The 113,454-nt window shown below is 65.1% G+C and carries 111 protein-coding genes (2 of these 111 only partly in view); 63 read left to right on the top strand and 48 right to left on the bottom strand.

Going from position 1 to position 113,454, the window contains the following annotated elements:
• The 3 genes from ABZX86_RS30250 to ABZX86_RS30240 form a co-directional block, all read right to left on the bottom strand.
• Positions 1-1,501: the 5' portion of an acyl-CoA dehydrogenase family protein gene (locus ABZX86_RS30250; RefSeq protein ID WP_355128176.1), read on the bottom strand. It extends 320 nt beyond the left edge of the window; the window shows 1,501 of its 1,821 coding nt (coding positions 1-1,501); it begins with the start codon at positions 1,499-1,501; its stop codon lies off the left edge, out of view.
• 160 nt (positions 1,502-1,661) lie between these two features.
• Positions 1,662-2,795: a cytochrome P450 gene (locus ABZX86_RS30245; RefSeq protein ID WP_355128174.1), complete on the bottom strand. Its 1,134-nt coding sequence runs from the start codon at positions 2,793-2,795 to the stop codon at positions 1,662-1,664.
• A gap of 166 nt (positions 2,796-2,961) precedes the next feature.
• Positions 2,962-3,813, bottom strand: a complete 852-nt coding sequence (locus tag ABZX86_RS30240; RefSeq protein ID WP_355128172.1) for a hypothetical protein — start codon at positions 3,811-3,813, stop codon at positions 2,962-2,964.
• 1,059 nt (positions 3,814-4,872) lie between these two features.
• Between ABZX86_RS30240 and ABZX86_RS30235 the strand changes: the two genes are divergently transcribed.
• From ABZX86_RS30235 to ABZX86_RS30205, 7 genes are all read left to right on the top strand, one after another.
• Entirely contained in the window at positions 4,873-5,070 is a 198-nt protein-coding gene (locus tag ABZX86_RS30235) for a hypothetical protein (protein ID WP_355128170.1), read from the top strand.
• A 300-nt stretch (positions 5,071-5,370) separates the two neighbouring features.
• Complete coding sequence (locus ABZX86_RS30230; RefSeq protein WP_355128168.1) at positions 5,371-6,186, top strand: SDR family oxidoreductase; 816 nt, start codon at positions 5,371-5,373, stop codon at positions 6,184-6,186.
• A complete protein-coding gene (locus tag ABZX86_RS30225) occupies positions 6,186-6,380 on the top strand; it encodes a ferredoxin (protein ID WP_355128166.1) in 195 nt (64 codons plus the stop codon). The genes ABZX86_RS30230 and ABZX86_RS30225 overlap by 1 nt, the downstream gene beginning before the upstream one ends.
• Positions 6,381-6,387: 7 nt before the next feature.
• Complete coding sequence (locus tag ABZX86_RS30220; RefSeq protein WP_355128164.1) at positions 6,388-7,632, top strand: cytochrome P450; 1,245 nt, start codon at positions 6,388-6,390, stop codon at positions 7,630-7,632.
• 37 nt (positions 7,633-7,669) lie between these two features.
• Positions 7,670-8,842: an amidohydrolase family protein gene (locus ABZX86_RS30215; RefSeq protein WP_355128162.1), complete on the top strand. Its 1,173-nt coding sequence runs from the start codon at positions 7,670-7,672 to the stop codon at positions 8,840-8,842.
• Positions 8,839-10,071: a Xaa-Pro peptidase family protein gene (locus tag ABZX86_RS30210; RefSeq protein ID WP_355128160.1), complete on the top strand. Its 1,233-nt coding sequence runs from the start codon at positions 8,839-8,841 to the stop codon at positions 10,069-10,071. The genes ABZX86_RS30215 and ABZX86_RS30210 overlap by 4 nt, the downstream gene beginning before the upstream one ends.
• Positions 10,061-11,227: a M24 family metallopeptidase gene (locus ABZX86_RS30205; protein ID WP_355128158.1), complete on the top strand. Its 1,167-nt coding sequence runs from the start codon at positions 10,061-10,063 to the stop codon at positions 11,225-11,227. Before ABZX86_RS30210 ends, ABZX86_RS30205 begins: the two co-directional genes overlap by 11 nt.
• A 130-nt stretch (positions 11,228-11,357) precedes the next feature.
• Here ABZX86_RS30205 and ABZX86_RS30200 read toward each other — a convergent pair whose 3' ends face one another.
• Complete coding sequence (locus ABZX86_RS30200; RefSeq protein WP_355128156.1) at positions 11,358-12,482, bottom strand: acyl-CoA dehydrogenase family protein; 1,125 nt, start codon at positions 12,480-12,482, stop codon at positions 11,358-11,360.
• 312 nt (positions 12,483-12,794) lie between these two features.
• Entirely contained in the window at positions 12,795-14,267 is a 1,473-nt protein-coding gene (locus ABZX86_RS30195; RefSeq protein WP_355128154.1) for an FCD domain-containing protein, read from the bottom strand.
• A gap of 200 nt (positions 14,268-14,467) precedes the next feature.
• On the opposite strand from ABZX86_RS30195, the gene ABZX86_RS30190 reads away from it, so the two are divergent.
• Positions 14,468-15,658 (top strand): acyl-CoA dehydrogenase family protein, encoded by a 1,191-nt coding sequence (locus tag ABZX86_RS30190; protein WP_355128152.1) that lies wholly within the window; start codon positions 14,468-14,470, stop codon positions 15,656-15,658.
• A 46-nt stretch (positions 15,659-15,704) separates the two neighbouring features.
• Here the strand turns inward: ABZX86_RS30190 and ABZX86_RS30185 are convergent, their stop codons facing one another.
• Genes ABZX86_RS30185 through ABZX86_RS30175 form a run of 3 tightly spaced genes read right to left on the bottom strand, consistent with a single transcriptional unit; the run spans position 15,705 to position 18,854 of the window.
• Positions 15,705-16,850, bottom strand: a complete 1,146-nt coding sequence (locus ABZX86_RS30185) for an acetyl-CoA C-acyltransferase (protein WP_355128150.1) — start codon at positions 16,848-16,850, stop codon at positions 15,705-15,707.
• On the bottom strand, positions 16,847-18,067 hold the full coding sequence (locus ABZX86_RS30180) for a CaiB/BaiF CoA-transferase family protein (RefSeq protein ID WP_355128148.1): 1,221 nt from the start codon (positions 18,065-18,067) through the stop codon (positions 16,847-16,849). Before ABZX86_RS30180 ends, ABZX86_RS30185 begins: the two co-directional genes overlap by 4 nt.
• 22 nt (positions 18,068-18,089) lie before the next feature.
• Positions 18,090-18,854, bottom strand: a complete 765-nt coding sequence (locus ABZX86_RS30175; protein ID WP_355128146.1) for a crotonase/enoyl-CoA hydratase family protein — start codon at positions 18,852-18,854, stop codon at positions 18,090-18,092.
• Between the two features lie 233 nt (positions 18,855-19,087).
• On the opposite strand from ABZX86_RS30175, the gene ABZX86_RS30170 reads away from it, so the two are divergent.
• Genes ABZX86_RS30170 through ABZX86_RS30160 form a run of 3 tightly spaced genes read left to right on the top strand, consistent with a single transcriptional unit; the run spans position 19,088 to position 22,259 of the window.
• Positions 19,088-20,236 carry an acyl-CoA dehydrogenase family protein gene (locus ABZX86_RS30170; protein WP_355128144.1) on the top strand — a complete coding sequence of 383 codons (1,149 nt, stop codon included), beginning with the start codon at positions 19,088-19,090 and terminating at the stop codon, positions 20,234-20,236.
• Positions 20,237-20,248: 12 nt separating this feature from the next.
• The gene (locus ABZX86_RS30165) at positions 20,249-21,016 is read left to right on the top strand and encodes an SDR family NAD(P)-dependent oxidoreductase (protein WP_355128142.1); all 768 of its coding nucleotides are present in this window, start codon (positions 20,249-20,251) and stop codon (positions 21,014-21,016) included.
• Between the two features lie 16 nt (positions 21,017-21,032).
• Complete coding sequence (locus ABZX86_RS30160; RefSeq protein ID WP_355128140.1) at positions 21,033-22,259, top strand: acyl-CoA dehydrogenase family protein; 1,227 nt, start codon at positions 21,033-21,035, stop codon at positions 22,257-22,259.
• Positions 22,260-22,268: 9 nt separating this feature from the next.
• On the opposite strand, the gene ABZX86_RS30155 is transcribed toward ABZX86_RS30160, so the two are convergent.
• Positions 22,269-23,132 carry a mycofactocin-coupled SDR family oxidoreductase gene (locus ABZX86_RS30155; RefSeq protein WP_355128138.1) on the bottom strand — a complete coding sequence of 288 codons (864 nt, stop codon included), beginning with the start codon at positions 23,130-23,132 and terminating at the stop codon, positions 22,269-22,271.
• A gap of 565 nt (positions 23,133-23,697) precedes the next feature.
• Here ABZX86_RS30155 and ABZX86_RS30150 point away from each other — a divergent pair.
• Both ABZX86_RS30150 and ABZX86_RS30145 read left to right on the top strand, forming a co-directional pair.
• A complete protein-coding gene (locus ABZX86_RS30150) occupies positions 23,698-24,519 on the top strand; it encodes an IclR family transcriptional regulator (protein WP_355128136.1) in 822 nt (273 codons plus the stop codon).
• Positions 24,520-24,667: 148 nt separating this feature from the next.
• Complete coding sequence (locus ABZX86_RS30145; protein WP_355128134.1) at positions 24,668-25,207, top strand: flavin reductase family protein; 540 nt, start codon at positions 24,668-24,670, stop codon at positions 25,205-25,207.
• A 44-nt stretch (positions 25,208-25,251) separates the two neighbouring features.
• On the opposite strand, the gene ABZX86_RS30140 is transcribed toward ABZX86_RS30145, so the two are convergent.
• From ABZX86_RS30140 to ABZX86_RS30120, 5 genes are all read right to left on the bottom strand, one after another.
• Positions 25,252-26,640, bottom strand: a complete 1,389-nt coding sequence (locus ABZX86_RS30140; RefSeq protein ID WP_355128132.1) for an amidohydrolase family protein — start codon at positions 26,638-26,640, stop codon at positions 25,252-25,254.
• On the bottom strand, positions 26,640-27,797 hold the full coding sequence (locus tag ABZX86_RS30135; protein WP_355128130.1) for a CoA transferase: 1,158 nt from the start codon (positions 27,795-27,797) through the stop codon (positions 26,640-26,642). Before ABZX86_RS30135 ends, ABZX86_RS30140 begins: the two co-directional genes overlap by 1 nt.
• A gap of 136 nt (positions 27,798-27,933) precedes the next feature.
• Positions 27,934-28,995: an enoyl-CoA hydratase/isomerase family protein gene (locus tag ABZX86_RS30130; RefSeq protein WP_355128128.1), complete on the bottom strand. Its 1,062-nt coding sequence runs from the start codon at positions 28,993-28,995 to the stop codon at positions 27,934-27,936.
• A gap of 55 nt (positions 28,996-29,050) precedes the next feature.
• The gene (locus ABZX86_RS30125) at positions 29,051-30,499 is read right to left on the bottom strand and encodes an aldehyde dehydrogenase family protein (protein WP_355128126.1); all 1,449 of its coding nucleotides are present in this window, start codon (positions 30,497-30,499) and stop codon (positions 29,051-29,053) included.
• Positions 30,500-30,505: 6 nt separating this feature from the next.
• Positions 30,506-31,489 carry an alpha/beta hydrolase gene (locus ABZX86_RS30120; protein WP_355128124.1) on the bottom strand — a complete coding sequence of 328 codons (984 nt, stop codon included), beginning with the start codon at positions 31,487-31,489 and terminating at the stop codon, positions 30,506-30,508.
• 298 nt (positions 31,490-31,787) lie between these two features.
• Here ABZX86_RS30120 and ABZX86_RS30115 point away from each other — a divergent pair, with 298 nt between their 5' ends.
• Both ABZX86_RS30115 and ABZX86_RS30110 read left to right on the top strand, forming a co-directional pair.
• A complete protein-coding gene (locus ABZX86_RS30115; protein ID WP_355128122.1) occupies positions 31,788-32,936 on the top strand; it encodes an amidohydrolase family protein in 1,149 nt (382 codons plus the stop codon).
• Between the two features lie 37 nt (positions 32,937-32,973).
• A complete protein-coding gene (locus ABZX86_RS30110) occupies positions 32,974-33,210 on the top strand; it encodes a hypothetical protein (RefSeq protein WP_355128120.1) in 237 nt (78 codons plus the stop codon).
• A gap of 83 nt (positions 33,211-33,293) precedes the next feature.
• Here the strand turns inward: ABZX86_RS30110 and ABZX86_RS30105 are convergent, their stop codons facing one another.
• The gene (locus ABZX86_RS30105) at positions 33,294-33,440 is read right to left on the bottom strand and encodes a DUF1059 domain-containing protein (protein ID WP_355128118.1); all 147 of its coding nucleotides are present in this window, start codon (positions 33,438-33,440) and stop codon (positions 33,294-33,296) included.
• A 348-nt stretch (positions 33,441-33,788) separates the two neighbouring features.
• On the opposite strand from ABZX86_RS30105, the gene ABZX86_RS30100 reads away from it, so the two are divergent.
• From ABZX86_RS30100 to ABZX86_RS30090, 3 genes are all read left to right on the top strand, one after another.
• Positions 33,789-34,772 carry an AraC family transcriptional regulator gene (locus ABZX86_RS30100; RefSeq protein ID WP_355128116.1) on the top strand — a complete coding sequence of 328 codons (984 nt, stop codon included), beginning with the start codon at positions 33,789-33,791 and terminating at the stop codon, positions 34,770-34,772.
• Between the two features lie 212 nt (positions 34,773-34,984).
• Entirely contained in the window at positions 34,985-36,112 is a 1,128-nt protein-coding gene (locus ABZX86_RS30095; protein WP_355128312.1) for an MFS transporter, read from the top strand.
• Positions 36,113-36,261: 149 nt separating this feature from the next.
• The gene (locus ABZX86_RS30090; protein WP_355128114.1) at positions 36,262-36,918 is read left to right on the top strand and encodes a nuclear transport factor 2 family protein; all 657 of its coding nucleotides are present in this window, start codon (positions 36,262-36,264) and stop codon (positions 36,916-36,918) included.
• 461 nt (positions 36,919-37,379) lie between these two features.
• Here ABZX86_RS30090 and ABZX86_RS30085 read toward each other — a convergent pair whose 3' ends face one another.
• Entirely contained in the window at positions 37,380-37,637 is a 258-nt protein-coding gene (locus ABZX86_RS30085; protein WP_355128112.1) for a helix-turn-helix domain-containing protein, read from the bottom strand.
• A gap of 217 nt (positions 37,638-37,854) precedes the next feature.
• Between ABZX86_RS30085 and ABZX86_RS30080 the strand changes: the two genes are divergently transcribed.
• From ABZX86_RS30080 to ABZX86_RS30070, 3 genes are all read left to right on the top strand, one after another.
• Positions 37,855-38,724: an IS3 family transposase gene (locus ABZX86_RS30080; RefSeq protein WP_355128110.1), complete on the top strand. Its 870-nt coding sequence runs from the start codon at positions 37,855-37,857 to the stop codon at positions 38,722-38,724.
• Positions 38,725-39,030: 306 nt separating this feature from the next.
• On the top strand, positions 39,031-39,417 hold the full coding sequence (locus ABZX86_RS30075; RefSeq protein ID WP_355128108.1) for a hypothetical protein: 387 nt from the start codon (positions 39,031-39,033) through the stop codon (positions 39,415-39,417).
• Positions 39,418-39,469: 52 nt separating this feature from the next.
• Positions 39,470-40,075, top strand: a complete 606-nt coding sequence (locus ABZX86_RS30070; RefSeq protein ID WP_355128106.1) for a caspase family protein — start codon at positions 39,470-39,472, stop codon at positions 40,073-40,075.
• 17 nt (positions 40,076-40,092) lie between these two features.
• Here the strand turns inward: ABZX86_RS30070 and ABZX86_RS30065 are convergent.
• Together ABZX86_RS30065 and ABZX86_RS30060 are read right to left on the bottom strand one after the other, a co-directional pair.
• Positions 40,093-41,237, bottom strand: a protein-coding gene (locus tag ABZX86_RS30065; protein WP_355128104.1) for an IS3 family transposase whose coding sequence is annotated in 2 segments (ribosomal slippage) — positions 40,093-40,958 and positions 40,958-41,237 — 1,146 coding nt in all. Because the reading frame shifts where the segments join, the coding sequence is not laid out codon by codon here.
• 675 nt (positions 41,238-41,912) lie between these two features.
• A complete protein-coding gene (locus ABZX86_RS30060; RefSeq protein WP_355128102.1) occupies positions 41,913-42,839 on the bottom strand; it encodes a helix-turn-helix transcriptional regulator in 927 nt (308 codons plus the stop codon).
• 680 nt (positions 42,840-43,519) lie between these two features.
• On the opposite strand from ABZX86_RS30060, the gene ABZX86_RS30055 reads away from it, so the two are divergent.
• From ABZX86_RS30055 to ABZX86_RS29930, 26 genes are all read left to right on the top strand, one after another.
• Positions 43,520-44,317 carry a hypothetical protein gene (locus ABZX86_RS30055; protein ID WP_355128100.1) on the top strand — a complete coding sequence of 266 codons (798 nt, stop codon included), beginning with the start codon at positions 43,520-43,522 and terminating at the stop codon, positions 44,315-44,317.
• A gap of 35 nt (positions 44,318-44,352) precedes the next feature.
• A complete protein-coding gene (locus ABZX86_RS30050; protein ID WP_355128310.1) occupies positions 44,353-45,558 on the top strand; it encodes a cutinase family protein in 1,206 nt (401 codons plus the stop codon).
• A complete protein-coding gene (locus ABZX86_RS30045) occupies positions 45,555-46,667 on the top strand; it encodes a lipase family protein (RefSeq protein WP_355128098.1) in 1,113 nt (370 codons plus the stop codon). Before ABZX86_RS30050 ends, ABZX86_RS30045 begins: the two co-directional genes overlap by 4 nt.
• Positions 46,668-46,801: 134 nt before the next feature.
• Positions 46,802-48,286 carry a cutinase family protein gene (locus ABZX86_RS30040; RefSeq protein WP_355128096.1) on the top strand — a complete coding sequence of 495 codons (1,485 nt, stop codon included), beginning with the start codon at positions 46,802-46,804 and terminating at the stop codon, positions 48,284-48,286.
• Between the two features lie 112 nt (positions 48,287-48,398).
• On the top strand, positions 48,399-49,121 hold the full coding sequence (locus tag ABZX86_RS30035) for a hypothetical protein (protein WP_355128094.1): 723 nt from the start codon (positions 48,399-48,401) through the stop codon (positions 49,119-49,121).
• A gap of 4 nt (positions 49,122-49,125) precedes the next feature.
• A complete protein-coding gene (locus ABZX86_RS30030; protein WP_355128092.1) occupies positions 49,126-49,791 on the top strand; it encodes a hypothetical protein in 666 nt (221 codons plus the stop codon).
• The gene (locus ABZX86_RS30025; RefSeq protein ID WP_297613079.1) at positions 49,788-50,081 is read left to right on the top strand and encodes a hypothetical protein; all 294 of its coding nucleotides are present in this window, start codon (positions 49,788-49,790) and stop codon (positions 50,079-50,081) included. The genes ABZX86_RS30030 and ABZX86_RS30025 overlap by 4 nt, the downstream gene beginning before the upstream one ends.
• A gap of 66 nt (positions 50,082-50,147) precedes the next feature.
• Entirely contained in the window at positions 50,148-51,083 is a 936-nt protein-coding gene (locus ABZX86_RS30020) for an alpha/beta hydrolase (RefSeq protein ID WP_355128090.1), read from the top strand.
• Positions 51,080-51,313 carry a hypothetical protein gene (locus ABZX86_RS30015; protein ID WP_297613075.1) on the top strand — a complete coding sequence of 78 codons (234 nt, stop codon included), beginning with the start codon at positions 51,080-51,082 and terminating at the stop codon, positions 51,311-51,313. The genes ABZX86_RS30020 and ABZX86_RS30015 overlap by 4 nt, the downstream gene beginning before the upstream one ends.
• Before the next feature lie 21 nt (positions 51,314-51,334).
• Positions 51,335-51,970 carry a hypothetical protein gene (locus ABZX86_RS30010; protein WP_355128087.1) on the top strand — a complete coding sequence of 212 codons (636 nt, stop codon included), beginning with the start codon at positions 51,335-51,337 and terminating at the stop codon, positions 51,968-51,970.
• The gene (locus tag ABZX86_RS30005) at positions 51,967-52,791 is read left to right on the top strand and encodes a hypothetical protein (RefSeq protein WP_355128085.1); all 825 of its coding nucleotides are present in this window, start codon (positions 51,967-51,969) and stop codon (positions 52,789-52,791) included. Before ABZX86_RS30010 ends, ABZX86_RS30005 begins: the two co-directional genes overlap by 4 nt.
• The gene (locus ABZX86_RS30000) at positions 52,788-54,227 is read left to right on the top strand and encodes a hypothetical protein (RefSeq protein ID WP_355128083.1); all 1,440 of its coding nucleotides are present in this window, start codon (positions 52,788-52,790) and stop codon (positions 54,225-54,227) included. Before ABZX86_RS30005 ends, ABZX86_RS30000 begins: the two co-directional genes overlap by 4 nt.
• On the top strand, positions 54,224-55,699 hold the full coding sequence (locus tag ABZX86_RS29995; RefSeq protein ID WP_355128081.1) for an SCO6880 family protein: 1,476 nt from the start codon (positions 54,224-54,226) through the stop codon (positions 55,697-55,699). The genes ABZX86_RS30000 and ABZX86_RS29995 overlap by 4 nt, the downstream gene beginning before the upstream one ends.
• 233 nt (positions 55,700-55,932) lie before the next feature.
• Positions 55,933-57,474, top strand: coding sequence for a hypothetical protein (locus tag ABZX86_RS29990; RefSeq protein WP_355128079.1), 1,542 nt, complete (start codon positions 55,933-55,935; stop codon positions 57,472-57,474).
• Between the two features lie 51 nt (positions 57,475-57,525).
• Positions 57,526-58,593, top strand: coding sequence for a C40 family peptidase (locus ABZX86_RS29985; RefSeq protein WP_355128077.1), 1,068 nt, complete (start codon positions 57,526-57,528; stop codon positions 58,591-58,593).
• The gene (locus ABZX86_RS29980) at positions 58,590-59,141 is read left to right on the top strand and encodes a hypothetical protein (RefSeq protein ID WP_355128075.1); all 552 of its coding nucleotides are present in this window, start codon (positions 58,590-58,592) and stop codon (positions 59,139-59,141) included. The genes ABZX86_RS29985 and ABZX86_RS29980 overlap by 4 nt, the downstream gene beginning before the upstream one ends.
• A 191-nt stretch (positions 59,142-59,332) precedes the next feature.
• Positions 59,333-59,710: a hypothetical protein gene (locus ABZX86_RS29975; protein WP_355128073.1), complete on the top strand. Its 378-nt coding sequence runs from the start codon at positions 59,333-59,335 to the stop codon at positions 59,708-59,710.
• Positions 59,707-60,693: a hypothetical protein gene (locus ABZX86_RS29970; protein WP_355128071.1), complete on the top strand. Its 987-nt coding sequence runs from the start codon at positions 59,707-59,709 to the stop codon at positions 60,691-60,693. The genes ABZX86_RS29975 and ABZX86_RS29970 overlap by 4 nt, the downstream gene beginning before the upstream one ends.
• An 85-nt stretch (positions 60,694-60,778) precedes the next feature.
• On the top strand, positions 60,779-61,636 hold the full coding sequence (locus ABZX86_RS29965) for a hypothetical protein (protein ID WP_355128069.1): 858 nt from the start codon (positions 60,779-60,781) through the stop codon (positions 61,634-61,636).
• An 85-nt stretch (positions 61,637-61,721) separates the two neighbouring features.
• Positions 61,722-62,633, top strand: coding sequence for a hypothetical protein (locus ABZX86_RS29960; RefSeq protein WP_355128067.1), 912 nt, complete (start codon positions 61,722-61,724; stop codon positions 62,631-62,633).
• Positions 62,630-63,622 carry a hypothetical protein gene (locus tag ABZX86_RS29955; RefSeq protein WP_355128065.1) on the top strand — a complete coding sequence of 331 codons (993 nt, stop codon included), beginning with the start codon at positions 62,630-62,632 and terminating at the stop codon, positions 63,620-63,622. Before ABZX86_RS29960 ends, ABZX86_RS29955 begins: the two co-directional genes overlap by 4 nt.
• A 5-nt stretch (positions 63,623-63,627) precedes the next feature.
• The gene (locus tag ABZX86_RS29950) at positions 63,628-64,560 is read left to right on the top strand and encodes a hypothetical protein (RefSeq protein WP_355128063.1); all 933 of its coding nucleotides are present in this window, start codon (positions 63,628-63,630) and stop codon (positions 64,558-64,560) included.
• 183 nt (positions 64,561-64,743) lie between these two features.
• Positions 64,744-65,721: a hypothetical protein gene (locus tag ABZX86_RS29945; RefSeq protein ID WP_355128061.1), complete on the top strand. Its 978-nt coding sequence runs from the start codon at positions 64,744-64,746 to the stop codon at positions 65,719-65,721.
• Positions 65,718-67,001 carry a hypothetical protein gene (locus ABZX86_RS29940; RefSeq protein ID WP_355128059.1) on the top strand — a complete coding sequence of 428 codons (1,284 nt, stop codon included), beginning with the start codon at positions 65,718-65,720 and terminating at the stop codon, positions 66,999-67,001. Before ABZX86_RS29945 ends, ABZX86_RS29940 begins: the two co-directional genes overlap by 4 nt.
• Before the next feature lie 63 nt (positions 67,002-67,064).
• Positions 67,065-68,930, top strand: a complete 1,866-nt coding sequence (locus ABZX86_RS29935) for a TraM recognition domain-containing protein (RefSeq protein WP_355128057.1) — start codon at positions 67,065-67,067, stop codon at positions 68,928-68,930.
• A gap of 80 nt (positions 68,931-69,010) precedes the next feature.
• On the top strand, positions 69,011-69,811 hold the full coding sequence (locus tag ABZX86_RS29930; RefSeq protein WP_355128055.1) for a DUF4913 domain-containing protein: 801 nt from the start codon (positions 69,011-69,013) through the stop codon (positions 69,809-69,811).
• A gap of 185 nt (positions 69,812-69,996) precedes the next feature.
• Here ABZX86_RS29930 and ABZX86_RS29925 read toward each other — a convergent pair whose 3' ends face one another.
• The 11 genes from ABZX86_RS29925 to ABZX86_RS29875 form a co-directional block, all read right to left on the bottom strand.
• Positions 69,997-70,641 (bottom strand): NUDIX hydrolase N-terminal domain-containing protein, encoded by a 645-nt coding sequence (locus ABZX86_RS29925; protein WP_297617770.1) that lies wholly within the window; start codon positions 70,639-70,641, stop codon positions 69,997-69,999.
• 64 nt (positions 70,642-70,705) lie between these two features.
• Complete coding sequence (locus ABZX86_RS29920) at positions 70,706-71,128, bottom strand: GNAT family N-acetyltransferase (protein ID WP_355128052.1); 423 nt, start codon at positions 71,126-71,128, stop codon at positions 70,706-70,708.
• Positions 71,129-71,344: 216 nt separating this feature from the next.
• Positions 71,345-72,016, bottom strand: a complete 672-nt coding sequence (locus ABZX86_RS29915; protein WP_355128050.1) for a ribulose-phosphate 3-epimerase — start codon at positions 72,014-72,016, stop codon at positions 71,345-71,347.
• Positions 72,013-73,137 carry a DegT/DnrJ/EryC1/StrS family aminotransferase gene (locus ABZX86_RS29910; protein ID WP_355128048.1) on the bottom strand — a complete coding sequence of 375 codons (1,125 nt, stop codon included), beginning with the start codon at positions 73,135-73,137 and terminating at the stop codon, positions 72,013-72,015. The genes ABZX86_RS29915 and ABZX86_RS29910 overlap by 4 nt, the downstream gene beginning before the upstream one ends.
• The gene (locus ABZX86_RS29905) at positions 73,134-74,198 is read right to left on the bottom strand and encodes an alcohol dehydrogenase catalytic domain-containing protein (RefSeq protein ID WP_355128046.1); all 1,065 of its coding nucleotides are present in this window, start codon (positions 74,196-74,198) and stop codon (positions 73,134-73,136) included. Before ABZX86_RS29905 ends, ABZX86_RS29910 begins: the two co-directional genes overlap by 4 nt.
• The gene (locus ABZX86_RS29900; RefSeq protein WP_355128044.1) at positions 74,195-75,319 is read right to left on the bottom strand and encodes an alcohol dehydrogenase catalytic domain-containing protein; all 1,125 of its coding nucleotides are present in this window, start codon (positions 75,317-75,319) and stop codon (positions 74,195-74,197) included. The genes ABZX86_RS29905 and ABZX86_RS29900 overlap by 4 nt, the downstream gene beginning before the upstream one ends.
• Before the next feature lie 2 nt (positions 75,320-75,321).
• A complete protein-coding gene (locus ABZX86_RS29895; RefSeq protein ID WP_355128042.1) occupies positions 75,322-76,452 on the bottom strand; it encodes a sedoheptulose 7-phosphate cyclase in 1,131 nt (376 codons plus the stop codon).
• 1 nt (position 76,453) lies between these two features.
• Positions 76,454-77,533, bottom strand: a complete 1,080-nt coding sequence (locus ABZX86_RS29890; protein WP_355128040.1) for an ROK family protein — start codon at positions 77,531-77,533, stop codon at positions 76,454-76,456.
• A complete protein-coding gene (locus ABZX86_RS29885) occupies positions 77,530-78,216 on the bottom strand; it encodes a 6-phosphogluconolactonase (protein WP_355128038.1) in 687 nt (228 codons plus the stop codon). The genes ABZX86_RS29890 and ABZX86_RS29885 overlap by 4 nt, the downstream gene beginning before the upstream one ends.
• 148 nt (positions 78,217-78,364) lie before the next feature.
• Positions 78,365-78,862: a hypothetical protein gene (locus tag ABZX86_RS29880; RefSeq protein WP_355128036.1), complete on the bottom strand. Its 498-nt coding sequence runs from the start codon at positions 78,860-78,862 to the stop codon at positions 78,365-78,367.
• Positions 78,863-78,909: 47 nt separating this feature from the next.
• Entirely contained in the window at positions 78,910-79,425 is a 516-nt protein-coding gene (locus ABZX86_RS29875) for a hypothetical protein (RefSeq protein ID WP_355128034.1), read from the bottom strand.
• 459 nt (positions 79,426-79,884) lie between these two features.
• Between ABZX86_RS29875 and ABZX86_RS29870 the strand changes: the two genes are divergently transcribed.
• Positions 79,885-81,168 carry a hypothetical protein gene (locus ABZX86_RS29870; RefSeq protein ID WP_355128032.1) on the top strand — a complete coding sequence of 428 codons (1,284 nt, stop codon included), beginning with the start codon at positions 79,885-79,887 and terminating at the stop codon, positions 81,166-81,168.
• Positions 81,169-81,185: 17 nt separating this feature from the next.
• On the opposite strand, the gene ABZX86_RS29865 is transcribed toward ABZX86_RS29870, so the two are convergent.
• Together ABZX86_RS29865 and ABZX86_RS29860 are read right to left on the bottom strand one after the other, a co-directional pair.
• The gene (locus tag ABZX86_RS29865) at positions 81,186-82,223 is read right to left on the bottom strand and encodes an NAD-dependent epimerase/dehydratase family protein (RefSeq protein WP_355128030.1); all 1,038 of its coding nucleotides are present in this window, start codon (positions 82,221-82,223) and stop codon (positions 81,186-81,188) included.
• A gap of 24 nt (positions 82,224-82,247) precedes the next feature.
• Complete coding sequence (locus ABZX86_RS29860; RefSeq protein ID WP_355128028.1) at positions 82,248-83,381, bottom strand: M20/M25/M40 family metallo-hydrolase; 1,134 nt, start codon at positions 83,379-83,381, stop codon at positions 82,248-82,250.
• Between the two features lie 337 nt (positions 83,382-83,718).
• Here ABZX86_RS29860 and ABZX86_RS29855 point away from each other — a divergent pair, with 337 nt between their 5' ends.
• Complete coding sequence (locus ABZX86_RS29855) at positions 83,719-85,032, top strand: serine hydrolase domain-containing protein (RefSeq protein ID WP_355128026.1); 1,314 nt, start codon at positions 83,719-83,721, stop codon at positions 85,030-85,032.
• Here the strand turns inward: ABZX86_RS29855 and ABZX86_RS29850 are convergent.
• Complete coding sequence (locus ABZX86_RS29850; protein ID WP_355128024.1) at positions 85,013-86,167, bottom strand: helix-turn-helix transcriptional regulator; 1,155 nt, start codon at positions 86,165-86,167, stop codon at positions 85,013-85,015. The genes ABZX86_RS29855 and ABZX86_RS29850 overlap by 20 nt on opposite strands.
• A gap of 309 nt (positions 86,168-86,476) precedes the next feature.
• Between ABZX86_RS29850 and ABZX86_RS29845 the strand changes: the two genes are divergently transcribed.
• Positions 86,477-86,995, top strand: a complete 519-nt coding sequence (locus ABZX86_RS29845) for an NUDIX hydrolase (RefSeq protein WP_355128022.1) — start codon at positions 86,477-86,479, stop codon at positions 86,993-86,995.
• A gap of 30 nt (positions 86,996-87,025) precedes the next feature.
• Here the strand turns inward: ABZX86_RS29845 and ABZX86_RS29840 are convergent, their stop codons facing one another.
• Together ABZX86_RS29840 and ABZX86_RS29835 are read right to left on the bottom strand one after the other, a co-directional pair.
• Entirely contained in the window at positions 87,026-88,246 is a 1,221-nt protein-coding gene (locus ABZX86_RS29840; RefSeq protein WP_355128019.1) for an acyl-CoA dehydrogenase family protein, read from the bottom strand.
• Positions 88,243-89,052: a DapH/DapD/GlmU-related protein gene (locus ABZX86_RS29835; RefSeq protein WP_355128017.1), complete on the bottom strand. Its 810-nt coding sequence runs from the start codon at positions 89,050-89,052 to the stop codon at positions 88,243-88,245. Before ABZX86_RS29835 ends, ABZX86_RS29840 begins: the two co-directional genes overlap by 4 nt.
• Positions 89,053-89,238: 186 nt before the next feature.
• On the opposite strand from ABZX86_RS29835, the gene ABZX86_RS29830 reads away from it, so the two are divergent.
• Together ABZX86_RS29830 and ABZX86_RS29825 are read left to right on the top strand one after the other, a co-directional pair.
• Entirely contained in the window at positions 89,239-90,621 is a 1,383-nt protein-coding gene (locus tag ABZX86_RS29830; protein ID WP_355128015.1) for a helix-turn-helix transcriptional regulator, read from the top strand.
• A gap of 501 nt (positions 90,622-91,122) precedes the next feature.
• On the top strand, positions 91,123-91,434 hold the full coding sequence (locus ABZX86_RS29825; protein WP_355128013.1) for a hypothetical protein: 312 nt from the start codon (positions 91,123-91,125) through the stop codon (positions 91,432-91,434).
• A 75-nt stretch (positions 91,435-91,509) separates the two neighbouring features.
• Here the strand turns inward: ABZX86_RS29825 and ABZX86_RS29820 are convergent, their stop codons facing one another.
• The 3 genes from ABZX86_RS29820 to ABZX86_RS29810 all read right to left on the bottom strand — a co-directional run bounded on the left by ABZX86_RS29820 (position 91,510) and on the right by ABZX86_RS29810 (position 93,202).
• Positions 91,510-92,139: a hypothetical protein gene (locus tag ABZX86_RS29820; protein WP_355128011.1), complete on the bottom strand. Its 630-nt coding sequence runs from the start codon at positions 92,137-92,139 to the stop codon at positions 91,510-91,512.
• Positions 92,136-92,702, bottom strand: coding sequence for a peptide deformylase (locus ABZX86_RS29815; RefSeq protein ID WP_355128009.1), 567 nt, complete (start codon positions 92,700-92,702; stop codon positions 92,136-92,138). The genes ABZX86_RS29820 and ABZX86_RS29815 overlap by 4 nt, the downstream gene beginning before the upstream one ends.
• Positions 92,703-92,824: 122 nt before the next feature.
• Positions 92,825-93,202, bottom strand: a complete 378-nt coding sequence (locus tag ABZX86_RS29810; RefSeq protein ID WP_355128308.1) for a GFA family protein — start codon at positions 93,200-93,202, stop codon at positions 92,825-92,827.
• Between the two features lie 257 nt (positions 93,203-93,459).
• On the opposite strand from ABZX86_RS29810, the gene ABZX86_RS29805 reads away from it, so the two are divergent.
• Together ABZX86_RS29805 and ABZX86_RS29800 are read left to right on the top strand one after the other, a co-directional pair.
• Entirely contained in the window at positions 93,460-94,128 is a 669-nt protein-coding gene (locus ABZX86_RS29805; RefSeq protein WP_355128007.1) for a cysteine hydrolase, read from the top strand.
• A complete protein-coding gene (locus ABZX86_RS29800) occupies positions 94,125-94,538 on the top strand; it encodes a GNAT family N-acetyltransferase (protein WP_355128005.1) in 414 nt (137 codons plus the stop codon). The genes ABZX86_RS29805 and ABZX86_RS29800 overlap by 4 nt, the downstream gene beginning before the upstream one ends.
• 350 nt (positions 94,539-94,888) lie before the next feature.
• Here the strand turns inward: ABZX86_RS29800 and ABZX86_RS29795 are convergent, their stop codons facing one another.
• On the bottom strand, positions 94,889-95,278 hold the full coding sequence (locus ABZX86_RS29795; protein WP_355128003.1) for a GNAT family N-acetyltransferase: 390 nt from the start codon (positions 95,276-95,278) through the stop codon (positions 94,889-94,891).
• Positions 95,279-95,619: 341 nt separating this feature from the next.
• Here ABZX86_RS29795 and ABZX86_RS29790 point away from each other — a divergent pair, with 341 nt between their 5' ends.
• Positions 95,620-95,958, top strand: coding sequence for a DUF296 domain-containing protein (locus ABZX86_RS29790; protein ID WP_355128001.1), 339 nt, complete (start codon positions 95,620-95,622; stop codon positions 95,956-95,958).
• 7 nt (positions 95,959-95,965) lie between these two features.
• Complete coding sequence (locus ABZX86_RS29785) at positions 95,966-96,367, top strand: VOC family protein (protein ID WP_355127999.1); 402 nt, start codon at positions 95,966-95,968, stop codon at positions 96,365-96,367.
• Positions 96,368-96,470: 103 nt separating this feature from the next.
• On the opposite strand, the gene ABZX86_RS29780 is transcribed toward ABZX86_RS29785, so the two are convergent.
• The 7 genes from ABZX86_RS29780 to ABZX86_RS29750 all read right to left on the bottom strand — a co-directional run bounded on the left by ABZX86_RS29780 (position 96,471) and on the right by ABZX86_RS29750 (position 101,704).
• Positions 96,471-96,845, bottom strand: coding sequence for a hypothetical protein (locus tag ABZX86_RS29780; RefSeq protein WP_355127997.1), 375 nt, complete (start codon positions 96,843-96,845; stop codon positions 96,471-96,473).
• Positions 96,846-96,944: 99 nt separating this feature from the next.
• Positions 96,945-98,960, bottom strand: a complete 2,016-nt coding sequence (locus tag ABZX86_RS29775) for an acetoacetate--CoA ligase (protein ID WP_355127995.1) — start codon at positions 98,958-98,960, stop codon at positions 96,945-96,947.
• A gap of 293 nt (positions 98,961-99,253) precedes the next feature.
• Entirely contained in the window at positions 99,254-99,535 is a 282-nt protein-coding gene (locus ABZX86_RS29770; protein ID WP_355127993.1) for a hypothetical protein, read from the bottom strand.
• 203 nt (positions 99,536-99,738) lie between these two features.
• Positions 99,739-99,867: a hypothetical protein gene (locus tag ABZX86_RS29765; RefSeq protein WP_355127991.1), complete on the bottom strand. Its 129-nt coding sequence runs from the start codon at positions 99,865-99,867 to the stop codon at positions 99,739-99,741.
• A 2-nt stretch (positions 99,868-99,869) separates the two neighbouring features.
• On the bottom strand, positions 99,870-100,424 hold the full coding sequence (locus ABZX86_RS29760; protein WP_355127989.1) for a pyridoxamine 5'-phosphate oxidase family protein: 555 nt from the start codon (positions 100,422-100,424) through the stop codon (positions 99,870-99,872).
• Positions 100,421-100,834 (bottom strand): antibiotic biosynthesis monooxygenase family protein, encoded by a 414-nt coding sequence (locus ABZX86_RS29755; protein WP_355127987.1) that lies wholly within the window; start codon positions 100,832-100,834, stop codon positions 100,421-100,423. The genes ABZX86_RS29760 and ABZX86_RS29755 overlap by 4 nt, the downstream gene beginning before the upstream one ends.
• An 81-nt stretch (positions 100,835-100,915) precedes the next feature.
• The gene (locus ABZX86_RS29750) at positions 100,916-101,704 is read right to left on the bottom strand and encodes an IclR family transcriptional regulator (RefSeq protein WP_355127985.1); all 789 of its coding nucleotides are present in this window, start codon (positions 101,702-101,704) and stop codon (positions 100,916-100,918) included.
• 136 nt (positions 101,705-101,840) lie between these two features.
• Between ABZX86_RS29750 and ABZX86_RS29745 the strand changes: the two genes are divergently transcribed.
• Entirely contained in the window at positions 101,841-102,551 is a 711-nt protein-coding gene (locus tag ABZX86_RS29745; protein WP_355127983.1) for a class II aldolase/adducin family protein, read from the top strand.
• On the opposite strand, the gene ABZX86_RS29740 is transcribed toward ABZX86_RS29745, so the two are convergent.
• Positions 102,540-102,995 carry a MarR family transcriptional regulator gene (locus ABZX86_RS29740; protein WP_355127981.1) on the bottom strand — a complete coding sequence of 152 codons (456 nt, stop codon included), beginning with the start codon at positions 102,993-102,995 and terminating at the stop codon, positions 102,540-102,542. The two genes, ABZX86_RS29745 and ABZX86_RS29740, sit on opposite strands and share 12 nt — an antisense overlap.
• A 217-nt stretch (positions 102,996-103,212) precedes the next feature.
• Here ABZX86_RS29740 and ABZX86_RS29735 point away from each other — a divergent pair, with 217 nt between their 5' ends.
• The 5 genes from ABZX86_RS29735 (at position 103,213) to ABZX86_RS29715 (ending at position 109,322) form a co-directional block, all read left to right on the top strand.
• The gene (locus tag ABZX86_RS29735) at positions 103,213-104,232 is read left to right on the top strand and encodes an NAD(P)-dependent alcohol dehydrogenase (RefSeq protein WP_355127979.1); all 1,020 of its coding nucleotides are present in this window, start codon (positions 103,213-103,215) and stop codon (positions 104,230-104,232) included.
• A complete protein-coding gene (locus ABZX86_RS29730) occupies positions 104,229-105,659 on the top strand; it encodes an aldehyde dehydrogenase family protein (RefSeq protein WP_355127977.1) in 1,431 nt (476 codons plus the stop codon). Before ABZX86_RS29735 ends, ABZX86_RS29730 begins: the two co-directional genes overlap by 4 nt.
• 196 nt (positions 105,660-105,855) lie before the next feature.
• Entirely contained in the window at positions 105,856-107,475 is a 1,620-nt protein-coding gene (locus ABZX86_RS29725; RefSeq protein WP_355127975.1) for a bifunctional 3-(3-hydroxy-phenyl)propionate/3-hydroxycinnamic acid hydroxylase, read from the top strand.
• A gap of 37 nt (positions 107,476-107,512) precedes the next feature.
• Positions 107,513-108,385 carry a fumarylacetoacetate hydrolase family protein gene (locus ABZX86_RS29720; RefSeq protein WP_355127973.1) on the top strand — a complete coding sequence of 291 codons (873 nt, stop codon included), beginning with the start codon at positions 107,513-107,515 and terminating at the stop codon, positions 108,383-108,385.
• 10 nt (positions 108,386-108,395) lie between these two features.
• Positions 108,396-109,322, top strand: coding sequence for a VOC family protein (locus ABZX86_RS29715; protein ID WP_355127971.1), 927 nt, complete (start codon positions 108,396-108,398; stop codon positions 109,320-109,322).
• 30 nt (positions 109,323-109,352) lie between these two features.
• Here ABZX86_RS29715 and ABZX86_RS29710 read toward each other — a convergent pair whose 3' ends face one another.
• Positions 109,353-110,546, bottom strand: coding sequence for a helix-turn-helix domain-containing protein (locus ABZX86_RS29710; protein ID WP_355127969.1), 1,194 nt, complete (start codon positions 110,544-110,546; stop codon positions 109,353-109,355).
• Between the two features lie 96 nt (positions 110,547-110,642).
• On the bottom strand, positions 110,643-112,028 hold the full coding sequence (locus ABZX86_RS29705; RefSeq protein ID WP_355127967.1) for a DUF3533 domain-containing protein: 1,386 nt from the start codon (positions 112,026-112,028) through the stop codon (positions 110,643-110,645).
• 209 nt (positions 112,029-112,237) lie between these two features.
• Between ABZX86_RS29705 and ABZX86_RS29700 the strand changes: the two genes are divergently transcribed.
• Positions 112,238-113,454: the 5' portion of a bifunctional 3-(3-hydroxy-phenyl)propionate/3-hydroxycinnamic acid hydroxylase gene (locus tag ABZX86_RS29700; RefSeq protein WP_355127965.1), read on the top strand. It continues 409 nt past the right edge of the window; the window shows 1,217 of its 1,626 coding nt (coding positions 1-1,217); the start codon lies at positions 112,238-112,240; its stop codon lies beyond the right edge, outside the window.

Here is a 113,454-nt window from a genome sequence, read left to right as displayed (position 1 = left end):
CGATGACCAATGCGGTGGCCGCCAGTCGTTCGGCGGTCGCGGTGGCGAGCTCGGCGGCCCGTGCGTCGATGCCTATCGATTCGCCGGTGCCGCTGCGTACTTCAGCGGCAATGCCGGTTTCTCGCCCCGCGAGCATGGTGAGGTACCACGGCATCTGGGCCGGCGTGTCCGGTAGTCGCAGCGTCGAGAGGTCGAACGCGGATTTCCCCGCGGTGATCTGCATGATCTGGTTTTCGCCCTCGGCGGTGATGATGGCTTCGAGGTTGCCGATCCAGTCCACGAGGTAGTTGATGCGGAGTGCGCCCTGGGCGGCGGCGCGTTGGCGGCACATCGTCAGCACCTGGCGAGCGGTGTTGGACAGCAACGGTTTTGCGAGCATGGACCAGATCGCCTGCTCGGGGTCGCTGGTGGTGGATTCGGCGCGCATGTCACGGATCCGCCTGCCCAGCACGCTGGTGGCGTAGACGGCGGCCAGGGCGGAGACCAGGCCCAGTTGCACCGCGTCGCGATCGGCCATCAGCGTTCCCGAGCCGGGGCGGCGCTGGCGTGTGTAGTTGACCAGCCCGGCCAGTGCGGCGCGGGCGCTGGCGACGGCGGCATTGGCCAGGTCCAGCCGGCCGTTGCCCAGTACGCTGATCGCGGCATGAAATCGCCTGCGCGGCAGTACTTCACAGTCGAACAGGCCCTCAGTGTCGATAGCAGCCCAGTCGCCGCCCAGCAGCGCCTCGCGGGGGAGCCATACTCGGCGGAATCTGATCATCGCGTGATCCATCGGCGCGGAAGCCTTATCGGGCAGGGCGACGATGTCGACGCCTTCGGTCGGTCCGGCCGGAGTGCGTAGTTTCAGCAGAAAGGGAAGCACGCCTTCGTCTTTACCGTCGAGGATGAGACGCGCGGTGACGACTACGGTTTTCGGGGTGGTGGCTTCGGCGACGTTCGGCATGAATTTGGTGGCCGCCGCCGAGGGGGTGGTGAGCCAGAATCCGCTCGTCTCGGCGTCCCACGTCGCGGTGGTCTGCTGGTCGGCGCCATTGGTGCCGCCGAGTTCGGTCAGCATGAGCACGCCGAGTGCCGCGCCGGTGTCCAGCTCTGCCAGGCATTCCTGCTGGTAGGGCGAGTCGTTGCCGAGACCGAGGATCGCGCCGATGACGAGGTCGAAATGGCCTGTGAGGACCAGCAATAGCCGCGGTGCCGCGATCTGGGCCCAATCGCAGAGCGCACCTCGCAATTGGGTGTCGGCGGCGATCTCACGGGCGGGCCGGCCCAGTCCGGCGATCACCGCCCGCAAGAGCTCGGGGGCGTCCTGGGTTTGCTGGGAGTAGGTCGCCCCGGATCGCGGGGTGTCGGCGAGCCCGACGATGACATCGCGCACCTCCCGGTGTAGTGCCGCGTGCTCGCCGAAGATCACCTCCCGCAGGGCTTCGATGGTCGCGGTGTTGTCGGTGGGCCGGAACGGTTCGTCGGCGGAGAGTCCGTGGAGGGGAACGTCTGTCGTTGTCATTGCACTCACCCTGCTGTCGAGAGCTCCGCGCGTGGTCGCACTATCGGTGGTTGCCCGGCCTGCGTGCGGAGTGTGTACTGCCCGGGCAGTTGCCGGTCTGACAGCTGCCCGGGGTGCTCATCGGAATCAAACCTCGCAGCTCATCTCATAGGCGTTGTCCTCAAGCATGATTCGGCGAAAACGGAGGCGGCGGAACAACGGTGACCGGCTTCGACGGTGGGAAGGTCACCGGCAATGCGGTGAGTGCGCGGTGGAACGGGCCGGGCCGCCACTGCAGTTGCCCGGCGGGGACCGCCAACCGCAACTCGGGCAGGACGTCCAGCAGTTGGTCGATGGCCTCCTGCACGATCAGCTGCGATGCGGACCGTGCCTGCATGGGACAGGCGTGCGGTCCGGCGCCCCAGGCCAGATTCCAGCCGTTGCCGGCGAAGTGGCCGGTATTGATCTCGGGCCCGGTATTGCAGGCGGCCATGCTGGTGATCACGGGTTGATCGGCGGGCAGCCAGACGTTGTCGATCACAATGGGCTGGCGGGGGTAGACGATGCAGTAGTTGGCCAGCGGTGGATCGGTCGCCAGAATCTCATCCAGCGCGGACGTGGTCGGCGGGGCGAAACCGAGGTTCTCACCGTTCCACCGGGCATCGGTCAGCATGAGCAGCAGCGTGTTCGCGATGAGGTTCTGCGGAATCTCTATACCCGCTGAATAGCAGGTGACCAGCTGGTGGACCATTTCCGCGTCGGTCAGCCCGACCGGATGCTGCACCAGCCGGGTGGCGATGTCGTCGGCGGGGTAGGCGCGCTTGAGGGTGGTGAGTTCACGCAGTGCCCTGTCGAGCATCGCGTTGACGGCGTCGGTGTCGACGCCCTCGAACAGTGCGGCGCTGGCCTGGGCGACCTGCTGTCCGATGTGCGGCGGGCAGCCGATCAGCTCGTTGAGCACCACGAAGACCAGCGGCAGAATGTACTGGCCGATCAGGTCGGCGGACCCGGTCTCGCAGAAGGAATTGACAAGCGGCAACGCGGCCCGCTCCACCGTGCCGCGCAGGGTATAGAGATTGACCCCGGCCAAAGCGTCGTTCGTCGCGCTACGGTAGCGGGTGTGCTCGACGCCGTTGCTGCGCAACGCGTTCGGCCGCCATTCGATCATCGGCATGATCGGCAGATCGGCGGGCACCGTGCTCTGCCAGCGGCGCGGATCGGCCGAGAAGTGGTGATTGTCACCGAGAATCCGGACCGCGGTGTGATAGCCGATGACCAGGGTCGCAGGCACTCCCGGCCATATCTCGACCGGCACGAGCGACCTGTACGTCTCGCGCATGATCCGGTAGAAGCTGTGCGGGTCAGCGGCGAATTCTTGGGTGTAGACGGGGATTCGGGGTCCGATGGCTTCGATCGGCACCGGCGGGGTCGGGTGTGGCCGAGGATGTGTTTGCGCGGGTGGATGCACGGGGTCGGTCTCCTTAGACGACAGGTAGCGGTGGGGAGGAGGGGAATGTGACCGGTAGCGCACTCAGCGCGCGATGAAATGGGTCGCGGCGCCACCGCAGCTCGGGTGCGGGTACCGACAGGGCGATATCAGGCAGCGCGTCGAGCAACTGATCCAGGGCGACCTCGACGATGACCGTGGCCGCGGCCCGGCCGGGGCAGGCGTGCGGGCCCGCGCCCCAGGCCAGATGTGAACGATTTCCCTTGCGATCCCCGGCCACGGCGGGGTCGGTGTTGCAGGCTGCCAGGCTGATGATCACCGGTTGGTGTTCCGGCAGCCAGACCTCGCCGATGATCTGGGGTTGCCGCGGATAGCTGATACACGCGTTCGCTACCGGGGGATCGGAGAAGAGCACCTCGTCGATCGCGTCCCGGACCAGTAATCCGCCCCCGAGCAGATCACCGCCGAACCCGTCATCGGTCAGCATCGACAGCAGGGTGTTCGTGATCAGGTTCCAGGTCGGTTCCGCGGCCTGCAGATACACCATGGCGGCCTGGTGCGCCCTCTCGTCCTCGGACAGCTCGGTGGCCTGGGCCAGCCGTGACGCTACATCCGCGTCCGGAGTCGATCGCTTGTCCGCCAGCACTTTTCGCATCGTCGCGAGGAGTATCTCGTTCGCCTGGTCGGCTGTTGGGGTGTCGACCGCGCTCCGTAGCATCATCATCGCCGCGTATGCCTCGTCGCCGGCGTCCGGCGCGAGCCCCAGCACGGCGTCCAGGGCCTCCGCGGTGAGGGGGATCGCGTAGTCGTTGAGCAGATCCGCGGTCCCCGCCTGGCAGAACCGGTTGATCAGTGCGACCGCCGTGCGTTCTACGGTGTCCCGCAAGGCATAGAGGTCGATTCGGTCGAGACTCGTTGCGACAGCGCACCTGTACCGAGCTTGATCGTCTCCCGCGGACCGCACTGCGGTGGGCTGCCACCCGATCGTCGGTAGCACAGGACATCCGATAGGCGTACCGGACTGCCACAGCCTCGGATCCGCGGGGAAATGCGCAGAGTTGCCGAATATATGACGCGCCGCGTGGTAGCCGATCACCAACGTCGCCGCCACACCGGGCGCTACCTCGACCGGCACCAAATCGCCATGGGCACGGCGCATTTCGTCGTATGCGCGGTGCGGCGCGTCGGTGAACTCCGGCGAATACAGCCTCACCGGCATACGCCGTCGACATCGGCCTGCAACCCGGGGCTGGTGACCGGCCCCAGGCATGGTGACATGGTCAAGAATGGGCTCCTGTCAACGAATACGAAGTAGACGATGTGTCCGCGCAGTCGGCGCGGACGCAGGCTGCGCCCGGTGACAGATCTGAGGGCCGCAAGCCGTAGAGCATGTCGTAGGGAAAAGTGGACTCGAGCCGAAACATGCTTCTGCCGCCCCGCGCCCGGCGGGGCTACGGAACTTAACCCGCACCAGACGTCACACCAAAAACGTTCGGCCACAGCAGGTCTCGCATCAGCTATCTGATCATAGCCACTCCTGGCAACACTCGCTGGCCGAGAGTGATCGGGCAGCAACGCCCCGAAGAATTCAGGCAGCGCCGGCGCACGTGGCGAACATCGTCGTGATCCGATCCGATTGCGGCGCAACAGCTTCGTCGCTTCGAGGCGATCGGGACGTCCGTAGACGGCCGGCGGTCTGATAAATCAGGGTATTGAATGTCTGACACGCTGCGGATGATCGACCCGGCGACTCGACATTTGCCTGTATGTCTGCAGTGTGAGCTGACTAGATCTGCCGACGACTGCCCCAAGCTCTAGAAAGAGGGTACTCTAATCGAAGATAGCGAAGCTGGCGCGGATCGGTGGTTGTTACCGCTCGGGAACGTCCGACCGCCGCTCCGGGTTTCGGGCGGAGTCATGCGCTTGGAAAGATCTGGAGGTCGCGATGTTGCGGCGCAACACGATTCGCGTACTTCTGCAACATGCGCTGCGCGGGCTACTGCTCTCCGGCGCCTGCGCGAGCGGTTCGCTGCAGCCGTACCTGGAGTGGGAGCGCGAGAATCCGGTCCCACCGCGGTCCGGTCACTGGGATTGGTCGGTTCCGCATCGGTGGTACGACGAAGGCGGGGTCGGACCCGTCTGATGCTGCGGTGACATCCCGCAGGCCGGACAGGTATGTGAGCGCCGGAACGGCGCCGGGCCACGAACTTTCTACTCAGTGAGACGGAGCACCGTAGCGGCTTTCCGGAAGATAGCGTGAATCCGGAATTGCGACGTCGTGGCAATTCATGAAATAGCCGGACTATTTCTCGTACGGATTCTTCCGTACCGAAACTTTCACGACGTATGTCGGTAATTGATGAGTGAGCGGCGATTGGCTTCACGGCTCGATCGAAGGCGGATCGAGCCGAGTCGGATTGCATGCGATGAAGGGATGTACGTGGTGGCGAATGAATTGGCCGGGAAAGTTGCCATCGTCACCGGCGGAGCCGCCGGGCTGGGTGCGGCCGTGGTCGAGCGATTCGCGGCCGAAGGAGCCCGGGTGGTGATCGCCGATCGTGACGCCGGTGAAGGCGCGAAACTGGCTGCGCGATACGGACCGGACGTCATCTTCGCCGAGACCGATGTCACCGATCCAGCACAGCTCGCGCGGTTGGTCGGCACTGCGGTGGAGCGGTTCGGTGGCCTGCACATCATGGTCAACAACGCCGGAATCTCCGGAGCGATGCACGCCAGCTTTCTCGACGACGATTTGGCGGACTTCCAGCAGGTGATGGCGGTTAATCTGCTCGGAGTCATGGCCGGAACCCGGGAAGCCGCACGCCATATGGCGGCCAGCGGTGGCGGATCGATCGTGAATGTGTCCTCGATCGGCGGCATTCAGGCCGGCGCCGGGGTGATGTCGTATCGGGCGTCGAAGGCCGCGGTACTGCATTTCAGCAAATCAGCCGCGACCGAGCTGGCCGAGAAGGATATCCGGGTCAACTGCATCGCGCCGGGCAATATCCCGACATCGCTGCTCGCCAAGTCCGCCGCGGCGATGAATCCGGAGGACGCCGAACGGTTCGTCAACGCCGTGCGCCAGCACATGAGAAATAGCAAACCGCTCGATCGTGACGGCACGGCCCGGGATGTCGCCGAGGCCGCGCTGTACTTCGGCAGTGACCGGTCCGCCTATGTGACGGGAACGATCCTGCCGGTCGACGGTGGAACGGTCGCCGGCATTCGAAGCCGGGTAACCGCGGCCGCGGACTCGTGATGAAAGTGACTGTGGAGCCGGACAGGTGCATTGCCTCGGGGCAATGTGCGTTGCTGGCCGGCGAGGTCTTCGACCAGCGTGACGACGACGGCGTCGTCGTACTACTGAATGAGAATCCGCCGCCCGACCAGGCGGGCCCGGTTCATGAGGCCGCCAAATTCTGCCCTGCGCTCGCAATCCATATCGAGGAATGACGGAGAAATGCCCGAAACACCGACCAGTACGGCAACCCGCGCCGAATCAGATATCCCCGCCTACCCGATGGATCGCGCGATGCGCTGTCCCTTCGACCCGCCGCCCGGCATTCGTGAGCTCGCCGGAAGGGAAACACCGTCCAGAGTGCGCCTGTGGGATGGCAATGAGCCATGGCTGATCACCTCCTACGAACAGGCTCGGGTGCTGTATCGCGATCCGCGGATCAGCGTCGACGACCGGCTCCCCGGATTTCCGCACTGGAACGACGGAATGAAGGCGTTGTCGACTGTCCGGCCACCGTCGCTGTTCAATCGGGACGCCGAGGAGCATTCCCGCTATCGGCGCATGCTGACCAAACCGTTCGCTCTCAAGCGAGTCGAGGCCCTTCGCCCGTCGATCCAGAAGATCACAGATGAGCACATCGATCGGATTCTGAGCGGGCCGCGTCCGGCCGATATCGTCGCCGGCCTGGCGTTGCCGATGCCGTCGCTGGTGATCAGCGAACTGCTCGGTGTCCCCTATTCCGACCACGAATTCTTCCAGCATCACAGCGACGTCGGACTCGGCCGGGATACGACGTCCGAGGAATCCAACGCGAATGTGATGGCTCTGCTCGACTATCTGGCCAAGCTCGTCGACGCCAAAATCGATAATCCCGCCGAGGATGCGATCTCCGATCTGGCCGAACGCGTCAAGGCGGGCGAGATCGACCGGATGGAAGCCGCCATGCAGGGTGTCGGACTCCTGGTCGCGGGGCATGAGACCACCTCGAACATGATCGGACTGGGCACTCTCGCCCTGCTGGAGAATCCTGAGCAACTGGCGGTGATTCGCGATACCGACGATCCGAAGGTGCTTGCGAACGCGGTCGAGGAGTTGCTGCGCTACCTCAGCATCGTGCACCACGGTCAACGGCGTGTCGCCCTGGCCGACATCGAGGTGGGCGGGCAGGTGATCCGTGCCGGTGAGGGCGTCATCATCGATCAGTCCCCGGCGAACTGGGATTCACATACCTTCCCGGAACCGGAACGCCTCGATATCGCCCGGGTGAATGCCAACCACAATGTCGCCTTCGGTTACGGACCGCATCAATGCGTCGGTCAGCAACTCGCTCGGATCGAGCTGCAGGTCGTGTTCCCGACATTGTTCCGCCGGATTCCTTCGGTGCGCCTGGCGACGACGATCGACCGCGTCGAATTCAAGACCGACCGACTGGCCTACGGCGTCTACGAATTGCCGGTCGAATGGTGATCAATCGCGACAATAAACTCGAATCGGAAGGCAAGCAATGACAAGCCAGCAGAAGACCGTCGGGCTCTATCCGGAGGAGGGCTATGGCGCGCCGAAGAACCGGAAGGGCCACGCCACCGGCGACCTGGGTCTGCCGCCCGGAACCCTGGTGTTCTCCGCGGACAATCACGTCTCGCTGTCGGATGACATCTTCTACCGGCAGCTGCCGGACGAGCTGAAGGAGCAGGCGCCCCGGATCTGGTACGAGGACGGCGCTTATCAGGTCGGCCACAGCGGGCAGTCGTTCCTCCCTGGGGAATTCAGCGCCGTACTGATGCAGTACGACGACCTGGTCGGAGCTGCCAGCGGTAACCTCGAAGCCCGCATCGAGGAGCTTGCCGGCGACGGCGTGCACACCGAACTCGCGTTTCCGAACGCGGTTCTGGCGATTTTCCACCACCCCGACAAGGAGATGCGTGAACGTCTCTTCCGCATCTACAACCAGTACATCGCCGGACTTCAGGAGCGTTCCAAGGGGCGCTTCTACGGTGTCGGCCTGATCAACTGGTGGGAACCGGAGGGCACTCGCCGGACACTGGCGGAACTGAAGTCGTTGGGGCTCAAGACCTTCCTGATGCCGCTCAACCCCGGTGTCGACTCCGACGGCAATCAGATCGATTTCGGCAGTGCCGCCATGGACGCGGTGTGGGACGAGATCGAGGAGTCGGGCATACCCGTCACCCATCACATCGGGGAAACGCCCCTGAAGAGCCCCTGCGAATACAACACCATCGTGGTCGGAATGATGGTGAACGTCGATTCGTTCCGGGAGATGTTCGGCAAGTACATCTTCTCGGGCATTCTCGATCGGCATCCGAAGCTGCGGATCGGCTGGTTCGAAGGCGGCATCGCCTGGATTCCGTCGGCGCTGCAGGATGCCGAGCACCTCTACGCGTCCTATAAGCACATGTGTGATCCGGTACTGCAGCATCCCATCCGACACTATTGGAAAAATAATATGTGGTCCTCGTTCATGGTGGACCCGCTCGGGCTTCGTTTGATCGACCAGATCGGCGTCGACAAGGTGATGTGGTCCAGCGACTACCCGCACAATGAAAGCACTTTCGGATATTCGGAGAAGTCGCTCAAATTGGTAGTGGACGCTGTCGGACCGGAAGAGGCCGAGAAGATCGTCAGCGGAAATATCAAGTCGTTCTTGGGGATCGAATGACGAACTCGGTCGCACAGCAGCCGTCGATAATAATTCCGGATACACCGGATCGCTCGAGGATGCTCCGGGAAACCGGAACTCGCTTACGCGCGGCGATGAAGCAACAGGGTGTCGACGCGCTGATTCTGCTCGAAGACCAGTCGGTCATGTACGCCACCGGAACCAGTTGGCCCCTAGGCGAAGCCGGTTTGACCCACGTGGAATGCCCCGTGGCGGTCGTGGTGGCGGGCGATGAATGGCCGCATCTTTTCATGCCCTTCCGTGAAGGCTCGGCGCAGGAATCGGAACTGCCCGCGGACCACGTCCACGGACCCGTCTACCCCGAATTCGACGAAGGCATCGAGAAATTCACCCGCGCCCTGGCCGACATCATTCCGGCCGGTGCGAAGGTGGCCGTCGACCAGTACACGGGCGCGATGCGGCGTGCCGGCCGGGCACTGTTCCCCTCGGGCCCGCCGACCGATGCCGCCCTGGTGCTGAGCGCCGCCAAACTGGTCAAGACGCCGGACGAGCTTGCCTGCATTCGTACGGCGTGCCGGATCACCGATGCCGCGATGGTCGATGTGCAGGCAGCGCTGGCGCCGGGCATCCGGCAGATCGATCTGTCGGCGGCCTTTGTCCGTCGCGCGTTCGAATTGGGCGCGACCGCAAACATTCTCGACGCCATCTGGCAGGTCATGCCGGAGAGCAGAGCGGCGGGCGTCTGGACCGTGCACGAAGATCTGGCCTTGCCGCTGTCCACCACGGAACGGGAACTCGCCCGCGGCGATGTGCTGTGGATCGACGTCAGCATCAGTTACGGAGGCTACTGTTCCGATTTCGGCCGCACCTGGATCGTCGGTCAGGACCCGACCGCCAGGCAGCAGGCGCAATACGCGAAATGGCGCGATATCAGGGATTCTGTGCTCGCGGTCACGCGCGCGGGCGCCACGTGCGCCGATCTGGCCGAGGCGGCGATCGAAGCCAATGGTGGCGGCAAACCGTGGCTGCCGCATTTCTATCTGGGGCACGGTATCGGCGTGGGTCCGGCCGAAATGCCGATGGTTGGAACCGATCTGGGCGAGGAATTCGACAAGAACTTCGTTCTCGAGGCCGGTACGACGTTTGTGCTGGAGCCGGTGGTGTGGGAGGACGGCACTGGCGGCTACCGCAGTGAGGACATCATCGTGATCACCGAGGAAGGCTTCATCCAATTGACCGACTACCCGTACACGCCTTATGGCGATTGAGATCCTGGCCGATGACCGAGCTCTCCGCGTCGGGCGGCGGGAGCGGGTGCTGGCCCAGATGGAAGCCCACGACCTCGACATCCTCGTACTGGGACGACAGGCCAATATTCGCTACGTGAGCGGTGCGCCGCAATTGTGGACGGCCGGCACCCGGCCCTTCGGTCCCGGATGCGTGGTGGTCCGCGAATCCGGCGACATCCACCTGCTGAGCGTCTGGGACGAGGGTGTCCCCGACGACATTCCGCACGATCACCTGTACGGCATCATGTGGAACCCGCTCAATATCATCGCGATACTGCAGAATATCGCCGGATCCGCAACCGCCCGCCGGGTGGGCACCGATGCGCTGTCCCCGCTGTTCGGCCAATTCCTGCCGATGGCGTTTCCTCAGGCCGAAGTGGTCGACGGTGAACCGGCCATCCGCGCGGCCCGTCGTATCAAGACCCCGGATGAGATTGCGGTGCTGCGGGATTCGATCCGCATCGCGGAGGCGGGCCTCGCGGCGGCTGTCGCCGAATTGCGGCCCGATGTCACGGAGCAGAGCCTCACCGGAATCATGTTGCAGGCCATGGCAGCCGGTGGTGTCAGCACTCCTGCTACCCAGGATGCCGCGTGGGTGACCTCTCCCGAGCACCCCTGGCGCCGAGTCGGCGACGCGGGCGGCACACCGCCCAGCAATCGGATACAGGCCGGTGATCTGGTGGCTTTCTCCTCCGGGGTCATCGCTAACGGCTATATCGCCGAGATCGGCCGGACCTGGCCCGCCGGCCCGCCTCGGGAGGGTTCCGAGGCCCTCTATCAGCGGTGGGACCGGCTCTGGTCGCTCCTGCTGACCGCCTGCCGGCCCGGGCAATCCGCCGCCGGATTCCTCACCGCTTACCGGGACGCGGGCGAATCACTGCCGCCCATGCCCGTGGTGCACGCGCTGGGCCTGGGCTTCGACGCGCCCGTGGTGTCCTCGGAGCTCCCCGCCACCGCGGCGGCGGAGACGTTGGAACCCGGGATGGTGCTCGCTGTCACCGGCTACGTCTGGGAGCAGGGGGTCGGTGCGGTCTTCGGCCGCGAAATGGTGTTGATCACCGACTACGGATACGAAGTGCTGACCGCCGGCCCCTCGTGGAATTCCGCACCGGGCCATGGTGACCGAGGCGTATGACCGCCGCACGACCCTCGTAGCGGACAGTCCACTACGAGAGAAGACAACGCCGTTTCCGATCCACCGAAAATCTCGATCGGTGGATCGGGAACGGCGCCTTTGTATTTCAGCGGCTGCGGGTAATTTTCGTTCACCGGGAGGCGGGGGAGCGCCGCAGCAGTGAGCACAGCCGGTCGTGATGCACATCGGCGTCGCCGTACAACACGCGGTTGGTCTCGGCTCGGCGTATATACAGGTGCAGGTCGTGTTCCCAGGTAAATCCGATGCCGCCGTGCAATTGCAGGGCGGCGCCGGCGACATCACCTGCGCAGTCGGCGATATAGGCGGCGGCCGAGCAGGCCCAGGTAGCGGCGTCCGCGGCCTGGCCGTCGACGGCCATTGCCGCGTAATAGGTGACGGCACGGGAGCCGTGCACCAGCAGCGCCATATCGGTGCATGCGTGCTTGACGGCTTGGAAGCTGCCGATCGGTTGCCCGAACTGCACGCGCACCCCGGTGTAGCCCACCGTGAGGTCGAGCATCCGCTGCATCGCCCCGAGCGCATCGGCGCAGTTCAGCACCGATGCGTAGTCGAGCAGTCGCTGCACGGCTTCGGGTCCTCCGTCGAGACGGCGCTCGGCGGGGACCTGTACACCTTCGAGCCGGATCTCGTAGAAGGTTCGAGTCGGATCCAGAGAATGTTCCCGCCGGACAATAACCCCGGCGGCATCGCGGTCGACCAGAAAGGACGTCGGAATATCGTTGTGCAGCGCGGTGACCAGCAGCCAGCGGGCGGCACCGGCATCCTGCACCGCGGTCTTGACCCCGTCCAGGATGAACAGGTCACCGTCGGACTGTGCCCTGGTGCGCAGACCGCTGAGCGTCCAGGGTGCGTAATTCTCCGCGAAAGCCCAAGTGGCCCAGACCGATCCGGCCGCCAAATCGGGCAACACCTCCTGCCGCAGCCCTGCCGATCCGGCAACCGTGAGGGCGTGGCCGACAATTGCGGTGGACAGGAACGGACCGCGGGCGAGCGCCCGTCCGCTCTCCTCGGCGGCCAGCGCCAGTTCGACCAAACCCTGACCCGTGCCGCCGTAATGCTCAGGTACGACCATGCCGGGCCAGCCGAGGTCCGCCGCCCTCCGCCACAGTAGGGGATCGACATCATCGTCGCGGTCCAGCCAGGCTCGCACCGTCTCGAGCGGAGCATGTGCGGAGAGCAGCGCGGATACCGCGTCACGCAGCATCTCCTGCTCATCGCTGAGCTCGAAGTTCACCGGTCACCGCCATCGGTGATCGACGCCTGCGGGGCCGCTGTGCCGGTTCCGGAGATCGAATGTGCCGTCATCTTTCCGCTCCTGAATGCGCCGTGGATATCCCTGTGCCGGAAGGGAACTCAGCCCGCTCGACGGCCAGACCGGGCCTGGCTCACGCCACCCGCAACTCCGTCGTCGATCGGCAATCCGTGCCCGGATGGTCCCGAATGCGGTAGCGCCACGCTCGGAGGATTCCGCTGACTGGACGAGCCGGTGGCCTACAGGCCGCAGCGGCTTGTCCAGGCCTTACCGATCCCACCGAGTGGATGGGCGTCAATGCCACCACGGCAGTAGGGCGTCGAGATGCTGGCGCATGCGCTGCCGAGCCACACCGGCGTCCTGTTGCAGAATCGCGTCGAGGATGCGCCCGTGTGCTTGTTCGACCTCATCGACGGCCCGGTCGCCCGGGAGTGGGCCACCGTGACCGCTGGTGTGCCGGCGGAACAGTTCGATGCCTATCGACAGGAACAGCGACAGCACCGGATTGCCTGCTAGTTCGGCCATTTCGGTGTGAAAGAAGTCTGCTTTGCGTGGGTCGCCGGGCGGGCCCTCGGACGGGCGTCGCACGGCCGCGCTGAGCCGCTGCGCTACGTCCGTGTAGCCCTCGGCGTAGCGGGCCGATACCCGGGCGACAATGCCGAGTTCGATGGCATTGCGGACTATCCGCAGGTCGTCGGCGGTGGCCCGCTGGAATTCGAGGAAGAGCGCCGTTGTGTCGACGCTGGCCTGCTGTTCCGGGCTGGTGATGATCAGACCCCCTCCGGGACCGCGCCGCATCCGGGCGACGGAGTGGTACTCCAGCAGGCGGACCGCCTCGCGCAACGCCGCACGGCTGACGCCGTAACGGGCGAGCAGGGCGGACTCCGACCCCAGCAATGTGCCGACCTGCCAACCGCATTGGGAGATATCGTCACGAATGCGGGCCGCGACCACCTCCGCCAGTTTGGCGCGGGGTGCATCGGCCGTGTCGAGTACGGCCGTCGCGCCGGGAACCCGCGTCGGGCCCGGTACCGGGCGGGGGTCGATCAGGGCCGCCACCGCGTCGAGGTGTGCGGTGAGTGCGGTCTGAGCTCGCGCACTCTCACCGGTGATCACCGCTTCGAAGATCCTCCGATGCGAGTCGTGGGTGGCGCCGCGTTCCGCGATCATCTCGGCCCTGGAAAACCCGCGGGTGCTGGCCGCGTACCGGAGGGTGAGGCGAATCAGCACGTCGATGAACAAGTGCAGCACCGGATTTCCGGAAAGTTCGCCGATGACGGTGTGCACCGGGTCGCGCGTGGGGATGCCCGGTTCGTCCCGGTGCGCGGATTCGTCGTCGAGAGTGGCCCGCAGAGTGGCGATGCCCGCCTCGGTGATCTGCTCGGTCGCCAGACCCGCCGCGATCGGCTCCAGCAGCAGGCGCGCCTCGAGCAGGTCGGCGACGCTGGTGCCGACGAATTCGAGATAGATCAGGATGGCCCGGGTGACCGGGCCGGCGTCGGGTGCGCAGACGAAGAGACCGCCGTTCGGCCCGCGGCGCATCCGGGCGACTTGGTGGTGCTCGACCAGTCGGACCGCCTCGCGCAGTACGGATCGGCTCACTCCGAACTGGCGGCGCAGTTCTTCCTCCGATCCCAGCGAATCGCCGACGGACCAGCCGCGGCGGATGACGGTCTCTTCGATCCGCCGGGCGATCTGGGTGGCGAGTTTGGCTGCCGGGACTCCGGGCTCACTATCTGCGGGCTCGACCTCGACGGCAATCGCCATGCGCACGCTCCTCGTAATAGAATTGAGGATCCTCAGTCTAACTGTCGTGAGTGCTTATACTGCGCCGACGTGTGAATGCTGGAGTGACTGATCTCATTAGGGTTACTGTTATCCGGTTGTTCCGAGTGTGCGCCGGTATTCTTCCGGGAGTGGATCGAGAACCACCGGCGGTGTCGCCGATGGTTCGGAAGTGGGTAGAAATGCGGTTGGAAGCCACACCGGAACTCGAGGCGTTCCGCCGGAGCGTGCGGGCGTTCGTCGCCGCGCACGGGCCGGGTACCAAGGCACACGCGGGGGTGCGCGCTCCCGCGCCCGAACTGGTACCGGCCATCCAGGCATGGTCCGCGCAGCTGTATTCGGCAGGTTTCCTCGGCATCGACTGGCCTGCCGAATACGGTGGCCGCCCGCAGGCGCATCCGCTGGAACCGTTCATTGTCGCCGAGGAGATCGCCCGCGCGGGCACCTGGCCGCCCATCGGGGCGGCAACGCTGGCCGCGGGCGCGGTGATCGACTTCGGTACCGCTGCGCAGCGGGACCGCCTTCTCCCGCGGATCCGTTCCGGAGAGGACATCTGGTGCCAGCTGTTCAGTGAACCCGGAGCGGGAAGCGACCTGGCGGCGTTGCGGACCCGCGCGCGCCGCGAGGGCGACGGCGAGGACGCGGTGTACGTCGTGGACGGGCAGAAGGTGTGGACCACCAACGGCCAGCACGCCACCATGGGCTATCTGCTGGCGCGCACCGATCCGGAGGTCCCGAAGCATCAGGGTATCACCGCGTTCGCGCTCGATATGCGGACTCCCGGCGTCGAGATCCGGCCACTGCGCGAGATCACGGGCACCGCCGACTTCAACGAGGTCTTCCTCGATGGTGTCCGTATTCCGGCCGCGAATGTGATCGGCCCGGTGAACGGGGGCTGGCGGGTGGCGATGAGCAGTCTCGCGCGCGAGCGATCCGGTGTGGCCGCCCGCGGCGCGGAGCTGTTCACCGTGCTGGCAGATCTACTGCGGCTGGCCGCGGCGACGCCGGTGAAAGGTGGCTCCGCCCTGGAGGATTCGGCTACCCAGCAGTCCCTCGGTGCACTCGCGGCTCGAGTGCACGTCAATGCGGCGATCGTGAACCTCGCGCAGTCCCGCCTGCTGCACGGTACCGAGCAGCCCGCCGACGCCGCTCTCGGAAAGGTCTTCTTCAGCGAGCTCAACCACGATCTGGCCGGTTTCGGGCTGCGATTGCAGGGCACCGCCGGACTGCGGACCGAATCCGATCCGGAGGTCGTCGCGGGCGGATGGTGGCAGGACGCGCACCTGTACTCGCGCGCCTACACCATCGCCGGCGGCGCCAACGAGATTCTGCGCACCCAGATCGCCGAGCGCGGACTGGGTATGCCGCGATAGTGGTTCGCGCCCGGAGGTATTGGGCGCGAACCACTTTCGGCAGTATTCAGGCAAGCAGTTCGAGGATGGTGGCGTTGGCGGTGCCGCCGCCCTCGCACATCGTCTGCAGTCCGTACCGCAGCTGTTCGCGGCGCATCTGGGCAAGCAGTCGCGTCATCAGGATCGCTCCGGAGCCGCCGAGCGGGTGCCCGACCGCGATGGCGCCGCCGAGCGGGTTCAGCCGGTCCGGATCCGCGCCGGTCTCGGCCAACCACGCCAGCGGAACCGGCGCGAACGCCTCATTGACCTCGAACGCACCGATCTCGTCAATAGTCAATCCGGCGCGTCCCAGTGCTTTCTCGGTGGCCGGGATGGGCCCGAGCAGCATGGTGACGGGATCGGCTCCGCTCACGGCACCGCTGTGGTAGCGGGCGATCGGCGTAAGACCGAGCTCACGCGCCCGCTCAGCGGTGGTGATCAGCAGCGCTGCCGCGCCGTCGGAGATTTGGGAGGAATTTCCCGCGTGGATTACTCCGTCCGGCCGAAACGACGGCTTCAATTTGGCGAGAACCTCAGGGGTCGTGCTGCGCCGAAGACCTTCATCGGTGGCGAACTTCGTGCCGTCGATATCGATCGGCACCACATGGTCGTCGAAAACGCCGCTGTCGATCGCGGCTGCGGCCTTGGTGTGCGAGGCGGCGGCGAATTCGTCCAGCGCCAGTCTGCTGAGCCCATACCGCTCAGCAATGAGTTCGGCACCTAGGCCCTGGTTGAACTCGGCCTTGCCGTAGCGGTCGAGAACCGTCTGCCCGTAGGGCTGGCCGGAGACGCGGTGTGCGCCGAGCGGCACCCTGGTCATGGTCTCCACACCGCCCGCGACGACGACGTCGTATTGTCCGGACATGACGGCGTGCGCGGCGGAGTCGACGGCCTGCTGGCTGGAGCCGCAGGCCCGGTTGATGGTCACCCCCGGCACGTGTTCGGGCCATCCGGCCGCGAGCACCGCGATCCGCCCGATATTGCTCGACTGATCGCCGATCTGGGTGACGCATCCCCACATCACATCGTCCACAATGGCGGGATCGATGCCGGTGCGGTGCACGAGCGCATTGAGCACGTGTGCCGACAGGTCGGCCGCGTGCAGTGTTCCCAGGGTGCCGTTGCGCTTGCCGATCGGGGTGCGCACGGCGTCGATGATGACGGCGTCTCTCATGAGCATGTCCTTTCGCTGGAGTTCCGGCTCGGCCCGGTGCCGGCTCGGTCCGCCGCTGGGGGTGCGGCGGGTGTGGTCGCTTGGGCGGCAGCGCCGCCGCGCAGTAGTTCGTCGATATCGCCGGCTTGCCATTCGGTGAAGACGGCATAGGTATCGGCACCGAGAACGGGTGGGATCCCGGTCGGTCCGGTGGGTGTCGCGGAGAAGCGAGGTGCGGGGGCCGGCTGGGTGACTCCGGCACGGGAGACAAGACTGCCGCGGGCGGCAAGCTGCGGGTGGCCTGCTGCCTCGGTAAGGCTCAGGACCGGGGCGACGCAGGCGTCGGTGTTTGCGAAGTACGCATCCCATTCATCCCTGGTCCGCTCGGCGAATCGAGCTGCCAGCCGCCGCCGGAGCTCGGGCCAGGTGGCGCGGTCGTACTGTGCGCCGGGGTCGGTGTCGAGTTCGAGCAGGTCGATGAACTGGCGGTAGAACTTGGGTTCCAGGGCTCCGACCGCGACGTGCCGGCGGTCGCTGGTCTCGTAGACGGCGTAGAAAGGGCTGCCGCCGTCGAGCTGGTTGACGCCACGCTCATCGGTCCACACGCCCCGGGCGAGCTTGGCGAAGGTGCTCGCGAGCAGGTGCGTGGTGCCGTCCACGATGGCGGCATCGACGATCTGCCCGCGACCGGTGTGCCGGGCCGAGTGCAGGGCTGCCAGCACCCCGATCACCAGATAACAGCCCCCGCCGCCGAAATCGCCGATCAGGTTGAGCGGAATCTGAGGTGGCCCGCCTGCTGCGCCGATGGCGTGCAACGCCCCGGTGAGAGCTATATAGGTGAGGTCGTGACCTGCTGTAGCAGCCAGCGGTCCGTCCTGCCCCCATCCGGTCATGCGGCCGTAGACGAGGGCGGGATTGCGTGCCAGGCAGTCGTCCGGCCCCAGGCCGAGCCGTTCCGTGACTCCGGGCCGGAAGCCTTCGATCAGTACGTCGGCGTGCTCGACCAGATCGAGGATCGCGGCGATTCCGCGCGGATGCTTCAGATCGATTGCGACCGAACGTTTTCCACGATTGATGACGTCTGCCGGTCCGCCCGCGTTCGGGTCGCCGACGAGCTGAGGCCGGTCCACGCGCACGACTTCGGCCCCGAGGTCGGCCAGCAGCATTCCTGCGAAAGGGCCCGGTCCGATGCCTCCGAGTTCGATCACGCGGTACCCGGCCAACGGTCCGGTGCTCATGATTGAGTCCCGGCCATCGTGGTCAGCGGCCCCGCCAGACGGGCGGGCGCTTCTCGAGGAATGCAGTGGCTCCCTCTGTGGAGTCGAACGAGGCGAAGACCGGTTCGGTGATCTCGGCTTGTTTGTCCCAGGCCTCGGGCAGTGTCCAGTCGTGGCTGGATCTAGCGATGAGTTTGGTCGCCGCCACCGCGAGCGGGCCGTTCGAAGCGATGGTTCCGGCGAGCTCGAGGGCCCCGGCGAGCGCCCCGCCCTCGTCGGTGATGCGGTTGATCAGGCCGACCTCGGCGGCACGAGAGGCACCGATCGGGCTGCCGGTCAGCAGCATCTCTAGGGCAAGGGCGTAGGGGATCCTGCGCGGGAGCAGCAGGGCCGCGCCCGCGCGGGCTACCAGTGCGCGCCGCACCTCGGGGACACCGAACTGGGCCGTCCGGGATGCCACGATCAGATCGCAGGCCAGGGCGAGTTCGAAACCTCCGGCAAGTGCCCAGCCCTCGACCGCGGCGATCAGTGGTTTCCGCGGCGGGGTCTTGACGATGCCGCACAGGCCCCGGCCCTCGATCGCGGGGCTTTCGCCACGCAGGAACGCGTTGAAATCCCATCCAGCGGAAAAGGTTCCGCCCGCGCCGGTGAGCACCCCGACCCTGAGATCTTCCGATTCGTCTAGTTCGTCAACGGCGGCGGCCACGGCTTTCGCGACTGCGGCATCGAGAGCATTACGTACCTGCGGGCGATTGATCGTAATGACTTGGACCGCTCCGCGGCGTTCCAGCAGGACTACATCTGACACTTGTCCTCCTTCGGGTCGGTGGGCACCGATCCGTAGAACCAGTAAATAGGACCCTTAATATCCGTGACGAGTGAGGCGCGGCAGTGGGATTACCGCTGAGTGGGCAAGTGGGGCGCGGTTGCGCCTCGCGCCATGACACTGAGTCTGATAAAACCGTGTACTGAATTATCCTCGGCGACGCGGACCGACTGTTCGCCGCCCGGGGGCGGGCCCCACGATGAGGAGGAGGCCGGATGCGCCGCACTCTGTTCACCCGAGACCACGAAGACTTCCGGCAGCTGGTCCGCGACTATCTGGGCCGCGAGGTGGTTCCGGTGTACGAAGACTGGCGGCGCGCCGGGCACGTTCCGCGCGAATTATTCACTGCGCTGGGCGAACTCGGCATCATCGGCACCGCTGTTCCCGAAGAGTTCGGTGGCGGCGGCGTGCAGGACTACCGCTATAACGTCGTCATCCAGGAGGAGGCCGCGCGGGCCGCTGTCACCCTGGGGGGTCTGCGCACCCATCTGGATGTGGTCCTGCCGTACTTCCTCGCGCTCGCGGACGGCGCGCAGCGGGCGCGATGGTTCCCCGGACTCGCCTCCGGGAAGCTGTACACCGCGATCGCTATGAGCGAACCGGGCACCGGCTCGGACCTTGCGGGGATCACGACCAAAGCGGTTCGTGACGGCGACCATTACGTTCTCGACGGGTCCAAAACGTTCATCACCGGCGGATACCACGCCGATCTTGTGATCGTCGCCGCCCGCACGTCCATCGACCCCGACAATCGGCGAGCCGGACTTTCGCTGCTGGTGGTGGAGCGGGGAATGCCCGGATTCAGCGTAGGCCGCACACTGGACAAGCTCGGCCTGACCGTTCAGGACACCGTAGAACTGTCCTTCGACGGCGTTCGGGTGCCAGTGGCCGATCGGCTCGGCGCCGAGGGTGCGGCGTTCTCCTACCTGGGCCGGAATCTGGCCCAGGAGCGGCTGGCCATTGCGGTCGGTGCGGTCGCGCAGTCGCGGGCCGCCATCGACCGGACCCTCGAACATGTCCGGGACCGGCGGGTATTCGGCCGCACAGTGGCCGAGTTCCAGAACACCAAATTCGAGCTCGCTGCCATGTCGGCCGAACTCGAGGCCGCGCAGACCATGCTCGATGCGGCCATCGCCGCTCTGGTCGAGGGCGAACTGGACGGTGTCGACGCGGCCCGGACCAAATTGTTCTGCACCGAGGTGCAGGGCCGCATCGTCGACCGCTGCCTGCAACTGCACGGCGGCTACGGCTACATCCTCGACTATCCGATCGCACGGCTGTACGCCGACGCCCGGGTGTCGCGCATTTACGGCGGCACCAGCGAGGTCATGAAGATCATTATCAGCAAATCCCTTGGCTTGTAAGGAGTTCCATCGATGAACATGCACGGTTCCAGCGCACTGGTCACGGGCGGCGCGTCGGGTTTGGGCCTGGCCACCGCGCGCCGCATGGTCGATCGCGGTGCGCAGGTGGTCATCGCCGACCTCTCCGAGGAACACGGCGCGAAGGCGGTCGCCGAACTCGGTGACGCGGCCCGCTTCGTGCCCGCGGACATCACCGACGAGACCGCGATGTCTGCCGCACTGGACACCGCATGCGAGCGCGGGCCACTGCGATTCGTCGTCCATTGCGCTGGGCGCGGCGGTGATCGGGTCCGGATCCTCGACAAGGAGGGCAATCCCGGCTCGCTGGACACTTTCGCCGAGGTGGTGCGGGTGAACCTGGTCGGCACGTACAACGTGCTGCGCTTGGCCGCCGCTCGGATGGCGGTCAACGACCTCGTCGAGGGCGACCGCGGCGCCATGGTTCTCACCGCCTCGGTCGCCGCATTCGACGGCCAGATCGGACAGACCTCCTACACCGCCTCCAAGGCGGGTGTGCACGGCATGACCCTGGTCGCCGCGCGTGATCTGGCCAGCAGGCAGATCCGGGTGAACACCATCGCGCCGGGCATCATGGATACCCCGATGCTGGGCCGGCTGCGCGCCATCATCCGCGAGAGCCTTGCCGCCCAGGTGCCGCACCCCAAACGGCTCGGCGCCCCGGACGAGTTCGCCCGCCTCGCCATCGAAATGCTGGAGAACTCGTACCTGAACGCCCAGACCGTCCGACTGGACGGCGCCATCCGTATGGCTCCGCGCTGAGCCGAGGGGAATTCCAGTGACATCAACGCCCTTTCGGGAGCGTCCCGGCCTGGTCGAGACCGATGCGCAATTCCGCGCGCGTTTCCGTGCCTTCCTGACCGACAGTCGTCCCGGCCGCCGCCCGTCCGACCCCGTCGTGCGTCTCGCTTGGCAGAAGCACTGGCTGGCAACGCTTTTCGATGCCGGCTATGCGGGCCCGGGCTGGCCTCGGGAGTACGGCGGGATGGGCTTGGACTTCAGTCGCCAGGTCATCTATCAGGAGGAGTACGCGCGCGCCCGGGTACCCGGACCTCTGGGCACCGGACTCGGCATAGCGGCACCGACCATCATCAAATACGGCACCGCCGAGCAGCGCCGGCGGTTTCTGCCGCCGATGCTGCGTGGGGATATGGTCTGGGCGCAAGGCTATTCCGAGCCCGATGCCGGTTCGGATCTCTCGGCGCTGCGCACCACCGCGCTGCGGGTGGGCGGCGGCCCGGATGATGCCGCGGCTGAGTACGTGGTGAGCGGTCAGAAGCTGTGGAACAGTTCCGCCGACATTGCCGACATCCTCTTCACGCTTGTCCGCACCGGTCCGCCGGACTCGCGCCAGGACGGCATCAGCTATCTGCTCATCGATGCGCACACACCCGGAGTGACCGTCCGCCCGCTGCGTGACCTGACCGGCGACGCTCACTTCTGCGAGATCTTCTTCGACGATGTGGTCGTGCCGGTGGTCAATCGAATCGGTGCGGAGAACGGCGGCTGGCCACTGGTGCGAACCAGCCTCGGCCACGAGCGGGCGGCCGGGGCGATGAATCAGGCCGCGCTGTACCGGAGAGTCCTCGACGAACTGATAGATCTGCTGCGTGAGCGCGGCATGACGGCTGATCCGCTAGTACGCGATCGGCTCACCGATTTCGAGATGCGCGTCCGCATCATGCGTCTGACCGGTATGCGGACCATCGCCGACATCATGGCCAAGGGTGAGCCCGGTCCGGCGTCGTCCACGGCGCGGCTGTTCATCGTCACATTCGAGCAGGATCTGCACGAGTTCGCGCTCGATATGCTCGGGGCCTACGGTGTCCTCGATCGGCACGATCCGCATGCGGTGCAGCGGGGCCGATGGGTGTGGGGGTTTCTGCGCACCCGTGCCTCGACGATCGGTGCGGGCACGGCCGAGATCCAGCGCAATACGATCGCCGAACAGGTTCTCGGATTGCCACGGGATCCGGCGGTGCCCCCTGCGGGGCGTTCGCGCTGAGCCGGGAGGTCAGAAGGCCGGCTGTTGCGGGCGTTTCTTCAGATACCCGCCGCTGTCGACCCGCAACTGCATTCCGGTGATGTACCGGGAGGAGTCGGAGATCAGGAACAGCACCGCCTCGGCGACATCCTCCGGCTCCACGTAGGGCACTCCCATGATCGACATCGCGGGGAAGGCGGTCATGGCATCCTCGCGCGTCGGGTCGTCCAGATCGGGCCGGAAGGTCCGGTACATGACGTCGCTGTGCAGCATATCGGTGTTGCAATTGGTGGGGTGGACCGCGTTGACGCGAATTCGCCTGGGCCCCAGCACTGTTGCGAGATCGTGGACGAAGGAGGCGACAGTGCGCTTGGCAAACGAGTAGCCGAGCCCACCGGGGCCGAGTGCGGGATTGTCGGTGGTGGATGCGGCCAGTCCGGCAAGTGATCCGGTGGCCACGATCGAGCCGCCGTCGGGAAGATGGGGGAGTGCGGCGTCCACCGCGTGGACCACCCCGTTGAAGTCGACGGTGACCGCATCGAGGAACGCCTGAGCTGTCTGCTCAGGTCCCAGCGGGCAGATTCCGGCCTGCGCCACGACCGCATCGAGCCGGCCGAATTCGGATACTCCGGTGGCGACCGCCGCCCGCAGCGCCGCCGGATCCCGCACATCGGCTGTGGCGGTGACGATGCGCCTGCCCAGTTTCTCCACGCCACGCACGGTCTCGGCGAGATCATCCTCGCTTGCCAGCGCGTAGCTGTTGGAGGCGATATCCGCGCAGAGGTCGACGGCGACGATATCGGCGCCCTCCTGCGCGAGCCGTAGTGCGTGCGCGCGCCCCTGTCCGCGCGCGGCGCCGGTGATGAAGACGACCTTGTCCTGTACTCGGCCCATGGTGATTCCTTTCCTCGCGGTGCTCGCCGAGGGTAGGAGTCGCGGCGGGGTACAGGCGCCGCTGTCCCGCAGGACGGGAGGCAGACGAGGGCCGGTCGCACCGTGTCTGGTGAAAAACATCTGAGTGCAAGACTTTCCACTGGGTGAGAAGGGCCGGATATCAGGTCTGAGCGGGTGGTAGAGCTGTGGTCGCCCAGCGCGCGGTCTGGGACGCCGCGGCGCTGCGCGCCGGCCGATGTGGACGCGTCAGCTGATACGGAGGTTGTCGCCGGCGCCGCGGCTATCACGAGGACGATGAGCGTCCGTCGAATCGGAACTTCCGGGAGCCACAAAGAGTGTACTTAGTTATGGGGATTGACAGTGTGAGGTACCGATTCTATGGCTGGTGGCGTGGAGGTGTCGGAACTTTTTCCGATCCTGTCGAATTAAGGATCCTCTTTGGGTATGCTTGAGTTGAAGGTTGAGCAGCCCCGAGTGAGAGGCCGGTCTGATGATCTCAGGCTCGAGGGACAGTGTTGTCACCGTCGGTGAGCGGCATGAGCTTCCACCGTCGATGGTGGAGCGGATGACACTGATCCTGGACTCGTTCGGTGTGCCCCGGGCGAGACTGACATTGGAGGACGTCGCCGGCCGGACGGGTCTGCCGCGCTCGACGACGCATCGCATCCTGGAACAGCTGGTTCGATTGCGCTGGCTCGAGCGCACCGGTCGTGACTACGTGCTCGGTCCGAGGGCATTGGGACTGGGCGGGAGAGAGGTCGGCCACGGCGCGTTGCGTGCGGCGGCATTCCCACTGCTGCAGGAACTTTCGGTGCGCACCGAGCGGGTCGTGCACCTGGCTGTGCTGGACGGTGCGGAGACCTGTTATCTGGACAAGTTCGGCGGTAAGGCGGCCGCGCGCGTGCCCTCTGTTGTCGGGGGCCGAGTGCCCGCACACTGCACTGCCGTCGGCAAGAGCATGCTCGCCTGGCTGCCACCGGAGCAGATCGACGAGCTGTACCGGGGTCACCTGGCCACGCGAACCGCACGCAGCATCCACGATCGCGATGTTCTGCACCGCGAATTGATCCGCATCCGCGCCCGCAAAGGATTGGCCTTCGAATCAGGCGAGTGCTTCCCGCAGATCGCGTGCGTCGGCGCGGCGGTCCGCAGCCCGGAGGGACCCGTTGCCGCGGTGTCGCTGGTCGGCAGCTCGCAATCGGCACTCGATCGACTGGCGCCGTTGGTGGCGAACACCGCGCAGGCCATAGCGGAATCACTGATCGGGGGTGTGGCGTGCAAGCAGCCTCTGGAATGCGCCCTCGTGCGTGGTGCACCGGGTCAACAGGTCCCCAGTGCGACTCTCGGGCGCATCGTCTCGATGGGCGAACGCGGCGAATGGTTCTGAGACGCAGGCGGTATCGCAGAAATTCAGCGAGAGTGCTCTTCCGGTAGGTGGGAACATCCGCATGCGCGGACCGCTCGCGGCGCACACTGCCTGTCAGTCGAGGCATGGGGCCTCGCAGGGCATCGTGCGGCGAGAAGGGTGGGACCCGATGAGTGCGCTTCCGGAACCGACGGCGTTGGATACCAGGCGCTTTCGCGATGTGCTGGGCCACTTTCCGTCCGGTGTGGTCGCGGTGACCACTACGACGGCCGATGGCCGGGCCGCCGGTTCGGTCGTCGGGACCTTCACCTCGGTTTCGCTGGATCCGCCGCTGGTGTCGTTTCTCGTCGCCCGATCCTCTGCCACCTTCTGGATGATTCGGGAGACCGGTCGTTTCTGCGCCAATGCCCTTGCCGGGAACCAGGAGCCGGTGTCGCGGCGGATGTCGACTCGTGGCGGGGACAAATTCGAGGGCGTGAACTGGATACAGTCGCCGCTGGGCAATCCGATCCTGGACGGCATCGTGGCCTGGGTGGATTGCACGGTCGAACAGATCGTCGAGGTCGGCGATCATCACCTGGTTGTCGGCCGGGTCAGTGATCTGAACATCGAGTCGGTGCGCACGCCGCTGCTGTTCTTCCGTGGCGGGTACGGCGACTATCTGGCCAGTGCGACGCTGGTGATGGACCGGCTCGTCGGTTGGTGGTGACCTCGGCCGGTGCGGCTTCGCGCGGCGGAACGCAGCGGCATCGTCTAATTCATCAGGTGAACCGGCTTTCCATCGACGATGGTCGCCGTGACGGCCGGAGTAGGCGATCCGGCGCGCAGATCTTCGGGTGGCACCCCCAGTAGTGTCAGATCGGCGACCTCGCCTGGCACGATCCGGCGCGGACGGTCGGGTTGTTCGGGGGCGCCGAAGAACAGCGATAGCGCCCTGCTCAACGGAATGTTCTCCAATTCTCCTGCACCCCAAGGCATCCGGTGCACCGCCGCCCGGATCGCCGACCAGGGATTCGGAGTGCCGAAGGGAGCGTCCGTGCTCGCGGCGACCGGAACCCCGGCGCGCATCAGTGAGCCGAGTCGCCACAGATCCGGCTGGTCCTCGTGGGGTACCTCGCGGCGGTACTGCTCGGCGCGCTCCACCGGAAAGTGCGGCTGGGTGATGACCGGTACGTGATGCTCTCGCAGCCATGCCATGGCATTGACCGGGATGAGGGCGCCGTGTTCGATGCGGTCGCCCCTGCGGACACCGGCGGAATCCAGCGCGGCGATCGTGAGCGCCAGCTGGACTCGGGTCACGCAGTGCACGGCGATCGGACGGCCCGCCGCGTGCACCGCGCGGATTCGATCGATGAAATCGTCCAGTTCGGGAAGGGTGGTGTCGTCCAGCAGGATCTTGGTGGGGCCCAGGGAGAATCGCGCGGTGCCCGGGTCGGTGATACCGGGAGGCGCCATGCAGTGCAGCCGCTGCCGGATCCGCCCGGCTGCGACGGACTCGGCGAAATCGTCGATGTCCGGGTGGCCCATCGCCGGGGTGGCGTCGGTGAATCCGGTGATACCCAGCCTGGCGGCCCGGGTGCTGAGGTCGGTGAGATCCACCGGCGCCGAGTCGGTTCGGGTGCCGAGCCAGCCGTCCAGCCGCCACAGCCGGCCGGTGGGCCGGGCCGCGGCATCGCGTTCCACGCCGGGCAGTCGGCATTCGTCGAGATCGACGGCCGTGCATGCGGCCGAATTGAGCATCCACAGCGCGCCCGATCGGTGCTGGATCCGCACCGGGCGAGAGTCGACAATACGGTCCAGCGCCCGCCGGTCCAGTGACCCAGCGACCGACTCGTGGTAGTCGACTCCTCGAATCCACACTCCCGCAGGAAGTTCCGAGTCTGCACTGAACAAACGAGCCGTGAGGCCGGCGAGCGTGCTCACGTGTGCCGGTCCGACACGTACCGATCCGGAGGTGGCGGCGAGTGATCGCAGATGGACGTGGTGGTCGTGCAGACCGGGGAGCAACCAACAGCCGCGGGCATCGATGTCGTCCTCGTTCGGCAGTGGGCGCAGGCCGATTCCGCATTCGGTGATGCGCCCGCCGTCGAAGCGGACGTCCGTAAAACTGGTGCCGAAGACTCGGGCTCGTCGGATGAGCATCAGCCCTGCTGAAGGATGTGGGGTGGCAAGACTGTCTGGGAGCGTCGGCGCTCCGGGCACTCCACAATCCAGCCATCGGCGCCGCGACGCACCGGGTGGTCGCCGTGCCGGAGAGCAGGCGCGGACGCGAATGCCGCTGCGGTATCACGCATCGAAAGATCGATCAGCACACCGCCACCCGCGCGTACCGCCGATACCGCTGCGAGGGCGGCGCAGATTCCGGATAACGGATCCGCGATGGCATCCGCGCAGAATGCCGGTTCACCGCCATGCCGGCCGACCAGTCCACCCGCCACCGCGGCGTCGTCGCCGAAGGCGACGCGCGCCGGATCGGCACGCCCATAGCCGGTGATGCTCATCCATACCTTGCCCGCGTGGTGTTCGCGATGCTCGGGGGCTAGGCCCAGTTGCGCTAGTGCCCGCGGCCGTGAAGCTTCGATCACGATGTCGGCGGTGTCGATCAGCTCGGAGAGTTCGGCACGGCCCCCGGTGGATCGGAAATCGATGCCGCGGAATTCGTGCCCGCTGTGCAGCCATTCGAAGAACCGCGTGTCTCCGTGTCTGGCGCCGTCAGGGCGATGGAGACTCTCCACTTTGACGACGCGGGCGCCCGCCAGACCGAGCAGGCGAGCGCAGAGCGGCCCCGCCCACATCGAGGACAGATCCACGATCAGGCGCCCTCGCATCGAGGTCGCTGCGGTGGGCGCGCTGATCCGGGTGGTGTGCCAGGGCGGGGCATTGCCCGGCGCGGCGGGCAATGCCGCCGCGGGTACGCCGAGCAGCTGTGCGCGGTCCGCGAAAACTGCCGCAGGCCAGTGTGTTACGGCTTCTTCGAGTGCAGCCCACGGATCAGTGACGGGTGCGCAACCGAGTATCGCCGGCACACTCTCGATATCGTCGGGACGGGCCAGGGTCACGGCACACCAGCCGTCCGCGGTGCGCAGCAGTCGGCTCGTGCCACCGGCGGACCGGAGTCCGGCCCGCCGCAGACCTCGCAATCCGGCGCGTCCGGAGAGTATTTCCGCGGCATCGACCTCGACGCGCGGACCCGTATCGCCGGTCATCGCCGAGAGCAGGCGCACAGCCTCGCGCAGTAATCCGTAGGCCGGGGCGGGGGAGATGAGTGGTGGCCCTGTCTCGTGCCCGGTAAGCGCCATCGCGCCGGAGGCTGCCCAGGCCAGTGCCGCGCAATCCGGCCGGCCGGAAGGTGTGTTTGGCCGCTGTCCAGGCGTAATCCATTCGGCCACAATGTCTCTCGCTGTGAACCCCGTGGTACGGTAATCGGTCGATACCTCAGGCATGGTCATGCTCCACCTGGTCGATGAGGCCCCACCGCAGTGCTGTCGACGTGTCGAGTCGTACTCCGGTGAGCATGGCCCAGGCGGCACGCCAGCGGCCGATCCGGCGAGGCACGCTGACCGTGCCACCCGCACCCGGTATCAGGCCCATACGCACCTCCGGGAATCGGAAGTAGGTGCCCGGGGCGGCGGTGACCGTACCGCCGAAGGCCGCCAGTTCCGCACCGGCGCCGACGCACGCGCCGTGCGTACGTACGACGAGACGGTCGGCGAGGCGATCGAACACGCGCCACGGCGCACGATCGAGCCGGACCAGATATGCGGCGACCGGGTCTGTCGCACTGCCGAATTCGTCCAGATCACCGCCACTGCAGAAGGCCGGCCCGGCACCGCTGAGCTGAACTGTCGTGATATCCGGATCGGCGATCGCCAGCTGCGCGGCGGCCAGCAGTTCCTCACGAAGTTGCGCATCGAGGGCATTGCGGCGGTCAGGGCGATCGAGCACGATCGACAGATGGCGGTCTGCGCGCTGCAGCCGGATCAGGTCTCGACCATGCGGGAGTGCGGGTTTCGCGGGTCCGCGTTCGGTCAGCCAGTGCGCGAATTCCGGGCCGCCCAGCAGCATCGAGTACACCGCGGCTTCGGCGGCGAGCGCCGGACCGGTATCGAGCACTGCGGTCTGGCGCAGTAACTGGCCGCAGGCGACTGCGGCACAGGGCGAGCGGGACACGGCAGTGCGCAGTTCCGTCAGTGCTTTCGCGGTGTCTTCGACCCTGACTAATTCACGGAATTCGGATTCCGGATGCTCGGTCAGGGTCAGCGTGGCTGCGCTGAGGATCGGCCCGAGGCGCGGGTCCATCGGACTGTGCAGCACCGCGACGACGAGTGACAGTGACTCGCGGGCCATAGCCGCGACACGCCCTATCTGCGCGGGCGTGGCATCGCGGCAGCTGTCCAGATCCAGCACGATTAGCGGCCGGGCCGGTTCGCCCGTCGTGGTCAGTTCCAGGCCATCGGACAGGAGCGGATCGCTGGCGATTCCACAGAAATCGTTCATCGATCAGCTCCTCTCGATGCGCACCTGCGCGACCGATCATCCACCGGTGGCCCGATCAGTGGCCGATGTAGACCGCTTTGGTATTGAAGTAGGACTCGATGCCCTTCTTGCCGCGCTCGCCACCCCACCCGGACTGTTTGTGACCGCAGATCGGCATCGAGGGATCCGCGGCGAGCGCGGAATTCACCCAGATCTGGCCGGCACGAAGCTCATTCGCGACGCGATGAGCGCGGCCGAGGTTTTCGGTCCAGATCGAGCCGGCGAGTCCGTACTCCGTATCGTTCGCGGCAGCGATCGCCTCGTCCTCGTCGTCGAACGGGATCACCGCGCCGACCGGTCCGAAGATCTCTTCGCGGATCAGTCGCATATCCGGTGTCGTCCCGGTGACGATCGTCGCCTCGTAGAAGTAGCCGGGGCGGTCCATCACCCGGCCGCCGGTCACCACCTGCGCACCCCCGGCCACACCGTCGTTGACGATGCCCTCGACGCGCCGGCGCTGCTTCTCACTGATCAGCGGCCCGAGCACCGAATTGGGATCATCACTGCCGCCCATCGGCAGCATCTTGGCGAATGCGGCGAGACCGTCCACGACCTGTTCGTAGATGCCGCGCTGCACGTAGATACGCGAGGTGCACGAGCAGTTCTGACCCGAGCCGGCGAGCAGGCCCATCCCGGCCCCCATGATCGCCTTGTCCAGATTGGCATCGTCGAACATGATCAGCGGCGACTTGCCGCCGAGCTCGAGCGTGAGGCGCTTGAGATTGCCGGCGGCGGCCTTGACGATCAGCCGTCCGACCTCGGTCGACCCGGTGAAAGCGATCTTGTCGACGTCCGGATGTGCGGCCAGCGCTGCACCGGTGGTCTCGCCGTAGCCGGTGATGACATTGAGCACGCCGTCCGGCAGACCGGCCTCACGGAAGATCTCCTCGAGCTTCAAGGCGGTGAGCGGCGTTTCCTCGGCGGGCTTGAGGACAGCACTGCATCCTGCCGCGAGGGCGGGCGCGACCTTGAGCATCGCGACGAAGAACGGTCCGTTCCACGGGATGATGAGGCCGACGACGCCGACCGGCTCGAGCTGGGTGAACGCGTGGTAATTCTCGTAGTGGCCGAGCAGGCCGTCGGACACGATATTGCTCGACTCGCCGTGGATCTTGCCGACCCAACCCGCGTAGTACATCAGCATGTCGAGCGACACCGTGATGATGTGCCGCGCGGCCACCGCGTTCATGCCGTTGTTCTGGGCCTCGATCTCGGCGAGCTCATCGGTGCGATCCCTGATGATGTTCGCGGCGCGGAAGAGCACATCCGCCCGGTGTGCGGCCGGCAGTTTGCGCCAGACGCCCGACTCGAATGTCTCACGGGCCCGGGCCACCGCGGCGTCGACGGCCGCCTGGTCGGAATCGACGACCTCCGCGATCTGCTTCTCCGTCGACGGGTTGAAGACCGGAATGATCCCCGAGCCGAGGCTTTCGACCGCAGGATCGATGTTGATGGTGCTACTCAATGTCCTTCATCCTTTCACTGAGTCATTCAATAGTGTTGTGGCAATGGGAGAGTCGGAGATCTCGCGGGCGAGAACGCACTCCTCGGCGAAGGCCAGCAGGCTCAGGTGATAGGCGGTGGCCGCGTACCCGACGCTGAGGTTGTGCCCGCTGTGGGGATGTACGGCGAGCACCAGTCGCCGTGCCATGGTGAACGTCGACGCCACATCGGCGAGTCCTTCGGCATCAGTGCGCCACACCCGTTCGTGCTCACCGACGCTGTAGTGCACGGGAATTCGTACGCGCGCGGCGAGCTTCGGGAACATCAGCTCTCCCCAGGATCCCCCGGCTGCCGTCTCCGGCCGGGGACCGCCGGAGCCGATGAGCGTCCCGCCGGCCAGTGCGGGCGGGTACAGATGAGCGGGCTGCCACAGCAGCTCCGATATCCGCTGCCGGAGTGACAGTGGCCGGGCCAGGATGTCATCGGAGATCGGGGACCGTCGCCGCCCGGTGCCGCCTAGTTCGAGGCCCAGCAGCTGTCCGCCGCGGCGGTCTGCGGACATCCGCAGTGCCAGTTGGCATCCGGCGGAGTGTGCGGCCAGGAAGAGGCCCGCGCCGCGGGGCAGTGCACCGAGATGGGCGTCGATCGCCGTATACATGGCGTCGACGCGTACCTGGGGATCGTTGAACCGGTCCGAAAAGCGCTGGGAGGAACCATATCCGGGACGATCCAGGGCCAGCGCGGTGAACCCGGCCGCCGCCGCGGTCCGCAGCAGCGAGAGTTCGGGATGCCCGGGGCAGTCGAAGTACGCCGAACTGGTGCCGCCGCCGTGCAGCGCGACAATGACGGCGCGCGGCCGTGGTACTTCGATCAGGAGCGCCGACATCGGTATTCCGCCGATATCGGCGATCTGGGCGATGACCGGGTCCCGGCTACCCGATGTCGCTCGCGCGCACAGTTTGCCGCGTGCGGCCTCGGGGGTGCGGACACGCTCGCCTCGCACGCGACACATCGCGGTCTCCTTCCCTCGTCTGGTTCCCGGGAGCAGTATGAGCCCAACTTGCAAAAGAGTGGCAGGAATATTCCGAAAATCGAGTCAGAGGGGGATGTAGTAGCCATCTATGTGTGGCCAAGCAGGATTCTTCCACTGAGTGGAATGTATTCAGGGGTCTGTATTTGGTTCGGTGATATAGATTTATAGGTCGGCGCACAGCTGACTTCGCGGCTCCGCCCAGCGTGCGCCGGGGCTGGAACAGCCCATTCTGTCGAGTGCTGCCCGGGCACCGCGATCACCACGAGGGAGCACAACTATGCCGTTGCAGCCATGGATGAAGCTGCTGTCGACCGATGACCATCTGATCGAGCCGCCGCGACTCTGGTCGGACCGGTTGCCGGCCAAGTATCGAGAACAGGGTCCGCGGATCATCGATCAGCCGCGCGCCGCGGGCCAGGCCCCGGCGGAGGTGTGGACCTACGAGGGCCGCGTCTATCCCTACATCGGCCTGAACGCGGTGGCGGGCAAGAAGCTCGAGGACTTCGGTATGGAGCCCACCCGCTACGACGAGATGATTCCGGGTTGCTACGACCCGAAGGCGCGCCTACGCGATATGGACCTGGACGGGATGTGGGGAGCATTGTGCTTCCCGTCTTTTCCGCGCTTCGCGGGCACGGTATTTCTGGAAGGCGAGGATCGCACGCTGGCCATGCTGAGCGTGCAGGCCTGGAACGACTATGTGCTCGACGAATGGTGCACGGCGGGGGAAGTAGGCCGGCTGATTCCGCTCAGTATTCTGCCGCTGTGGGACGTGCAGGCGTGCGTCGCCGAGATACACCGGGTCGCGGCCAAGGGATCGAAGGCTATCTCGTTCCCGGAAAACCCTGCGCCGCTGGGGCTTCCGTCCTTCCACTCCGATCACTGGGATCCGGTGTTCTCCGCACTGGAGGAGACGGACATGCCGCTGTGCCTGCATTTCGGCACCTCCGGCAAGCCGCCATACTCGTCCCCTGACGCGCCGTTCGCGGTGACCACCACATTGTTCGCCACCAACTCCATGGCTGCGACCACCGAGTTGCTGTTCTCCCCGGTTCTGCACAACCACCCGAAACTGAAGGTGGGTTTGTCCGAAGGCGGAATCGGCTGGATCCCATACCTGTTGGAGCGGATCGACAGCGTCTGGACACGGCATCGCTTCTACCAGAACATCAATCAGGATGTGCTGCCCTCGGATCTGTTCCACAAGCACTTCCACGGCTGCTTCATCGATGACAAGTTCGGCGTGGAGGTCCGGCACCACATCGGCGTCGACAAGATCACCTGGGAATGCGATTACCCGCACTCCGACTCGTACTGGCCCAAGAGCCGCGCCTATGCGGAGGAGGTCTTCACCGATGTGCCGGACGGCGAGGTGCACAAGATGGTCGAACTGAACACCCGACGGCTCTACAACCTCCCGGCATGAGCCGTCGGAGGCGGGGCCGGACAGAAAGGGGCACAGCATGACCATGAAACCGGAGTCCGAGCGCTCCGACTGGACCGACCTGGATCTGCTGACCCGCGAGGAGGCTCACGGCCGCCTGCGCGAGGCGATCGACGAGATCGAACTGCGCCTACCCGAACTGGGCGATACCGACGTGGCCGAGCGTGAACTCCTCGTATCCCGGTTGCGTGCCCTGCGGGAGGCCGCGGACGATCTCCTCGACGCCACGAGGCCGGCCGCGACGGAAGGACCCTAGTCGGCCGGCATCCGCTGCGCGGTCGGCTCCTCGGGCAGGGGCACGGTGCCGGCAGCGGTTGCCGTCACCGCCGTATATGCGAGTCAGAATGCGATGAACAATATTTCGTCGCGGCTGTAGTTGTGGTCGGGATGTTTCTCGGCAAGGTGTGCGAGTGTCTTTGTGACCAGATCATCTTCATCGGTGCCGCGAATGTATTCGCCACAGGGGCAGTTGAGTTGTGTCTTCATTGAATGATCCTTCTTTTGTTTGTGGTATGTCCCTTTCGATGGATACTAGCGCTTGCCGGCCGGTCGGTGCCGGTTGAGATTCCGCCGGGGCGATGACGTGGTCCGAGAGCCGAGATGAGCTATGGCGCAACAGCTCCGAAGTACTGGTCGGCCCGGAGATGCTGTCGTACCGTCCCGATTGGGTGACGAGGCGTGTCATGTGTGCGGTACTCGGCGCCTCCGTTTCACGGTGGAGTCCAACCGTCACTAACGTGGACATTCAGGGATGAATCCGTTCACCGGTGCCGGCGCACCAATTCGAGGGGGACTTGAATCGTGCGCGGCGCGGACTCAGAGATAGTGCTGCGAATGCCGACTGCTTCGAACATCAGACCCGCGCGATTGGACTATTGGGAGGCCCGGGTCAGCACCGATATTGTCCCGTCCACGATGGAGCCGATTGCTGGCAGGTCGTTCCGGGGGAGCTTCGCCTCCGTCGTATCCGGTGTAGACGTGTCCATCGCGGTAGGCCACGGCGGGCCGGTCCTGAGCCGTCGCACCGCGCGCCATATCGCAGATACCGACAATCGGTACCTCGTCGCGGTGATGCCCAGCAGTGGATCTGCGCTTGTCATCACGGAAGACCGACATGAAACCCCGCTGCTGCCGGGATCATTGGTACTCATCGACACCGACAAGCCGTCAGCAGTCCGCATCGACGACTACAGTGCCCAAGTCGTGGTCCGGGTCCCGTGGGCGCTGCTGCTGACCCGAAGTGAGCTCGACGAGAACACCTTCGGGCGCCTGTTCGCCCGCCCGCTCACGTTGCCCGCTGTTGGCGTATCCGCCTTGGTGGGCAACTACTTTCGCGGTGTCGCCGCCCTCGACCCCGAACTGTCCGCGGACCTCCCTGCGTTGACGGTGCACGCTGTGGATCTGCTCGCTTCGTTGATAGCGGTGGTCTCGGGTCGTCGTCCCCCGGACGGGTCGGCCCTTGCCCACGCACGCGAGCGGGTCATGGACTATGTGCGCCACCACTTCACCGACGCCGCACTGACGGCCGAGGCCATTGCGGCCGGGTGCTCCATGTCGCGCTCCACCCTCTATCGCGCTACACAGCCCGATGGGGGTGTGGCCACACTGCTGCGCCGTCTGCGTGTCGCGCACGCACAGCGGTTGCTGCTGGCCCAGCCGCACACCACGATCGGGGTCATCGCGAAGTCGTGCGGGTTTTCCAGTGACCGTCACCTCTTTCGCGCCTTCCGCAACGAGACGGGTCTGACGCCCGGCGCATATCGCGCCGGGCAGCACCGTTCCCCGGCGTCGGCCGGGCTCGCAACCGATATCCGCTGACTCCGCGTCCGATGTTGCGAGTCGGGAGAGCCCGAACGGGCGTCAATGGCGACGCTGCGGAGTGCTCACGCTGCGCGGCGGTGCTCCGATCTCCGTGCGCCCGCAGCCGTGTCCGACAGCCCTCGCGCCGCGGGCGCCGGTGGCGTTGGCCGCAGGGCCGAATTGAATCAACGGCACTTCCATCGGAGATCAGGGCGCTGATCGGCGCCGTGATGCTCGTCGAACTCGGTACCGGGCTGCTCGTGCCGATGTTGCCGCAGTTCGCTCGGAGTTTCGGCGTCGATATCGCGGCCGTCTCTGCGATGGTCAGCACGTATGCGCTGGCGCGGCTGTTGTTCGCACCGGTGAGCGGACTGCTGATAGAGCGACTGGGTGGGCGATGTGTATACACCTCTGGGCTGCTGATCATCGCGTCGTCGACGGGGGCAAGCGCACTCGCCCAGCACTATTGGCAACTCTTGGTGCTGCAGTCGGCCAGCGGCATCGGATCGACTCTGTTCACCGTCTCGTCGACGTCTTTGCTGATCCGGATGTCCCCCGCTGCGGAACGAGGCAGAGTTTCGGCTCTCTGGTCGAGCTTATTTCTGATCGGGTCCATGAGTGGCCCGCTTGCCGGCGGGGCGCTGGTAGGGCTCGGGCTACGGGTGCCGTTCCTGGTCTCCGCCGCGACACTGTCGGTTGTCAGCATCGCGGTGCACCACTGCCTGCGCAACTCACCGCCGGTGTCTCCGAATCCCATCCGCCGCGGGACCGTCCGGACCTTCCGGCAGCTGCTGGCATGCTCGCAATACGGGGCTCTGCTGTGGTCGAATTTCAGCAGCGGCGCCGCGATTTTCGGTGTCAGAATGACATTGGTGCCGCTGCTGATGACCGACGCGCTCGGGCAGTCGGCCCGAATGGCCGGCGGCGCCTTGACGGTGTTCGGCGCGGGTACCGCCGCGGCGCTGTGGGTTTCGGGGAAATTCGCCGACCGGTTCGGGCGGAAGCCACTCCTGGTCGCTGGAACCTTCCTCTGCGGTCTGAGCACGGCGGTGTTGATGATGGTGCCCGCATTGCCGTGGCTGTTCTCGATGTCCTTCCTGGCCGGAATCGGGTGCGGAATGTTCACTCCGGCACAGCAAGCCACCCTCGCCGACCTCGTAGGGCCGGATGTCCACGATGGGTCAGTACTCGCCGGATTCCAGATGTCAGGCGATCTCGGAGTCGTCCTCGGCCCGATCACGATCGGAGCAGTGGCACAACGACTTTCTTACGAGTACGGGCTATGGCTCGCGGGGGGATTGCTCATAATGGCGGCCGCCGTATGGACCGTCGTCTCCGAACCTTCGGTCGGGACCTGACCATCCCACTCAGCGGAATCTTGAACTCGGTCCCGCATTGTCGGCCGCAGACTTACCGCGATCTCGAACCCTGAACCAGACCAGCCGACTGGCGGTCCGGTCACCTCACCATCGGTGTCTCACAAATCTTACAAAAAAGGAGAAGAAGTATGTCAGTAGAAAATCGCCGCCGGTTCCAGACTCGATCGGGACGGGGAAAACGGTCATTCGTGCTGTGCGCCGCTCTGACGTTCGTCGCGGGGACAATGCTCGGTACCGTCGGTGCTCCGACCGCCAGCGCCGAGGACTCGGGTCTGATGCCCCCCTGTTATTCCAAGCCGACCGTCTCGGCACCCGGTGCAGACGCAATCCAGCAGCTCAAGCAGGACTATTTCCATGACGTCGATACCAAGAACTGGGATGAATTGGCCACGCACCTCGCGCCCAATGTCATCGTGGATACTGTCGGCAGCGCCGGGCCGATCTTTCCCAACAGGGATTCTTTCATCGCGTTCACGAAAACTACGCTAGGTAGCGCCAATACGCATCACCAAGGTTTCGACCCGCAAATCAGAATGACGTCCCCGACGACTGCTGCGGGCTCCTGGACCATGCAGGACGTACTCATCTTCGGCAATACCTTCGGGGTCCACGGTTACGGTCACTACTGGGAGTGCTACTCGAACACGAATGGTCAGTGGGTGGAAACCTATTCCAAGCTCACCCGCACCCGCATCGATCTGATCAATCCCGATGGCACGGTGATCCAGGCGGACGCTCCGCTCGAAGCGATCGTGGCAAAATTTCACCAAGCTACCGGCCTCTAGCAAAGACGGCCGAGGTCGTACGTCGCCCGATTCGGGGATTGTGGCACTACGGCGCTAGATTCCGTCAACCCGTTCCCCTGCACCTGTGCGACGGGTTTGATTCTGACCACATGCAGATTTCGGACGTAGCCGACCCGTACGGTGCGGTTGCGGACGAAAGAGGCTGTGGCGGTGACGCACTCGAATGAAGTGACCGAGCGGAAGACGGTCCGCCGAGTACGAGTGCGAAGGATGCGGAAAGTCGTGTGATCCACTGTCCCATACGGCCTTTCCACACCTTGGGCAGGCACCGTCACCGGGTGACGGTGCCTGCTCCTCTAATCGTGGAGTCCGATCCTCGTGAGTTCCTGCAGGGCGATCATCTGTTGGCAGCGGATTGAGTCGCTTCCTCGGCACTGGCGACTAGAGAATCGCTTTTGCCACTTCGCGGCGGAATGCTGTGCCGGCCGGTCGCGGACGCGCTACCGTGTGCCGACGTCCGGTTCGTCATCGACCCGCAGTGCCTCGCGAATCCATGTGGACGCAATGCGCACGCGGTGGCCGACCCGAATAGCGGGTATCTCACCGGAACTGACCGCGGCATAGACAGTGGAACGTCCGATCCCGAGAAGCGTGGCCGCGTCAGGGATCGATATCGTCGGCTCGGCCAGGAGGCGTCGTAACGCGTGTCCGGCACCCGGGCCGGTGGCATCGCGTGGAATACGAGGGTGTTCGGACATGAAGGCTCCTGACAGGCTTGTTGCCCGGTCAGTCCCTCGCGACCTTCAGGATACCGTCCTGTTCTGTCAGTACGTTTGACCTGATTTGCTGCCGACGGGAAACGGTGTCGCTCGGCAGAATTCACGAAGACCGTCGCCTCGAGCTCGAGAACGAGGTATTGCGCAAGGCCGCAGCCTATTTCGCGAGGGAGAACGTCCTCCCAAAATAGTGTTCCCGGTGGTCACCGAACTCGCCCGAGCCGGTGTCCCGGTCACGATCTCGTGCCGGGTGCTGGGCGTATCGACCTCCGGGTACTACGAATGGCGCGGCCGAGGTGCCTCGGCGCGCGCGGTCGCTGATGCCGAACTGACCGCGGTGATCACCCGGATCCACACCGACTCACGCGGCACTTACGGATCACCGCGAGTGCATGCCGAGCTCCGGCTCGGATTGGGAATCATGTCGGGCCGCAGGCGAGTCGAGCGGCTCATGCGGTGCGCTCGGTTGCAGGGCGCGCTCCGCCGCCGACGCGGGTGCACTACCCGGGATCGGTCCGCGGATCCGCATCCGGACCTGGTCAACCGCCGGTTCCGTGCCGAGGCACCGGATCGGTTGTGGTGCACGGACATCACCCAACATCGCACGCGTGAAGGCTGGGTGTTCTGCGCGGTGGTGTTGGACGCGTTCTCCCGCCGCATCGTCGGCTGGTCGATCGCCGACCATTTGAGGGCCGAGTTGGTCTGCGACGCCTTGGACATGACCCGATGGCGGCGCCGGCCCGAGCCCGGGCAGACCATTGCCCATTCCGATCACGGAACCCAATACACCAGTTGGGTTTTCGGGCAACGCCTACGCGGGGCCGGCCTGCTCGGATCGATGGGTTCGATCGGAGACTGTTTCGACAACTCCATGGTCGAAAGCTTCTTCGGCACAATGCAATTGGAACTACTCGACACCAGATCGTGGTCGACGAGGAAGGAGTTGGCCACCGCTATCTTCGACTACATCGAAACCTTCTACAACCCAGTTCGACGGCACTCACGGACCGAGATGCTCAGTCCCGTCGCCTACGAACAAGCCCACACCGCTGCCCGAGCGGCGGCATAATCAGCACAACCAACCAGTCCGGGAAACCGCAGGAACCTCAGCACAGTGGTCGGTGAGGTGAGCGCGAACTTGTGTGCCGTGCGGGCTCAGGTTCGCTGTCACTGCCGGCGGAATACCGCCGCAGGACATCGCGGAGACTTCCGCCCAGTCTTGACGCGAGGTCCCGTAGATCGCGCCCGTGTCCGGTCGGTCCGATTGGCCGCGAGTTTGAAATCAGGCAGTTCAACTGTGTAACTGGCAATTTCGGGTGTTCTGCATGTCGCCGTGCCATGATGGGCATGACTTCAGGCAAGGCTGGAGGTAGCCATGGAGATCATGATCCAGGTGACGGCCGAGCAGTCGGCAACAATGTTGGCTGACTTGCAGAAATGGCTCGGTTCGGACCCTGATCTTCGTGGTGCGACTCGCATGGTCGCGGCTGCTCCAGAATCTGGCGAGTTGGGTGGGTTAGTTGACTCGCTGGTGGTTCTGTTGGGTGCGGGTGGGGCAACTGCGGTTGTGCGGGTGTTATCGACGACCGTGATCGCGTGGTTGCAGCGTCGCACCGGCGATGTGAAGCTGCGGATCACCGACGCCGGTGGCTCGATCCTCGAATACAGCGCCACGAATGTCCGGGAAATGACCTTGCCGGAGATCGACGCCACCGCAGAGGAATTGGCGAAGTGGATGTCCAGGAACAAGGATGGCTCCTGAGCTTCCCGAGCGGCGATCTTTGCTGGCGTTGAGTTCGCCAGGAACCAGAGTTGTGTTGATCGGCTCGGGAACGCACACTCAACCTTCGGCGTGGCCGGACATTCCTGCGGTTGCGGGCACGATCGCTGACTTGGCGCGCACGCTCGTCGCGCGGTGTGGGGTTCGGCCCGAGGAAACCCTGATTTCACTGTTGGATCCGACGGATCCTATGCGGCTGTACGCGGAGTTGTCTGTGGCGGCCCACGAGGCCACTGATGTGCTGGTGCTCTACTACATCGGCCACGGCGTACTCGACGTCGATATGCAGTTGCATCTATCGACCAGGGCGACCGATCATCTCACCGAGCAGCGGTACAAAGCGTTGCCGTATCAGTATGTCCGCGACATCCTCGGCACCTGCACAGCGCGGACGATCGTGGTCGTCCTGGACTGTTGTTTCGCTGGAAGCGCACAAGTTTCGTTCGCCCAGCCTGCCTCCGAGGCGTTCAAGTTGGATGCCGCCACCGGGGCCTATCTGTTGTCGGCCGCTGCCCCTACACAGGCGGCGTATGCGCCTCCGGGGGACGGCCACACCGCGTTTACGGGAGCCTTGATCAGGCTTCTCGAAGACGGGGACCCTCTTGAAGGTCCAGCATGGGACTGCCCCGAGTTCGGTTGACTCGCGGGTGTGGTGGTTCAGGCCGCGAGTGCGGGCTGGTTTATTGTCTCAAACTCGATCGGGGTGAGGCGGCCGAGTCGGCGTTGCCGGCGAGTGCGGTGGTAGGTCTTCTCGATCCAGACTACGATCGCCAACCGCAACTCCGAACGGGTCGTCCAGCGCTGACGATCCAGGACGTTCTTCTGCAGCAGCGCGAAGAACGACTCCATAGCAGCGTTGTCACCACATGCTCCGACTCTGCCCATCGATCCTCGTAAACCGTTGACCGACAACGCATTGACGAACTTCCTCGACCGAAACTGACTGCCTCTGTCCGAGTGAACGATGGTCGCGCTGGGCGAGCGGAACGCGACCGCGTGAGCCAGTGCCGTGGTCGCGAGGGAGGCCTTCATTCGGGAATCGATCGAGTAGCCGACGATCCGGTTGGAGTAGACGTCCTTGATCGCGCACAAATACAGCTTGCCCTCGCCGGTAGCGTGCTCTGTGATGTCGGTCAGCCACACCAGATTCGGTGCTCGGGCAGTGAATCTGCGGGCGACGAGGTCGTCGTGGACCGGTGGGCCAGCCTTGCGGTTCAGCCCGCGTTTCTTGGCGAAGATACTCCAAATACGTTGCGCCGAACACAATCTGGCGACACGGTTCTCGCCCGCCCGGATGCCCCGGGCGGGTAGCTCGTCGGCGATGAACCGATAGCCGAACGCCGGGTCATCAGCATGGATGTCGTAGGCGGCGTTGATAAGATGCGCGTCATCCCAATCACGTTGGGAGACAGGGCTCTTCTTCCACTTATAGAACGCTTGGGTGGAGAAGCCGAGCACCCGGCAGGTCACCGCGACATCGATCTTGTCGGCGGCCAGGTCCAGGACCAGCGGGTACATCATTTTGGGTTGACGTCACGGGAGAAATAGGCGACCGCGCGGCGCATGACCTCGGCTTCTTGCTCGAGCTGGCGGATCCGCTTATGCGCGGCCCGCAACTCGGCGGACTCGTCGCGGGTTGTGCCCGGGCGGTTCCCGTCCTCGATATCGGCTTGCTTCACCCAGTTCTTCACACAACTCTGGGAGATCCCGAAGTCTTTCGCGATCTGGGTCAACGGGATCTCGCCCTTGCGGGCGACCGCGACTACGTCGCGGCGGAACTCCTCCGGATACGGCTTGGGCATGGTCGTCATCCTCCCAGCGAGGAGCAAGTCCTCACAGGTCAGGAGTCAACCGGACCGGGGGCAGTCCCAACTGTTGGCGGTCTTCGTTTACGCGGTTGCTGTCTCCTGTGTTCGAGACTCACCTGGGCAATCGCGGGTACCGGGGCTGAATGCGTCGAAACAGGCTGGTGCGAAGCAGCTTTGGCCGCCTGTTTGAGGGCTGTTGCGCTGCCGGCAGTGGTGAGAAACCATGCCCCTGTGGCGACTGGAAAGGTTTCGCCGCCGGATGGCAGAGGCGTTTTGTCGGCTTCGGCTGGCTGGGTGGACGGTTCAGGTTCAGGTTCATCCGCGACATCGATTTCATCTTTGTCCGGACGTCCAAATGGGTTGCCGGGGCGGGGATGCTGCGCCTGGTGCGACCCGGACGCATGCTCTGTGCGGAGTTGAATTGCACTCGGAGACAGTAGCGCTGAGTTCGTGCTGTTCATCGAATACTGTTCGCGCCCGCCGTGGGAGTCCGCCACATGTTGATCACATTGTGTCCATGTGGCGGACTGGCGAACTTCGGCGGGCGTGTGGCTCTCGGATGACGCGATTGCGAGTTTGCTGCCGACACAGATAGTCGATTGCCACTATGCCTCGCATTCGAATTTTGTGATGCGAGACACAATCCCGTATTGCGCGTAGAGGCTGCTATTACCGGGGCAACTCGATCGGCCAGGTGTGAGGCTGCCTGAACGCCTGGCAAACGCGAATATCGCGGGTATCGGCGAGTTCGGAGATGTCGATACTGATGGAGTACGGCTCGCCTGTGGCCGGGTCGCGCAGGTGAGCGAGCTCGTTGGGCTGGCGTGCGTAGGCGACGTTCAGGCCGCTGTTCCAGATGCGCCGGAAGTCGCGATCACGTTTGAGGTGGTCGAACAGCTCTCTCGCCCGGGGGCTGGTTCGATAGAGACCGAAGGCGCCGCGGAGGATCGCTGTGTGGAATCGCGCCTCTTTCTCCCACTCGAGTGTCACGTTCGTGGCCGGGCGCGAGTTCTTGAGGGCGTGGAAGAACCAGATGGCGACGTTGTCATTCGTGTCGGCCAGGCCGGGCAGTGCGCGGTAGAAGGACTCGTTGGCGGACAACACGTTCCACAGCGGATCGGTGTAGACGCAGATCATGCCGATGCGGTCCATGCGTACGAGCGCTTCGTTGCGGCTCGTGGTGTTGACCTGCTCGCGTAGTTGGCTGATCGAGGGCAGGACAGCGGGAGGCTCCCACAGTTCTTGAGTGTGGCGTGCCTGGTTGGGGTCCATGCCGTAGGCGGTGATGAGTCGCTCGATCATGTCCCGGGTCGGGATGTAGCCGTTCTCGATCTTGATGATGTACGGGTAACTGATATCGGTGCGTGCCGCTGCCTGCGGCCGGGTGAGGCGACGGTCTTCGCGGAACTGTCGAAGCCAGGAGCCCAGATTGGGCATCTGGATATCGTCTGCCGCACCGTTGTTGGCTGGTGCCGGTCGCCGGCGAGCACTTTCTTCCGGAGCAGGACCCATGTCCTCTCCCCCCTCTTCTGCGGTTGCGTTCGATCGCATGGCTAACTGTGCTGAACGGCTCAACTCCCCTTTGAGAACACCCATTCGGGACAGTTCCTACCAGGGCGTGATCATCCCGGCAACGGGGATTCGCCACGCCGATTGCGGGATGGTTGCGATTGTTGCAGCACCGAGCACGCCCGTCGAACTGCCCTCGGCCGATCCCGTGGGCGGGGAAGATAATTCATTTATCAGTTGGGCAAGTATTGGCTGAGCATCCGCTGTTTCGGGAGTGGTAAATATTTTAGCTACTAAATCCCTTAGCACCGAAAGGTCTAGCGCATACCGGTTTTCGTGGTTTTGATGGTGGTGCAAGTCAACCGCTACGGAAGGTAAATCTCGTGAATCCGTTGGATATCTTGTCCTACTTGAACACCGGTTCGGCGATCGCGTCGAACGGCCTGAACATCGTGACCCAGCTCTTGTCGCTTGCGGGTCAGTTCCTGTAACTCGCGATCGTTATCTGCAGGCGCTCCTGGCTGCGCCGTCGCAGCCAGGAGCCCTACGCAATTCGAGTCCTGATTGCTCGTTGCATACGAGCGGGACTGCTTCTCTTTCTGATGAAGGGTCTATTCGGCGTGCAAATTCCCAGAAATAACTCGGCCTGCGATAGGTGGCCAACAGTGCGTGCAACTCACCCCAGTCGCAGGCAGGCACCCTTGTGGTCGGCGTGGTCGGCGCGGCCCGTGATCGCTCGCTGTGGGAGCGTCGTTATCGCGGGCATTGTGCCGATTTCGATAATGCTGTCGGGGCCGGGCATCGCCGCCGGTGCGGGCCTCGACCCGATTGCCGATCAGCCGGGCGTGACCAGTCCGGCGCAACCGGGAACCACGGCCCCGGCTGCGCCTCCTGTGCCGCCGAGCGAGGGGCAGGCGCCACCCGATCAGAGTGCTCAGCAGTATCCGGAGCAACCGCCGCAGGTGCGTAATGGGGCTTTACCGCGCCCACAGCCGTCGTCGGATCCGGCGCCACAAGTGGAACTGCAAGACCTGCACCTTCCCGAACCGGTGCCGCCGGTAGCGCCTATTGCGCCGCCGGACAACACAATCCGCGTCGGCGAATGGCAGGCTCCGTCACCGGACTGGATGCCCACCCAGGTGCGTGACTGGATCAACAACACCTCTGCCTGTGCGGAAGCGCAAGTCGCCACAGCGCTGGATTCGGTGGGTGTCCCGGCAGGGCGCTCGGATCGGGTCAGTGGTGCCACCTTGGCCGGCGCTGGCGTCGGCGGGGCCGCGGGCGCGGTGATCGCGGGCGGCCCGGTCGCCGCGATCGGCGCTGTCATAGGTGGTCTCGTCGGCGGCACTGTGGGCGGAATCGCCGGTGCGGCACTGGGAACCATTGTGCCGGTCCCGATTCTGGGAACGATCACCTCCGGGGTGTTCGGCACCGCGATCGGCGCCGCAGCGGGTGCAGCGGTCGGTGCGGCCGTCGCGGGGATTCCCGTGGCGCTCGTGGGCGCGGTCGCCGGTGGCACCGTCGGCGCGGGATTCGGTGCCGGAGTCGGGGTGGGGCAACCATGAACACCCCGGTATTGCGGATCGCCAGAGCCGCAGTCATGACCGTCGTATGCAGTGCCGGACTGGTCGGCGGGTCAGAATCGGCTGCAGCACAACAAGTGCCGATCGGACCCGGGTGCCCTGCCCTCTACGTCATCGGTGTCCAGGGGACCGGGCAGTCGTCGCCGACAGCCAATCCGACTGCCGACACCGGAGTGATCGGCGCACTGCTGGGCCCGGTGGTTGCGGCCGTGCCGACGCTCGTTCAACGCAGTTATGTCGCCTACGACGCCGGTTTCGGTGGCGCGGTACCCGGCGGTGGTACGGACCCCTACGCGACGTCGGTAGCCTCCGCGCGCACCGGCCTAGACGCGGCCGCGACCCAGGTGGTCGCGGCATGCCCCGGCGCAATGCTGGCCGCCGTCGGCTATTCCCAAGGCGCACAGGCTGTTGCGGAATTTGCTCGGTCCGTCGGCTCCGGCAACGGACCGGTTGCACCCGACCGGATTGCGGCAGTTGCCTTGTATTCCGATCCGACCCGAGCCTCAGGTGCGCCGGTATTTCCCGGAAGGCCGGGACAAGTGGTGCCAGATCCTGCACCAGGCAGCAACGGTACCGCTGTAGCGGGAGTTCAACTCGTCAGTTCTGCATCCGCCGGCGGCGGGATCGCTGATGAGGACGCAGGATACGGCGCGTTGACCGGCCGTGTGGCCGACATCTGTGTGGACGGGGACCTGGCGTGCTCGGCACCCGATCACGCGGCCGTCCTACGTGTAGGTGCCGAACTCGCCGCCCAGGCAGACCTGCATGATCCGATCGCAGCGATCGGATCGATCCACTCCCTGCTCTCGGCCGCGCTCGGCAATGCTTGGACAACTTTCGTGCTCAACGACTTCCATGTCCAAGGCGGCGACGTCGAGTACACCCCGGCCCGGACTCTGGCGCAGCGGTTGACCGATGCCGCGGACCCGCGCATTCCGAGCCCGACACCGGAGGACGTCAGCGCAGCAGCGACCCAGTGGAACGCGATCATCGCAGCCACCGCGTCGAACCCGGCCGGGGTGCTGCCGAAGCTGGCCGGGCAACTGTCGGCCGCCTGGGGGCAGCTTGTGGCCGACAACAGTGACCTCGTCAACCCAGCGGTGTTGATTCGATTCGCCGACACCGTCGCTCGGCACAACGGCTACGCCATCAGCGGCCAGATGAACTCAGGTATCGCGTGGTTCATCGCGCTCGCCCACGACATCGCCGGGAGCCGGCCATGACCGAGTTCTACGCACCGCTGCTCGTGGGGAGCGATCGCCGTCCTGGCGAGCTCCTGCGCACCCAAAGTGTCACCGTACGAAATCTGGGCGACACGATGCGAGCGTGGCGAATCGTCTACGTATCCAGCGACTCTCGAGGTGAACTGATCCCGGCATCGGGGACGGTGATCTCCGCGAATTCGGTCACCGACTCGGAACCGAAGCCGATCCTGGTGTACAGCTCCAGCTTTCACGGCCTCGGCGGTGAATGCGCGCCCTCGCAACAATTGGTGACCGGGGCCGAACCCCTCGACCAAATCCAGGCCGCCCTGGACCGCAGGTGGACAGTCGCGGTCCCGGACGGAGAGAACCTCGGCATCACCGGCCTGGGCCCACACACCTTCCTCGCCGCCCGGGCAGCCGGTCATGCGGTCCTAGATCTTGCTCGCGCGACCCACGAGCTACCCGAGCTGCCTACTCCGGATACCGGCTCCGCGCCGATCGTTTTGTGGGGGTACGCCGACGGCGGCCGCGCGGCGGTGTCGGCCACGGAACTGCACCGCGAGTACGCGCCGGAACTGGACCTGCGGGGGATGGCCGCCGGTGCGGTCGTGACCGACCCGGGCGCACTGGTGCTGTTCCACCACCGCGGCCCCTGGTCCGCCCTGGCCCTGGCCGGGCTGATCGGGCTCTCCCGCGCCTACCACCATCTGCCACTGCGACATGTACTCACCGAAGATGGTCTGCGCGTCGTCCGCCACGCCGAAACCCTCAGCGCCGCAGTACTCCTCGAACAATATCGCCAGCCCTTGGAGCACTGGTGTGAGCGCCCGGACCCGTGGAACGACCCCATCTGGCGCTACGTCTTGACGCGCGAGAGCCGAAGTGGCGCACAAGCTCCCGCAGTCCCCGTGCATCTGTATCACGGCAGCAACGACCTCGTGGTCCCGATCGAGTCCGGTAACGGGTTGTTCACCGAGTACCAACAGCGCGGGGTGCAGGTCAGCTGGTGCGAATACGACGCCAACCACTTCCGCACCGCCATCGACAGCGCACCAGAAGTCACTGAGGAACTCGCCGGCTTCCTAGGCCGCTCACACATCGACCCCACTCAACAGCCGAGCCCATAAGCAGCCCTGACCGGGCCCACCGGAACAAACGGGCCCGCGCGGTCCCACTGATCATCAGGAAATCGAGGTGAATCCCTGTGCCACACAACGAAAGAGAGCGCTCCGCGTTAAAGCGCAGCGGAGTCGCGCGTGCAGTGGCTCTCCTGATCGCGGCATTGTGCGCCTCTGGCGGCCTCGCCGCCCCCTCGACGGCAGATGTGCCGATCGAGGGCACCTGCCCCGCACTGTACGTGTTCGGCGTCCAAGGCACTGATGAGGGACCGTCCGACGCTGCGCCGACCACCGACACCGGAGCGCTCGGCCAATTCTTCACCACGCTACTGTCCCAAGCCGGAAACACGTTGCAACGCAGCTACATTCGCTACGGCTACACGGACAACGGAACACAAGTCCCGTACCAGCAAGCGGTGACCGACGCGACACAACTACTCGGCACGAACGCCTCGGAGGTCGTTCAACGATGCCCCGACACACGCATCGCCGCCGCCGGATACGGACAAGGCGCCGCAGTAGTCTCCGCGTTCGCGCACTCGGTCGGCACCGGCACCGGACCGGTGGAGTCGGACAAGGTGGCAGGGATCGCCCTGTTCGCCAACCCCACCCGCGCCGACAACTCCGTACTTCCCGGCCGCCCCGGCCAGACCACACCGACCGCCGCGCCCGGTACCTCCGGCACCGCAACCGCGGCGATCACACTGACCGACACCAGCACCGGCGGATCAGGCATCGCCAGCAACACCACCGTCGAATACGGCTCGCTCACCGGACGGGTCGCCGACTTCTGCACCCCCGGCGACCTGACATGCGACTCCTCCAGTGACACACCGCTGACGAAGACCGTGAAAAACATTGCCGCGCAGTCCGATACCAAAGACCCGATCACAGCAATCTCCACGATCGCGCAAGCACTCGCGGCCACCGTGTGGAAAACCACGGTCGGGGTGGTCACCGAAGACCTGTCGGGCACCAGTCTCGATCAGCTGTCCTACGAGCCGACGAAAACCTTGGGACAGCGGCTGGTCGATGCTTCCGATTCCAGCACGCCCGTGCCGGGCATCAGCGACGCACTGTCCGTGCTGCTGCGGCTGGGCACCATCGGGCTCAACACGGTGGTATCGGTCGCGCAGAAGGTGTTCACCACCAGCACAATCAGCGAACTCGCCACGGTCGGAATGGCCGATCCGGTCGCGGCGCTGGCAACTCTGGGCACGAAACTCGTCGGCGCAGTCGCGGAACTGATCCCACCGCAAACCGCCTTGGGGTGGGTCGATCAAGCGTTCACCGCGATCACCTCCACCGTCACCAACAGCAACGACCTGTACAACCTGGCGACCTATACCCAATACAGCGACACGGCCGGACGGCACGACTCCTACACCAGCGCCTCCGCCGATTCTCTCGGGACCGCCCCGCTCGCAGCCGCCGCAGCGTGGTTTGCCGCCTCGGCCCGGGACATCGCTGCGACGAATCCTGCTACCGCGCTTGTACAATCGACGACCTCCTCGCCGAGCCGCACTTCGAGGTCAGCGAGGACTTCGCCTCCGCTGTCGTCGCCGAACTCCTCGACTTCGGCGACCACGCAACCCGCGCCGACCGGCACCAGCACGCCGGTCCCCTAGACCCCTTCGGGGCAGACGGTGGTCTCAGCGCCGAGATAACCAGACCAGTCCCTCGCGGGCCGTCTCCCCGAAGGGCCCCAAAACGCACATCACCCTCAGGAGGTGAACTTCGATGGCCCACAACAACTCCACCGGTTCCAGCGCTCGCACTACCAGTGAGTGGGGCTGGCTCGACGACACACCACCGACGACGCTGCCTGCGCCGACAGGGGCGACTGATATGGGCGGCGACGCTGAATGGCTTTGGCTGGAACGCAATTCGGACGATTCGCCGACGGTCGAGCCATCGATCCCTTCGGTCGAGCGGCCCGCACGGATCCCCGCGGTGCGCCGGTGGATCGCACCGATCCTGACCACAGCCGCCGCGACCGCCGTGATCATCGTCGCTGTTTCCGTGACGCGTTCCACGAACGAGTCCACGGTGTCGGTGTTGAGTGCTGCCGCCCCCACAGTGTCGTCGGCCGCGGTGCTCACGGGCGCGTGCACGGGATTGTCGGCGACGACCGTTACCGCGAGCCCCGGTGACACTTCCAGTGTCGCAGGGGTGATCGCGGCCTTCGAATACGCGTACTACGAGCAGCGTTCGGCCGACGCGGCACTGCGCCTGCTGGCACCGGACGCCGGGATCACCGTCGAACCACTGGCTGCGGGTATCGCGTCCATCCCTGCCGGGACCACGCATTGCGTAGCGGTCACACCGATCGCGGACACCACCGCCGACGTGCACCTGGTCGAGCTGCATCCCGACCACACCCGCACCGACTACCTGCAGGTGATCAACCTCCGCCACACCGAGACGGGGCTGCTGATCAACAACATCCAGAGGCAGGGATAACCCGATGCGCACCAACGTCATTCATCTACACGACCCAGGGCAGAGCGAACCTGCCCGTTGGGATCCGGAGACGATCACCCCGCCGGCTCCCGAGCGTCAAGCACCTGTCCGTCAGACACCGCTGCCCACGACCGGGCCCTACCCGCCACTGTTCGCCGTACTCGGCGCGCACGGAGGCGCCGGCACCTCCACACTGGCCCGGTGGTGGGCACACTCCGCCGACACAGGCTTGGCCTGGCCCTCCTCGGTGCGGACCACCCAGCGCGTGATCGTCGCTGCCCGCGACTGCATCCCTGGACTCACCGCCGCCGCGGACCGGCTCCGCGAATGGCATGGCGGACTCGCCCCCTGCGGGATCGAGGTCCTCGGTCTGGTGGTAACCCCTGCCCGCCCTGGCAAGGTCCCCTCAGCAGTCCGCCGCTATCGCCAGATCGTCGCTGATCTGGTGGAGGGGGCGATCTGGTCGATTCAGTGGCACGACGAACTCATCGTCTGCGAACTCAACGAGCTCGCGCAATACACACCCAACGACCCGCCACCGCCCCGTCGGCGGACCAACCTGAGCAATGCCGTGCCGATCGACGTGCACCGAGCCGGTGCTGCCATCACCGCCCGGGTTGCCGCTACCCGCGCTCACCCCGACGACGGCGAGCCGGGGAACCCGCGATGAGGACCTCGCAACTTCTCCTCGACGCTGTGAGCGTGCTGGCTCAACAGGTCACCATCACCCCTGAAGCGCCACCGGGATCGCAAGGGATCCTCAAAATCGTCAACTGGCTCTCGTGGTTCGTCATGCTCGCCGGAATCGCGGCCCTCATCTACGCCGGCGGAAAGTTCGCGTGGGAGCGCTGGCACGGCGGCGCTGTCGAAGCTCCCAAGATCGTCCTCGGCGCCTTGGTCGGCGGAATCATCGCCACCAGCGCCGGAACCATCATGACCCAAATCACCACCGCCAAATGACCACGCGTCGTCAAAACCATTGGTGGAAAACACAGCTCGACTCCAATTCGCGAGGACCTCATTGCTATGACTGCACTCGAGCGTTGCGTACTGACCATTCCGACATCCGACGACGTCGGGCTCGCTGCCACCCGGCTGGGCGCGACGACGGCACCAGCAACTGTGGTCTACGTCCATGGGCTGCTGTGCGATGGCCACTATTGGGCGCCGGTGACTCAGTGCCTGCACGAGCGCCTCGGCGGGGAGATCACGCAGATCGTCTACGACCAACGCGGCCACGGCCTCTCGGGCCGACCCGACCGCCGCACCGGCACCACCCTGCGCCACCTGGTCGACGACCTCGACGCCGTCCTCGCGCACGCCACCGGCCAAGTCGTCCTCGTTACCCATTCAGCCGGGTCCCTGCTCGCGGCCGCCTACGCCCAATTCCACCCGACACATGCCGCCGCCTTGTCCGCACTGGTTCTGTTCGGAGGCGCAGGTGAATTCCCCGAATTCCCCAGCCTGCCAAAGCATTACCGCGAACTGATCAAGAAGCTTCCACAGCTGCGGCACACCCGCCTCGACATCGTCGCCGCAGCCACAGCCTCCCTGGCCGAACGACGCTTCCGCGAGGTCAGCCGACGACTGGGCTCCAAAGCGCACCTGGTCTGCGGGGCGCACCGCGGAGACGCACGGGTCATGACAGACGTGATGGGCGCCTACAGCGCCTTCGCCCTCAGCCCCGAGGTTGCCGCGACCCTGCGCGGGGTCCCGACATTCGTGATCGCTGGGGAACGCGACCGGATCGTGCCACCGGCCCAGTCCGTTCGGTTGGCCGACAAGATCTGGGCCGACTACGAACTCGTACCAGGGGCCGGGCACTCCCTGCCCCATACGCAACCCGACCGCGCGGCCGACACAATCTTGCAAGCCCTCGAAATCGCCTACCGCAGCGAGATCGACCGCCTCGTCACCAGCACCGAGGACACCACAGACGGCGGGTTCGAGGACCTGTTATGAGCGCGAAATCCCTTCCCCCGCAAGTCACCCAATACCTCTACCCGCTGCTGGGATATCTGGCCTGGATGGTGCTGCTGCTGTGCATCGCCCGCACGATCTACCTCGCCGGCCTGCTGGCCATCCGGATCTACCGCGAGGAAGCGATCGAAGGATTCGCCGGAGCCCTACTCGCCGCCGTACTCATCGGCTCGGCCAGCGGCATCGCCACCGCACTGTTCCCCACCCACTGACCACACCGCAAGGAGGCACCGATGAACCACCATTCGAGACTTCTCGCCAGAGCTGTCCTCGGTGCCGTGCTCATCGGGTGGGTGCTCCTGTGTGCCGCTTGCGGTCAACATGGCACCGACGTTGAACCGGGTGATACGGACACCCCCCACCTCGACGCGCCGCCGTCCAACGTGAAAGCCGTTCTATTTCAGGGTATTTCACTTCCCGTCGCCGATCAGGGTCCGCACGATCAGGCGGGAGCCCTGGTAAGCGGATTCGACCGCAATCCCATCGGCGCGGCTTTGGCCGCTATCCACGCCACCGTGCGGATGTCGGTAGCCACCGACAGACAGTGGGCGATCATCGGCCAGCAGATGCTGGCCCCCGGGGCCGGACGTGACGCCTGGGCGGTAGCGCGTGCCCAGATCTCCATCACCGACCCCATCGCAACGAATCCGCCGACGATCGCCGGCTACCGGGTTGTGAACTACACACCGGCCGACGCTGATGTCGACATCTACTCCGTCCAGCCGGACCGATCGATAACCCGCAACAACGCACACGTCATCTGGCAAAACAGCGACTGGAAGTTGCTGCTGCCCCATCAATCTCGATCGTCGCCGGTGACCGTTGTGGTCTCGCTGCCGATCGATCTGATCCGACTGTCACTCCCATGAACGCGCAGGAGGTGTTTGCCGTGAAAGTTTCCCGCTCGAGGTTCATCGTGCTGATCAGTACCACCGTGGTTGCGGTCACGATCACCGTTCTCAGCTTCACTCACCATCGTGACCATTCCAGTGACAGCTCCCCGGCTCCGGTAACTTCCACCACCTCAGCCAGTCCCACCGCCCCGACGGGTTTATCCGGACTGCCGACGACCGACATCTTCGGAAATCGGCTCGAAGTGCCGTCCGACCCTGCCGGGGAATCGCTTCCCCAAGATCCGACGTCACGGTCAGATCCAAGCCAACCGAACTATCTGACCGTCGCTCCCGCCCGTTTGCAGTGGCAACGCGGTTGGGGAGGAGCGGCGCTACCGGTCTCGAGCAGCGACGGGCCGACCTCGATCGAGGCAGGGGTGGCATCAGGTTTCGCCGACACGCCACAAGGCGCAGCACTCGCGGCATGCGACGCAGTCGCTCGGGCATTCGCCGCGCCGGAAGATATCTGGCGCAACGTCGTTCGAGAGCGATACGCCGGTGGCGGACAGCCGCTAGTAGACCGAATAGCCCAAAGCCGCGCTGAAACACCCAACGCCGCAACCTATCTCGTGGTCCCCGAGGGAATTCGAATACTACCGGGCTACCGCCCCGACTTCGCGGTCGTGCAGATCGCGGTCCACGCCAACAGCGGATGGGCGTATGCCAACTGGCCCATGGTGTGGCACGAGGGCGATTGGCGCGTGCGAGTCCCCGACAACATCGAATCGCTCTGGGAGCCGGCAGTCCCGGTCAGCAGCTTGATCGAGTTCGGAGTGTGGAAGGGAACAGCGCAATGAATGACCACCTCATGAAACTCACTGCACCAGAAGTCAATCCCGGTCAGGCACATGAACAGTTCTCACCCGGAAAGATCCTATGCGGTCTCCCCAACGTCGTCGGGGCAGTATGCCAGCTGAAGGAATTCGGGCAGAAAGCAGCAGACACAGCCGCGAACTCGGTCTTCGACAATATCGTCGACGCCCTCGGTCACGGCCTGGCCGTGCTCCTCCGAATGGCAATGACCTGGTGGGTCACGTTGCCCTCGCCGCAGTTGGCATCCAGCACCGGGGAGCCCGGCCCGGTTCTAGAGTCCATTCGCGAGTACACCAGCGGACTTCAGGTGCTCTTGATGATCGCGGGCATTCTATTCGCGGCCGCGCGATTGGCCATGGCCAAAAGAGGAGGCGTCGCCGGCGAAGCCCAGGAAAGCTTCCTCATCTTCGCTCGGGCGGTATTCGCCTCGATGCTGTTCTCGGCCCTGATCACCACAGGGACCAAAGCGGGCGACGCCTTCAGCAACTGGGTGATCTTCGACGCAACACGGGGTGATCTCGACGGGGCCGTATCGAAGCTGGTCGATTTCGATCTGAGTCATGACAGTGGTCTGGGCTCGGGCGTCGGTCTTCTGCTCGGGATTCTGGGGCTCATCAGCATGCTGGTGCAGTTGGTGATGCTGGTAATCCGGCAGGCAGTCCTGATCCTGGTCGTGGCCGCGATTCCGCTGGCAGCTGCAGCGGCTGGAACGGGCCCGGGATCGCAGGCATATAAACGGATGTTGTCGTGGGCGTTGGCGTTCGTGTTGTGGAAGCCGGTCGGTGCGCTCGTCTACGCCATCGCATTCACTGCAGCTGGCAGCAGCAACGGCGGCCAGCAAGATACGCAACTGGCTCTGCTGGGCCTGCTCCTGCTGCTGTCGGTAGCGGTCGTGCTGCCCGCGCTGATGCGGTTGATCGCGCCAGCGGTCTCGACCTTGGGTGGTGGGGGAGGAGCGGCTGCGGCGCTGGCGGGCGGCGCGTTCGGTGTGGCAATGGGGTCGATCGGCGGTGGGGGCGGGCGCAGGGTCAGCGAAGGGGATGGCGGGGGACCACCGCCGGACGACGATCCGCCACCCCCACCTCCGCCTCCTTCCGGCGGCGGTGGGCGCCCGATGTCTGGCGGCGGTGGTTCCAGCTCCGGTGGTGGCGAAGGAGGGTCGGGCGCACCCAGTGGTGGTGGAGGAGGAGGCGGTGGTGGCGGTGGTGCTCAGGCTGCGGCGGGCGGGCAGGCAGGTGGTGCGGCCGCCTCCGGTGGTGCCGCTGCGGCGGCGGGGCCTGCCGGAGTGGCGGTCATGGCTGCTCAGGGTGTGAAGCAGGCTGCGCAGAAAGTGGCTTCGGCTGTGGAGGGCGGTGTCCGTGAGGCCACGGAGGCCGGGTGGGACGCGGATACGCCCGGGCCGCTGGAGGTGCGGCGATGACCTCCACCCGCATGTACGGACGCTGGGAGAAGCCCCGCTCCGCAGGATTCTTCGGCCTCACCTGGGGTGTGAGCATGCTCGGCCTCGCCCTGGTCATAGCGGTCATGGTGACCTTCATGCTCACCCGGTCGTTGCCGCTGTCCGGGGCGGTGATCGGTTGCAGTGCAATGGTTTTCATTCCACTGGCAGTGACGATCAACGGCCGCACCGGGTGGGAGATCGTCGTCCTGCGGGCACAGTTCGCGAGCGCCCGCGCCCGCGGTGAGCTCGAATACCGGGCGGGACGATTCTCAAGAATCCCCGGGTTGGCGAGATTGCCTGGCCTGCTGGCAGATTCACGCCTTTCGGAGTACGAGACCCCGGGTGGCCGCCGGTTCGCGCTGATCCATATTCGCCGGACCGATCACTACGCCGTGGTGCTGCGGGTGCTGCCGCGCGGCAAAGAACTGGTCGATCAATCCCAGATCGACGCCTGGGTCGAGGACTACGGGCAGTTCCTGGCCGCGCAATCGCGCGGCGGGGAAGTCGTGGCGGTGACCTCTGTCCTGGACAACGTCGTCGAGACCCGATTGAAGCAACGCCGCGAGGTCGCACGCCTGGTACGCCCCGGCGCCCCGGAATTCGCCCAAGCGGTCATGCGCGAAGCCGCCACCGACATCGGCGGGGTCGGAGTGCGCATCGAGGCCAGGATCGCAATCACCTACCGGGCCATCGGCAAAGGCCGCACCCGCCGCGACACCCCCGAACAAGCCCGCGAGATCGGACAACGCCTGCAAGGAGTGCTCTCCCAACTCGCCCGCGCCGGTCTGCCCGCAACGCCGTTGGAAGCGTGGGAAGTGTTGGGGCTGGTGCGTTCTCGCTACGATGTGGCCTCCCAGCGTGATGTCGAGCGCGCCGGGCGCGAGATCCTGCGCACCCAATCCTGGGACAGCGTCGGCCCCGTCGCGCACGCGGATCGGTGGGATCACTACGTGCACGATGGTGCACGGTCGATCACCTGGGAGATGGACGCACCCCCGCGCGGTGCGGTCCTGGAAACCGGTCTCGAAGAGTTGCTGCGTCCGCGCGTGGACGTGCCACGCAAACGCGTCGCCGTCGTCTACCGGCTGCATTCGGCGGCCGAGGCCACCGACATCGTGGACACCGACTACAAAGACGCGCTCGCCGCCGAGCAAACCGAACGCGGAATCGCCTCGGCATCGGCCTCGATCCGAGTGGACAACACCCGCGCCGCACGCCAAGAACAAGCCCGCGGCGCCGGCCTGACCAGATTCGGGGTATTGATCACCGTCACGGACGCACTCGACGGCGATCTCCCCGGGATCGAAGCTTCGGTGCGGGCAATGTCGGCCGCAGCGCGGCTGCGGGTTCGCCGCTGCTATGCCTCGCAGGCAGCCACCTTCGCCGCGAGCCTGGGCATCGGGCTGATCCTGCCTGAGCACGGGTCGATCTCCAAGCGGGTCTCGGCATGAGCCCGCGTATCCGCACGAGCACCGAGCCTGCTGCCGCCCGTGCCCCGAAAACGATGACGGTCGGCGGGATTCGAATCCTGACACCGGAGGCGAGGCGCCAGGCCGAGTCGGCGGCGGAGAGGCCCGGAGCGCTGGGGTTGCCAGCGCGGTGGGCGCTCTCATCGGACGATCACCGACGCGCGAACGCCGCACGCCGCGCCGACGACGAGGCCCACAACGACTACCACCGGCCGTTGGCGACCCTGACCGACCGCGGCTACGCCGGTCCAGGAGGCGGCCGCGCGGGTGTGGTCCCGGCGATGCCGGAATGGCGCTCCACCACCGTGCAGGTCGCGGGATTATGGCCGTTCTCGGTCGGGGCCGCCGCGCCCACGGTCGGGACACCGGTCGGCACGCACTACATCACCGGTGCCCCCGTGCATTTCGACCCGATGAGCTGGTTCCTGCGCGGATACATCACCGCCCCCATCGCTTTCATTCTGGCGCTCAACGGATTCGGCAAAAGCTCCCTGATCCGCCGACTGGTCACCGGATCGGTCGCGACGGGGGAGACGGTGCTGTGCATGGGCGATACCAAGCCCGACTACCGCGACCTCGTGGAAAAACTCGGCGGCCAGGTCATCGAGCTGGGCTACGGGTACGGCAGCATCAACCCCCTCGCCGTCGGCGCCCTCGGAGCGGTGATCGAGCAACTCCCCGAGGGCGACTCGCGCCGTCGCGTCGCCGCCCGGGTCGCGGCGGGGCAGATCACCATCGTCGCCGGACTCATCGAACTCATCCGCGGTTCCCGGATCGCGGACTACGAGGAAACGCTTCTCGCCGCAGGATTACGCGAACTCTACAGCCCCGCAGGGGGATTCACCGCCGCGAGTCCACCGCTGCTGTCGGATCTGCTGGCCATCGTCTCCGACGGTGCTGATCGACTGCGGCAGTTCGCCGAAGAGGACGACAACCCGTCCTACCGGGCCAGCACGAAGATGCTCCGGCGTTCCTTGCGGGCGTTGATCGAGGGCCCGTGGGGAGAGATCTTCGACCGTCACACCAGCACACCCTTGGATTTGAACAGCCCCGCGATCTGTGTCGATGTGTCGCGGATTCCGGAAGGGGACACCAAACTCCTTGCGGCCGTGCTGATGACGTGCTGGTCCGAGGGCTTCGGCGCGATCGCCGGTGCGCATGCGCTCGCCGATGCCGGGCTGGCGCCGGCGCGGACCTTCGGTGTCGTGATGGACGAGATCTGGCGGGTGCTGGGTGTCGGTGAGTTCATGGTCGACCGCGTCGACGCGCTGACCCGGCTCAACAGGGCGTTGGCGTGCTGGCTGATCATGTGCAGCCACACCATCAAAGACCTCGCGAGCATGAAAGCACTCGGGTTCTTCGAACGCGCCCGCGCCAAGATCGTCGGCCCCGTCGGCCCAGACGAGATCGAACGCATCCGCGCCACGGTATCGATCACCGAGACCGAGAAACTCCTGGTCACCTCTTGGGCCGCGCCGCGCCCACCCACCGACGACGGCCTCGACGGTCCCGTGGTCCACGAAACACCGCCGGGCACCGGATGTTTCCTACTCAAGACCGGCGAGGCCGCAGAGCCGGGGATCGCGTTCCGGATGACCTTCACCCCGACCGAACGAGCATCCGACATTCACAACACCAATCGGCGCTTCGATCACCTGCGGGCTGCGGCAGAGGGAGAGAGTGCACGGCCAGAAATGACCGGTGGCCACCAGGTTATCGCTGCCAGTGCGTTACAGACACCGGAGGCGGGGCGGTGAGCGGTGCTTGCATCGAAAACGGTAGTCGCACTGGCAGTGTCGCTGCCGGCGTTGTTGATTTTGCTGCTCATTGTGCTGCTGGGGGCCGATCCGTCGTCTTCGTGTGCGACTGCGGTGTCGGGCAGCGGATTGCAGGGCGCGACCGGTGCATCGATCGGCGGGCTGAGCGAAGGGCAGCTGCAGCTGGCACGCAACGGTGTCGCGATCGGCACACAGCGCGGCGAGCCGGATTCGGTGATTCTTGCCGAACTGGCGGCGCAGGCGGCCGAGTCGACTCTGCGGAATCTGGCGAATCCGTCGGTGCCCGATTCCTTGCGGTACAGCAACGACGGGCTCGGCCACGACGGCGACTCGGTGGGCCCGCACCAATTGCGTGTCAGCGTCTGGGGATCGGTCGGCATCGACACCTTGATGAACCCGATCTATCAGATCAACTGGTTCTACGACCACGCCGACAAGATCCCCGACCGCGACCACATATCCCCGGCCGACCTGGCACAGGCAGTCGAAGCGGCCAAGGTCAATGCGTATGCGGGACAATTGGATCTCGCGCAGCGGCTGCTCGCGCAGTTCGCGAACATCGCCCCGGGATCGATGCCTGCGGCTCAGGCCGGTCAACCCGCAGCAGGGTGTGGAGCGAATGGATCCGGTGCGCCGCTGCCCGCAGGGGCGAGTGCGTTCGGTGCCGCGGTCATCGCAGCGGCCGAGAAATGGATCGGGACACCGTACGTCTGGGGTGGCGGCGACCAGAACGGGCCGACCGACGGGGGATTCGACTGCTCGGGACTGACCCTGTACGCGGTCTATCAAGCCTCCGGCGGGCGGTTGCGCCTGCCCCACTACACCCAATCCCAGCAAGACGACCCTGCGGCGCAGGTGGTGCCGTTCGAGCAGCGTCAACCCGGCGACTTGATCTTCTTCACCTCCCCGGGCGAGAGCAGCTCCCACCACGTCGTCATCTACTACGGGCGCAACGACAAGGGCCAAGACCTCGTCCTGCACGCACCTCAGACCGGGCAGATCGTCACCATCGCCCCGTTGTGGGAGGGCGACCGCCTGGATGTGCGGCGCGTCAGTATGCCGGCCGACCCGGAACCCAGCGAAGGGAAACGCTTGTGACAGAAGACAACACGACTCAACAGGGCCGAACCGGCCGCGACGAGGACGACCAGTCCGACGCCCGGGCTGCTGGCGTATCCGAGGACACCCAGGTTCCTCGCGGGGGAAAGCTCACGACCCCCGAAGATCGGATGGCGGCCCTAGCTGCCCGTGGCCCGTATCTGGTGCTCTGGAGCGCCGCCACACTGCGCACATTCACCGTATGCCTGCCCGACCGGACGGTCATCTGGCATTCCCGATTCCACACTGATCTGGCCATCGCCACCGCGGAGGAAGCCGCGACAGTCGGTGCACTTCAGGCTGTCTGGATCGCTGCCCGCGCACGCGAGGAGTGGGGCGCCGACACCGCGACCCTGCGGCTGGGCGTGGCCAACTCCGGCGTCGACCGAAGCGCGGTCGAATCCGCAGCGATCAGCAGCGGACTGATGCTGGACCTCTTCGCCGGGCCGCCTGACAATCCCGCCCTCGCCCATCCAGCTGAGCGCTGGATCGACTGGTGGACAACTGATCTCGGCACTCTCATTCACAATCCTCAGGGGTTGGCATGACACCGGCAACCGGATGGCCCACCACCGGGCGAGCAATGATCGCTGGGAGCGCCTGCTTGTTCCTTGCGGCCGCTGGTGCGGGCGGCTGCAGTCGGGTCTCGGCCTCCGACGGTGCGAGCAGCGGTAACCGTTGTCTAGCAGCGCCGTTCGCAGAGCCTTTCAGCACAATCGATCCGTGCTCGGCCCCGCACGTGGCCATCGCGGTACTGCAAACAGTGTTCACCTACCACCCCGGTGAGCAGGCCGACCAGCGCGCGTCCTTCCGGGCTGCGATGCCGTTGATGGACGACGGTTTCGCTGCGCACTGGGACACCACCGGTGCGGTGCTGGCACCGATCACGAGCATGCAGTGGCAGCGATGGAGCCGTCTCGGAATCGACGTCACCGCGACAGCGCGCCTCGGGGACGATGACCACCCGCCCGACAGCGACACCACCTTCGCCCGCGTCGCTGCCGTGGACCTGCACCCACCAGACGGCCCCCAGCTGTGCCTGGCGGTCTATATCCGCGCGACCCGCCCGAGTTCTGCTGTGGGGTGGCGCATCTCAGCACTGGAGGCCAGGACATGAGTGGCGGCGACCCCGTCGAGGAAGGCGGGCAAGCGGTCCGGGCCGGATTCGTGCAAGCCATGCAGACGGCCGCGATGACGATGAACCTGCTTCAGCGCCGCGGAGCCGAGTCCCGCTCGAAGGCCGAGTCCGAACGCCGCACCGACGACGCCGACCTGCGAATGCAGCAGAACACCGAAGTCCACGAGCTGAAAGTGAGCGGCTATACCTCCCGTCAGGAGAACGAAAGTGAACTGCACCAACTCGAAAAACATTTCAAGACCCGTCAGATCGATCGCGCCGAGGAATTGCATGATCTGGAACGCCAGATCAAAAAGCGTGTCCTCGAACGAGGAGACGCGGACCTGAACCGGCGTACGGCCGACAGCGCGGCCGAACGCGCGAACAAAGACGACCTGCACCAATTGCAGCGCCAGAACCTGCTCAACCGTTCGAGCTGGGAGAAAGAGCGCCACGACCTCGACGTCGAGTACAAGCGGCTCCTCATCGAGATTCGCCGCCGCGCCGCAGGTTTCACCGAGACCCTCAACGCGCAGGACCGCGACCATGGCGCAGCGATGCGCGCGGCAGCAGCCTACGCGGCCGCCCACAGCACCGCCGACCTGTCCGACCAACACAGATCGCACGCCGACGCCTTCGACGAAAGGCTCACCGAGGACACCGATCTGAGCCCCGACGACCTGCTCGACACCGAGGCCTCGGTACCCGGACCGGGCAACTTGCCAGCGGTATGGCGTGCGGTCAATGGTCTAGCCGAGGAACTCAACTTCGACATCGTGGTGAACCACCACGTAGAGCAGAACTCGGGCGACCCGGAACCGCCCAGCGCGAACGGCACCATCATCGAGACCGCTGCCGCCGCGGCCGACATCATCGATGCCGAAGTCATCGACGGCTACGGCGAAACCGTCGACCCGGGCGACCCTGGTACCAATCCGACACTTTCGCCTGCCTCCCCGCCCGAAGCCGGGATCGAACCATGACCGGCCACATCCGGATGATGCCGCAATCATTTACGTGCACACAGCAACTGGCTTCGAGGTGGCCGTGATGAGCAAGCCGACTCGCATGCAGGTGAAGATCCTCAAGGCCGTGCACGTTCACGCCGCGACAGTGCGGGTGATGCAGGACCGCGCCAAAGCCACACAGCAATCAACCGGGCAGGTGCCCCCGGCCTCCTGGTATGAGGATCTGCACGGGCGGGCGAGGCTGTGGCAGGCGCTGGAGAACGCCGCCGCGGATGCGGGCGTACCGGCGGCGTGGATTACCCAATGCCGCCAACGCGCCGACCTGGGCATGGCGTGGCGCGGGGACCTGCACTGGCGCGAAACGCAATTCATCGACCGAGACCAGCTCTTGAGCGATCTGCGGCAGAAGGTCCGCCACGTCCAGGACATGGCCGCGGTGAAGGCGGTCTACGGAGAACGCGGCGCGCAATCGGAGGTCGGGACCGCGCAGATGTTCGACCGCAAACTGCGGGTCCTGAGCCAGCGGATCAACGCCGTCGCCGCCGTGCTGGAGGTGTCGGAGGCCGAAGCCGAACAACTCTGGGGCGCGCACAGTTGGTCCGCGGCAGCCGAGAGCGTCCGTGACCACAGCCCCCTCACCCTGGCCGGCCGGTGGCGTGCACACGCCCGCACCGAGACGACCGAACTCGCCCTGCAAGCCATAGCCCTCGACGACGCCGGAATCGCGCCAGGTGCACAGGCATTGCCGGAACCAGGCGACATGACCGAGCTGATCCAACACCATCTGTCCGCAGTGACGCCACCCGAGCTGAGCGCCGTAGCTGCCGAGCCGGGCGCGCAGATCACCGAGGCGATCGACGCCGCCGGCATCACCAGCGACACCAGCACCGAGCTTGTCAACACCGAAGACACCGATCGCGTGCCGTTGTCCCCGATTGTTCCTGGGGTCGAACCCTGAGAGGGCCTGCCGGGCAGCCCTATAGCGGTGACCGATGCGTGAAACCCGTTTCTGAACAGCATGATTCGACGACCGAGGAAGCGACATGACCGAACCGACTCCATTCGCACCGTCGGCAAGTGTGCCGACCTGGCGTGCACGGCTGCTGGACCGTATCCAGAACCTGGCCGCGGACCGTGCCCGAGTGCTGCAGCAGGGATACCAAATAACCGAGGGGGCAGGAGACTCCGCGGTACTGGCCTGGCGTACACAATTGCAATTGCTGGCGATCTCCCGTGAGGAGACGGTCACCCAGGCGCTGTCCGTGGGGATCTCCCGGATCGACGTCGGTGACGCTCTCCTGCAGGGACATCAAGGATTTCGTGCTCCCCTCGACATGGTAGAACCGGGAGATCGGGTCCGGGAGATGATGATCGACGGCGTCGTGAACGACACCTGGCAACTGCAGCACATGGCCGCGATCCATGTGGTGCGCGATCAACAACTTCCCTCCGACGCACACTACTTCGAAGACCCGCAGGTACCGGCCCAATACGAGCGAAATATGGCCGCCTTGTGGATGCGCGCCACGACGGTCTCACAGGCCATCTCCTTGACCCCTGCCGAATCGGCAGGGATGTGGGCGACCGACCCTGGCGGGTGGCAGCAGATCATCGGCGCCTCGGTCGCCACTTACGACGCGGCGGGGTTGGAAGAACGCTGGCGCATCTATGCCTGGCCGGGCATCGCCGAAAGCGCCCACCGCGACCTGACCGCACTGGGCATAGACCCCAGTCACGCCGACGCCATCTCGCCAATTCCGGGCCCGCACACCATGTTCGAGCACGTCACCCAGGCACTCAGGGCTGGACCCGGCAATTCGGAGGCACACATCATCGGCCAGGCCGTCGACGCTGCGCTCGCATCAGACACCGACCTGCAATGGCCTCCCTTTCCTACCCCGGACAACGGTGCGGCACCACCGAAAACAGACGCTTCTCCAGGGGTCGAGCTATGACCGGGCCAGCGAACGATGTGCCGAACTCCCGCCACGAGATCCCGGCCGAACACGTCGAACTGATGCAGCAGATCCAGCGGTTGGCGTTGCGCAGCGGGCAGCTGATGCAGCGCATGTACGAATCCGGCGGGGATGCACTGACAGCCACCGGCGTCATCACGCGGATCAATGCCCTGGATCGCGAAAGGGACCTGACCGAGATCAAAGCTCGGGCCGCCGGTGTGCCCGCCGAATGGATAGATCGAGTCCGCACGCTCGGGCAGCGCGGGTTCGAGTGGCGCGAGGATCAGCCGCTGCCCGACCCCGCTCCCCAGGGACGGCGCAGAACTGTGCAACGAGTCGCCGACGACATCGAGCGGCTCAAAGACATGGCGGCCGTCCACACCGCCTACCAGCACACGCGGGGACCCGGTGACACCGAGTCTGGCATGGAAACCGTTGTGGCCCAACAGCTCAACCGAAATATGGAGGCGGTATGGATGCGGGCCGGGCGGGCCGCCCACGCCATCGGGATGGACGCCGGGGAACGGGCCGCGCTGTGGTCGGTGACGAGCGCGGAGTGGCATCGGCGCGTGGACCACTACCTCGGTGGGCGCGACATCGCCGACTGCACACGCGCTGGCGCAAATACGGCGACGTCACCGTCGCGGCCCAGGCGCGTAAGTCTCTGGCCAAGATGCGCCGCGCCGGACAGCACGGCCCCGACGTGCCGTTACCCGACATGCCGATGTCACCGACTCGGATGCTCCTCGAGGCCGGCACGTCGATCGCTACCCAGCCTGCACCGCAGGGTGCTGACGGTGATCCGATCACGACGGCCATCGACGCCGCGTTGCCGGACGGAACATCAACGACGTGGCATGAAGACGCCACACCCTTGCCCGGAGCTGACCCGTACAGCGCTGCCCCCGGTGTCGATAGCCAAATCGATCCATGACCGCGCACGCCGAATAGCGCTGTCTTGCAACAACTGTGAACGCAGAAGGTGATGGTGATGACAGATCCGGAGTATCTCCCGGGCAAGGCGTCGATTCCGCAGTGGAAGAACGACCTGCTGCGGCGAGTGCATGACCTCGCCGCCGACTTCGTTCGTATCGAAAGCCTCGGTGCCGATGGCTACGACGGCACCGACGGCGACCCGGAAGCAGACTGGCTTAACCATCTCGACGCGCTGACCGCGGTGCGGGAATCCACCGAACGGATCGCATTGTCGGTCGGGGTTCCGCAATCGTGGATCGAGCGTGCCCGCGACGTCGGTGCCGGGCACACCGCTTCGACGGGGCAGCTGATGGTTCCCGAGGAACCGAGTGAGGCCAAGCAGTTCTATCTGGACATGCTCAGCGTGGATCTGTGGAACCTGCAACGCATGGCCTTCGTGGCCGCCGCCCGCGACCTACGACTGACCGACACCGGATACCAATTCGGGCGCGACCCCATTGCCGGGCGTGAATACCAGCGCAATATGGACCTGCTGCACACACGGATCTCCACCCTGGCCGACGCCGCTGCGATAACCGTCCACGATGCCGAAAACCTCTGGGGGACAAGCCAGACCGAAGACGTACGGCTGATGGCGGCGGCCACGGTCAACGGGTGGGACGACCTGGCAGTCGAGTTCGCCTGGCGTCACTACAGCAAACCGAACCCCGACGGCGCACTCCCGCCCTACATACCCGTCGATGCCCGAACCGGAGAACCCGTGCACCGCATAGGCATCCGGCCACCGACCCCGCAACAACTTCTCGACCAAGCCACCGACACACTCCACTCCGAGATGGCCGACCCTCCCACCAGCGGGCAGGGGCACATCCAGACAGCGATCGACGCCGCCCTTCCAGACGACGCGACCTGGAGCTGGGGACACGAGCTGCCCGAGACCGGTCCGATGGTCACCGAGCCACCGCACAACAGCGGACCGGAACCTTGACACCGCCCCGGCGCCTCGCTTTCCGATGACATCGGCTAGCAGCTGCGGCGCCCGCAGATCCCGATTCGTCGTGGCGCTGGCGCTGCCACCACGAAAACCACCACACCGCGAGGGACATCACCACCACCGCAACGGATCCCACCATCCGCTACGGACCGCTTCGAACCACGAGGGCGGAACACGATGTCCGACAATCATTCTGAAATCTCCCGCGACGGCGAACGCCCGCCAGCACTTGGTCCGGTCCCGCCGCAACACGGTCGTGAATCAACCCGACAGTCCTCAGTAGACGGCGCGAAGCCGACAAGCCACCCCTCGACAGACCACCAGGATTGGGTTCATCGAGCGCATGCGTCGAAATTCGATGTGCCGCAGGCGCTACGCGCCGGTGCGATCGCGCATCGCTTCGGCAGCAACGACATCGATGCCGTCCAAGCGACCAAGCTGAGAGCCGTTCAGAACTTCGCCGCCCTGCGCTCGGCGTGGATGAGGAACGCGGTCGAGAACGACCTCGATTTCGGGGACCGGAAGTATCGCTGGGCGATGTTCGTCAACGGGGTCGGCGAGGATCTGCAGCAGGCACGAGCCGAGGCCGCGCACGCCGGGATCGACGCCGCCGCGATCGAGGACGCCGAAAATGCTGGCAGCAGCGGGGTTTCCTGGGATCAACAACCCGCGCATCGGCGGCTCGGTCGCCTCGAACAACTCAGTGAGCAGCTGTATCACGCGGAAAGCCAGGCCACCGAGCAACGCGAGCAGGTCCAGGACCTCACTCGCCGACTCGAGACCGCGCAGGCCGCGATCGACGCGCTCGGCGATCACCTGACCCGCAACGAGAACTCGTTACGTGAGCTGCTGGGTGACCTTGTCGATGCCGACTGGCAGGGTCCGGCGCCACGGAAGGATCCAATATCCGGGCTGCAGTCGCTTAAGAAGCTTCAAAACGCCAACGTGACTTTGCTTTTGGCGAACCTCTTCGACAAATCCGAGGCTGTGCCAGTTACCGATGAGGAGCTCGCCCTCGGCAGGGGAATCAGCGCGGCTGTGGAGGCCACGCTGACTGATACCGACTCACCCTTGCACCACGACGAGAACCCGGCCCCCGGACCCGAACACTCGACACCTCCTTCTGCAGACCCCGATCCGGGGGTCGAGCCATGACTTGGATCGCCGAACCGATCGGCTACGCGAACCCTGATTACTACCGCGACGCCGCCAACAGCACCGAACGACAACTACGGGCCGATTTCGCCAAGTACTACCAACTCCGAGAAATCGCCCCGTTCGGGCTCACTGCAGCCGATACCGCGGAACTGAACGCGCACGCCGGCACCCTGGCCGCACGGTGGGGACGACACGAATCCCCGCACTTTCGGCGCACGTGGGAGAGCTTGCAGGCCGCCGTCATGGGATGGGAGGCCCGCCCGGATCTGGCACGGCGCAACTTCGACCAACTCGCCCGCGCCCGCAGCGCCGGAGAACTCGCCATCGACGAGGACCTGTGGCGCAGTCTGCAACAAGCCCGCGCCATCACCGGCCACGGCCTCGACACCACCATAGCCGTGGGTTCGAACGTCGGGCACCGATTCCCGAACCTCTACCCGCCCGAGCCCTCCCTCTCCCCGCCGGCAGAGCAAGGCCCCGACCTTCGCACATCCGTGGAGCGCACACTCGGAGCGCCCCGCGACATCCGCAGCGCGACCCCTCAATTCACCCTCGAGCAGATCGATGCCACCATCGCGGCCACCGAGGAAGTCCTCGATGCCGAGGGACAACGTGGTGACCTCGACACCGGCCACGACGCGCGTACCGCGTTGTTGCCGCGCGTGATTCGGGACGCACCGATCTCCTACAACTACGGGGAGTCCGCGGCATGGGAACTACGACAGGCCGCCCTGCTGCGGGAAATCCAGGACCTGTCCTGTGAGCACAGTACGGTGGCTGAGGCGTTCGACGGCCACGACGACCAAGCCCGCATCCTCCGATTGGAAGCCCTGCGCAACGGGGCGGCCGCCGCCCGCCGCGACGCACTACGTGCCGGAGTGCACGCCGCCGACATCGACCGCGCCTACCTCCTCGGCCGCGACGGCATCTACTGGAGCACCGAACCCTCCCACCCCCGCCTGGGCCGCATCGCACAACTGACCGAAGAACGCGACCGCGCACTCTCCACAGCGTCCCGCAACAACATCGCCGACAGCGGCGTCCACCAGGGTTCCGACCCGCACCTCGAACTCACGTCCGCAATCGAAAATGGCAGTGAGACAACCAATCTCAACCGATTCGATACCGACGTGGCAGCCACCGACGGCACCCGGATCGTCGAAGCGATCGACGCCGTACTCGCCGACATAGACGACGGCACCTGGACGGCACCAGTAGATCCACCACAGCCCAGCACCCCAGCATCGATCGAATACGACATGGGCGCTGACCTATGACACCTACTGCGCGACAACAAAACCCGCATTCCTCCACAGCTCTGCCCCCAGAGGTGGAAGGAGATGATCGGGTTGCCGACGCGAGAAACGCGACGCCGTAACACCGGCGGACTCGGTGAGGAAACGTGGCTGCTCCTGCTGTTTCTCGCTGCCGTCTTGTTGTGCCTGGCCGGGTGGGCAGCGATGTGCCTGGGGGAGTGGTGGGCGGGACTGCCGGTCACCGGTAACCCGGTCGCCGCCTACCTTCAGCTGGCTTTGGGACGACGACACTGGCCCTGGCAATCCACCTGTGTCGCACTAGCGCTCGTGCTCACGGCAGTCGGCGCTGCCGCGATGATCCGTCCCCGCCTCCCGCACCCGAGTGGCATCGACTCGGCCGCACGAACCATGGCACCATCTCGCACCATCACCATCGCCCGACACAGCGACAACCTCTCCGCGGCGGCGCGACTGCTCAAGGATGCCCCCGTTGAGGTGAGGGAACTACCGGGGCCACCGCTGGGGCGCACCGTGCTCCAAGACGTCGAGTTGTTCATCCCCGCCGAACTGGGGGTGTTCATCGCTGCCGGTCAGCGGACCGGCAAAACAATGGCCTGGGCGATACCCGCGGTGCTGTCCGCGTGGGGGCCGGCGCTGGCGACCAGCAACAAGCCGGACCTGTACCGGCACACCCGATACGGGCGTGCGCAACAGGGCCGGATCTGGCTGTGTGACCTGCAAGCGGTCTGCGGGCGCGCCGAGTGCGACTTCTGGGTCGACCTGCTCTCGCAAGTCACCAGCCTGCCCGCGGCACGCAAACTCGCGGCGTTCTTCGTCAGCGGCTCCTCCGGCTCCGCCGCCCAGCAGGCAAACGCCAAAGTCGACACCTACTTCGACGGCGGCGCACAAGAACTGTTGAGCCTGTACGCATTTGCCGCCGCCTGCGTCGGCGGCGACCTACTACACGTCGCCGAATGGCTCTCCGGCGACCAGGACCAAACCCCGGCCCTGATCCTGCGCGACCACGGCCACCACCGGCCCGCACAACGGATTCTGGATGCCCAAAGCCTCTACGCCCGGCAGCGAGATGGGTTGTACGACATGGGAAGACGCTTCCTCAATGTCCTGTCTGACGAAAACTACGCCCGCATGGTCACACCTCCCACCCGCAAACGCTTCAGCGTCTACGAAGGCGAAGACAAGGTCGTCATCGATATCCGGCACGAACCCGCACGCCATCACCTGCCCGAATTCAAGCCCGCCGAGTTCGTTAGCAGCACCGACACCCTGTACGCCCTATCCATGACCGGCCCCGACTCGGCCGGCCCGCTGACCGCCGCGCTCGTCGGCCAGATATTGGAAGCCGCGCTCGCTGTCGCTCGAGGGCGCTTGGACGGCCGTCTGGCGGTGCCGCTGCTGGCGGTGCTCGATGAAGCGGCCAACTGCGCCCGCATCGGCGAGCTGCCCAGCTACTACACCTACTGCGGTGGCTGCGGAATCATCTTGATGACCATCATTCAGGTCCTCGAACAAGGCGAAGATCTCTGGGGCGTCAACGGTGTGAAGATCATGCGCGCCCAATCGATCGAGATCTACGGCGGCAACATCGCCTCCGTCGGCTACCTCGACGAATGGTCGAAAATGATCGATGAGCACGACGTGGCCGACCACTCCCGCTCGCACGGCCCCGGCGGCGTCAACCGCACCACATCCTGGCGGTCGGAACCTGTCCTGAACGTCGCCAAACTCGGTGCGCTGCCCAAGGATCGGGCCCTGATCCGCTTGCCCGGCCATCAGCCGATGCTCGTGCGCAAAGTCTTCTGGTGGAACCACCCCGTCTTCGCTTCACTCGTCACCGCGTCACTGCGCCAGTTCGAACACGCTGTCTCCCTGCGCAAACAACCCCGTACAACCAGACCATCCGGACAGGACGGAGACGCCCCACAATGACCACACCTTCTGCCAGTGCCATGCCCCAGTCCAGCGGTGCCCCGACGAATCCACCCAAGCCCCCGGCTTACCCGGACTTCGTGACCTTCGCCGAGAAATGGCTCTTCCCCTTCCAGACCGTGCGCCTCGCCGAGGCGAACCGGGAACAGACCTTCACCTGGTGCCCGCAGTGGTGGCGCCACCGCCCAGTCGCAGTGCGCATCGCGGCCCTGCACAACGTGTTCGAAGCCTCTCGCCGCAGCCGCTCCGGCGGAGCGATATCGACCTTCATGCTCAGCCACATCGATGCCCACATGAGAATCATCCTCGACGCTGCCAACGGACCCCTGCACCGCTGCACACGAACCAAACATATCGCACTGCAAGCACTTTCCGCCGATCCCGTGCCGCCGGGCTGGTTCGGAGACATGCGACGACCATCCAACGTCAGCGATGGGGAGCAGGGGAAGCGAAAGCCGCCGCGGTTTGCGCACTACACCGACTTCGTCGAGCAATGGCTGCTCCCGGTGACCGCAGTGCGCGTCGCCGCCAATCACCGCGAAGGGCAATACACCTGGTGCCGGCAATGGTGGGCACACCATGGCGTCGCAGTTCGATTCGCCGCACTGCGCGCAGTCTTCGAAACAGCACGTCTGGCCGAAGACAAAACGGCGATGAGCACCCTGTTCGTCTCGCACATCGACCCTCACATGCGGGTGATCCTCGATGCCGCACAAGGACCGCTGCACCGCTGCACGCCCGACCGGCACGTGCCTCAGCCCGGTCTTCCGTTCGCGTCGGTGCCGATGGGCTGGTTTGGGTCCGCAGCGGGCTCGTTACCGGTAGACGAACTGGGATTCGGGCCAGACTTTCGGATCCTTCGAACTAGCGGCACTCTCTGAATGTCGATCTCGTCGAGCTCACCAGTTACAAGGACGCCAAGGCGATCTGGCGACCTGGTCCACCGAAGACGCTCGCAGGCGCTGAGCTGCGGTCCAGGCATAACCTCAGGCCGCCGACGCTTCAGGAGACGGCTCGTGCCGCCATGCGACCAGTTTCGCGTCCAGCGTCAGCGGCGGCCCGATTTTCAGTCGAACACGGTGGGTTTGCCAGGGTTCTTCCAGTGGTCGAACATCATTTGGATCTCGTGCTCCAGGATGCGGGTTACAGACAGCGGTGGCAGGTCGTCGACGGGGAAGTATCCGATCTGCATGGTCTCCACCGGGCTCGGTTCGCCGGTGGCGTCGATGACATCGCAGAGAAAGAACATTTTGTAGACCGAGGAGGGCAGTTTCGGGGTGTGGCCTTGGGTGTCGCGGTCCAGGCAAGCGACCAGCGTATGGGCGTGCACAAGGAGTCCGGACTCCTCCTTGACCTCCTTTTCCGCGACCTGGCGTGGGGTATCTCCGAGATCGGCCCATCCGCCCGGTGGGGTCCATCGTTCATCGCTGCGGTCCTGGATCAGCAGGATGCGGCCCTGCTGATCGAATATTCCGGCGCGAACGTCCACTTTTGGTGTGGCGTAACCGATTTCCGCAGCCAGGATCTCGCGGAACTGCGCGGTGTCGCCGGTCCCGATGAGCGCCATGAGTTCGGCGCTGACCGTCCGTACCTGCTCGTAGCGTTCGGCATCGAAGACATCGCGGACGAAGGTGATGCCGTTCTGCGCGATCGCCGCCAACTGCAGTGCCAGCGCATGCAGCTGTTCGGCCTCTACACGATCATCACTCATTGATGCATTCCTCCAAGGATCGATTGAACAGGAGCCCACGCTCACGCACGGCAACGCGAGGGATTCAGATCGACAAGCGGTAGTTCGTGGTGTCGCGCGGTTGGAATCCGCACCGCGCGTACATCTTGCGCGCGGCCGAGCGCGAGGGTGTGCAGGTCAGATCGACGGTGCGGGCGTGGTGCGCTCTGGCGAGCTCGATGGCGGCGCGGGTGAGTGCTTCACCGATACCGCAGCCACGCACGCTCTGGTTGACCACGACGTCTTCGATGCGTGCTCGCACCCCGCTCATCAGCGGATATATCACTACGATCGTGACTCCGACGATCGTGCTGTCCAGACGCGCCGCCAGCATGTTCGTGCTGGGAGTGGCCAGGAGCGCATCGAGGTGTCCGCGGGTCAAGGTCGGCGCCGAGGTCGACAGTTGCGGTAGCAGATCGGTCAGGGCTTGCCAGAGGTCGTCGCTGGCTTCGCGGGTCTGTGTGACCACGACTGATCGGTCTTGCTCTGGACTCACCTCAAGCGCCTTTCCGTTGACTTGTTGTGCTGACATCGAGGTGAAATATGTATGCCTGAAACAGAATTGGGTAGGCGCCGTCGGTCGCGGGCGGGCTCGTCGCCGCCAGCACGCCGATGTTCGGACGACAGCCTAGCTTCACCGATACTGCTGTGGCCGTTTCCTGGTGAGATAACTCCGATGGTCCTCTCACCGACGGATTGTCCGGTCGGGTGTTGAGAGTCTCGCGATCGCGGCGGGGATGTCCCCGTCCGCTGACCCGAACACTGCGCTGGCGGCGACGAGAGTGTCGGCGCCGGCCTCGATGATCTGCGCGGCGTTGGCCGCGGTGATGCCGCCATCTGCGACCAGATCGACTGTGTCGAGCCCGATTTCGTCCAGGCGTGCGCGTAGCGCAGCAATCTTAGCAATGACAGCGGGCTGAAAGCGGCTGGTGCCCGGAATGCTGGTCATAAGGACCACCACGTCTACCTGCGGCAGGTAGGGCTCGAGGTGGTCGATGCTCAAATCCGGGTTGAGGACCAGGCCTTTGCTGATTCGAGCCTGACCCAGTAGATGGAGGGTGTCCGTGATCTGGTGTGCGGCATCGATATGCAGCGATACTCGATCTACCCCGATATCGATCAACTCCTCGAGAAGGCGTTCGGGGTCGACTGTTTGCAGGTGCACGTCGACGGGCAGTCCAGTGAGCTTCCGGACGGCGCGGACGGTGCGTAACCCGAAGCTGATCGAGGGGGTGTATTGACCGTCCATGACATCGAGGTGCAAGCAGGCGGCTTCGGTACCTTCGACCTGCTTGATTGAGGAAGCCAGGTCCAACGGGTCGGCCCCCAGTAGTGCTGGTGCGATACGAACGCTCATAAGGGAATTCCTGAAGTAGAGGCGGCAACGGCGGAAGTCATTGTGGTGCAGACAAATCCGACATCGGAGTCGGTGAGATCGGGCCTCATAGGAAGACACAGTGTGTGCACGGCCTGAAATTCGGTGTGCGGGAACTCCCCTCGGCCGTTGGCGCGGGCGGCGAACGCGGGTTGCCGGTGAACGGGGACGGGGTAGCGGACGACAGCGTCCACGCCATCGGCTCGTAGACGGTTCAGCACCTGGTCGCGGTGAAGGGTTGTCACCTGGAGCAGGTGATAGACGTGATCGCCGGGCGGTGACGGAGCGGGCGCAACGGAAATACCGGTGGGGGCCAATGCCTGCCGATAGAGGTCGGCGATGGTGCGGCGGGCGGCGTTCCACTCATCGAGTGCGTTGAGTTTGGCATCCAGTACCACTGCCTGCACTGCGTCGAGCTTGCTGTTCATACCGAGGTGAACATGGTTGTTCTGTCCGTCTTGTCCGAGGTTGCGCAGGATCCGCAGTTCCCGATCGAGGGTGAGGTCGCTGGTGACGACGGCGCCCGCGTCTCCGGCGGCGGCCAGGTTCTTCGATGGATGGAAGCTGAAGCAACCGGCCGCACCGAAGGTGCCGACCTTGCGGCCGCGCCAGGTGGCACCGACCGCTTGTGCGCAGTCCTCCACCAAGGCGACTCCGTGCCGGTCTGCGAGCGCGACGAGCCGATCCATGTCCAGGGTTCGGCCGAATAAATGCACGGCCAGGATGGCGCGAGTGCGCGGCCCGCAGGCCGCGGCGGTGGCGTCCAGGTCCATCAACCAGCTGCCGGGCTCGCAGTCGACCAGCACAGGCGTCGCACCGACGGACAGCACAGCAAGCACGGTGGCGTGGAAGGTATTCGCGACGGTGATCACCTCGTCACCGCGCCCGATTCCCAGGGCCGTCAGGGCCAGTATCAGGGCATCGGTGCCCGAGTTGACGCCGACCGCGCAACGCGCCCCGAGGTAGGCCGCGAAGCGATCCTCGAATCGCTGGACATGCTCGCTCAGGATGTATTCGCCCGCCGCGAGAACATCGCACAGGTGCGCGGACAGGGCAGGCAGGTCCAGGAACTGGCTGGCGTAGGCGTAGCGCGGGACCCTCATGACAGACCGGAATCGGGGCGCACGTCAATGAGAGTTTTACCGAGCCCACCGCCCGCGGCGGAAACGTTAAGGTGGGCGGCAGCCCGCAGGAAAGGCACGATTTCTCTGGTCAGGCGCTGCACACAGCGAGCGGGTGACCAGTCGTCATCGTCGGGGGCGGCCATGAGCAGCGACAGAGCTTCGGTGAAGTCGGCCCGCGTCGCGCCGTAGGTACCGGCGACGGTGATGTCTTTGCTTTCCGCTGTGAACGTGCGGACCTGCTGCTCACGGCGCACCGTGTCGAGGTCGATCCCTCGCAGATGCATACCAGGGTGGGTGCCCGCGAAAAGGACCAACAGGCCAGCGTCGCTGAGCATGCTCGTGCACGTCGTGAGCACCGGCTCGGACGCAACGGCCGTGGCCAGCACCACTCGTCGCCAGCTCACCTGATCGTCTTGTACAGCAAGCACACGCGCGGGCAAGGCGCGGCGCTGGCGCAGGAACTCGATCCGCGGTGCGCTCGGGTTGAACAGCTGGCAGCGGTAACCGCGCGCGGTGAGAGTAGCGGCGATCAGGGTGCCCGCCATCCCGGCGCCGACGACTGCGATCGGCGATTCGAGGTCACCGCCGATAGCGTCGGTAACCTCGTTCAGATGGCGAACGGCGTGTATCGCACACGCCAGCGGTTCGGTGAAAACCGCTACTGCGGTGGCCATTGCGTCGGGAACGGGGACCAACGCGGCGCGAAGCTGATCAGGGCTGCCGCACAATTGAACCACCTGCGCGTACCCCGAGGTGCGGGCGCTGAGCGTGGGGTGCGGGTCGAACAGCACCCGCATTCCGCGCAGGTCGGCCAGGTCCGCGGTCGTCTCGACCACTTCGCCGATGATTTCGTGCCCGAAGTCTTTGCGGCCGAACCGGGTTCCGGTGATCTCGCGCAGGTCCGATCGGCACACGCCGACCATGACAGGTTCGAGCACCACCATGCTCGTGTCCGCAGGTTCTGACACGGTGCCCCGAGTGAGATACGCGCTGCCTTCACAGTGGTCGATGCGGCCGAAGGTTCTGCCCACGGTGATCATGAGTGCTCCTGTGCGAGAAGGTCGGCGACGGTGACGGTGAGGTCGACCGGCCGCGAGTAGGTGGTCATGGTGGGATCGACGAGCACTTTGAGATGTTCACCGCCGGTGTGGATCTGCTGAGCCATCATCGGGATCTGTTGTGCGGCCGCCTCGAGGGAGATCACGGAGGTGATCATGGCCGCGAAGCGCTCCGGGTCGTGCAGAAGGTGCAGTTGGGCCTGCTCCAGCTGCTCGTCCGAAGTGCCTCGGTGCCCGGTGATCCACAGCTTCTTGCCCTGATCGGAAAGCGTCTGCTGCACAGCAGGTTTGAGAGCGTTGTGACCGCAGATATTGCGCCGGCGCACGGCGCCCAACCGTGCGCCTGGCAGAGCCGGGTGACGCAGATCGTCGGCGATACCGCCGAACAGGTCCACTACTCCGCCGTCGGTGACGGCGGAGACAGCTTGAGCGAGCACCGGTATCGCTGCCTCGCGGGGGGCGCACACGAGCGCGCCGTCGACACTGCCGGGTGCCAGCTGGGTGGACAGGTCCGTGGAGGCGAGCAGGCACAAGCGCGTCAGGTACGCCAGGCGTTCGCGGCGTGGGTGCACCAGGAGCATCCGATATCCGAGTTGCTCACCCACGATCGCCACGAGCATCGCCGCGGACCCACCCCCGATGACCGCAACGCGTGAGCGCGCCGGCAGGTGCACGCTCATCAGCTCCCACGCGTACAGCGCGGTGGCGATCGGCTCAACCAGTGGCCCCAAATCCACCGGGAGTGTCTGCTGGGCAGGCACGCTATGGCAGGGGTTGGAGGTGATGAGCGGGTCCTGCCACACTCCGGGGTAGCTGTGCCCGAGGATCTGGTCTTGGTTGGCCCGGTACACGGGGTTGAAGATGACGCAGCCCCGCGCGCCGTGCTCGGTGGCCTCCCGCACGGCGATGGCCTCGTGCCCCAAGATGGTCGCCTGGTCGCGGCGAGCACCACGCAGGATCTGCAGGTCCGTGCCGCACACCCCGGCGCGCAGTATCCGAAATACCGACGCGCCCAATCCTGGCGTGGTGAGGTCGCGCTGGATCCGCAGCGTGTGGCCTTCGCGGATCAACGCACGATGCTCAACACTTGTCGCGGCAGACATGCTCACCTCACCACACTCAGTTGCTGAGACATCGAGCGCAGCGAATCCGCTGCTGCGACAACCTCTTTCAGAGCGATATCCTGAGCGAACTCGGCGTCACCGATCCCCGTGGGCAGGGGAATGTTCTGGGCACCGTCGCGGTGGCGGACGGAGTCCTCCAGGCCGGCGGCCAGAAGGTCTTCGGTGATGCATTCGTGGTGCAGCGGCAAGCCGATCCGCGTCATGAGGTCGGCGACCCGGTCGAAGCACTGATCGTGGAAAAGTCCCCGTTCTCGTGCGATCAGGCAGGACAATGCGATATCGATCGCTACCGCCTCGCCGTGGTACAGGATCGGTTGTGCGGCCAGTTCGAAACTCGGACTGAAGGTGTGCCCGAAATCGGCGGCTCGTGCCAGGTTGTTCTCGAACAGGTTGCCTTCGAGCTCTTCCAGGATCGCGGAGATCGCGGCGTCGATCACCGGCCCCGCGACGGCGGTGTTGGTGGCGAAATCGTGTGCACTGCTCCACCGTTGCTCGATCGTGTGGAAGAGCCCGACATCCTTGATCAGCGCAATCTTGAGGATTTCGGCCATGCCGTTGGCGATCTGACGGTCCGGCAGGGTGGCCAGGAAGTGCGGGTCCACCACCGTGTGAACAGCCGGATAGTAGGTGCCTACACGGTTTTTGCGCTTGCCGACATTGATGCCGGTCTTCGCACCCACCGCGGCATCGACCATGCCGAGCAAGGTCGTCGGCACCCGCACGTACGGCACCCCACGCCGATAGATCGAACTGGCGAACCCGACGACGTCCGTCAGGACGCCACCGCCGATGGCAACGACGGCGTCGCGCCGCCGTGAGAGGCTGAATCGGTCGTACTCGCGGACGATCCTTCCCACCGTTTCGGCGGTCTTGGTGCGCTCGGCCGCCTCGATCGTCAGGATCGTGTAGCTGGCGGCGGCGTCGTGGAAATATGCTTCGATGGCATCACCGAAATGCGCGAGCACTGTGGCGTCGACGACCACGAGGGTGCGGCGGCGGTCGGTCCCCAACGCTTTCGCGAGGTCCCGGTTGCCGGGGTCGAGACAGCGGCTGGTGCGGGTGATCGAGTACGACACGGTCCGGTCTTCTCGGACGGTCCAGGTGCGATCCATATCAGGGTGCCTCCAGTGCTTGTCGCGCCGCCGGCGCGGTGCTGTCGAGGGCCAATCGCGCAGCACCACGCATCGGTTCGTGGCCGTCGGCGTCCAGCCGAGTGATGCGCTCTCGGAAGATGCTGGGTTGGTGAGTAGAGGCCAGGTACAGGCCGTGATGCTCCAATGTCCGGTACAGGCTGGCCATCCAGTGCTCACCGAGCATGTCCACGACTCCACCGGTCACATACACGTGATCGACTCGCGGATCGATGGTCAGCAGGTACAGCAACCCCAGCGCGACCGGCGCAGTCGACGCATCGAGAAATGCTGCGGCAGAAGCACTCTCGTTCTGCAGGGCGGTGTGCAGTCGAGCCAACAGTGGCATAGGGGGGTTGGGGCTGTCGGTGACGTCGAGGATGCTCGACAGCTGCGCTAGGTTGCGTTCGATCGCCGCGCCCGACGAGATCGCCGCAATGTGCCCAGTCGCCCCGCAGTCGCAGATCAGCTCAGCGGCAACGGTTCCCGGTGGGGGAGGCGAGAGTGCGGGCAAGTGCCCGATTTCCCCTTGGATGCCATGAATCGGATCGACGAGCACGACACCAGAGGCGACATCGATCGTCCGGGCAGCGATTCCGGTACTGACCGTGACACCGGTCAGACACCGCCATCCCTGCGCCTGCACTTCCCCCTGGGCGGCGATAGCGACCACCAGACACGTCACGTCGGAGGCGACACACCAGATCAGGCCCGGTTCCGCGGCGGTCAGTACTGCGCGCAGATCGAAGGGGTCCAGCGCGTCACCCCACAGCGGGGCGCTGGCCATGACCTGCCCGGTGGTGGCGTTGATCGCGGCACCGAGCGAAATCCCGACTCGGCGCACACCGGGATATCGGGCGAGAAGCGTCCAGGTGCGGTCAAGGAGATACCGCACCAGCAGTTCTCGAAGCGTGGAGGGATGGCGGCCGGTGCCGGCTCGAGTGACCGCCGGATACCGGACAGGATGCGTCAGAGCGCCGTTGGCATCGACGATGGCTGAGCGCCACCAGGTGCCGCCGATATCGTGCACGATCACCGGCTCGTCGTTTGTGGTCGCGATCATGCCAGCGCCGCCGGTTGCGCGGCGAAGTCGGCGAACAGATAACCGTTCTCGTCCAGAACCAGCGCAGCAGATGTGCGCGCCGCACTGTCGGCAGGCGTGAGCAATTGCGTCACCGCGGCCTTCTTCCCACTGCCGGTCGCCAACAGAATCCGGGTCGGGATGGCGTGCAGGTGGTCCTGGCTGAGGGTGACTCGGTCTTCGTCGTCGCGGGTGGTAGCCAGGACCGTCTGGGTGCAGACGGGAATATCAGGTTCGAAGATCGCGGCCGTGTGTCCGTCGGCGCCCAACCCCAGCACCACGATGTCGGGTCGAGGCAGCCGCGCGATTTGTTCGGCGTACAGGCCGGCGACCTCGAAGGGGTTGCCGTGAGGGATCGGATGCCACCGCGGGCGGGCCGCGTCCGCAGTGTCGGTGAGATCGAAGGCCGATGCGAGCGCTGTGCCATATCGTTGCGCCGGGTCCGGAGTCATCCGCTCATCAGTTTGTATGAGATGCACACAGGCCCAATCGATGTCGCTCTCGATCAGCCTGCGGTACGTCGGTAGTGGCGTCGTGCCTCCTGCCACTGCGAGCACACAGTCCTCACGCCGGCGGAGAACCTCGCGGATCCGCCTCTCGATCAACGCGGCCGCTGCCACCGCCATTGTTTGTGCATCGGCGTGGAACTGGCAGTTCGGCGTCATTGCATCTCCATGGTGTGTCTTTCGGTCACAATCGTGTCCTTCTCTCGTGGGAATTTCGTGCGGGTCGTAGCAACTGGCTGCAGATCCGGGGGTTGACCTTGCCTAGTGCGGACAGCATTGGTTTGAGGCGCGGTGCGCAGCGCGGGCCTCAGCGGGCGGTTGGGTTACCGGTTGACCCGAACTGACGGCAAAACTGTTGGGCAGCAGCAGGAATGAACACCTGCACATGCGTGGTAGGCGTTGGCTCTCCGGAAGGGTCTGGATCCGGCGGGCGGGGCTGGCCGTAGACCACTTCGTCCACGAGGTCCGACCATGCGTTGGCGTGCTCTCCTGCCACATGCCAGGCACGGTGGACGAGTTCCTCGCGCCGTTCGTCAAACAGTGCAGTCACGGCATCCAGATGTGCCTGCGTCATATCGTCCACCGCGTGCCCGAGTGAGTCGGCGCAACGCTCGGCGAACGGGGCATGCTGCAACGTCCACAGGTCGATCTGTGCGATTAGTTGCAGTCGCCGGAGAGCGAAATCCGGTGGGCCCGTGGGGTCGGTGCGATGTGCCAGGTGCAGCTCCGCCAATGCCCGCGCGCATTGTGTGATCGGGTGCGTGTCCGGATTGTTGCCGATATGTCCGCAGAGCGCGGCGAACATCTCATGCCAATCTGGCAGGAGTGGAGGAGGGGCTCCGTTGTTCATGCTCAGTTCCCCACTGGGGAAAGGGCTTTCGCGGAGTCCAGGGTGATCGCTACGGCCGTGTCGAAGGGCGGGCGGAGCGTGCCCACGGGACTATCGAGCCAAACGCGCATCGTGTCGGCGGGGCCCGGCAGCATGATCATTGCGCCTTTCGGGGTCCGAATCGCTTGTACGCGGTACAGCTTCGAGAACAAGAAGATGCTGCGGGTGTCCTCGGCGGATGCCGCTTGGGTGAGAACCGTCAGAGCGCCCGTGAGGCGGTTTTCGATGATCGGCGTAGTCAGTAGCTGTCTACTCAGCTCGATCCGCACGCGGTCGCCCAGGATGGCTGGCATCTGTATGGCATCCACGGGTCCGGCGCGCAGGATGATTTGGTTGTACGCGTCGATGTGGGTACCGGTGAAACCGTTTTCTTCGCAGTATCGATCGCGCTGGGCTGCAACGGTTTCGGTCAATGCTGTGGACATGGTTCCCTCACGGGGCGTGAACTCGCGGCGGGGGCGGAGGCGATTGTCGGACATCGTGGCAATCCTCAGTAGTCGAACCCATCGGACAGAAATGCGTGTGCTGCCACCCAGTAGGTGCAGGCAGGGCCATGGGAATCACGAGTCAGAATGCGGATCGCGGTGGTTTCGGTGAGTTGACCGATGTCGTCCTCACAGCAGCGAATGCCACGATCATTCGAAATCGGGCGGCATGACAGATCTTTCGGCGGCACGACAACCTCCCCACGGGCGCTGATAGGTAGCACCCGGTCCGGGGGACATCGCCGGCGCGGTGGTACGACTTGTCGGCGACGCCTATCCCGCGGAGAGGGCGATTGCGGTTCCGGCACCGAGTGCTGTGTGTCACTCTCGCGTGGCGCCTGCGTCCTTTGGTGGACCGCTTCGGGACCTTTTTGGTCCGTCATCGGACCTCTTGTCCGCCAGCTCTCGCGCTTTGGGGTGGGATATCTCTAACGTTGACTGAGCGGAGGACTGATGACGAAGAAGCTACGCACCCGGTTGGAACAACTGGCAGCGCAGAGGCGTCTGACGATTGCGGGTTTTCAGCGGGCATTCGCCGCGGAAGCCGAAACGTCGGGCCTGAAACTCGTTGTCTCGCAAACTCAGGCAAAGCGATGGCTCGGAGGAGTCGCCGCTCCTCGGGAGGAATCGCAACTGGTCCTTGAGAAGTGGTTCGGCGAGCCTGCCGAACAGTTGTTGGGGCCGCCGCGCTCGCAATCCCCCCGATCGATCACTGAACAGGAGCTCGCTGTGAATGCCGGACGCGAATCGGTGAGTCACGCCATCGCTGCGGCTGCGGCGCTGGACCCCTCGGTCCTGGAACATCTGCACGCGGCCTCGGAGTATGCGGCGCACGCGTATTACGTGACTCCGCCGTTGGAGATGTTGTCGGATCTGGTGGCGCTGCGCGACACCGTGTACACCCAAATCGACCGCACACACAAGCCTCTGCAGAAGGCGCAGCTGTACTTGATCGCAGGCCAGGTGTGCGGGTTGTTGTCATCGGTGTCGTGGGATTTGGGGCTACTGCGGGCCGCTGCCGAGCAGGCACGTGCCGCACACACCTACGGCGGCATCATCGATCACCCCTCGTTGCAAGCCTGGGCAAAGGCGCTGCAGGTCACTGTGACGTTTTGGTCGGGCAGCCCGCGCGAGGCTGCCTCGATCGCCGTGCGTGCGCTCGAGGGGGCGCCGAACGGGACGGCGAGAGCCCGGCTGCACAGCGTGCATGCCCGCTCTCTGGCAATGATCGGCGCGCGCGGTGAAGTGCGCGCCGAGCTCGCAGCGGCCGCTGACGAACTCGACCGCGCGGGCGGTGACGAATTCCTCGATGGCATAGGCGGTGAGTTGGCGTTCGACCGTGCCCGGCGAGGTTTGTGCGCGGGAGCTTCTTATGTCGTTCTTGCCGATGGCGACCAGGCCGAACGTGAAGCCCAGGGCGCCGTCGAGCTGTTTGCAGCGATTCACGAGGACGAGCGGTGGGCCGCCGGCGTGATCAGCGCGCATGTCGATTTGGGTGCCGCCCGCGCTTTGCGCGGAGACTTAGCGGGCGCCCAAGTGGCACTGACGCCTGTGTTCGAGCTCGATACGGCCCGCCGCACCGAAGCAATCGCCCAACGTCTGCATGCGATGGCTCGCACACTGAGCACCACCTACTACCACGGTTCTATCGAGGCCAGAGACCTCGGCGCCGAGATCGAGGACTTCACCGCCGCCAGCCTGGCGCGCAGGGCTGTGCCACGCGCATTGAATCCGTAATCGACACCCCTGTGCCGTCAGATGCCACAGTGATCGAGCTGGTAGGCGTCCCACAGGCGCAGGATCGCTTCCTCGCGTTCCGGTGAGATCCCCAGCTCGCCCGCCCGCTCGTGGACGACTGAGGCACCTCCAGCACGCAGCCACCCCCAGGTATCGGCGACAGTTTCCGCGATACGCCGATTACTGAAACCTGCTGCCCGTGCGTGCGCGGAATCGACCGCCCATGCACCTTGGTAGGTGCGCCACAACGGCAGTTCAGTCCACTGCGCAACACCTTGACCTACCAGCCATTGCTCATCCGTCACCCATTCCAGCTGCCCGGTGCCCCCTACGGCCTGGTTGCAGGCATCGAGCATGTCGCCCACCGTTTCGTGACCACCGGCAGTGACATTAAAGATTCCCGGCTGCTCGGCGGCAGTGTGCAGCGCGAATTGCGCGACATCCCGCACGTCTACCGGTTGAATCGGGCGCTGCGGATCGCCAGGGGCGAGGATACGGCCGCCGCGCTGCATCCGCTCGAGCCACCACTGTAGGCGGCCGACGTACTCGCGCGGGCCGAGGATCACTCCCGGGCGCAGGATCACCGACCGGTCCGCGCCGAAGACCTGCAACACCGCCCCTTCACATCCGGCCTTGCCGAACCCATAGGTGGACGGTCCGGGGTTGCCGTCATAGCCGTAACCGGGCCCGGCGTCGGGCGGGCACTCCAAGATCGGCGACTTCTCCGTCAGTGGTTCCAGCGGCCAGCCTTCGTACACCGATACGGAGGAGACCAGCACATACCGGACGGCGACCGGCTCCAAAGCTTGTGCCACCGCAACGGTTTCGCGCGGAACATAGCTGGATGTGTCGATCACGGCGTCGTACGGCCCGCCCTGGGCCAGCCGCGCGAGATCGGCCGGGTCGGTGCGATCGCCCCGGATCAGAGTCACGCCTTCGGCGTCGCTGCCGGATCGCCCACGCCGGAACGTGGCGACCTCTATTCCGTCCGCGATCGCTTGCTCAGCGATCGTTCGACCGAGAAACCAGGATCCGCCCAACACCAAAATCCGCATCACCACAACCATTGTGGTCGAGCGCTACCGCCCTGGCGAGCGATTCGACAGGCGATGCAACAGCGTGGACAGCAGAGCTGCGCGTTCTCCCATCACGGTCACATCGACGCGTTCTCCACGCCCGTGAGGATGCGCGCCGAGAGCGCCGAGCCCATCCAGCGTCGGAACTCCGATCGCGGCAATGAGATTCGCATCCGATCCGCCCGCGGACCGGTCGGCCGCCAATGGCCGCAGACCCAACTCCCACGCGGCGGCCGCCGCCTCCGCGAATACGTCCACCCCTAACGCTGGTTCGAATGGCGGCCGTTCGATACCGCCCTCGACAATCACCCGCGCGCCCTCGACATGAGGTTTCAGCGCCGCCATCGCGTCATCGACGTCTTCGAGGTCGGAGCGAGTCCAGGCACGCACATCGACGTGGCACGTAGCGAACTCAGGGACGACGTTGGTGGCTGTACCGGCTGAGAACATGGTGGGGGTCACCGTTGTCTCACCGCTGCCCAGGTTGTTGATCGCGAGGATCTGGTGCGCCAGCTCGACGCCGGCATTGACACCGAGCGCAGGCTCTAGGCCTGAGTGAGCTGCCTTGCCGTGCACTTTTACCTGATAGTTCGCGATGCCTTTGCGGGCGACCTTCACTGCACCACCGTCGGCGCTCGGCTCACAGACAAGCGCGACTCCAGCGAGCTTGGCCTGCTGCTCGATCAGTGGCCATGAGGTCGCCGACCCGGTTTCTTCATCGCTGGTCAGCACCACGCTCACCGCGGAGGTATCGGCCATCAGTTCCAGTGCGGCGAGCAGTTGCACAATGCCCGCCTTCATATCGAAGACTCCCGGGCCTGTGGCGATGCCGTCGTCCGCGATTTCGAATCGCCAGTCGGTGATCGTTCCCAAGGGCCAGACCGTATCGAAATGCCCAACGACCAACACGCGTGGTCGCGGGGCCTGGGCTACCAGGTGAACGTTTTCTCCGGACCACACGAGATCTACGGGTCGCCCTAGGGCTTTGTCCAGCCAGGGTGCAAGCAACTGGGCGCAGTTGCGCAGAGCCTCAGGGGAATTCGAGGGAGATTCGCACTCCACCAGCTCGCCCAACTGCTTCAACATTGTCGGCATCATCGCGGTGGCCGACTCCAGCGTGTGGTGTTCGTTTCCCATGCGAATCAATCATCGTCCGATCTTGCGCCGCGTGCACACTCAGTCACCTCAAGAGCACTTTGTCCGCATGGTCGGCGCAGTGATCGCGACCCGGATCACCCGGGGTGATGGCGAGGCGAATCATGCTGTAGGCCACCGGGTTCAGAGAGGTCGTGCTCTGACCTTCACGTGAGATCCCGTTGTGTGGACTGATGTCGAGGTAGGACTTCAGGATCCAGTGGCGACCGAGGGCCGACAATTCAGCCCTGATCCGTTGCAATAACTCATATCACCACGCAGCGGTCGAGCTTCATATGGTCGGTGCCGCCGAGGGCGAGATCATGAGATGCTGCGCAGCGTGGACACCGATTTCCAGTCGGCGCTGGTCGTTCGCGTGATGCGCGAACAGAGCGCCGGGCGACTGCCGAGTCTGAGCGTGGCGGTCGGTGTCGACGACGTGCTGCGCGCCGAAGCATCGGCGGGATTCGCTGATGTCGAAGGCCGCATCCTCGCTGGCGGTCAGGCCTTCCGTATCGGCTCGATCACCAAGACGTTCACCGCGGCGCTGACGTTGCTGCTGTGCGAACGAGGTGACCTGGCGCTCGACGCGCCGATCGGTCGATACCTGCCTGAGGCGCCTGAAATCGGGATCGGTCACCTCACCTTGCGCATGCTGCTGTCACACAGCAGTGGTCTGCAGCGCGAGGTACCCGGCGATATGTGGGTCAGTATGCAGGGCCCTTCGGCCTCGGAACTGCTTGAGGCCCTGGGCCAGGTCGAATTGATCGCCGAGCCCGGGCAGCGGTGGCACTACTCCAATCTCGGCTATGCAGTGATCGGATCGGCGATCGAGCACGTCACCGGCCGCCAGTGTCAGACGCTGATCGATGAGTTGCTCATCGGCCCTCTCGAGTTGACTCACACCAGCTGGACAACCCCGCCCGGCGCCGCGATCGGCTACCGGCTCGATCCCTATATCGACCGTGTCCACCGTGAGCCGGGCATGGACCAAGCCGCCGTCGGCGTGGGCGGGCAGTTGTGGTCGACCACTGGGGACCTGCTGCGGTGGGGACATGCCTTATGTGCAGGTCAGCCTGATGTTTTGCCGCTTACAGTCGTCGATGCCATGCATCGGATCCAGGTCATGGTGGACACCGAGTCTTGGACGAAGGGCTGGGGGATGGGCCTGATACTCGAACGGCGCGGCGATCACATTCTTGCGGGCCATACCGGTGCGATGCCCGGGTTTCAGGCGGCACTGTTCATCGACCGCAAGACCACCACAGTCGTTGTCGCACTGTGCAATGCGACCCGCGGCATCACACTGAGCGACCTCGCCGGCGACATCGCTCTCGAGGCCATCGCCGCCCGGCCCGCGCCCACTCCGCCGGTATGGGAACCGGCGCCGGCGTGCCCGCAGGATGTCGCGGATCTGGTCGGCAGCTGGTGGTCGGAGTCCGATGAGATCGCCATCCAGTGGCGCCGCGGCGGCCTGTACGCGCATCTCGTGGCGAGTCCGGCCACCACCGGCACCTCCTTCGCCATGGAGGCACCCGGACGATTCCGTGCGGTCACCGGACGGCTACAAGGAGAACTGCTGGTGGTGACACGCACACTATCGGGTGTCGAATTGCGTTGGGCGACTTACCCGCTCACCCGTTCGCCGCGATGAATCCCTGCAGTCGCCCGCGGGTCACCGCTGTTGTCGACTCATCGGCGGTGACCGACAATGCGCGATCGGTGGTGCGGAAGACCTGCAGTACACGAGGGGTTACCGGTGTGCCACTGGCATAGGTGAGGGTTCGTTCGATGGCAGACATTGCGGCATCGACTTCTCCGGTCTGCAGGTCGGCGATCGAGCGCTCGAGCTGCCAGATGAGGTTGTTTCTGACGAAAGTCGCAGGACCGGTGCTCTGCTGCTCGGTCAGGGCCTCGACTGCGTCGTGAGGATTGCCCAGGTCGAGCAGGCACGATCCGCGATGGCCGGCCAGCGCTGTGTGGTCGAAGACGGTGAGCCAATCCGGATCGTTGGCCTCATCCTGATGCTGGTCCAGGTGGGTCTCGGCGAGCGCGAGCATCTCCTGGCAGAGGCTGGCTTCGTTGAGTTTGGCATGTGCCCGGGCGGCCGTGGTGGCGACGAACGCGGTCAGCCGCCGGTTCCCGCTGCGCTTCGCCCACGCCAGAGCGCCGTAGGCGAGCTCCACCCCGCGAGCCGGATCCCCGTTCCAGGTGTGGATGAACGCCGAGTTCGGCCCACCGATATAGGCGACCAAGTCCAGGGCCTTCGCCTTCTCGGCATTGCTGCGGGCACGGGCGAGAATGGTCTCTGCTTGCCGCAGGTACCCGTGGTCGAAGCTGATCCACGCTGTCAGTTGCTGAGCTTCCGCGACTGCCCGCCACAACCCTGCGTGCTGGGCCACCGAGGCTTTCGCCGCTAGCGCCTCGACGGCTTTGATGCAGCGTTCGACCTGTTGGAGCTGGCCTGCGGCCATCGTGTGGTCGTGGCAGCGGACATCGATGATCAGCGTCCGCAACGTCTCCTCAGCGGTATCGGGTGTGAGGTCCTCAGATCTGAGATCTCGCTCCGGCTCGAGGAATGCCGATGCGAGACGTACCAGTTCACCGGAAGCCTCGAATACTTCGTCCAGCCGTTGCACCAGGTCCGGGTGCGGCCGTCGCTCCGCTTTCTCGATCCGGCCGAGCAGGGCACCGCTGACGAACACCTGCCTGCCGAGCTCGGGCAGTGACCAGCCGGCGCGCACCCTGCGATCACGTAGTTCAGCGCCGAAGGCCGCAGCAGCGGACACACATGGGCTGAGTTGACGTAGGACCTGCCCCACGAGGGGATTATGCGCGTGCCAGTCCACCTTCACCAACAGAACACATCGGAAGCCCTTCTTGCCTAGGCCGTTTGAGCCAGCGTCCGTTGCCAACTGACGTGACGCACTGACGCGGTCGTGAGCTGACATGTGTCAGGTTTGCAGAGATTGGGCCGCGCACCTGGACATTCCGTGGACTGCCCAGCCTCGACCGTGCGCGAACCTAAGGATCGTCGGGAGCCCAAAGCATTCATGCAGTGCAGACATCGCCCCTGCCTGGCCGCTAGGGTGTCGCGGGTGACGACATCGAGTTCGGGGAATTCCGCCGCTACCGATGTGCTGCCTGTCGAGCAGTATGTGGCCGGGTTGGCACGCAAGCGCATGGCAGCCGGGGTTTTGTTCCGCGACCCTGCAGAGCGGGTGCTGTTGGTCGAGCCGTCCTACAAACCGAACTGGGAGATCCCCGGGGGTGCCGTCGAAGCGGATGAGGCTCCCTGGGCAACAGCGCAACGCGAGGTGATCGAGGAGTTGGGCCGGCACCTAGCGGTGGGCAGGTTGCTGGTCGTGGACTACGTCCGCCCGCAAGACAGCCGTCCCGAGGGCGTGGTGTTCGTCTTCGACGGCGGTGTCCTGACCGAGGACGAGACGGCCTCGCTGGTATTGCGCGACGGTGAGATTCTTTCCGCCTCGTTCCATACCTTGGAGCAAGCCGGGGCGCGGGTGAAACCGTTGCTCGCGGAGCGTCTCTGCGCCGCGCTCACGGCTGCGCGTGAAGGTGCGACCGTGTTGTGCGAGCAGGGGCGGCGCATCGCCTGACTGGTGCGCCGCCTGGTTGGCTCGATGTGATCATGCCGGGGTAGGCAGTGCTTCCAGGGCTCGTAATGGCGGCGCTGCCATGGTGTTCGGGTGGGTTGTGTGTTGTTTGCCTGCCGCGCGGTAGAGGCTGTCGTGGATGCCGTCGGCGTAGAGCAACCCGTTCAGGTCATGGCGGATCTTGGCCAGGTGGCCGTCGGCTCGGAACCCCGCCGCACCCACTAACAGCACCAGCTCGCCGGCAGCTTGGTTGGCTACGTCGACACCGTGTGCTTTCGTGGCCGCACCCCATCGTTCGGCGTGAGGATGCCCGCTCTCCTCGAGCCGCGAAGCGACTACGGCTCCGAGTAGTGCGGTGACAATTTGGGTATGCGTGCGGCCTACCGTCACGAGCGCCGAGTCCCGCAATCGGAACATCCCGTTTGCCCTCTGCCGGGCGGTGAGAGCTGTTGTCACGGTGTCGAACACGGCGGCGGCACCGCCCAGGGCGGTGGCGGTGACCAGTGGCCGGTAGCTGGCGAAGTGCTTGCGCAACAACGCCATCCCCTCACCCCGCAGCACATCGTCGGGCCGGACCGGCACGGTGTCGAGGTCGAGGATGCCCCACGTCCACCCGGCCAGCCCGGCCGGGGAGATCATCTGCCGGTGCAGCCCCGGTTCGCTGGCATCCACCGCGGCCGCGGCCAACTGTCCGTCCGGGGCACGGAAGAACACCACGAACACCGCGGCTTCGGTCAGTCGGCTGATCCAGATCTTGCGTCCGGTGACTTGCCAGGTGCCATCGGGCAAGGCCGTGGCGCTGGTGCGGGTGCCCGCCGGGTTGGATCCGCCGTGCGGTTCGGTCATCGCGATTCCGGCCAGCTCGCCGGCGAGCAAGCGTGGAAGCCACCGCTGACGGGCTACCGGGCCCGCGTGGCGTGCGATGAGTGCTCCGTGTCCGAGGCCGGTGGCGTCGCGTAGGTCGATGTCGCGGTAGCCGCACACGAACTGCGCCAGCAGCGCGAACAACGCCGGTTGATCGGCGGTGTCGAGCGCACCTCGCTCTGCAAGCGCCGCACGCACGGCCTGCAACCGGCGGCTGCGCTCTGGTCCAGGGGACAGCTCCGGCTCAATCCGGCAGGTTTCCAGAACATCGTCCAATGCGCTGGCCAGCGTCCGCAGCCGCCGCCAGTCGATCCTGTTCGCGGTGTCGAGCACCGGCGCAAGCGGTTCCAGCCAGGTGCCGACCGCCTCCTGAAGTCCGATGGTGCTCACGGTGCCTCCCCCTGCACCCGTGCGGGGTGGCCGTAGGCCATGGCACCGGCCGGGATGTCGTGTGTGACAAGGGAACCGGCCCCGATCAGGGCGTGTTCGCCGATCGTGATTCCGGCCAGGATCACCGAACCGCTGCCGATCTTGGCGCCGGTGTCGAACCGGGGCGCGAGCAACGTCGGCTGGCGGAGTGGGTCGTGCCAGGTCAGCGTCTTGTCGTTGATCGTGCGCACGCCGGCACCGAGGAAGACCCGATCGGATATCAGCGTGGCGCTGGTGATGTGCGAGCCGGGAGAGCATCGCACCTCCCGGCCTATGCGGGTAGCCCGTTCCACGCAGAGATGGTGGCCGAGCACGCTATCGGAACCCACCTGCACGCCGCTGCGTAACAGCGAATAGTGCCCGATCACCGTGTTCGCCCCGACGTGAACGTCCGCGTACACGACTGCGCCGCAACGGATTACTGCGCCGGGACCGATAACAGTGGCGCTGCCGTTGCCCGGGTAGATCTGTCCGACCGCGTATCCGTGCTCGGGTTTGCCGACGACGGAATGTTCCTCGACGCGGGCCTGTTCGGAAACGGTGGCCCCTCCGTGCACCACCGCGAAGGCACCGATCACCGCGTGGCGCTCGATCACCACCGGGCGCAGAACACCCAGCTCGTCGGCCGGGATGAACACAGCGAACCGGCTGATCTGCACGCTCTCATCGGCGTGCAGCAATCCGGCTCGGTCAAGTTCGGCTACGGTCATCTCCCGCCCGGTGGTCGAGATCCTCGACGCCGGTGAGGGTTTCGCAGGAATTGTCATCGTGTACCTCCACCGCGGCAGGAAAAGGGTGGGCTGCCGCGACATTTCCAGAACACGCCCGATCGTGGCCTCCGACCATCTGTTTTGCACGACACGGCAACCCTTTGCGGGGTATGCAAATCGGCTGGCGCGGTGGATGATCGGGCGGATACGCTCTATTTCCCGCCCTGAACGAGGAACACGGGCATGGACCAGGCCCGCGCAATCTGGAACACCCCCGCCGTCCGCACCGCTGCCGAATCCGGCGACTACGGCGCGGTTGTGCGCGCCGTCCGACGGGCCGCCAATCTCACCCTCGCCGACCTCGCCGAACTCTGTAGTTACTCGATCTCTTCGCTGTCACGACTCGAGCGCGGCAAACAGCGCCTGAGCGATGTTCATGTGCTGCGCAGCCTCGCTGACTCCCTGGATATCCCACCTCATCTGCTCGGATTGGCCAACACACCACCGCAAACGGTGCGGCAACGACGACCCGCCGCTATCGTCGGCGTCATCTCAGCGCCGGACGAGGAGACCGAACCTATGCGTCGTCGCACGCTGCTGACAGGACTGACCGGCCTCGCCGGCTCCGCGACGCTCGGCGTGTCTGCGCTCCCACCAGCCCCCGGCAATCCTCTGTCCGGACTGGAGCACGTCCTACTTGTTCCACCCTCAACCGGCACACTCGTCGGGCTGCCGCGACTTGAGCACGATCTGGCCACCGTGCGATCGTCCTTCGACCTGGGCCGCTACACCGACGTCGCCGCCGAACTCCCGAATTTGCTACGCAACGCACTGGCCACTGTCGCCTCAGCCAACAGCAGCGACGACATCGGCGCAACCAACGCTGTGCTCGCGAAGATCTACGTCGTGGCATCCGCAGTGACCGTCAAATTCGCCCACGACCAACTCGCCTGGACCACCGCTGACCGTGCGATGCAGGCCGCTCACAGCAGCGGAGACACGCTGACCCAGGCCGCCGCACACCGGGCCTGGGCCATCGTTCTGCGCCGCACCGGTCACGCCGACACCGGCACACGCCTGGTAGTCGACACCGCGGCATCCCTGCAGTCCAATCTGCACCGTGGACCCCAATACCTATCGGTCTACGGATCACTGCTGTCCACCGCGGCCTACACCGCTGCCGTCGACGGCGACCGCGCCACCGCCCACACCCTCATCGGCGAGGCGATCGAAGCCGCAACCAGACTCGACAACGACGCGAACAGCTCTCGCACGGGATTCAGCTCAACGACGGTCGGGTTGTACCGGATCAGCATCGCCAGAGTCCTCGGCGACTCCGGCACAGCCATCGAAGTCGCCCGACAGATCAACCCGGCCACCATCGCGTCAAGAGAGAGGCGAGCGCAGTACTGGTCCGATGTCGCCCGCGCATTTCACCAATGGGGCAAGCCCGAAGCGTGCTACCGCGCGTTGCTGGCCGCCGAGCAAACCTCCCCGGACGAAGTCCGCTACCGCAAGCAAATACAGCACATCACCCGCAGTCTGCTACGCGACCCTGCGGCCACGTCCCTGCCCGGCGTGCAGGCATTCGCTCTTCGCACCGGAACCAAAGGCGCAGCAGGATGATTTGAAGTATGGATACACCAAACACTCGGGCTCTTTCTCGCCGAAATCGCCTAGGGTGCCGAATCGGACTTGATTGCTGACGACCACCCCAGGATCGGAATCGGTGAGGCAATGCGGATGCCGTGCACGTGGATCGAGGTGTAGCGACCGCGGCGGGGCCCGCGCGGTCGGTGAAGCGCAGGTGCCCGTACGGGTGTCCCACCGATCGATCCTCGCCGGGAATGCGCACGAACGGCCTCGAACCCCATGCGCGCCAATTCTCCGACACGTGAGGCCCGATTCCGGGCCCCACCCGTGCCGAAGAACGGATCAGCACGGAACAGCAGGGGCAGCACGAATGCGGTGTAGAGGGCGAGCATCACGCCCAGCCCTGCCGAGAACCGTGCCGGAAGGCCGCGGTCCAGGCTTCGCCCTCGTGCCGGGACAGGGCCGCGTTGATGGATCCGGTGACCCCCAGGGCCCGGCACCAGCGAATCCAGCACGAGCGCGAGACTGGTGTCGGTGTGCAGCGAGTACAAATTCTGGGACACGATCCTCTGCCAGGCCGAGCCCAACGAGGCAGCGGCGAAACCTCAAGTCGCGCAGCAGAAGGGGGACACCGCACGCCAGCTTCTGGCGCAGGTTGCGGCTCAGCCGAGCACCGACACGCCGACCGCGAGCGCGATCAAGATCAAGATCAAGATGCTGGCACTCGACCCGGCTTTCGACGAAAACCGCTATGGCTACCGCAACTTTCGAGAGTCCCTGGACAAGGTGCCCGGGGCGAAAATCGTCGGACGATCAGGTGGAGACATCACGGTATCGCTACCCTGAAAATCGCTGTGCACGTGCGGGATCCATGGGCCAGGTAATGGCGGAAAGTCGCTTCTTGGGGCGGAGGGTTGTTGGTCAGGATTCGGTCGGGGTCGCGAGTTTGTCGAAATGTTTCTGCATCGACGGGATCCACGCCACGAGTTCCGGCAGGTCAGCGGTGGCGACGCGCACTTCCTCGCCGTAGCGGATGCTCCGAGGGTCGGAGACCAGCGCCGACAGGTCGGTGGGGACGATGGTGTGGGGGAGGCCCAAAATGCCCAGGTCGGCGGCGATTTCATCGGCGGTGGCTTTGAACTCTCCGCAGCCGTTCTCGCGCCACATGGCCAGCCCCTGTTCGGACAGGACGCCGCAGGAGCGGATCAGGCCGCCGATCCGGGGTTGGGCCGCGCGCTCTTCCTCGGACAATGGCTGTCCCGCTACTCGTCCGGTGCCGGTGAGCGTGCCCAGGTGGCTGGTGAGACGTGCTATTTCGTCGATGCCGTCGTTGCAGCACGGTCCGCAGAACAAGCGGATCCGTTTCGGTGTGCGCGGGTCGGGGATGTTGAACCGTGACTGCCCTGCGGGGCGCAGGTCGGTGCCGCAGTCGGCGCAGGTGAGTGTGGCGTGTCCGTTGTCGAGCCAGTCGGTCGGCGGAGTCCACCGCATCATGGCCATCGCGCCGGGTGTCGGCTGGTAGTAGACGATGACCTGCCCGTGGGGTGTCATTGCTCGTAGTTCCAGTTATGGCCGCTGAGTCGGTATTCGGCCACCGGGATCGGGTCGATGCCGGGCCGTATGCGGGCGGTGTACAGGGTTCCGTCGAGGTGGTCGATTTCGTGGAGCAGTAGCCGGGCGAGGCCGTGGTGGTAGTCGGTGGTGACGAGTTCGCCGGTGAGCGTGGTGGTTTCGACTGTGATATGCAGTGGCCGGGGCACCAAGCCACGCACGTCGAAGAAGCTCAAACAGCCTTCGTACTGCTTGTCGGCCTCCTGCGATTCGGTGGTGACGCGCGGGTTGATCAGGATGATCGCGGGGGCGTGCGGGTCGGCCGGGCGGACAATGGCGGCGCGGCGGTCGATACCGATCTGCGGGGCGGCGATACCCATCCCCTTCGCGAAAGGGTGCACACGCGATACCCGGTCCATGGCGGTGAACAGGTCCTCGATGACGCCGATAGCGGTGTCGGCGTCGGCGGGCAGGTCGAAGGCGCGGGCGGGCTGAGTGAGGATGTCGGCGCCGGCCTGCACGATGCCCAGTCCGGCCATCGTGGTGGATGGGGTGGTGTCCATCACGGTGTATTCCCTTCCTGCGCTGCGGTTTCCGATTGTGGGCGGAACCGCCACTCCAGGTGGCAGCGGGTGTGCCGGGGTGGGCTGATCTGTGTGGAGCGACGGGCCTGGCCTGAACTCGTTCAGTCCTGGGCGCCGACGATCGGAAGCCACGGGACGGCGTTGGGGCGGAAACTCTGTCGCTCGGGTACCAAGCCGGTGTGGTCATCGAGGCTCATGATCGTGACCCCGACCAGCTTCGCGTCACCGTCGTCCTGGGCGGCAACCGAGCTGCCACACTTGCCGCAGAAGCCCCGCTGGGAATCGGGAAATGTGTTGTACCACAACGGTTCACCACCTGGCCCTGTCCATTCGAATCCCTCGCGCGGGAAGTCGACCCACGACATCACCGGGGCACCGGACAATCGTTGGCAGTGGGGGCAGCTGCACAGGTGGGGAAACGACAGTTCGCCCGATGCTTGGAATCGGATGTTGCCACACAAACAACCGCCTCGGTGCATTACACGCACCCCTTTCCCGAGTATCTGCGACACGATGGATCAGTCCAGAGCTGCCGAAGACCCCTGCTGCGGCCCGGGTGAGTCTACGCGGGTCCTGGTGTAGCGGACGCGGAGGCGAGGTCTGTGTCCTGCTGGTGTCATCAGCTTGCGTCCGGTAGTCCATTTCGTCGATTCTGCTGTGTACGGCCAGAATTCGGCCGATCATGTGGGTATCCGGTCGTAGGTGGGAGGCGCCCGTGCCAGAGCTCGCGGTATTGATGATCGATGCGCAGAACGGCTATATCGCCGAGGACGGCATTCGGGATGTTCTGGGCTGGCCACCGATATGGCGCTTGGGCGAAGTCCTCGGTGAGTGCGCGGACCTGCTGACCGCAGCCCGGGCAGCCGGCATTCCGATCGTCTACTCACGACAGGTCACGAGCCCAGCAGGTAGCTTGGCCGCTAATCCACGCGCAGCGCGGCACATGCTGTCACGGACATCAACATTGCCTGAATCGACAGCCGCACAACAAGAATGGCGAAGTGAAATCATCGACCGTGTTGCTCCCGTGCCTGGGGATCTGGTGCTCGAGAAGACCCGGCACAGCTTCTTCGCCTACACCGAACTCGATCCGGTCCTGCGAAGCCTCGGTGTTCAGCGGCTGCTCGTCGCGGGGTTGCAGACGAACGTCTGTATCGAAGCGACCGTGCGTGCTGCGCTGGAACGCAACTACGACGTAGCCGTCGCCGAGAACGCGGTCAGCACCGACGGGCCGGACCTGCACTACGGTGCGCTCAACTCGATGCGTGTCCTGTATGTCGAGGTGGCTCCGTGGCAGGAACTCATTGCCGAAGGCGCGCAGTGGAATCGGGCCTTCAGCACGCCGAACTACGGGCGAAACCCGGAATACTGGGACGAGACCGTACTCGAAGCGGTGCCGCGGTGATCGGCCAAGGGCTTGTTGCCCAGGACCGGATCGCGAGCGCTGAGGAGTATCGGGCGCTTCGCTCCTCGGTTGGGTGGACAGTCCCCGAGTCGGCGAAAAGCGAAGCAGCGCTGGCGCGGTCGCTGTTCGGGGTCGTTGCAGTGTGCGACGACAAGACGATCGGCATGGGTCGCGTCATAGGTGACAACGAGCTGTACGCGACCATTGTGGATGTGGTTGTGGCTCAGCAGTTTCAGCGCTTGGGCGCTGGCCGGAAGATCGTGGAGAGGCTCGTCGAATGGGCGCGGGGGCGAGAGATCGTCCACCTCGGTGTGGTTGCCGATGACGCTGTCGTCGGCTATTACACCAACTTGACCTTCCAGCCCAGCGGCCACTACCTGCGACTACCACCCGTCGATTCCCGTCGCTAACGCGCTGAGCCCGGTCGCTTGGGCCTGTCGGGTCACCGGCCGAGCCGCCACGGAATCTGGCGGGAGAATAGGGTCGTACCTCGCCCGCCTGCCTCGGACGGGATGTCGGCGGGCTTCAGATGCATTGCGCGCTACTCAGTCTGGTGCTACTCGTGCGGTTCCTGTTCGGCTGGCCACCCACGGTGAGTCCCCAGTTGTACCGTAGGCTCCGAGTTGGACTGGATCAAGTCACCAACACGGATGCGACCGGGCCGATTACCCCGAAGAGCCCCGCCAGTACATCGCTATTCCTGGTGGGGCTCTTCGCTTCCGCTGCTGACTACTCGCCGCGGTGCGGGGGCCCGGGGTGATCAGGTGATCCAGTATCGGAGAATGCGGGTGCCGTCGCTCCAGGTGAGGGTCGATTCGAGTTGGCCCGCACAGGATTCGATGATGCGTCGTGAGCCGGTGTTGGTTTCGTCGCAGCTGATAAGGATGTTACCGATGCCCAGTTGCTGGGCAACCGGTATCGATCGGCACAGGATCTGGGTTCCGTAGCCGCGGCGCCGGTGCTCGGCCAGCACCGCGTAGCCGATGTGCCCGCCGCGCTGGCGCAGGTAGTCGTTGAGGGTGTGGCGATCGATACGCGCCCAACGATTACGTCGGCGACGGTTGCCAGGAGAAACGTCGCGGGGACGATCACCGCGGGAAGGTTGATGCCGCGCCGGTAGTTTTCCAGAGCGGCAGGGTATTCCGACCATGACATCGCGGGAGTGAGTCCGAGCGCGAAGTCGAAGCTGTCGTCGCGGGCCATCGCCAACTGGGTGGCACGAACGATCTGTTCGTCGGATGCGCGCGGCGGATGCAGACACAGACGACCTGCCCATGGTTCACCTGATCCGTTTGTCACCGGCACTCGCAGACCCTAGGCGCGGGTGCTGACCGTGTCGAGCGAACAGGGAAAGCTGATCGGCCTCGGCTGCGCAGTTGTCTCGACCGCCACACTGGCCACGAGAGGTTCACTCGCGACGCGAGAGGTCGGGCGTGCGAGGTCGGTCGAAGAAGGCCACGGTTGCTCGGTCGCGGTGCTAGCGTGCCCGCCATGCTGATGTTCGCGATCGAGTCAGGTGAGATGGTCGAGTCCATTGAACGGCAAGCGAATTCCGCCGGAGTCCGACATGGAGCGATTGTTTCTCTGATCGGGGGAGTGGACGAGTTCACGGTCTCGACGATGCCCGCACACGATGCGACCGAGGACCAGGTGTCGACCTATCGCATTCCGGGCGAGATGCACGGCGCTGGAGAAATCCGCGACGGCAAGGTACACATACACGCCATGTTCGCCATACAAGGCGACCGTGCCGTCGCAGGCCATGTGCACTCGGCAATCATCGGAACCTGGTTCGCTCGCGCGTACGTGATCCCGCTCGCCCAGACATGATCCGGCCATGAGCCACCGTAGTCGACTGTGTCACTTCGTCATCGACGTCACCGACCTGGACGAGGCGACCAGGTTCTGGAGTGCGGTTCTCGGCGCGGCCGAGGAGCCGGTCAATCCGTCGAGTCGCCACGTCTACCGACGCTTACGGTTGCCGGACAACGAGATACGGGTGCTGCTGCAAGCGACCACCGATATCAAATCGACCAAGGAGCGGATGCATCTCGACATCGAGGCCGACGACGTGGAAGCCGAGGTCCGCCGCCTCGAATCGCTCGGCGCTGTGCGCTGGGATCACCAGCACGAACGTGGTTACGACTTCTGGGTGCTGCACGATCCCTGGGGGAACGAATTCTGCGTCCTGCAAACCGAATTCCCCGGCCTGCTGGCCCAGCGGCCCGAATGGGACTGAGACGAACAACCTTGGACCTTGCTCTCTCGGCGGGGGGAAATCGATGCGGTCGGACACCCGTACCGGACACTCTGCAAGGGGGCCCAGCATTCTTGGGGTTCTGTCACCTCGCGCGATCGCTGGGCTCGGGTGAAGGGTAGGAAAGCCGCCAAGAGCCATGTCCGGCAGTCCATCGGAGCTGACTTCCCAGCCGCTCGTTCCACAGATAGAGGACCGACTCGACTGCGTGGACGGCCAACGTAAGTGCGTCCATCTCATCGATGCCCTTGGCGTAGCTGTCACCGCCGCCGGGGTCATCGGGTGCGCCGCCACGGATCCGGTACGGGCAGGCGTACACCGAGCGACCGGCTTCTTGCCAGTACCACGGTTGTGGTCGACCGATCTCGACCGTCACCGGGCCCCGACCCGACTGATCGTCGAGGACGCGAGTCGCAATCGGCTCGCCCAGCGCAGGCGGCATCGATGATGTGGCGGTCATGGACTACCAGCCTAGGCCCCGACTTCCAGACCCACGCAGGTAACCGGATACGGGTATTGGCCGATGAACAGGATCGTTGCGCCGTACAGTTCCTGGCCTCTACTGCTCCTGCGGCTCGGTTACTAAGGCAGAGCTCCTATCGTTGGGCATCTCCGGTGCGATTCTGTGTCGGAGTGCCGCGAACCAATCGAGTAGTGAGGGGTCGTCGACCGCGTCGCGTGTGACGACGAGGTCCGGATCTGCGCCCTGGAGTATCCGTTTGACGGGTATCTCGAGTTTCTTTCCGGTGCGGGTATGGGGGATGCCGGGCGCGGCGATGATCTCGTCGGGAAGGTGTCGGGGGGAGAGTTCGGTGCGGATCGCGGTGTTGATTCGCCCGGCGAGGTCGGCATCGAGGCGGACACCGGCGGCGGGGACGACGAACAGCGGCATCCAGTATCCGCCTTCGGGCTGTTCTGCCCCGATGATCAAGGCTTCGGCGACGTCGGAGAGCTTCTCGACAACCTGATAGATGTCGGCACTGCCCATACGAATGCCATTGCGATTCAACGTGGAGTCCGAGCGGCCGTGGACCACGACGCTGCCGTGGCCGGTCATGGTGATCCAGTCTCCGTGGCGCCACACTCCGGGGTAGTCCTCGAAATATGCACTGCGGTAACGCGATCCGTCGGGGTCGTTCCAGAATCCGACGGGCATGGAGGGCATGGGTTCGGTGACCACGAGTTCGCCCATGCTCTCGTGCAGGGGCGAACCGTCGCCATCCCATGCCTGTAGTGCGACTCCGAGATAGGGGACCGACAGCTCACCGGGCCAGACCGGCACCGTGCGCGCGCCGCCGGCGAATGCTGTGACCACGTCGGTGCCGCCGCTGATGGAAGCGATCTGGATATCGTGGCCGACATTGTCACGCAGCCACAGCGAGGAGGTGGCCGGCAGCGCTGAACCCGTGATCCCGATCTGTCGAAGCGCCGACAGATCATGGTCCGCGCGTGGGACAACCGCGGCCTTCATGCAGCCGAGTACATAGCCGGGGCTCGTGCCCAGCACGGTGGTCCGGGTCCGGGCAGCCATCTCCCACAGTGCATCCGGAGTCGGAAAGGCGGGACTGCCCGTGTAGCAGACGATGGTGGCGCCTACGAGCAAACCGGCGACCTGGAAGTTCCACATCATCCAGCTGGGGCTGGTGTACCAGAAGAAAGTGTCTCGGGGGCCGATGTCCGAGTGCAGCGCAAGGGATTTCAAGTGTTCGAGCAGTACGCCACCGTGACCGTGCATGATTCCCTTCGGCAGCCCGGTGGTGCCGGAAGAGTAGACGATCCACAGCGGATGGTCGAAGGCGACCGGCTGGATGTCCATCGCGCATCCGTCCTGAGTCGCCTCCTGCCACGGCAGCGTATCGGGCACCGCAAGGCCGAGACTGGAAACGACTACCGTGGCGCGCAGTTGCGGCATGGCCGTGCGCAGGATTCCGATCTCGTGCGTTCGATCGTGCGTCTTACCGCCGTGCCGATAACCATCCGCGGTGACCAGCACCGTCGGCTGCAACTGGCCCAGCCGATCCAGCGCCGCCTGTGCCGAGTAGTCCTGACCACACGCGCTCCAGATCGCACCGATGCTGGCGGTGGCCAGGAACGCGATAACCGCTTCGGGGATATGTGGCAGGTAGCCGACTACCCGATCCCCGGCGCGGACTCCGCAGGATCGCAATGTTGCCGCGAATGCCGCTGTGCGCCCGAGCAGCTCGTCCCAGCTCGTTTCGCTGTTGGTGCCGTCCTCGTCGATCGAAATGATCGCCGGACGGTCGGTGCGGGAGTGGCGCACCACCTGATCGACGTAGTTGAGGTGGACGTCCGGGAACCACTGTGCGCCAGGCATTTCTGAGTTGGCCAATACTTGTCCGGGCAGTGGGCCGAGGTCGAAATAGTGCCAGATCGTCTCCCAGAAGTCCGATATCTCCTCGACCGACCAATGCCACAGCGCGGTGTAGTCGGGCAGGTCGATCGACATCCGGTCTGCGGCGAAAGCCGCGAAGTCGCTGATCCGGGCGCTCTCACGGTCATGGTCGGTCGGAAGCCATTGTGGCTCAGCGATTCCGGTCCCATGCAGCGGACTCATAGATGTAACTCTCCAATTGGCAGTGGACATGTCGGGGCAGGTCTTTGCGCGTGCCGCGCCTCTCGGTGCGCGAAGATCCGAGCGGCCGACGACCGGCCGGTCGTTCGGTAAATGTCGGTCCACGGAGGCCGCCCGAGATCTGCCGGCGGCCTCGACCGGAAGCGATGTCCGACAGTCGAGTTCGAGCAAGGCGGCATACCTCACCGTGGTCGCGATTTCCCGGGCCGGCGGTGTCCACGTCATGATGTGCAAGACCGGGCGGGAGCGGTTTTCGAGGATGCTCGCCCGCTCCTCTATCGGGTCGTGGCCGAGGCCGCGTTGAATACCACCGTCTCGGTGGTGATCACGGACGAGCTTCTGGTTTCGTTGACGAACGGGGCGTAGGCGGCGTGTACGGTATCGCGGATTTCCGCAAGGGCCGACGAGTTTGTCACCCAGCTCTCGATGATTGCGTTGTACTCGGTTCCAGCGGGGGCGTACATAGACGGAGTGCCGAGAGGTTGGTTGTCGACGCGGCGCTGCACAACCTTTCGATAGCGCACGTCGGTTGACAGCTTGTCTGCGGCCTCGGCCAACTTGGCTTCGAAATCTTCGTCGCTGATCGAGTCTCGTTTGACCAGGAAATCGAAAGTGCAAGTCGTTGAGGGGGTGTCGGTGCCGAAGCGCTCGACTGGGCGGACATTGTGTGCCGCAGTGCGTTCCGCGCTGACGAACTCGCTTCACATGTAATGCTCGTCAGGGCGCACGATCTCGAGATACTCGGGATCGTTCATGCCCTCTACGTGTAGATCTTGGCGGAGACCGGAAGTGCCATCACTCGCGCGCCGTGCGAGTCGGCGATGTAGTCCTGGGATTTCTGCCGAGACCAGGTGCTCTTGCCACAGACGGTGAGGATACCCTTGAACATCGTCAGCGTTTCCGTCCGATCGCGACCTTGTAGTCCTGCACGTCGGTGATCTCACGGCCGTCCTCGCTGAAATCGAGCAGGACTCGCCACAACATCCGGACAGTGTGGTCGGACCAGAGCGCGCGGGTAGGGGTGATGCGGTAGAACACTTGCTGCCCCTGGTCGGGCACCTTGATATTGTTGTACATCGAAGTGTCTGCAAGCCAGGGGAATTGAGCGAAGCTGAGCTGCACGGCATGCTGGATTTCGTCCGGATCGGTGACCGCTGTCGCCAGGCCTTGCATCTGCAGTGATCGGGTTGTGCCGCGGCCTGCGTATCCGTCTGCCGGTAGATCGCTCACCACGTAGCTGACCTTGGGATTATTCAGCATCTGAGTGTGCTTGCGGTTGTACTGGAAGGTGTGGATGTAGGCGAGGAGACCGTCTCCTGCGAGATGCATCGTCGAGGCCGAGGGGAAACCGTCGGCGTCGATCGTTGCGAGGGTAGTGATCTCCTCGGCGCGCAGCAGTTCCGAGATCGAGTCCTGGATCTGCTCCAGGGTGGGTTCGGTGGTCATGCGACGCACACCCCCGTCACTGCGGCGCGGCGCACCAGGTGGGGATAGGACTTGGATCCATCCGGGTAGAGCGCGAGTAGCCGTTGGAACTCGGGACTGCCGAACGCTGCAGCGAGCTCCTGCGTCGATTCCCAGACAGCGACATTGATCAGCACGTGGCTGCCCGCTATGCCCTGATAGAGCTGGGCAGAGACAAATCCGGGCTGAGCCTTCATGACCACCGAGTCCTGTCGCCAGGCCTCGATGACTTCCTCGAGCTGTCCTTCCCGAGCTACGAAGGTGTTGATGATCGTTACGGGCCCTTCGCCTTGGTCGGAGAGCTGTGACAGGAACGGTGCGTCGGGGTCGATTTCGTTCAGGGCGATCATTGCGTTCTCCTCGTCGATGAGGTGGCCACCGGTCCCGATCATGGTAGAAAAGGTGTCCTGTAGAACGATAGATCCATCCTGAATATCAGGTATAGACCGCAATAGTCGCTGTTGGTGGATGTGTCAGGCCTCGCGAAGCTCTAGTTGGCGAGAAATGGCGGCGGCGGCTTCGCGTACCGCCTTCTCGACATTGCGCAACTCCCCGCGTGGGACCCGGGCTGCGAGTGCCGCAATACTGACCGCGGCACAGACCGATCCCTCGGCGTTTCGGATCGGGGCGGCAACGCCCAGGATGTGCGGGTCGAGTTCGCCGTGTGACACCGCGACGCCTTGTTTGCGAATGTGCGCCAAGCGCTTTCGGAGCGCTTCGGGCTCGGTCAGGGTTTTGGTCGTGAATCGTTCGAGCGGGGCTTGCTCGAGTACTGCCGTGACCTCGGCTGGATCGGCCCAGGCCAGAAGAACTTCGGCGGCGGCGCCGGCATTGATCGGCAATACGTGCCCGCGCTCGTAGGACAAACGCACCGCGTGCTGCGCCTCGACGAGATCAAGGCAGACGACCGAGCGTCCGGAGCGTCGGGTGAGCAGCACCGTCTCGTTGATCTGCGCGGCGAGTGAGCGCATGGCAGGCAGGGCGGCATCCGATAATCCGAGGCCCGCGCGGGCCAGCCTGGCGAGCTGAAAGATCTTGGGACCCAGCCGGAATCCGCCGGCGGCTTCCTCGATGAAGCCATTGCTGCTGAGACTCTGCAGGTACCGGTAGCCGGTCGAACGAGCGACTCCGAGTTCGATGGCCACTTCGCTGCCGGTCCACACCGGCTTGTCGGCGGAGAACAACATCAGGATGTCCAGCGCCCGGTCGGCGGTCGAATTGCGCTCGCGGTATGTGCTGGCTGTCGTGCTGCGTTCGGTCATCGCTCCACCGTATTCTGTCGTGTCTGTCCTGTAAAACAGGATCAACCTTATGAAACATAGGACCCTGATTCTACGGTGAGTCATTTAGCGGGTGCGATGGCTTTGCCATACGCTCGGTTTTGTCCGAAGGAGACAGATGGAAGACGTCAGGAACTCGGTGATCCAGGCCAGTCGCGCCCTGGCGGTCGCAGGTCTGGGGGACATGGTCTGGGGTCATGCGTCGGTCCGCGATCCGGACGGTGCGGGTGTGTGGATGAAGGCCTCCGGCTGGGGATTCGAAGAAATCGATCGCGAGAAGGTCGTGCTGGTTTCCCCCTCGGGGTCGGTGTTGGATGGTGCGGGCCGCCGGCATCTGGAATTTCCCATTCACACAGAGGTCATGGCCCACCGCTCGGATGTCGGCGCCGTGGTCCACACCCACGCCCCGACTCTGGCGGCGTTTGCGTCGCTGGACTGCGACCTGCTGCCGGTCTCCCACGATGCCGTGCCTTTCGCCTGCCCGCAGCTACCCCGGTTCACCGAAACCGGTGCGCTCATTGCCACACCCGAACTGGGCGCTGCGCTCGCGCAACGACTCGGGGACGCCCACGCGATCCTCATCCCCAATCACGGCGCAGTGACGGTCGGTCCTGATGTGGGCACCGCGGTGATGTATGCGGTTCTCCTCGAACGCGCTTGCCGCACACAGCTTCTCGCCGCCTCGGCCGGAGGGCCCAAAGTCTGGTCCGACGAGGCCGAAACTCGATTCAAACGCGATCAGGTGTGGAACGCCGCCCAACTCGATGCGGGCTGGCAGTACCTGCTCAGGCGGCTCGATGCCGACCGGCAGCCGTCGTCAGGATTGTGAATTCAGAGCCTCGGCAAGTGCGCGCAGGTCCGGAAGTGCAGCGGCGATTCGGGCTCGGGCCTGCCCTGTGAGCTGGTTGAGTGCCTCGGAGACTCCGGTGTCGAGTCGATCGGCGAGTTCGGTACTGGTCGTCAGCATCTTCGCGGTGGGATGTAACTGCACCACACGCCCGTCGATCGGGTCGGCTCGCCGTTCGAGGAAACCGTCTTTGACCAGGACGGAGATCAGGGTGCTGACATTGTTGGCCTGCATGTGCAGCGCTTCGGACACCTCACGGACGGTGATGCCCGGCCGATTGTCAACCAGGTTCAGCACCTCCACTTGAGCGAGCGGCCGGGGGTTTTCGCCACGCGGTGCACCTTGACTCTGGCGTAAGGCGCGGTGCAGCGTCCAGGTTGTTCGGGTGACGTCAGCGGGCAGGTTGTCGCGAGGGGTGGTGGGCACGCCGAATTTTACCTCTAGTAGTAGACATTGCCACCTATCGGCCGCGTGTCATGCCTGCGTCCTGAATAAGAGGACGCCAATTCCGTAATACAGGACACAATCGTACTGTGATTGCTATCGGGTCCTGAAACCTCTAGGGAGTCTTGCTTTGCCGATCGATACCGTCGCTGCTATCGCCCGTCCCGGCGCAGAAAACTTCGCGTGGGAACAAGTCATCTTGGACGATCCAGGTCCTGGTGAGGTGCTGATCCGCCTTGTCTCGACCGGCGTCTGCCACACCGACCTATCGGTGCTGGCCGGTCGGCTCCCGACGCCATTGCCGGCTGTGCTCGGACATGAGGGTGCGGGTGTCGTCGAGGCTGTCGGAGACGGCGTCACCGGCACGATTCCCGGCGATCGGGTCGTGCTGTCGTTCGCGTCCTGCGGCGCGTGCACGCGCTGTCGCACCGGTAGGCCGACGCAGTGTCCGACCTACTTTCCGTTGAATTTCGGTGCGGCGCGGCCCGATGGCACCACGCCGATCCGCGACAGCTCCGGCGCTGCGATCGGTGGCCTGTTCTTCGGTCAGTCATCTCTTGCTCCATACGCGATCGTGTCCGAGCAAAGCGTCGTGCCGGTCGAGGTGCGTGATGAGGACGAGTTGGCCCTGCTCGCGCCGATCGGCTGCGGTATCCAGACCGGTGCCGGTGCGGTACTCAATCTGCTGCGACCCGAACCCGGTAGCCGCATCGCCATTTTCGGTGCGGGAGCGGTCGGGCTGTCCGCGCTGATGGCCGCCGGACAGTCGGGGGCCGGTGACATCGTGGTCGTGGACAAGGTCGCCACTCGGCTCGACTTGGCCCGCGAGCTCGGAGCCACCGCGACGGCAACCGAAGTGAATGCCTTGCGCGACTTCGACTATGTCATCGAAACCACCGGCGCCCCAGCACTTCTCGAACAAGCGCCAAGCATGGTTCGCGCGGGCGGCACCGTCGCGATCATCGGGGCGCCGCCCGCGGGTACCAAGATCGCGGTGGATGTGAATGCCATGATCGACGGCCGGACGCTGCTCGGAGTCACCGAAGGCGGCAGTGACCGCATCACTTTCATCCCGGCCCTCATCGGCCTGTACCGCACCGGCCGACTGCCTGTGGACCGGCTCATCAAGTTCTACCCGCCGCAGGACCTCGATCAGGCCGTTGCCGATGCACGCAGCGGCGTCACCGTCAAACCCGTCATCCGATTCGAGGCACCATGACATTTCCACACGCCCGCAACCTCATCGCCGGCACATGGCGTGACGGTCACGCCGTGGGTATCAGCATCGACCCGGCCACCGGGCAGAAACTGGGTACCTTCGCCGACGGTGGTGCCGTGACCGCCCGTGCCGCGATCGACGCCGCGCGGTGCGCATTCGATACCACCGAATGGTCCTCGAACCGGCATGCCCGCGCCTCAGCGTTGTTCGCGCTCGCCGACGCCATGGCTGCTCGCCGCGACGAACTCATCACCCTCCTGTCCCGGGAAAACGGCAAAAGGCTCGCCGATGCGACGATGGAGGTCGACGGCGCCATTCCCAAACTGCGCTACAACGCCGCACTCGCACTCACCGACAGCGGCCGCGCTGCCGAGATCGCACCCGGCATGTACTCGATGTTGCTACCGCAGCCCATCGGTGTTGCCGCGGTGATCGTTCCGTGGAATTCGCCGGTCATTCTGGCGGTGCGCTCGTTCGCACCCGCATTGGCCGCCGGTTGCACCGTCGCGATGAAGATGCCGGCGCAAACCGCCCTGACCAATGGACTGCTCTACGAGCTCATCGCCGACACGATCCCGGAAGGGGTGATCAACGCTTTCACCGAATCAGGCAATGATGGTGCCCCGCTACTGGTTTCGGACGAGAGCACAGATGTCATCAGCTACACCGGTTCGACAGCCGTCGGTCGTGCCATCATGGCCGCAGCGGCTCCTGGGCTCAAGCGGGTCTCGCTCGAACTCGGTGGCAAATCGCCGATGATCGTCTTCGACGATGCCGACCTCGACGCGGTCGTTCCGGCCCTCACCGCCGCGATCACGACGTTCTCGGGTCAATTCTGCATGGCGGGAAGCAGGATCCTCGCCCAGCGCGGTATTGCCGACGACCTGCGCGAACGAATGATCACCGCTCTCACTCAGATACGTGTCGGAGCCGGTGCGGACCTGGACACCACCATGGGTCCGCTGATCGATCGTGCGCAGGCCGAACGCGTGGACCGGCTTATCGACGCTGCGACCGGCTACGCCACAGTGCTCGTCCGCGGTGGTCTGATCAATCCCGCCGGCAACGACGCCTTCCTGCGTCCCGCACTGCTCGAGGTATCGGATCTGTCGAGCCCCATCGTGCAAGACGAGGTCTTCGGGCCGGTAGCCACATTCGAGCTGTTCGACGATGAATCCGATGCGATCGAACGCGCCAACGCCACCCAATACGGTCTGGCGGCCTCCATCTGGACCCGCGACGTCGATCGCCCCCATCGAGTCGGACGGCGGATCGACGCCGGAACGATATGGACCAACACCTGGGGTGTCATTCACGATCAGATGGAAGAAGGCGGATTCAAACACAGCGGTGTGGGACGTCTCAACGGGCATCGCGCCTTGGAGGAGTTTCAGGAGCTGAAACACCTTGTCCACCAAGGCAAGTGATCGAGACGTGGGCGTCGGGCGATCGCCGGAGCCCGAATATCGGCTCGGGTTGCGAGGTCGGCATTGTGGGTCCGAGCCACCATCTCCAATTCCGTTGAGTGTCTTGACAACTGAGACGCACGGCGCAAATCGGAATGTATCAAGCATGCTCAATTGGGCTCAATTCGTACCCTCGGGTTTCCCGTAGCGAGGAATTATGCACAACTCAGAACACGACGTGGTTATCGTCGGAGCGGGCCCGGTCGGCCTGGCCACCGCGCGCATGCTCGGCCTCCGCGGTCATGACGTCGTGATACTCGAACGCTGGCCGGAGCCGTATCCACTCCCACGCGCGGTGCACTTCGATGACGAGATCGGTCGAGTATTCGGGTCGATGGACCTGGCCGCCGAGATCAAGGCGATCTCTGATCCTGTCCCTGACCACTACGAGTGGCGCAACGCGGCAGGGCAAGCGCTGCTGCGTATCGACTGGTCGGGCAACGGGCCCAACGGCTGGCCCACAGCCAACTTCTTCTCCCAGCCCCAACTGGAGCAGGTCCTGGCCCGGGCCGTCGATGCCATGCCCAACGTCACGCTCATTCGTGGCGCGGAGGTCGTGGACATCGACGAGACGGACCACATAGTGACCGTTGCGGTCGGCGATACCGCGGCCCAGCAGCCAGGCCAACCGGTCCAGGCTTCGACGGCAACGCGAAGGTTCACCGCTCGCTACGTCATAGGCTGCGATGGCGCGAACAGCGTGGTACGCCAATGCATGGGTGCAGTGATGCACGATCAGGGCTTCTTCTTCGACTGGCTGATCGTCGACACGATCCCGACCGACGAGCAGGTCTGGTCGCCGCAGAATTGGCAGCTGTGCGATCCTGTCCGCCCCACGACGATCGTGTCCGGTGGACCCGGCCGGCGTCGCTGGGAGTTCATGCGGCTGCCCGGAGAGGAAGCCGGCGAACTCGGAACCCTCGAGCGCGCCTGGGAGTTGTTGGCCGGCTGGGGGAGAACTCCGGCCAACACACAGCTCGAGCGTCATGCGATCTATACCTTCGCAGCCCGCTGGGCCGACCGGTGGCGGCGCGGCCGACTGATGATCGCCGGGGATGCCGCACATCAGATGCCTCCGTTCGCTGGACAGGGCATGTGCTCGGGACTGCGCGATGCCGCGAATCTGTCCTGGAAACTGGACCGGGTCCTGCGCGGGGCGTCCTCGTCGTCGCTGCTGGACACCTATGCCAGCGAACGCAGTCTCCACCTCCAGCACGCGATTGCGATGTCGGTGGAATTGGGCAAGGTGATCTGTGTGCTCGATACCGAGCAAGCCGCGCAGCGCGATTCACGCATGATCGCCGGCGGCGCCGACCCGGCGGTGGTGCTGCCCGTGGCGGCCCGCCCGGTCCTCGGCGACGGCGTCGTGCGTGCCGTCGGTGAATTGGCAGGCACCATGGCCCCACAGTTCTCGGTCATCGCCGAAGAGGAACCTCAACTGCTCGACGCCGCAACTGGATACGGCGCGGTGCTGATTGTCGCCGCAGACGAACCCGCCGAACGTCTACTGACCGAATCGGCACGACGGGATTTGGCCCAGGCCGGTGTCACGTCGATCTCGATCGCGCCCGAGGGCGAACCGGATCTGCGTGACCACCAGCGCGAATGGACCACGTGGCTGGCCGCCAACGCTGTCGCGGCGGTGTTGATCCGGCCCGATCACTACATCTTCGGAACGGCCGCCACCGTCGGCGATACCTCAGAACTGGCTGCCGAATACGCGACCTGCCTGAGCGTCGAAGACTCGGCACCCACTTCGGTCACCGGCCTCCTCTGAGGCCATTGATCTACACACCCCAAGGAGAGGAACTTTCATGCGTATCGCAAATCTGAATGGTCGCAGCGCCTTCGTTTTCGGTGAGGCAGGCAAGGAGCGAGCCGCAGACATCGCCGCAGTATCCGATGGCCGCTTCGGCCCCGACTTCGCCCAGATCTATGAGCACTGGGACAGTCTGTGCGAGTGGGCGGCAACGGTGCTCCCGGAAACGCTGCAGGCACAATCGTTCATTCTGAACCGTGACCAGTTGGGTGCACCCTCGCCGACGCCTCGGCAGGTCTTCGCGGTGGGATTGAACTACCGCGCTCACGCAGAGGAATCAGGGTTTGCCGCACCGGAACAACTGCCACCGGTCTTCACCAAGTACGTCTCGAGCTTCACCGGCCCCGACTCGACGGTCACGCTGCCCGAGGGCGGCAACGTCGACTGGGAGGCCGAGTTGGTGGTCATCATCGGCCGAGAACTGCGCCATGCCGACCCGGCGGATGTGTGGGCCTCGGTCGCGGGACTCACAGCGGGCCAGGATATTTCGGAGCGGGTGTCGCAGTTGCGCGGTCCTGTACCGCAATTCGGACTCGGCAAGTCGTTCGCCGGCTTCTCGCCACAGGGGCCGTGGCTTGTCACGCCGGACGAGTTCACCGATCCGGATGATCTGGAACTCGGATGCACGATCGACGGGGAAGAAGTGCAGAAGGGGCGCACCCGCGACCTGATCTTTCCGGTGCCGCTGCTTGTCGCGACCCTGTCGCAGACGGTGACGCTGTACCCCGGAGACGTGATCTTCACCGGCACTCCAGCGGGAGTAGGCGCCGGCCGTGAACCCCAGCGATTCCTGCGCGCGGGCGAGAGTCTCGACACCTGGATCGAAGGGATCGGCGCACTGCGGCAGACCTTCGTTACCGGGCAATAGGGGACATGCCATGGCATTACACGGACTTGGCAAGGTCACCATCGGTGTGCCGAATCTGGCCGAGACCATCGGCTACTACACCGAATTCGGGCTCGATCACCTCGGTGAGGGGCGTTTCGCCACCCGCGACGGCGGAGAACAGCTACATGTGGTCCAGGCTCCGCAGCGGCGGTTGCTCGATCTCACCGTCGCCGCCGACCACCCCGACGACATCGCGACTGTTGCCCGCAGACTCGATGCGCTGGGGATGCCGATCAAGCACGGACCCTCCGCGGTGCGAACGATAGAACCGGTCACCGGCACGGTCGTGCGAGTGGTGGTGCGCGCGCGAATCACCATCGACCCGCCGGTGCCGGCAACGCCGTACAACGGTCCCGGTCGTATAGACCGCTGGGGTCGTGCACCGTTCTTGTCCCGCGTCGAGCGTGTCCGGCCTCGAAAGCTTGGGCACGCGGTGCTCGGCAGCACGGACTTGGCCACGACCATGCGGTTCTTCGTCGCCGGTTTGGGTTTCAAGGTCAGTGACTACATGGGTGACAAGGCCGCGTTCCTGCGCTGCTCGGTCGAACATCACAACGTGCTCGTCATGGCGGCGCCGGTCAACTTCCTGCACCACACCAGCTGGCAGGTGGACGATATCGACGAGGTCGGGCGCGGCGCGCACGCCATGCTCGAAGGGCATCCGGAACGTCATATCTGGGGACTCGGCCGCCACCATGCGGGCGCGAACTTCTTCTGGTACCTGAAGGATCCGGCAGGAAACTTCTCCGAGTACTACTCCGATATGGACACCGTGCCCGAGGACGAGTTGTGGAGCCCGAACGTTCTCGAAGGACTGCAAGGACTCTACGCTTGGGGTCCGCCGCCGCCGCCTTCCTTCCTCGAGCCAGACGATTTGGCTGCTCTCATGACCGGAGCCCACTCGAATAACGGATGACGACCGCTCGACGCCTGCCGCGCAGCCCGATCAGGCTGCGCGGCAGGACAATTCGAAGGCAATCAGGGCGAGCGTGAGCTCGAAGTAGGTTCGTTGCCCGTCGAGAGGGCGTCCGATCAGCGTCGATATGCGATGCAACCGGTTGAGCACCGTGTTGCGATGGCAATGCAGGCGTGCCGCGGCATTGGTCGCCGAGCAATTCTGAGCCAGCCACTGCGACAGAGTCCCGAGCAAGGCGTCACGGTCATTGACCGGCAGTCGCAGGACGGGACCGAGGATGTGGGACAGCAGCAGATCCGCGAGATCGGGCGACCGCACCAGCAGTGCCTCCGGATAACGCTCGTCCATCGATACCAGTGCAACCGTATCGATCGGGAGTGTCCGCAAAACGATGTGTGCCAGCCCGTGCGCGGTGTTCACCTCCGCGAGGCTCTGTACGGTGGGGGAACACGCCGCGCGCCCGCGCGTCAGTGGACGCAGAAACTCCCGTACCGGTACTGCGTCCCACTGCTCCAGCGCCACCAGCCCGATCGTGGTGTGTGCACGATTGTGCCACGCCGACCGGATTCCCCTTGCCTCTAAGGTGGTTTCGGCTCCAAGTAGGGTGCTGCACCCGGTGGGCAGCGACTCGGCCACGACGACGATATAGCCGGAGTGTGTCGGCAGATTCAGTTCGCGCGCGGCATGTGCAAGGAACGCCGCGTCGTGCATCCGGTCTGTCAGTAGGTCTTCCATCAGTGCGTGTTTGCGGCGCTCATCCTGACGAACACGATCGAGTTCGCTGTTGCGATAGGCCGTGGACAGTGCCGAGGACAATCCATCGATCACGGTCCACATCGCTGTGCCAGTGTCGCGGATGCCACCGGGGCTGATATCCACAGCTTCAGCATTGTCCAGCAACGCTTCCCACACGATGCGGCCGCCGAGCCGGAATGTGCGCAGCATCGCCTCCAGCGGAACATTCTGTGCTGCACGATGTTTCCCGATAGTGGCAGCGACCTCGTCATGCTGGGGATCGGACTGCGCATCACTCAATAGATCGAGAATGCGTGCGAGGTAGCGCCCGCACGCGTCATGCAACTCCGCACGTGGCACCGAGGTGTAATCAGTCCACTCAGGGTTGTCGGTGAATACTGCAGCGATCAGTTTGTCTGTCAGCGCGGCAATCTCGCCCCTGCATGCCTGGGCCAACTGTGCGATCTCCACGCTGCTGGTGGAACACATGGGGGCCTTTCTTGCGTCGTCGCCCCCAATGTATGACAACCCTTCATGGGGCAGGTGTGTGAGCGCATCCCTCGGATGAACGTGCGGGCTAAGCGATTACGGAGTGACACTCTCGGTCACCGCGAATGATGCGGTGGGCTCGATCGGCGTGGGATCCTTGTGATGGGGAACCATCTGCAGGAATTGCTGAATGTGGCCGATGGCGCGCGGGTGAATCCGATGCAAGCCCCTGCGGTCGTAGAACACGTTGCCCAGCAGGCCCAGCGCCAGCGCGGCCAGCAAGCCGATCACCAGCAGTGCCCATGCCCGGGCGAGCCCGGCGCCGGCATGGGCATCGAAGTAGATGAGGGCGCGGACGCCATCGGATACCGCGCGCATCGGCTCGAAGCTGCCGAGGAAACGCCAGAACGGTGGCATGGCCTGCAGTGGAATGGCACCACCGGAGACCGGGATGGACCAGCCGACAAAGAAGATCATGCTGATGACGATCCCGATGGGCCCCAACAGTGTCACCACGGCAAGGGTGCCCGCACCGATGGCGTTGATGGCGAGGACGCTGAAGAGCCACAGTAGGCCGCAGTGTGGCAGGTCGATGTCCACCACGAATACGCTGGCGGCCATGATCGCTGTCGCGGCGGGGACTGAAGCGATAAGCAGCGTCAGGCATTTCGCGAGGTAGGTGTGCAGGCGGCTGATGTGGCGCGGTGGGAGCATGCGTCGCACCGGTCCGATCTCCGTGGCGCCGAAGCCCAACTCCGAATCGACGAGTCCGTTGATGACATTGGCCCCGAGGAAACCGACCATCATCAACAGCAAGCTGTAGAAGAAAGCGGTCATTCCGTTGCCGGTGCGCGCACCGAGGGGCACTGCCTGATGCTGGGCGACGGTCACCGGATCGGCGAGAAGGATCGCATTGGCGGCCGGAATCGCGCCGGGTGCATGCGCGAGTAGCTGTTGCGCCGCGGCAGCGGAACCTCCGCGGGCGGCGCTCTCGGCGATCTGAGCACCGAGTTCGGATGCCATGGAGCCGGCGCCGTGGTTGGTCAGCACGGTCACCTCGGCACGCTGCGGGGTAGGACTCAGCAGCGAGATCAACTTGCTCGAATAGTCGCTGGGAATCACGACCGCGGCGAACAGTTTATTGTCGGCGATTGCGGCGGTGACGGATTCGAGCGAGTCGAACGTTTGCCAGCTCACCGCGTTCTCGGGTTGTTGAGGCTGTGCCCGGATGCCGTTGAGCACCTGGGCGCCGAGGTTCGGGGTGTTCGCGGGGGTCACGCTGCCCGCGTCGAGGTTGACCAGTCCTACCGGTGCATGGTGCAGGTCTGCCGCTGGGTTCGCGACACTGCCGGTGAAGATCACGGTGATTGCGAAGATCGCCGCAGTCAGTACGAAGCTGGGGACCAGCCAGTTCTTCGGATGGCGAAGAAAATCCAGAGCCGATACAGGCATGGCCGGTTGGCCGAGGCGCAGTCGAGACATAGAAAAGACTCTAGCACTATAGCTATACTGATAGAGCCATAAATTTCTCGGAGAAGTGTGGGTGAGTATGCAAACCGGGGGATCGGTCGACGCGCTGACGTGGCGAGAAGCTGAATGTGTCCTGTTATGCAGGATGTGACTTTTGTTCTGTAGGACACGATCTTATGGTTGGGCTATCAAACAGCTCCGACGCGGGAGAAGGTGAAGCAATGGCGCCGGTGAAGTCGCCAGACAGTGCCGATGTCGTGATATGCGGTGCAGGACCTGTGGGTCTGACTGCTGCAGCCCTGCTCGCCGCACGCGGCGTGGAAGTGGTTGTGGTCGAACAGAATCGCACAACCAGTGACGAGCCGAAGGCGATCAGCATCGACGACGAGTCGCTGCGTGTGTATCAGCGTGCCGGCATAGTCGACAAGGTTCTGCCGATCGTGGTGCCCGGCACAGGAACTCGCTACTACGACCGCCACGGAGTGTCACTGTTCCAGGCGCGCGGCCCGCGGCCGTTCCGGTTGGGATATCCGTTCAAGAACCCTTTCGCCCAGCCTGATCTGGAGCGCGCACTGCTCGAGACGCTGGCCGCCATGCCGAACGTGACGCTACGTTTCGGTACGCAAGTCAGCGGTTTCGAGCAGGGCGATGAGTCGGTACGAGTGCATGCGGTCGCCGGCGATCGTCCCCTCGTTCTCGAGGCGTCGTACGTCTTGGGTTGCGACGGCGGTCGATCGGTCACACGCCTGAGTCAGGGTGTCGATATGACCGGCCGCAGCTACAGCGACGTGTGGCTGGTTGCCGACACCCTCGATGACCCACACACCGAACGGTTCGCTATGCACCATGGCGATCCCGTTCGCCCACACGTCATCGTGCCGGGGCTGGATGGGCGCTGCCGCTATGAGTTTCGGCTCTTCGAGGGCGAAGGCACGCCCGCGCAGCCGCCTTCTTTCGAGTTGATACGTGACCTGGTGTGGCCCTATCGCGAGCTGGTCCCCGAGCAGATCGAGCGCGCCGTCAATTACCGGTTCAACGCGGTGATCGCCGATGAGTGGATGATCGGTCGTTCGTTCCTGCTGGGCGACGCCGCGCATATGATGCCGCCGTTCGCCGGGCAGGGGCTGAACTCGGGAATCCGGGACGCCGCCAATCTGACCTGGAAGATCGCCGATGTACTCGCAGGTCGGCTGGCCCCCTCGGTGCTTGCCAGTTATCAGACCGAACGTGAACCGCACGTGAGCGCCACCGTCCACATGTCCGAACGAATGGGGCGAGTGGTCATGACCACCTCGGCCCGATTCGCGGAGCGCCGCGACACTCTGGTCCAGGAGGCGCTGCGCACCGAGGAGGGTCGCGACTACCTCGAGCAGATGCGGTACAGGCCGATTCAGCGTTTCGTCGATGGCCTCGTCGTCGATGCCGATTCTCACGAAGG

This window comes from Nocardia sp. NPDC006630 (genome assembly GCF_040611495.1).
In the GTDB taxonomy this organism is placed as follows: domain Bacteria; phylum Actinomycetota; class Actinomycetes; order Mycobacteriales; family Mycobacteriaceae; genus Nocardia.
The sequence above is the reverse complement of the archived record's forward strand: the minus strand, read 5'-3'. Positions and strand labels throughout refer to the sequence as shown.

Excerpts from the sequence above, each read along its gene's own strand:
- ABZX86_RS29775 (WP_355127995.1), bottom strand. The coding sequence starts at position 98,960 with ATGAGTCCGCTGCATGGGACCGGAATCGCTGAGCCACAATGGCTTCCG.
- ABZX86_RS30155 (WP_355128138.1), bottom strand. The coding sequence starts at position 23,132 with ATGGGCCGAGTACAGGACAAGGTCGTCTTCATCACCGGCGCCGCGCGC.
- ABZX86_RS29720 (WP_355127973.1), top strand. The coding sequence starts at position 107,513 with ATGCGTATCGCAAATCTGAATGGTCGCAGCGCCTTCGTTTTCGGTGAG.
- ABZX86_RS29730 (WP_355127977.1), top strand. The coding sequence starts at position 104,229 with ATGACATTTCCACACGCCCGCAACCTCATCGCCGGCACATGGCGTGAC.
- ABZX86_RS30220 (WP_355128164.1), top strand. The coding sequence starts at position 6,388 with ATGCCCGAAACACCGACCAGTACGGCAACCCGCGCCGAATCAGATATC.
- ABZX86_RS30020 (WP_355128090.1), top strand. The coding sequence starts at position 50,148 with ATGACTGCACTCGAGCGTTGCGTACTGACCATTCCGACATCCGACGAC.
- ABZX86_RS29865 (WP_355128030.1), bottom strand. The coding sequence starts at position 82,223 with ATGCGGATTTTGGTGTTGGGCGGATCCTGGTTTCTCGGTCGAACGATC.
- ABZX86_RS30140 (WP_355128132.1), bottom strand. The coding sequence starts at position 26,640 with ATGCTCATCCGACGAGCCCGAGTCTTCGGCACCAGTTTTACGGACGTC.
- ABZX86_RS29995 (WP_355128081.1), top strand. The coding sequence starts at position 54,224 with ATGACCTCCACCCGCATGTACGGACGCTGGGAGAAGCCCCGCTCCGCA.
- ABZX86_RS29710 (WP_355127969.1), bottom strand. The coding sequence starts at position 110,546 with ATGTGTTCCACCAGCAGCGTGGAGATCGCACAGTTGGCCCAGGCATGC.
- ABZX86_RS30225 (WP_355128166.1), top strand. The coding sequence starts at position 6,186 with ATGAAAGTGACTGTGGAGCCGGACAGGTGCATTGCCTCGGGGCAATGT.
- ABZX86_RS29895 (WP_355128042.1), bottom strand. The coding sequence starts at position 76,452 with ATGGATCGCACCTGGACCGTCCGAGAAGACCGGACCGTGTCGTACTCG.
- ABZX86_RS29915 (WP_355128050.1), bottom strand. The coding sequence starts at position 72,016 with ATGAGCGTTCGTATCGCACCAGCACTACTGGGGGCCGACCCGTTGGAC.
- ABZX86_RS30180 (WP_355128148.1), bottom strand. The coding sequence starts at position 18,067 with ATGAGCACCGGACCGTTGGCCGGGTACCGCGTGATCGAACTCGGAGGC.
- ABZX86_RS30005 (WP_355128085.1), top strand. The coding sequence starts at position 51,967 with ATGAACGCGCAGGAGGTGTTTGCCGTGAAAGTTTCCCGCTCGAGGTTC.
- ABZX86_RS29955 (WP_355128065.1), top strand. The coding sequence starts at position 62,630 with ATGACCGGGCCAGCGAACGATGTGCCGAACTCCCGCCACGAGATCCCG.
- ABZX86_RS29880 (WP_355128036.1), bottom strand. The coding sequence starts at position 78,862 with ATGTTCGCCGCGCTCTGCGGACATATCGGCAACAATCCGGACACGCAC.
- ABZX86_RS29905 (WP_355128046.1), bottom strand. The coding sequence starts at position 74,198 with ATGATCACCGTGGGCAGAACCTTCGGCCGCATCGACCACTGTGAAGGC.
- ABZX86_RS30165 (WP_355128142.1), top strand. The coding sequence starts at position 20,249 with ATGAACATGCACGGTTCCAGCGCACTGGTCACGGGCGGCGCGTCGGGT.
- ABZX86_RS30100 (WP_355128116.1), top strand. The coding sequence starts at position 33,789 with ATGCCGACTGCTTCGAACATCAGACCCGCGCGATTGGACTATTGGGAG.
- ABZX86_RS29780 (WP_355127997.1), bottom strand. The coding sequence starts at position 96,845 with ATGACCGCCACATCATCGATGCCGCCTGCGCTGGGCGAGCCGATTGCG.
- ABZX86_RS29835 (WP_355128017.1), bottom strand. The coding sequence starts at position 89,052 with ATGACAATTCCTGCGAAACCCTCACCGGCGTCGAGGATCTCGACCACC.
- ABZX86_RS30135 (WP_355128130.1), bottom strand. The coding sequence starts at position 27,797 with ATGGCGCTTACCGGGCACGAGACAGGGCCACCACTCATCTCCCCCGCC.
- ABZX86_RS29960 (WP_355128067.1), top strand. The coding sequence starts at position 61,722 with ATGACCGAACCGACTCCATTCGCACCGTCGGCAAGTGTGCCGACCTGG.
- ABZX86_RS29940 (WP_355128059.1), top strand. The coding sequence starts at position 65,718 with ATGACTTGGATCGCCGAACCGATCGGCTACGCGAACCCTGATTACTAC.
- ABZX86_RS30030 (WP_355128092.1), top strand. The coding sequence starts at position 49,126 with ATGCGCACCAACGTCATTCATCTACACGACCCAGGGCAGAGCGAACCT.
- ABZX86_RS30145 (WP_355128134.1), top strand. The coding sequence starts at position 24,668 with ATGAGTGCGCTTCCGGAACCGACGGCGTTGGATACCAGGCGCTTTCGC.
- ABZX86_RS29885 (WP_355128038.1), bottom strand. The coding sequence starts at position 78,216 with ATGACGCCGAACTGCCAGTTCCACGCCGATGCACAAACAATGGCGGTG.
- ABZX86_RS30060 (WP_355128102.1), bottom strand. The coding sequence starts at position 42,839 with ATGGGTGTTCTCAAAGGGGAGTTGAGCCGTTCAGCACAGTTAGCCATG.
- ABZX86_RS30235 (WP_355128170.1), top strand. The coding sequence starts at position 4,873 with ATGTTGCGGCGCAACACGATTCGCGTACTTCTGCAACATGCGCTGCGC.
- ABZX86_RS29970 (WP_355128071.1), top strand. The coding sequence starts at position 59,707 with ATGAGTGGCGGCGACCCCGTCGAGGAAGGCGGGCAAGCGGTCCGGGCC.
- ABZX86_RS29935 (WP_355128057.1), top strand. The coding sequence starts at position 67,065 with ATGATCGGGTTGCCGACGCGAGAAACGCGACGCCGTAACACCGGCGGA.
- ABZX86_RS29795 (WP_355128003.1), bottom strand. The coding sequence starts at position 95,278 with ATGGTCGGAATACCCTGCCGCTCTGGAAAACTACCGGCGCGGCATCAA.
- ABZX86_RS29950 (WP_355128063.1), top strand. The coding sequence starts at position 63,628 with ATGACAGATCCGGAGTATCTCCCGGGCAAGGCGTCGATTCCGCAGTGG.
- ABZX86_RS29875 (WP_355128034.1), bottom strand. The coding sequence starts at position 79,425 with ATGTCCGACAATCGCCTCCGCCCCCGCCGCGAGTTCACGCCCCGTGAG.
- ABZX86_RS30105 (WP_355128118.1), bottom strand. The coding sequence starts at position 33,440 with ATGAAGACACAACTCAACTGCCCCTGTGGCGAATACATTCGCGGCACC.
- ABZX86_RS30120 (WP_355128124.1), bottom strand. The coding sequence starts at position 31,489 with ATGTGTCGCGTGCGAGGCGAGCGTGTCCGCACCCCCGAGGCCGCACGC.
- ABZX86_RS29790 (WP_355128001.1), top strand. The coding sequence starts at position 95,620 with ATGCTGATGTTCGCGATCGAGTCAGGTGAGATGGTCGAGTCCATTGAA.
- ABZX86_RS29965 (WP_355128069.1), top strand. The coding sequence starts at position 60,779 with ATGCAGGTGAAGATCCTCAAGGCCGTGCACGTTCACGCCGCGACAGTG.
- ABZX86_RS30075 (WP_355128108.1), top strand. The coding sequence starts at position 39,031 with ATGGAGATCATGATCCAGGTGACGGCCGAGCAGTCGGCAACAATGTTG.
- ABZX86_RS30045 (WP_355128098.1), top strand. The coding sequence starts at position 45,555 with ATGACCGAGTTCTACGCACCGCTGCTCGTGGGGAGCGATCGCCGTCCT.
- ABZX86_RS30170 (WP_355128144.1), top strand. The coding sequence starts at position 19,088 with ATGCGCCGCACTCTGTTCACCCGAGACCACGAAGACTTCCGGCAGCTG.
- ABZX86_RS30085 (WP_355128112.1), bottom strand. The coding sequence starts at position 37,637 with ATGTCCGAACACCCTCGTATTCCACGCGATGCCACCGGCCCGGGTGCC.
- ABZX86_RS30095 (WP_355128312.1), top strand. The coding sequence starts at position 34,985 with ATGCTCGTCGAACTCGGTACCGGGCTGCTCGTGCCGATGTTGCCGCAG.
- ABZX86_RS30015 (WP_297613075.1), top strand. The coding sequence starts at position 51,080 with ATGAGCGCGAAATCCCTTCCCCCGCAAGTCACCCAATACCTCTACCCG.
- ABZX86_RS30050 (WP_355128310.1), top strand. The coding sequence starts at position 44,353 with ATGACCGTCGTATGCAGTGCCGGACTGGTCGGCGGGTCAGAATCGGCT.
- ABZX86_RS29910 (WP_355128048.1), bottom strand. The coding sequence starts at position 73,137 with ATGAGGGTCCCGCGCTACGCCTACGCCAGCCAGTTCCTGGACCTGCCT.
- ABZX86_RS30195 (WP_355128154.1), bottom strand. The coding sequence starts at position 14,267 with ATGGCGATTGCCGTCGAGGTCGAGCCCGCAGATAGTGAGCCCGGAGTC.
- ABZX86_RS30210 (WP_355128160.1), top strand. The coding sequence starts at position 8,839 with ATGACGAACTCGGTCGCACAGCAGCCGTCGATAATAATTCCGGATACA.
- ABZX86_RS29815 (WP_355128009.1), bottom strand. The coding sequence starts at position 92,702 with ATGGACACCACCCCATCCACCACGATGGCCGGACTGGGCATCGTGCAG.
- ABZX86_RS29925 (WP_297617770.1), bottom strand. The coding sequence starts at position 70,641 with ATGAGTGATGATCGTGTAGAGGCCGAACAGCTGCATGCGCTGGCACTG.
- ABZX86_RS29765 (WP_355127991.1), bottom strand. The coding sequence starts at position 99,867 with ATGTTCAAGGGTATCCTCACCGTCTGTGGCAAGAGCACCTGGTCTCGG.
- ABZX86_RS29755 (WP_355127987.1), bottom strand. The coding sequence starts at position 100,834 with ATGATCGGGACCGGTGGCCACCTCATCGACGAGGAGAACGCAATGATC.
- ABZX86_RS29860 (WP_355128028.1), bottom strand. The coding sequence starts at position 83,381 with ATGGGAAACGAACACCACACGCTGGAGTCGGCCACCGCGATGATGCCG.
- ABZX86_RS30035 (WP_355128094.1), top strand. The coding sequence starts at position 48,399 with ATGGCCCACAACAACTCCACCGGTTCCAGCGCTCGCACTACCAGTGAG.
- ABZX86_RS30130 (WP_355128128.1), bottom strand. The coding sequence starts at position 28,995 with ATGAACGATTTCTGTGGAATCGCCAGCGATCCGCTCCTGTCCGATGGC.
- ABZX86_RS30205 (WP_355128158.1), top strand. The coding sequence starts at position 10,061 with ATGGCGATTGAGATCCTGGCCGATGACCGAGCTCTCCGCGTCGGGCGG.
- ABZX86_RS29810 (WP_355128308.1), bottom strand. The coding sequence starts at position 93,202 with ATGCACCGAGGCGGTTGTTTGTGTGGCAACATCCGATTCCAAGCATCG.
- ABZX86_RS29715 (WP_355127971.1), top strand. The coding sequence starts at position 108,396 with ATGGCATTACACGGACTTGGCAAGGTCACCATCGGTGTGCCGAATCTG.
- ABZX86_RS30000 (WP_355128083.1), top strand. The coding sequence starts at position 52,788 with ATGAATGACCACCTCATGAAACTCACTGCACCAGAAGTCAATCCCGGT.
- ABZX86_RS29945 (WP_355128061.1), top strand. The coding sequence starts at position 64,744 with ATGTCCGACAATCATTCTGAAATCTCCCGCGACGGCGAACGCCCGCCA.
- ABZX86_RS29725 (WP_355127975.1), top strand. The coding sequence starts at position 105,856 with ATGCACAACTCAGAACACGACGTGGTTATCGTCGGAGCGGGCCCGGTC.
- ABZX86_RS30010 (WP_355128087.1), top strand. The coding sequence starts at position 51,335 with ATGAACCACCATTCGAGACTTCTCGCCAGAGCTGTCCTCGGTGCCGTG.
- ABZX86_RS30190 (WP_355128152.1), top strand. The coding sequence starts at position 14,468 with ATGCGGTTGGAAGCCACACCGGAACTCGAGGCGTTCCGCCGGAGCGTG.
- ABZX86_RS30215 (WP_355128162.1), top strand. The coding sequence starts at position 7,670 with ATGACAAGCCAGCAGAAGACCGTCGGGCTCTATCCGGAGGAGGGCTAT.
- ABZX86_RS29760 (WP_355127989.1), bottom strand. The coding sequence starts at position 100,424 with ATGACCACCGAACCCACCCTGGAGCAGATCCAGGACTCGATCTCGGAA.
- ABZX86_RS29745 (WP_355127983.1), top strand. The coding sequence starts at position 101,841 with ATGGAAGACGTCAGGAACTCGGTGATCCAGGCCAGTCGCGCCCTGGCG.
- ABZX86_RS29705 (WP_355127967.1), bottom strand. The coding sequence starts at position 112,028 with ATGTCTCGACTGCGCCTCGGCCAACCGGCCATGCCTGTATCGGCTCTG.
- ABZX86_RS30115 (WP_355128122.1), top strand. The coding sequence starts at position 31,788 with ATGCCGTTGCAGCCATGGATGAAGCTGCTGTCGACCGATGACCATCTG.
- ABZX86_RS29890 (WP_355128040.1), bottom strand. The coding sequence starts at position 77,533 with ATGATCGCGACCACAAACGACGAGCCGGTGATCGTGCACGATATCGGC.
- ABZX86_RS29805 (WP_355128007.1), top strand. The coding sequence starts at position 93,460 with ATGATCGATGCGCAGAACGGCTATATCGCCGAGGACGGCATTCGGGAT.
- ABZX86_RS30150 (WP_355128136.1), top strand. The coding sequence starts at position 23,698 with ATGACACTGATCCTGGACTCGTTCGGTGTGCCCCGGGCGAGACTGACA.
- ABZX86_RS30185 (WP_355128150.1), bottom strand. The coding sequence starts at position 16,850 with ATGAGAGACGCCGTCATCATCGACGCCGTGCGCACCCCGATCGGCAAG.
- ABZX86_RS30090 (WP_355128114.1), top strand. The coding sequence starts at position 36,262 with ATGTCAGTAGAAAATCGCCGCCGGTTCCAGACTCGATCGGGACGGGGA.
- ABZX86_RS29785 (WP_355127999.1), top strand. The coding sequence starts at position 95,966 with ATGAGCCACCGTAGTCGACTGTGTCACTTCGTCATCGACGTCACCGAC.
- ABZX86_RS29820 (WP_355128011.1), bottom strand. The coding sequence starts at position 92,139 with ATGACACCCCACGGGCAGGTCATCGTCTACTACCAGCCGACACCCGGC.
- ABZX86_RS29830 (WP_355128015.1), top strand. The coding sequence starts at position 89,239 with ATGGACCAGGCCCGCGCAATCTGGAACACCCCCGCCGTCCGCACCGCT.
- ABZX86_RS30110 (WP_355128120.1), top strand. The coding sequence starts at position 32,974 with ATGACCATGAAACCGGAGTCCGAGCGCTCCGACTGGACCGACCTGGAT.
- ABZX86_RS30025 (WP_297613079.1), top strand. The coding sequence starts at position 49,788 with ATGAGGACCTCGCAACTTCTCCTCGACGCTGTGAGCGTGCTGGCTCAA.
- ABZX86_RS29870 (WP_355128032.1), top strand. The coding sequence starts at position 79,885 with ATGACGAAGAAGCTACGCACCCGGTTGGAACAACTGGCAGCGCAGAGG.
- ABZX86_RS29750 (WP_355127985.1), bottom strand. The coding sequence starts at position 101,704 with ATGACCGAACGCAGCACGACAGCCAGCACATACCGCGAGCGCAATTCG.
- ABZX86_RS29900 (WP_355128044.1), bottom strand. The coding sequence starts at position 75,319 with ATGTCTGCCGCGACAAGTGTTGAGCATCGTGCGTTGATCCGCGAAGGC.